Source organism: Sinimarinibacterium thermocellulolyticum (assembly GCF_040327995.1).
Taxonomy (GTDB): Bacteria; Pseudomonadota; Gammaproteobacteria; order Nevskiales; family Nevskiaceae; genus Solimonas; species Solimonas thermocellulolyticum.
The window spans coordinates 1-111,232 of sequence record NZ_JBEPIJ010000001.1 but is presented as its reverse complement, the minus strand read 5'-3'; the positions used below and the strand labels follow the sequence as shown (position 1 = coordinate 111,232).

Annotated in this window: 106 protein-coding genes, 4 tRNA genes and 1 riboswitch (1 of these 111 cut by a window edge); of the genes, 69 read left to right on the top strand and 41 right to left on the bottom strand. The window is 67.2% G+C overall.

What is annotated here, in order from left to right:
• The 21 genes from ABSH63_RS00550 to ABSH63_RS00450 form a co-directional block, all read left to right on the top strand.
• Positions 1–886: the 3' portion of a polysaccharide biosynthesis C-terminal domain-containing protein gene (locus tag ABSH63_RS00550; RefSeq protein WP_352886427.1), read on the top strand. The gene continues 224 nt to the left of window position 1, outside the view; 886 of the gene's 1,110 nt are visible here — the last part of the coding sequence; its start codon lies beyond the left edge, outside the window; the stop codon is at positions 884–886.
• Entirely contained in the window at positions 883–2,025 is a 1,143-nt protein-coding gene (wecB, locus tag ABSH63_RS00545) for a non-hydrolyzing UDP-N-acetylglucosamine 2-epimerase (RefSeq protein WP_352886425.1), read from the top strand. Before ABSH63_RS00550 ends, wecB begins: the two co-directional genes overlap by 4 nt.
• A 4-nt stretch (positions 2,026–2,029) precedes the next feature.
• Positions 2,030–3,235 carry a glycosyltransferase family 4 protein gene (locus ABSH63_RS00540; protein WP_352886422.1) on the top strand — a complete coding sequence of 402 codons (1,206 nt, stop codon included), beginning with the start codon at positions 2,030–2,032 and terminating at the stop codon, positions 3,233–3,235.
• Complete coding sequence (locus tag ABSH63_RS00535) at positions 3,225–4,097, top strand: sulfotransferase family protein (RefSeq protein ID WP_352886420.1); 873 nt, start codon at positions 3,225–3,227, stop codon at positions 4,095–4,097. Before ABSH63_RS00540 ends, ABSH63_RS00535 begins: the two co-directional genes overlap by 11 nt.
• 22 nt (positions 4,098–4,119) lie before the next feature.
• A complete protein-coding gene (locus tag ABSH63_RS00530) occupies positions 4,120–4,839 on the top strand; it encodes an FkbM family methyltransferase (RefSeq protein ID WP_352886418.1) in 720 nt (239 codons plus the stop codon).
• A 3-nt stretch (positions 4,840–4,842) separates the two neighbouring features.
• Complete coding sequence (locus ABSH63_RS00525; protein WP_352886416.1) at positions 4,843–6,018, top strand: DegT/DnrJ/EryC1/StrS family aminotransferase; 1,176 nt, start codon at positions 4,843–4,845, stop codon at positions 6,016–6,018.
• A gap of 33 nt (positions 6,019–6,051) precedes the next feature.
• A complete protein-coding gene (locus tag ABSH63_RS00520; protein ID WP_352886898.1) occupies positions 6,052–6,651 on the top strand; it encodes a sugar transferase in 600 nt (199 codons plus the stop codon).
• A gap of 136 nt (positions 6,652–6,787) precedes the next feature.
• Positions 6,788–7,918 (top strand): polysaccharide biosynthesis/export family protein, encoded by a 1,131-nt coding sequence (locus ABSH63_RS00515; RefSeq protein WP_352886414.1) that lies wholly within the window; start codon positions 6,788–6,790, stop codon positions 7,916–7,918.
• A gap of 72 nt (positions 7,919–7,990) precedes the next feature.
• A complete protein-coding gene (locus ABSH63_RS00510) occupies positions 7,991–10,228 on the top strand; it encodes a polysaccharide biosynthesis tyrosine autokinase (RefSeq protein ID WP_352886412.1) in 2,238 nt (745 codons plus the stop codon).
• Entirely contained in the window at positions 10,209–10,550 is a 342-nt protein-coding gene (locus tag ABSH63_RS00505) for a hypothetical protein (RefSeq protein ID WP_352886411.1), read from the top strand. Before ABSH63_RS00510 ends, ABSH63_RS00505 begins: the two co-directional genes overlap by 20 nt.
• Positions 10,551–10,665: 115 nt before the next feature.
• The gene (locus tag ABSH63_RS00500; RefSeq protein ID WP_352886410.1) at positions 10,666–11,379 is read left to right on the top strand and encodes a hypothetical protein; all 714 of its coding nucleotides are present in this window, start codon (positions 10,666–10,668) and stop codon (positions 11,377–11,379) included.
• 101 nt (positions 11,380–11,480) lie between these two features.
• Positions 11,481–12,326, top strand: coding sequence for an SLBB domain-containing protein (locus tag ABSH63_RS00495; protein WP_352886408.1), 846 nt, complete (start codon positions 11,481–11,483; stop codon positions 12,324–12,326).
• 10 nt (positions 12,327–12,336) lie between these two features.
• Positions 12,337–14,466, top strand: coding sequence for a YjbH domain-containing protein (locus ABSH63_RS00490; protein WP_352886407.1), 2,130 nt, complete (start codon positions 12,337–12,339; stop codon positions 14,464–14,466).
• A complete protein-coding gene (locus tag ABSH63_RS00485; protein ID WP_352886405.1) occupies positions 14,456–15,172 on the top strand; it encodes a hypothetical protein in 717 nt (238 codons plus the stop codon). The genes ABSH63_RS00490 and ABSH63_RS00485 overlap by 11 nt, the downstream gene beginning before the upstream one ends.
• 145 nt (positions 15,173–15,317) lie before the next feature.
• Positions 15,318–16,676 carry a polynucleotide adenylyltransferase PcnB gene (pcnB, locus tag ABSH63_RS00480; RefSeq protein WP_352886404.1) on the top strand — a complete coding sequence of 453 codons (1,359 nt, stop codon included), beginning with the start codon at positions 15,318–15,320 and terminating at the stop codon, positions 16,674–16,676.
• Positions 16,673–17,149, top strand: a complete 477-nt coding sequence (gene folK, locus ABSH63_RS00475; RefSeq protein WP_352886402.1) for a 2-amino-4-hydroxy-6-hydroxymethyldihydropteridine diphosphokinase — start codon at positions 16,673–16,675, stop codon at positions 17,147–17,149. Before pcnB ends, folK begins: the two co-directional genes overlap by 4 nt.
• 58 nt (positions 17,150–17,207) lie before the next feature.
• Positions 17,208–18,107 (top strand): 3-methyl-2-oxobutanoate hydroxymethyltransferase, encoded by a 900-nt coding sequence (panB, locus tag ABSH63_RS00470; protein ID WP_352886400.1) that lies wholly within the window; start codon positions 17,208–17,210, stop codon positions 18,105–18,107.
• Positions 18,104–18,958: a pantoate--beta-alanine ligase gene (gene panC / locus ABSH63_RS00465; protein ID WP_352886398.1), complete on the top strand. Its 855-nt coding sequence runs from the start codon at positions 18,104–18,106 to the stop codon at positions 18,956–18,958. The genes panB and panC overlap by 4 nt, the downstream gene beginning before the upstream one ends.
• Before the next feature lie 174 nt (positions 18,959–19,132).
• The gene (gene panD, locus ABSH63_RS00460) at positions 19,133–19,516 is read left to right on the top strand and encodes an aspartate 1-decarboxylase (protein WP_352886396.1); all 384 of its coding nucleotides are present in this window, start codon (positions 19,133–19,135) and stop codon (positions 19,514–19,516) included.
• The gene (locus ABSH63_RS00455; protein ID WP_352886394.1) at positions 19,513–20,133 is read left to right on the top strand and encodes a TIGR02466 family protein; all 621 of its coding nucleotides are present in this window, start codon (positions 19,513–19,515) and stop codon (positions 20,131–20,133) included. The genes panD and ABSH63_RS00455 overlap by 4 nt, the downstream gene beginning before the upstream one ends.
• Before the next feature lie 102 nt (positions 20,134–20,235).
• Complete coding sequence (locus tag ABSH63_RS00450; RefSeq protein ID WP_352886392.1) at positions 20,236–20,781, top strand: Hsp20/alpha crystallin family protein; 546 nt, start codon at positions 20,236–20,238, stop codon at positions 20,779–20,781.
• 213 nt (positions 20,782–20,994) lie between these two features.
• Here ABSH63_RS00450 and ABSH63_RS00445 read toward each other — a convergent pair whose 3' ends face one another.
• Positions 20,995–22,326 carry a dihydroorotase gene (locus ABSH63_RS00445; protein ID WP_352886390.1) on the bottom strand — a complete coding sequence of 444 codons (1,332 nt, stop codon included), beginning with the start codon at positions 22,324–22,326 and terminating at the stop codon, positions 20,995–20,997.
• A 90-nt stretch (positions 22,327–22,416) separates the two neighbouring features.
• On the opposite strand from ABSH63_RS00445, the gene ABSH63_RS00440 reads away from it, so the two are divergent.
• Complete coding sequence (locus ABSH63_RS00440; RefSeq protein WP_352886389.1) at positions 22,417–24,609, top strand: molybdopterin-dependent oxidoreductase; 2,193 nt, start codon at positions 22,417–22,419, stop codon at positions 24,607–24,609.
• Between the two features lie 95 nt (positions 24,610–24,704).
• A complete protein-coding gene (locus ABSH63_RS00435; protein WP_352886388.1) occupies positions 24,705–25,982 on the top strand; it encodes an adenylate/guanylate cyclase domain-containing protein in 1,278 nt (425 codons plus the stop codon).
• Here the strand turns inward: ABSH63_RS00435 and ABSH63_RS00430 are convergent.
• The 4 genes from ABSH63_RS00430 to ABSH63_RS00415 form a co-directional block, all read right to left on the bottom strand.
• The gene (locus ABSH63_RS00430; RefSeq protein ID WP_352886387.1) at positions 25,961–27,514 is read right to left on the bottom strand and encodes a hypothetical protein; all 1,554 of its coding nucleotides are present in this window, start codon (positions 27,512–27,514) and stop codon (positions 25,961–25,963) included. The two genes, ABSH63_RS00435 and ABSH63_RS00430, sit on opposite strands and share 22 nt — an antisense overlap.
• 75 nt (positions 27,515–27,589) lie before the next feature.
• Positions 27,590–30,379: a valine--tRNA ligase gene (locus tag ABSH63_RS00425; RefSeq protein ID WP_352886386.1), complete on the bottom strand. Its 2,790-nt coding sequence runs from the start codon at positions 30,377–30,379 to the stop codon at positions 27,590–27,592.
• Positions 30,380–30,473: 94 nt separating this feature from the next.
• Entirely contained in the window at positions 30,474–30,947 is a 474-nt protein-coding gene (locus ABSH63_RS00420; protein ID WP_352886385.1) for a DNA polymerase III subunit chi, read from the bottom strand.
• Positions 30,948–31,050: 103 nt separating this feature from the next.
• Positions 31,051–32,562, bottom strand: coding sequence for a leucyl aminopeptidase (locus ABSH63_RS00415; RefSeq protein WP_352886383.1), 1,512 nt, complete (start codon positions 32,560–32,562; stop codon positions 31,051–31,053).
• A gap of 227 nt (positions 32,563–32,789) precedes the next feature.
• Here ABSH63_RS00415 and lptF point away from each other — a divergent pair, with 227 nt between their 5' ends.
• The 3 genes from lptF (at position 32,790) to ABSH63_RS00400 (ending at position 35,513) form a co-directional block, all read left to right on the top strand.
• A complete protein-coding gene (lptF, locus tag ABSH63_RS00410; protein WP_352886382.1) occupies positions 32,790–33,875 on the top strand; it encodes an LPS export ABC transporter permease LptF in 1,086 nt (361 codons plus the stop codon).
• The gene (gene lptG, locus ABSH63_RS00405) at positions 33,872–34,939 is read left to right on the top strand and encodes an LPS export ABC transporter permease LptG (RefSeq protein ID WP_352886380.1); all 1,068 of its coding nucleotides are present in this window, start codon (positions 33,872–33,874) and stop codon (positions 34,937–34,939) included. The genes lptF and lptG overlap by 4 nt, the downstream gene beginning before the upstream one ends.
• 73 nt (positions 34,940–35,012) lie before the next feature.
• Complete coding sequence (locus ABSH63_RS00400; protein ID WP_352886379.1) at positions 35,013–35,513, top strand: CC0125/CC1285 family lipoprotein; 501 nt, start codon at positions 35,013–35,015, stop codon at positions 35,511–35,513.
• Between the two features lie 4 nt (positions 35,514–35,517).
• On the opposite strand, the gene ABSH63_RS00395 is transcribed toward ABSH63_RS00400, so the two are convergent.
• From ABSH63_RS00395 to argA, 5 genes are all read right to left on the bottom strand, one after another.
• Entirely contained in the window at positions 35,518–36,027 is a 510-nt protein-coding gene (locus ABSH63_RS00395; RefSeq protein ID WP_352886377.1) for an RDD family protein, read from the bottom strand.
• 66 nt (positions 36,028–36,093) lie between these two features.
• On the bottom strand, positions 36,094–37,881 hold the full coding sequence (locus tag ABSH63_RS00390) for an acyl-CoA dehydrogenase C-terminal domain-containing protein (RefSeq protein WP_352886374.1): 1,788 nt from the start codon (positions 37,879–37,881) through the stop codon (positions 36,094–36,096).
• Between the two features lie 152 nt (positions 37,882–38,033).
• A complete protein-coding gene (locus tag ABSH63_RS00385) occupies positions 38,034–38,759 on the bottom strand; it encodes a 16S rRNA (uracil(1498)-N(3))-methyltransferase (protein ID WP_352886373.1) in 726 nt (241 codons plus the stop codon).
• A 4-nt stretch (positions 38,760–38,763) separates the two neighbouring features.
• A complete protein-coding gene (locus tag ABSH63_RS00380) occupies positions 38,764–40,173 on the bottom strand; it encodes an adenosylmethionine--8-amino-7-oxononanoate transaminase (protein ID WP_352886372.1) in 1,410 nt (469 codons plus the stop codon).
• Positions 40,170–41,489: an amino-acid N-acetyltransferase gene (gene argA, locus ABSH63_RS00375; protein ID WP_352886371.1), complete on the bottom strand. Its 1,320-nt coding sequence runs from the start codon at positions 41,487–41,489 to the stop codon at positions 40,170–40,172. The genes ABSH63_RS00380 and argA overlap by 4 nt, the downstream gene beginning before the upstream one ends.
• Positions 41,490–41,597: 108 nt before the next feature.
• Between argA and ABSH63_RS00370 the strand changes: the two genes are divergently transcribed.
• The 10 genes from ABSH63_RS00370 to gcvPB all read left to right on the top strand — a co-directional run bounded on the left by ABSH63_RS00370 (position 41,598) and on the right by gcvPB (position 51,752).
• Positions 41,598–42,152 carry a UPF0149 family protein gene (locus tag ABSH63_RS00370; RefSeq protein WP_352886368.1) on the top strand — a complete coding sequence of 185 codons (555 nt, stop codon included), beginning with the start codon at positions 41,598–41,600 and terminating at the stop codon, positions 42,150–42,152.
• Positions 42,152–43,486, top strand: coding sequence for an aminopeptidase P N-terminal domain-containing protein (locus ABSH63_RS00365; RefSeq protein WP_352886366.1), 1,335 nt, complete (start codon positions 42,152–42,154; stop codon positions 43,484–43,486). Before ABSH63_RS00370 ends, ABSH63_RS00365 begins: the two co-directional genes overlap by 1 nt.
• On the top strand, positions 43,483–44,697 hold the full coding sequence (ubiH, locus tag ABSH63_RS00360) for a 2-octaprenyl-6-methoxyphenyl hydroxylase (RefSeq protein WP_352886365.1): 1,215 nt from the start codon (positions 43,483–43,485) through the stop codon (positions 44,695–44,697). The genes ABSH63_RS00365 and ubiH overlap by 4 nt, the downstream gene beginning before the upstream one ends.
• On the top strand, positions 44,697–45,872 hold the full coding sequence (locus ABSH63_RS00355) for a UbiH/UbiF/VisC/COQ6 family ubiquinone biosynthesis hydroxylase (protein WP_352886363.1): 1,176 nt from the start codon (positions 44,697–44,699) through the stop codon (positions 45,870–45,872). The genes ubiH and ABSH63_RS00355 overlap by 1 nt, the downstream gene beginning before the upstream one ends.
• A 435-nt stretch (positions 45,873–46,307) precedes the next feature.
• Positions 46,308–46,664: a hypothetical protein gene (locus ABSH63_RS00350; RefSeq protein ID WP_352886362.1), complete on the top strand. Its 357-nt coding sequence runs from the start codon at positions 46,308–46,310 to the stop codon at positions 46,662–46,664.
• Positions 46,661–46,900: a hypothetical protein gene (locus ABSH63_RS00345; protein ID WP_352886361.1), complete on the top strand. Its 240-nt coding sequence runs from the start codon at positions 46,661–46,663 to the stop codon at positions 46,898–46,900. Before ABSH63_RS00350 ends, ABSH63_RS00345 begins: the two co-directional genes overlap by 4 nt.
• Positions 46,901–47,089: 189 nt before the next feature.
• Positions 47,090–47,178, top strand: a riboswitch (glycine riboswitch).
• A gap of 203 nt (positions 47,179–47,381) precedes the next feature.
• Positions 47,382–48,464: a glycine cleavage system aminomethyltransferase GcvT gene (gcvT, locus tag ABSH63_RS00340; RefSeq protein ID WP_352886358.1), complete on the top strand. Its 1,083-nt coding sequence runs from the start codon at positions 47,382–47,384 to the stop codon at positions 48,462–48,464.
• A 17-nt stretch (positions 48,465–48,481) separates the two neighbouring features.
• Positions 48,482–48,871 carry a glycine cleavage system protein GcvH gene (gcvH, locus tag ABSH63_RS00335; RefSeq protein WP_352886357.1) on the top strand — a complete coding sequence of 130 codons (390 nt, stop codon included), beginning with the start codon at positions 48,482–48,484 and terminating at the stop codon, positions 48,869–48,871.
• 44 nt (positions 48,872–48,915) lie between these two features.
• On the top strand, positions 48,916–50,286 hold the full coding sequence (gcvPA, locus tag ABSH63_RS00330) for an aminomethyl-transferring glycine dehydrogenase subunit GcvPA (RefSeq protein WP_352886355.1): 1,371 nt from the start codon (positions 48,916–48,918) through the stop codon (positions 50,284–50,286).
• Entirely contained in the window at positions 50,283–51,752 is a 1,470-nt protein-coding gene (gene gcvPB / locus ABSH63_RS00325) for an aminomethyl-transferring glycine dehydrogenase subunit GcvPB (protein ID WP_352886354.1), read from the top strand. Before gcvPA ends, gcvPB begins: the two co-directional genes overlap by 4 nt.
• Before the next feature lie 93 nt (positions 51,753–51,845).
• Here the strand turns inward: gcvPB and ABSH63_RS00320 are convergent, their stop codons facing one another.
• Positions 51,846–52,046 carry a hypothetical protein gene (locus tag ABSH63_RS00320; RefSeq protein WP_352886353.1) on the bottom strand — a complete coding sequence of 67 codons (201 nt, stop codon included), beginning with the start codon at positions 52,044–52,046 and terminating at the stop codon, positions 51,846–51,848.
• A gap of 379 nt (positions 52,047–52,425) precedes the next feature.
• Here ABSH63_RS00320 and ABSH63_RS00315 point away from each other — a divergent pair, with 379 nt between their 5' ends.
• Genes ABSH63_RS00315 through ABSH63_RS00280 form a run of 8 tightly spaced genes read left to right on the top strand, consistent with a single transcriptional unit; the run spans position 52,426 to position 59,657 of the window.
• Positions 52,426–53,358 carry a carbohydrate kinase family protein gene (locus tag ABSH63_RS00315; RefSeq protein WP_352886352.1) on the top strand — a complete coding sequence of 311 codons (933 nt, stop codon included), beginning with the start codon at positions 52,426–52,428 and terminating at the stop codon, positions 53,356–53,358.
• A 7-nt stretch (positions 53,359–53,365) separates the two neighbouring features.
• On the top strand, positions 53,366–54,541 hold the full coding sequence (locus ABSH63_RS00310; protein WP_352886351.1) for a class I SAM-dependent rRNA methyltransferase: 1,176 nt from the start codon (positions 53,366–53,368) through the stop codon (positions 54,539–54,541).
• Between the two features lie 29 nt (positions 54,542–54,570).
• The gene (gene lgt, locus ABSH63_RS00305) at positions 54,571–55,368 is read left to right on the top strand and encodes a prolipoprotein diacylglyceryl transferase (protein WP_352886349.1); all 798 of its coding nucleotides are present in this window, start codon (positions 54,571–54,573) and stop codon (positions 55,366–55,368) included.
• A gap of 32 nt (positions 55,369–55,400) precedes the next feature.
• Complete coding sequence (locus ABSH63_RS00300) at positions 55,401–56,195, top strand: thymidylate synthase (RefSeq protein WP_352886348.1); 795 nt, start codon at positions 55,401–55,403, stop codon at positions 56,193–56,195.
• On the top strand, positions 56,195–57,556 hold the full coding sequence (locus ABSH63_RS00295; protein ID WP_352886346.1) for a flavin monoamine oxidase family protein: 1,362 nt from the start codon (positions 56,195–56,197) through the stop codon (positions 57,554–57,556). Before ABSH63_RS00300 ends, ABSH63_RS00295 begins: the two co-directional genes overlap by 1 nt.
• 48 nt (positions 57,557–57,604) lie before the next feature.
• Positions 57,605–58,102 (top strand): dihydrofolate reductase, encoded by a 498-nt coding sequence (locus tag ABSH63_RS00290; RefSeq protein ID WP_434223232.1) that lies wholly within the window; start codon positions 57,605–57,607, stop codon positions 58,100–58,102.
• Positions 58,099–59,340, top strand: coding sequence for a BamA/TamA family outer membrane protein (locus ABSH63_RS00285; protein ID WP_352886344.1), 1,242 nt, complete (start codon positions 58,099–58,101; stop codon positions 59,338–59,340). Before ABSH63_RS00290 ends, ABSH63_RS00285 begins: the two co-directional genes overlap by 4 nt.
• Before the next feature lie 50 nt (positions 59,341–59,390).
• Positions 59,391–59,657, top strand: a complete 267-nt coding sequence (locus ABSH63_RS00280) for an acyl-CoA-binding protein (RefSeq protein ID WP_352886342.1) — start codon at positions 59,391–59,393, stop codon at positions 59,655–59,657.
• 26 nt (positions 59,658–59,683) lie between these two features.
• Here ABSH63_RS00280 and ABSH63_RS00275 read toward each other — a convergent pair whose 3' ends face one another.
• Both ABSH63_RS00275 and ettA read right to left on the bottom strand, forming a co-directional pair.
• A complete protein-coding gene (locus ABSH63_RS00275) occupies positions 59,684–60,514 on the bottom strand; it encodes an ATP-binding protein (protein ID WP_352886340.1) in 831 nt (276 codons plus the stop codon).
• Positions 60,515–60,520: 6 nt separating this feature from the next.
• On the bottom strand, positions 60,521–62,185 hold the full coding sequence (ettA, locus tag ABSH63_RS00270; RefSeq protein ID WP_352886338.1) for an energy-dependent translational throttle protein EttA: 1,665 nt from the start codon (positions 62,183–62,185) through the stop codon (positions 60,521–60,523).
• A 90-nt stretch (positions 62,186–62,275) separates the two neighbouring features.
• Here ettA and ABSH63_RS00265 point away from each other — a divergent pair, with 90 nt between their 5' ends.
• The 3 genes from ABSH63_RS00265 to ABSH63_RS00255 are packed head-to-tail and all read left to right on the top strand — an operon-like array spanning position 62,276 to position 64,453.
• Entirely contained in the window at positions 62,276–62,800 is a 525-nt protein-coding gene (locus ABSH63_RS00265; RefSeq protein WP_352886337.1) for a DUF4124 domain-containing protein, read from the top strand.
• A gap of 13 nt (positions 62,801–62,813) precedes the next feature.
• A complete protein-coding gene (locus tag ABSH63_RS00260) occupies positions 62,814–64,040 on the top strand; it encodes a threonine ammonia-lyase (RefSeq protein ID WP_352886335.1) in 1,227 nt (408 codons plus the stop codon).
• Positions 64,040–64,453 carry a hypothetical protein gene (locus tag ABSH63_RS00255; protein WP_352886334.1) on the top strand — a complete coding sequence of 138 codons (414 nt, stop codon included), beginning with the start codon at positions 64,040–64,042 and terminating at the stop codon, positions 64,451–64,453. Before ABSH63_RS00260 ends, ABSH63_RS00255 begins: the two co-directional genes overlap by 1 nt.
• A gap of 32 nt (positions 64,454–64,485) precedes the next feature.
• On the opposite strand, the gene ABSH63_RS00250 is transcribed toward ABSH63_RS00255, so the two are convergent.
• From ABSH63_RS00250 to ABSH63_RS00235, 4 genes are all read right to left on the bottom strand, one after another.
• On the bottom strand, positions 64,486–64,911 hold the full coding sequence (locus tag ABSH63_RS00250) for a DUF3617 domain-containing protein (protein ID WP_352886333.1): 426 nt from the start codon (positions 64,909–64,911) through the stop codon (positions 64,486–64,488).
• A gap of 95 nt (positions 64,912–65,006) precedes the next feature.
• The gene (locus ABSH63_RS00245; protein WP_352886332.1) at positions 65,007–66,155 is read right to left on the bottom strand and encodes an acyl-CoA dehydrogenase family protein; all 1,149 of its coding nucleotides are present in this window, start codon (positions 66,153–66,155) and stop codon (positions 65,007–65,009) included.
• A gap of 74 nt (positions 66,156–66,229) precedes the next feature.
• Entirely contained in the window at positions 66,230–67,117 is an 888-nt protein-coding gene (locus ABSH63_RS00240; protein ID WP_352886331.1) for a carbon-nitrogen hydrolase, read from the bottom strand.
• The gene (locus ABSH63_RS00235; RefSeq protein ID WP_352886329.1) at positions 67,114–68,157 is read right to left on the bottom strand and encodes an agmatine deiminase family protein; all 1,044 of its coding nucleotides are present in this window, start codon (positions 68,155–68,157) and stop codon (positions 67,114–67,116) included. The genes ABSH63_RS00240 and ABSH63_RS00235 overlap by 4 nt, the downstream gene beginning before the upstream one ends.
• Before the next feature lie 293 nt (positions 68,158–68,450).
• Here ABSH63_RS00235 and ABSH63_RS00230 point away from each other — a divergent pair, with 293 nt between their 5' ends.
• Together ABSH63_RS00230 and ABSH63_RS00225 are read left to right on the top strand one after the other, a co-directional pair.
• Positions 68,451–69,467 (top strand): helix-turn-helix transcriptional regulator, encoded by a 1,017-nt coding sequence (locus tag ABSH63_RS00230; protein ID WP_352886327.1) that lies wholly within the window; start codon positions 68,451–68,453, stop codon positions 69,465–69,467.
• A 5-nt stretch (positions 69,468–69,472) separates the two neighbouring features.
• Entirely contained in the window at positions 69,473–70,276 is an 804-nt protein-coding gene (locus ABSH63_RS00225; RefSeq protein ID WP_352886324.1) for an enoyl-CoA hydratase/isomerase family protein, read from the top strand.
• Positions 70,277–70,312: 36 nt separating this feature from the next.
• Here ABSH63_RS00225 and ABSH63_RS00220 read toward each other — a convergent pair whose 3' ends face one another.
• Positions 70,313–72,544 carry a PKD domain-containing protein gene (locus ABSH63_RS00220; RefSeq protein WP_352886323.1) on the bottom strand — a complete coding sequence of 744 codons (2,232 nt, stop codon included), beginning with the start codon at positions 72,542–72,544 and terminating at the stop codon, positions 70,313–70,315.
• Between the two features lie 87 nt (positions 72,545–72,631).
• Positions 72,632–73,609: an NAD(P)H-dependent flavin oxidoreductase gene (locus ABSH63_RS00215; protein ID WP_352886321.1), complete on the bottom strand. Its 978-nt coding sequence runs from the start codon at positions 73,607–73,609 to the stop codon at positions 72,632–72,634.
• 205 nt (positions 73,610–73,814) lie between these two features.
• On the opposite strand from ABSH63_RS00215, the gene ABSH63_RS00210 reads away from it, so the two are divergent.
• From ABSH63_RS00210 to gyrA, 11 genes are all read left to right on the top strand, one after another.
• Positions 73,815–75,014 carry an acyl-CoA dehydrogenase family protein gene (locus ABSH63_RS00210; protein WP_352886319.1) on the top strand — a complete coding sequence of 400 codons (1,200 nt, stop codon included), beginning with the start codon at positions 73,815–73,817 and terminating at the stop codon, positions 75,012–75,014.
• Positions 75,011–76,045 carry an acyl-CoA dehydrogenase family protein gene (locus tag ABSH63_RS00205; protein WP_352886317.1) on the top strand — a complete coding sequence of 345 codons (1,035 nt, stop codon included), beginning with the start codon at positions 75,011–75,013 and terminating at the stop codon, positions 76,043–76,045. Before ABSH63_RS00210 ends, ABSH63_RS00205 begins: the two co-directional genes overlap by 4 nt.
• Before the next feature lie 97 nt (positions 76,046–76,142).
• Complete coding sequence (gene acuI, locus ABSH63_RS00200) at positions 76,143–77,126, top strand: acrylyl-CoA reductase (NADPH) (protein ID WP_352886316.1); 984 nt, start codon at positions 76,143–76,145, stop codon at positions 77,124–77,126.
• A gap of 67 nt (positions 77,127–77,193) precedes the next feature.
• On the top strand, positions 77,194–77,433 hold the full coding sequence (locus tag ABSH63_RS00195; protein ID WP_352886314.1) for a hypothetical protein: 240 nt from the start codon (positions 77,194–77,196) through the stop codon (positions 77,431–77,433).
• 174 nt (positions 77,434–77,607) lie between these two features.
• Complete coding sequence (locus ABSH63_RS00190; RefSeq protein WP_352886313.1) at positions 77,608–78,552, top strand: thiamine pyrophosphate-dependent dehydrogenase E1 component subunit alpha; 945 nt, start codon at positions 77,608–77,610, stop codon at positions 78,550–78,552.
• Positions 78,549–79,562 (top strand): alpha-ketoacid dehydrogenase subunit beta, encoded by a 1,014-nt coding sequence (locus tag ABSH63_RS00185; protein ID WP_352886311.1) that lies wholly within the window; start codon positions 78,549–78,551, stop codon positions 79,560–79,562. Before ABSH63_RS00190 ends, ABSH63_RS00185 begins: the two co-directional genes overlap by 4 nt.
• Before the next feature lies 1 nt (position 79,563).
• Positions 79,564–79,794 (top strand): biotin/lipoyl-containing protein, encoded by a 231-nt coding sequence (locus tag ABSH63_RS00180; RefSeq protein WP_352886309.1) that lies wholly within the window; start codon positions 79,564–79,566, stop codon positions 79,792–79,794.
• 43 nt (positions 79,795–79,837) lie between these two features.
• On the top strand, positions 79,838–81,259 hold the full coding sequence (locus ABSH63_RS00175; protein ID WP_352886307.1) for an aromatic ring-hydroxylating oxygenase subunit alpha: 1,422 nt from the start codon (positions 79,838–79,840) through the stop codon (positions 81,257–81,259).
• Positions 81,256–83,460 (top strand): acyl-CoA dehydrogenase family protein, encoded by a 2,205-nt coding sequence (locus ABSH63_RS00170; protein WP_352886306.1) that lies wholly within the window; start codon positions 81,256–81,258, stop codon positions 83,458–83,460. Before ABSH63_RS00175 ends, ABSH63_RS00170 begins: the two co-directional genes overlap by 4 nt.
• A 55-nt stretch (positions 83,461–83,515) precedes the next feature.
• Complete coding sequence (locus ABSH63_RS00165) at positions 83,516–84,322, top strand: enoyl-CoA hydratase/isomerase family protein (protein WP_352886304.1); 807 nt, start codon at positions 83,516–83,518, stop codon at positions 84,320–84,322.
• A gap of 200 nt (positions 84,323–84,522) precedes the next feature.
• Positions 84,523–87,243 (top strand): DNA gyrase subunit A, encoded by a 2,721-nt coding sequence (gene gyrA, locus ABSH63_RS00160; protein WP_352886302.1) that lies wholly within the window; start codon positions 84,523–84,525, stop codon positions 87,241–87,243.
• Here gyrA and ABSH63_RS00155 read toward each other — a convergent pair.
• Positions 87,213–87,464: a hypothetical protein gene (locus ABSH63_RS00155; RefSeq protein WP_352886301.1), complete on the bottom strand. Its 252-nt coding sequence runs from the start codon at positions 87,462–87,464 to the stop codon at positions 87,213–87,215. The two genes, gyrA and ABSH63_RS00155, sit on opposite strands and share 31 nt — an antisense overlap.
• A 27-nt stretch (positions 87,465–87,491) precedes the next feature.
• The gene (locus tag ABSH63_RS00150) at positions 87,492–88,433 is read right to left on the bottom strand and encodes an oxidoreductase (RefSeq protein ID WP_352886300.1); all 942 of its coding nucleotides are present in this window, start codon (positions 88,431–88,433) and stop codon (positions 87,492–87,494) included.
• Between the two features lie 63 nt (positions 88,434–88,496).
• Here ABSH63_RS00150 and dinB point away from each other — a divergent pair, with 63 nt between their 5' ends.
• Positions 88,497–89,570, top strand: coding sequence for a DNA polymerase IV (dinB, locus tag ABSH63_RS00145; protein ID WP_352886299.1), 1,074 nt, complete (start codon positions 88,497–88,499; stop codon positions 89,568–89,570).
• Here the strand turns inward: dinB and ABSH63_RS00140 are convergent.
• The 8 genes from ABSH63_RS00140 to ABSH63_RS00105 all read right to left on the bottom strand — a co-directional run bounded on the left by ABSH63_RS00140 (position 89,565) and on the right by ABSH63_RS00105 (position 94,630).
• On the bottom strand, positions 89,565–89,963 hold the full coding sequence (locus ABSH63_RS00140; RefSeq protein WP_352886297.1) for an NINE protein: 399 nt from the start codon (positions 89,961–89,963) through the stop codon (positions 89,565–89,567). The genes dinB and ABSH63_RS00140 overlap by 6 nt on opposite strands.
• Positions 89,964–89,975: 12 nt before the next feature.
• On the bottom strand, positions 89,976–90,881 hold the full coding sequence (locus ABSH63_RS00135) for an oxidoreductase (protein WP_352886295.1): 906 nt from the start codon (positions 90,879–90,881) through the stop codon (positions 89,976–89,978).
• A complete protein-coding gene (locus ABSH63_RS00130) occupies positions 90,878–91,504 on the bottom strand; it encodes a class I SAM-dependent methyltransferase (protein WP_352886293.1) in 627 nt (208 codons plus the stop codon). Before ABSH63_RS00130 ends, ABSH63_RS00135 begins: the two co-directional genes overlap by 4 nt.
• A 28-nt stretch (positions 91,505–91,532) precedes the next feature.
• Positions 91,533–92,612 (bottom strand): M14 family zinc carboxypeptidase, encoded by a 1,080-nt coding sequence (locus tag ABSH63_RS00125; RefSeq protein WP_352886291.1) that lies wholly within the window; start codon positions 92,610–92,612, stop codon positions 91,533–91,535.
• A 34-nt stretch (positions 92,613–92,646) separates the two neighbouring features.
• A complete protein-coding gene (locus tag ABSH63_RS00120) occupies positions 92,647–93,318 on the bottom strand; it encodes a glutathione S-transferase family protein (RefSeq protein WP_352886289.1) in 672 nt (223 codons plus the stop codon).
• A gap of 9 nt (positions 93,319–93,327) precedes the next feature.
• Entirely contained in the window at positions 93,328–93,777 is a 450-nt protein-coding gene (locus ABSH63_RS00115) for a hypothetical protein (protein WP_352886286.1), read from the bottom strand.
• Positions 93,764–94,132 (bottom strand): hypothetical protein, encoded by a 369-nt coding sequence (locus ABSH63_RS00110; RefSeq protein ID WP_352886284.1) that lies wholly within the window; start codon positions 94,130–94,132, stop codon positions 93,764–93,766. Before ABSH63_RS00110 ends, ABSH63_RS00115 begins: the two co-directional genes overlap by 14 nt.
• 81 nt (positions 94,133–94,213) lie before the next feature.
• Positions 94,214–94,630: a hypothetical protein gene (locus tag ABSH63_RS00105; protein WP_352886282.1), complete on the bottom strand. Its 417-nt coding sequence runs from the start codon at positions 94,628–94,630 to the stop codon at positions 94,214–94,216.
• A gap of 102 nt (positions 94,631–94,732) precedes the next feature.
• On the opposite strand from ABSH63_RS00105, the gene ABSH63_RS00100 reads away from it, so the two are divergent.
• A complete protein-coding gene (locus tag ABSH63_RS00100) occupies positions 94,733–95,554 on the top strand; it encodes an HAD family hydrolase (protein WP_352886281.1) in 822 nt (273 codons plus the stop codon).
• 13 nt (positions 95,555–95,567) lie between these two features.
• Here ABSH63_RS00100 and ABSH63_RS00095 read toward each other — a convergent pair whose 3' ends face one another.
• Entirely contained in the window at positions 95,568–96,443 is an 876-nt protein-coding gene (locus ABSH63_RS00095; protein WP_352886279.1) for a DUF1295 domain-containing protein, read from the bottom strand.
• Between the two features lie 191 nt (positions 96,444–96,634).
• Between ABSH63_RS00095 and ABSH63_RS00090 the strand changes: the two genes are divergently transcribed.
• From ABSH63_RS00090 to ABSH63_RS00075, 4 genes are all read left to right on the top strand, one after another.
• Positions 96,635–96,710 (top strand) — tRNA-His (locus tag ABSH63_RS00090).
• A 26-nt stretch (positions 96,711–96,736) separates the two neighbouring features.
• Positions 96,737–96,811, top strand: a tRNA-Lys gene (locus tag ABSH63_RS00085).
• Between the two features lie 76 nt (positions 96,812–96,887).
• Complete coding sequence (locus ABSH63_RS00080) at positions 96,888–98,804, top strand: SurA N-terminal domain-containing protein (protein ID WP_352886278.1); 1,917 nt, start codon at positions 96,888–96,890, stop codon at positions 98,802–98,804.
• An 86-nt stretch (positions 98,805–98,890) separates the two neighbouring features.
• Positions 98,891–100,147 carry a dicarboxylate/amino acid:cation symporter gene (locus tag ABSH63_RS00075; protein ID WP_352886275.1) on the top strand — a complete coding sequence of 419 codons (1,257 nt, stop codon included), beginning with the start codon at positions 98,891–98,893 and terminating at the stop codon, positions 100,145–100,147.
• Here the strand turns inward: ABSH63_RS00075 and ABSH63_RS00070 are convergent, their stop codons facing one another.
• The 10 genes from ABSH63_RS00070 to ABSH63_RS00025 all read right to left on the bottom strand — a co-directional run bounded on the left by ABSH63_RS00070 (position 100,148) and on the right by ABSH63_RS00025 (position 109,952).
• Positions 100,148–100,945: an enoyl-ACP reductase FabI gene (locus ABSH63_RS00070; RefSeq protein ID WP_352886274.1), complete on the bottom strand. Its 798-nt coding sequence runs from the start codon at positions 100,943–100,945 to the stop codon at positions 100,148–100,150.
• A 112-nt stretch (positions 100,946–101,057) separates the two neighbouring features.
• A complete protein-coding gene (locus ABSH63_RS00065) occupies positions 101,058–102,038 on the bottom strand; it encodes an AgmX/PglI C-terminal domain-containing protein (protein ID WP_352886273.1) in 981 nt (326 codons plus the stop codon).
• Positions 102,035–102,553, bottom strand: coding sequence for an ExbD/TolR family protein (locus ABSH63_RS00060; RefSeq protein ID WP_352886272.1), 519 nt, complete (start codon positions 102,551–102,553; stop codon positions 102,035–102,037). The genes ABSH63_RS00065 and ABSH63_RS00060 overlap by 4 nt, the downstream gene beginning before the upstream one ends.
• Positions 102,550–103,053 (bottom strand): ExbD/TolR family protein, encoded by a 504-nt coding sequence (locus ABSH63_RS00055; RefSeq protein WP_352886271.1) that lies wholly within the window; start codon positions 103,051–103,053, stop codon positions 102,550–102,552. Before ABSH63_RS00055 ends, ABSH63_RS00060 begins: the two co-directional genes overlap by 4 nt.
• A 9-nt stretch (positions 103,054–103,062) precedes the next feature.
• A complete protein-coding gene (locus tag ABSH63_RS00050; protein WP_352886269.1) occupies positions 103,063–103,695 on the bottom strand; it encodes a MotA/TolQ/ExbB proton channel family protein in 633 nt (210 codons plus the stop codon).
• 65 nt (positions 103,696–103,760) lie between these two features.
• Positions 103,761–104,099, bottom strand: a complete 339-nt coding sequence (locus tag ABSH63_RS00045) for a hypothetical protein (RefSeq protein WP_352886267.1) — start codon at positions 104,097–104,099, stop codon at positions 103,761–103,763.
• Positions 104,096–104,743 carry a tetratricopeptide repeat protein gene (locus ABSH63_RS00040; protein ID WP_352886264.1) on the bottom strand — a complete coding sequence of 216 codons (648 nt, stop codon included), beginning with the start codon at positions 104,741–104,743 and terminating at the stop codon, positions 104,096–104,098. Before ABSH63_RS00040 ends, ABSH63_RS00045 begins: the two co-directional genes overlap by 4 nt.
• A complete protein-coding gene (locus ABSH63_RS00035; protein ID WP_352886262.1) occupies positions 104,727–107,582 on the bottom strand; it encodes a tetratricopeptide repeat protein in 2,856 nt (951 codons plus the stop codon). Before ABSH63_RS00035 ends, ABSH63_RS00040 begins: the two co-directional genes overlap by 17 nt.
• The gene (locus ABSH63_RS00030; protein WP_352886260.1) at positions 107,572–109,383 is read right to left on the bottom strand and encodes a tetratricopeptide repeat protein; all 1,812 of its coding nucleotides are present in this window, start codon (positions 109,381–109,383) and stop codon (positions 107,572–107,574) included. The genes ABSH63_RS00035 and ABSH63_RS00030 overlap by 11 nt, the downstream gene beginning before the upstream one ends.
• Positions 109,380–109,952: a hypothetical protein gene (locus ABSH63_RS00025; RefSeq protein ID WP_352886259.1), complete on the bottom strand. Its 573-nt coding sequence runs from the start codon at positions 109,950–109,952 to the stop codon at positions 109,380–109,382. The genes ABSH63_RS00030 and ABSH63_RS00025 overlap by 4 nt, the downstream gene beginning before the upstream one ends.
• A 531-nt stretch (positions 109,953–110,483) precedes the next feature.
• On the opposite strand from ABSH63_RS00025, the gene ABSH63_RS00020 reads away from it, so the two are divergent.
• From ABSH63_RS00020 to ABSH63_RS00010, 3 genes are all read left to right on the top strand, one after another.
• Positions 110,484–110,756: an HU family DNA-binding protein gene (locus ABSH63_RS00020; protein ID WP_352886258.1), complete on the top strand. Its 273-nt coding sequence runs from the start codon at positions 110,484–110,486 to the stop codon at positions 110,754–110,756.
• Between the two features lie 58 nt (positions 110,757–110,814).
• Positions 110,815–110,890, top strand: a tRNA-Val gene (locus ABSH63_RS00015).
• Positions 110,891–110,901: 11 nt separating this feature from the next.
• Positions 110,902–110,978, top strand: a tRNA-Asp gene (locus ABSH63_RS00010).
• Positions 110,979–111,027: 49 nt separating this feature from the next.
• Here the strand turns inward: ABSH63_RS00010 and ABSH63_RS00005 are convergent.
• A partial coding sequence (locus ABSH63_RS00005; protein WP_352886256.1) for a transposase occupies positions 111,028–111,232 on the bottom strand: 205 nt, incomplete at its 5' end.

The following is a 111,232-nucleotide window of genomic DNA, read 5'->3' as shown; positions in this document are numbered from 1 at the left end:
CCAGCTCGTGCAGGCGCTCGAGGCGGTGGGCTTCAAAGGGCGTTGCATCTACACCTCGTCCACGCAGGCCGGTGCGGACCATCCTTACGGCAAGGGCAAGCAGGCCGCCGGCGAGATTCTGGCCGAGAGTGCGGCAAGACAGGGTTGGTCCCAGCTCAACTTGATCGTGCCGCATGTCTACGGCGAATACTGCCGCCCTCACTACAACTCCGGTGTGGCGACGTTTGCGCACGGCATCGCCCGGGATCAGCCGTTTGACGTGAATGCAGCGGGGCGGCTCGAACTTTTGCACGTCGGTGATCTGGCGGAGCATATCCTCGCGGCGTGCGAGGGTGGTGCGGTTGGCAGCGAGCGATTGCACGGGGAGTCGATCAGCGTCGGCGAGGTGGTCGAACGCTTGCGATCGCTGTGGAGCCAGTACCGGGCAGATGAGATCCCCGCGCTCGGCTCACGTCTGGAGCTTAACCTGTTCAACATGCTGCGCGGCTATGCATTCCCCGAGTTTTATCCGCGCGCCTACACCCTGCGCAAGGATCCGCGTGGCGGCCTCGCGGAAGTGGTGCGCGCGCATCGCGGTGGACAGATGTTCTTCTCCTCGACCAACCCCGGCTTCACCCGCGGCAATCACTACCACTTCCACAAGGTGGAGCGGTTCGCGGTTATTGCCGGTCAGGCGCGGATCGAGATTCGCCGCTTGTTCACGGATGAAGTACACAGCTTGGACGTGAGCGGCGATGCCCCTGTGTTCATCGACATGCCGACGCTGCATACGCACGCCATCACCAATACCGGCTCTGGTTCCCTGCTCACGCTGTTCTGGAGCCACGAGTTTTTCGATCCCGCTGCGCCGGACACCTATCCTGAGCCCGTTCGAGTGCCGCAATGAGCATTTCCAAGCTGAAGGTCATGACGATACTCGGGACGCGACCCGAGATCATTCGCCTGTCGCGTACGATGGCTCTGCTCGACCAGGTGTGCCGGCATGTTTGCGTACATACCGGGCAGAACTACGATTACGAACTCAACGAGATTTTTTACCGCGATCTGGAGCTGCGCAAACCGGACCACTACCTGGGCGTCGATGCCTCCACACTGGGGCGGGCCCTCGGCAACATCCTGATCGAGACTGAACGTGTCCTCGCCCAAGAACGGCCCGATGCGGTTCTGATTCTCGGCGATACCAACAGCGCGATCGCCGGAATCATGGCCAAGCGAATGAAGATCCCGCTGTACCACATGGAGGCGGGGAATCGCTGTTTCGACCAGAACGTCCCGGAAGAGACCAACCGCCGCATCGTCGATCGGATCGCGGATTTCAATCTGGTGTACACCGAGCATGCGCGCCGACATCTGCTGTCGGAGGGTTTTCCGCATCGGCGCATCTACCTGACCGGATCCCCGCTGCGTGAAGTACTGGAGTACTACCTACCCAAGATCCGCGCGAGCGACGTTCTACGGCGTCTCGAACTGGAGCCGGGCAGATTCTTGTTAGTCAGTCTGCACCGCGAAGAGAACGTGGATCATCGCGACAAACTCTCCGGGTTGGTTGCCACGCTGGATCGCCTCGCCGGTGCTTTTGGGGTGCCCGTCATCGTCTCGACGCACCCGCGGACGCGCAAGCGTCTGGAGGCTCTGGGCGTCGGCTCCTCGGCCTCGCTGCGCTTCATGCCGCCCTTCGGGTTCCTCGACTACAACCAACTCCAACTGAATGCACGCTGCGTGCTGTCGGACAGCGGCTCGATCACCGAGGAAGCGTCCATCCTCGGTTTTCCGGCTGTGACGCTGCGCACGGCGATGGAGCGGCCGGAGGGACTGGACACCGGCGCCATCATCCTCACCGGTCTGGATCCGGATATCATCGAGGCCTCGATCCGCCTGGTCGTTGCCGAGCATGAAGCCGGCAGACGGCCACCGATTCCGGCGGATTATCAAATCACCAACTGCGCGCAGCGCGTGGTGCGCCTGATCCTCGGTACGAGTCGGCTCAGCAACGGCTGGGACGGCATCCTGCGGCCAGGGGACTGAGCGCATGAGGATCACATTCGTGCATCGGCACTTCTGGCCGGAGCCTTTAACCTATGCGCTCATGCTGCGCCATATCTGTCTTGCGCTGGCGGCACAGGGGCACGAAGTCTCAGTGGTGTCCGTACGCACGGCGAAGACGCAACGCCCTGATGACTCGACGGAGCTCGCGGGCGTGCGTGTCCTGCGCATCACGCTTTTACCTGAGCAAAAGCACCAATGGCTCCGGCGTCTGCTCAACACGGCGTGGTACTTGCTGGCGGCGAGTGCCATCGTTGCCCTCGGTCGCCGTGCCGATGTTGTTGTCGCAGCGACCACGCCGCCGGTTTTACCGGCGTGGCTGATGTCGACGATTTGTCGGGTCAGACGCATGCACTTCGTTTACCACTATCAAGACCTGCATCCGGAGTCTTTGTCGCTCATTGGTGCGATCCGGCCGTCCTGGCTTTTGAGCGCGCTCTCGGTGTTGGACCGTGTATCGACTCGCCGCGCGGTCCGGCGTGTCGTGTTATCGAACGATATGGGGCGGGCGCTGCAGTCGCGCCCGCGATGTGGTGAGCTCGACTACACCGTTCTCAACAACTTTGACCCCGGTGAGGTCGAAGCGCCCACCGATGCCGATACGCCGGTCCAGTTGCCGGGGGCGGGCATTCGCGTCTTGTTTGCCGGGAATCTGGGGCTGTTCCAGGGGCTCGAGGAGGTCATCGACGCGTTCACGGCCTTGGGTGAGCAGCGCGAGGTGTGCCTGATTCTGCTCGGGGACGGAGCGCTCCGATCGCGCCTGATTCAGCGTGCGGGTGCCTGTCTCGGCAAGACTGTATTCTTCCTCGATCGATGCACGCCGGAGCAAGCCAAGCGCGTCATGCGCGCGGCGGATCTCGGGCTCGTCAGCCTGAGCCCGGGCGTGATCCGCTACGCATATCCCAGCAAGGTGATGACCTATCTCGATGCCGGCTTGCCGCTGCTCGCGGTGGTTGAGCCGCAGAGCGAGCTGGGGAGAATGATCGTCGATGTCGGTATCGGCCACGTCTGTGCGCCGGGATCGGCGGAGCACTTGGTGCAGACGCTGAAGGTAATCGCGGAGAAGCGGGTGCCGTGCGAGGATATGCGTGGACGCTGCCGCGCCATCGCCACTGAGCGTTTCCACCGGGAGCAGGCCTTGCGACGCTGGGTCGACCTGTTTGCAGACGTAGAGACTGGCCGTGCGCGCTGACGACACCGCGGTCGTGTTGCTGGGTGCCGCCCGCTCCGGTACCAAGTTCCTGCGCAGCGTGATCGCGGCGCCGGACGGCTTTTGCGCGACGCCGTTCGACTGCAATCACATCTGGCGTCTGGGCAATGCGCGCGCAGTGCACGATGAGCTCGATCCACAATCGATCTCGGAACGCGATGCACGGGATATTCGCGCTGCGCTCTGGAAGCTTGCGTGTCCCTCGCCGTCGGAACGGGTCGGCAAAGTGCTCGTCGAAAAGACGGTCTCGAACGCCCTGCGCCCGGTGTTCGTGGAGCGGGTCTTGCCGGGAGCCCGCTATGTGGTCTTGCTGCGAGATGGTCGCGACGTCGTCGAATCGACATTCCGCATGTGGATGTCGCCGCCGGATGGTCCCGGGCTGCGCCGCAAGCTGGCCGCGCTACCTGCGCGCGCGCTACCTTACGCGCTCTGGTATGGGGCGAACATGGTGGCCGGCAGGCTGCGCGGTCGCAGCGTGGGTATCTGGGGTGTGCGCTACCGCGGCATCCAGCGCGATCTGCAGAACCTCACGCTGCCCGAGGTGTGCGCATACCAGTGGCGACACTGCGTACAGCGATCGCTCGAATTCGCGTCCGGCTTGCCGCCGGACCGGTGCGTGATCGTGCGCTACGAGTCCTTGATCGCCGACCCGAATGCGCTGACGCCGGTCTGCCGCATGCTGAACCTGGACGCTTCGGCGAGCGCACGGGTGCACCATGCGCTCAGCTCCGGAATCCAGCGCCAACCATCGCGATGGGATACCACCTTCGACGCCAGTACGCGCGAGCGGATTCTCGACATCATCGGCCGTTTGCAGGCGCAGTTGGGCTATCCGGTCGCATAAACAACCCTCACTACTTGACACGATGCTCTACACACTTAGCCGTTTCTCTCCGTTGCACCGGATGCTGCGCAAGCTCGCGTACACGGTGCTGTGGCGTTTGCCCGGCCCATTCAAGGAGTGGGCGCTCCATGCCATCCTGGGCCGCAGGTTGCCGTACCGCGTCGTCGAAGCCGGAGATACGGTCATTCAGATCGGCGCACCCTGGGACATCCTCAAGTCGGGACGCTCGCGTTTCATCCACTTTCTGCGGCGCGTGGGACCGACTGGCAGGGTCGTGGTCATCGAACCGGATCCGACGAATGTCCATCATCTGCGGGAGTACGTTGCGCAGCGCGGCATACGCAATTTGACGATCGTGCCCAAGGGAGCATGGAGCCATCCCACGCGCCTGCGCTTTCTAGTCGATCCGAGCAACCCTGCCGCGAATCTCGTGGAGGATGTGTTGGACAGCACGCGCACCGATCTGGGCCGGTTCCAGAGCTCGGAAATCGAGGTGGATACGGTCGACCGCATCGCCAGCGATCTTGGACTGCACCCGGTGCGCATGGTGAGCATCACGTCCAACGGCTCCGAGAATCGCATTCTGGAGGGCATGCGCGAGGTGCAGCGAAGCGCGGAGTTCATCGCCACCATCGGTGAATATCGGCGCTTCCCGCTGCTCGCGGAGTATGGCTATGTGCCGTTCGGTGGCGACGACCGCGGCTACACCTTTCGCAAGCAGTCATTCGCCGGGGGAGGGTGAGCCGTGCTCGACAGGACTGATTTCATCCCGTTTGCCGCACCCAGCATCGGCGAGGAGGAAGTGGCTGCTGCGACTGCCGTCATGCGCTCCGGTTGGTTGACCACCGGCCCCAAGGCGCGCGAGTTCGAGGCAGCGTTTGCCGCCTATCTCGGTGGCGGCGAGGCGATCGCCGTGAACTCGGCGACGGCCGGGCTCCATCTCGGCTTGGAGTCCTTGGGCGTGGGGCCCGGAGATGCGGTCGTCACCACCGTCTATACCTTTACCGCGACGGCGGAGGTGATCCGCTACCTCGGTGCCGACCCGGTGTTCGTCGACATCGACCCCGATACCTTGAACATCAGCGTGCAAGGATTGCGCGATGCACTATCGCGCAGGCGAGTCAAGGCCATCATCCCGGTGCATTTCGGCGGGCAAGCCTGCGAGATGGACGAGATCGTCGAGCTGGCTCGCTCGCATGGCGCGGCCATCATGTCGGATGCTGCGCACGCCTTGCCGACAACCTACCGCGGCCGCCTCGTGGGCGCACTCGACGACGACATCAGTGTCTTTAGCTTCTACGCCAACAAGACTCTTTGCACCGGCGAGGGCGGCATGGTGGTGACGCGCAACAAGGCGCTCGCCGAGCGGATGCGGATCATGCGCCTGCACGGCATCAGTCGCGACGTATTCGACCGCTTCCGCTCGACCAAACCGGCGTGGTACTACGAAGTCGTGGCTCCAGGCTTCAAGTACAACATGGGCGACATCGCCGCGGCGATCGGCATCGAGCAGTTGCGCAAGCTGGAGGACATGAGGCGTGCGCGACAGTCCATTGCCGAGCGGTATCTGGCAGCGTTGCGAGCGCTTCCGCTGAAGCTGCCCATAGTGGCCCGCACGGATGATCTACATGCCTGGCACTTGTTCGTGATCCAACTGGACTTGGATCGCCTTCGGATCGATCGCGATCGATTCATCGAGAGCATGAGTGCCGCTGGCATCGGAACGAGCGTCCATTACATTCCGCTGCATCTGCATCCGTACTGGCGCGATACCTACGCGTTGCGTGCAGAGCAGTTCCCGGTCGCATCAGCGGTTTATCCGCGTGTGGTCAGCCTGCCGATCTATCCGGGGATGAGTGATGTCGCAGTCGGACGGGTGATCGATGCCGTGCGCCAGATCCTCTTGGATGCGTCGCGCTGACCAGCGTCCGATGCGGGTTTTGGACGAGTGAAAATGCTCAAGCGCGCTTTCGATTGCAGTTGTGCCGCACTCGGCTTGGTGGCGTTGGCGCCTGTGTTCGCGGTGATCGCGATCCTGATCCGAGCCGACTCCCCGGGGCCGGTGTTCTATCGTCAGGTCAGGGTGGGCCGTCATGGCGAGTTGTTCCGGATCTGGAAGTTCCGCACGATGACGCACGTTCAGCCGGACGGCGCTCCACAGATCACGGCGGCCAATGATGCGCGCATCACGCGGATCGGACGGGTGTTGCGCCGCTTTAAACTGGATGAGCTGCCGCAGCTCATCAATGTGCTCGTGGGCGAGATGAGTTTGGTCGGGCCGCGCCCCGAAGTGCCGAGGTACGTTGCGCTTTACCCGACGCACCTGAAGGAAATTGTATTGTCGGTTCGGCCTGGGATCACGGATCTGGCCTCGCTCAGCTTTCGCCATGAGAGCGAGATCCTGGCCCGGTCCAAGGATCCCGAGCGGGAGTACGTGGAAGTCGTGCTGCCGCAGAAGCTGGCGCTAAGTGCGCAGTACATCGCGACACATAGTCTGAGATCCGACCTTGTGCTCATCATCCGAACGCTGGCCCGGGTTTTCCGGCGAGCGTAAGCGTGCGTCATGGACTGATCTTTGATCGCACGGTTGCGATCGTTTACCCTGCCGTGTCCACGCAGCACGGTCGGCGCCCGACCTGTCGAGATAATAGGGAATCAAGGTGAAACTGGCTCGGAATCTCGCGGCGTGCATGCTCGCCGCCGCAACATCGGCTTGCTCGATCCTCCCCGGTATGCATGTGACCGGGGTGGGGAGTATCGACGGCAAAGACAAGGCCGTGGTGAAGAACGGCAGCGTCACCGAGTATCGGGCGCAGCTCGACAACGGCGAGTGGATCGGCTATCGCGTCGTCGAGGTGTCGGCTCAGTCGCTCGCGCAGATTCGCCAGGAGACGGACGCGATCTGGCCGCCGTTGCCGCCGGAGTTCGAGCAGATTACGCCCGATCAGGTCCCTCCGGAATACCGGATCGGGCCGGGCGACGTGGTTCTGATCGTCGTCTGGGATCACCCCGAGCTGTCGGCGCCCTTGGGCGATCGTTCGGACATTGTCAACGCCGGCCGCTTGGTTTCGGCGGATGGGACGATGTTTTATCCCTACATCGGTGAGTTCAAGGTCGCGGGGATGACCGTGGGCGAATTGCGGGCTTTCATCGCGCAGCGAATCTCGCGGGTGATCACCAGCCCACAGGTCGACGCGCGCGTGGTCGCGTTCCGCTCGCAGCGTGTGCAGGTGACCGGCGACGTCCAGTCGCCCGGGACGGTGACGCTCGATGACACGCCCAAGGGGGTGCTGGAGGCGATCAACGAGCGCGGCGGACTCGGGCCGGCGGCGAGCCGCAGACGCGTGCTATTGACCCGCGGCGGCGTGAGTTATCCACTCGATCTGGCTGGCATGCTCTCGGGTGATCGTCCGGTGTCGAATCCTCGGCTGATCGCCGGCGACATCGTGCACGTGCCAGACAACTCGAACGATCTGGTCTTCGTGCTCGGCGAAACCACCGAGCAGAAGCAGATCGTGTTGCAGCAGGGCAAGACCACGCTCACCGAGGCGCTGGCGCAGGCCGGCGGTCTGGACAAGCTCCGCGCCGATGATGCCGGGGTCCTGGTGTTTCGTCGACCTTTCGCGCAGGGGTTATTACCAACGATCTACACGCTGGACCTTGATCATCCGCTCGGCCTGATGCTGGCCGGGGAGCTGGTGCTGCATCCGCGCGATGTCGTGTACGTCAAAGCGACGGACTTTGCCAAGTACAATTCGGTCATTGGACAGTTGCTGCCGACGATTTCAGCAGTGTTCCAGATCGATCGCTTGACGCAATGAGCGCGTGCGTGCGGCGCTGCATCGTAGAGCGCGGCTGAGGTCACAAATGGTTTTGGTATCGAAGAGTCTGCTATGAACGCGATTGCGCCCGGCGCGCAGCCTGCTGTGCCGGCGATGTCTGTCGCCGATGACGAGATTGATCTGCGTGATCTGCTTGCGGCCATTTCCGGCGGGCGGTGGATCCTCGCCGCGGTCACACTGGCGATCGTGCTGCTCGGTGCGTTCTACGCCTGGGCGGCGACGCGCATCTACGAAGCCGATGCCTTGGTGCAGGTCGAGAAAAAGGAGACTGGCTTCACGGCCGCGCTTGGTGAGATGGCGGAGATGATGGGGACGCCGTCAGCCGTCACCGCGGAAGTGGAGCTGCTCAAGAGCCGCATGCTCGTCGGTGCGGTGGCAGACAGTCTGCGGCTGACCATCGTTGCGCAGCCGAATTATTTTCCGATCATCGGGCGCGCGATGTCGCGCGGCTTCCAGGCCGAGTCCGGCGCAAAGGTGGCCCCCGCCTTCCTCGGTCTGCGGCGGTACGCCTGGGGCGGGGAGTTCATACGCGTTTCGGCCTTCGATGTGCCCAGTTCTTTGATCGGCCAACGGTTCGAGCTCGAAGCGACGGCGGATGGCTACGTGCTGCGTTACGACGACGAGGAGATCCTGCGGGGGCGCGTCGGTGAGCGGGCGGAAGGGTCGCTCGAAGGACGAACGGTCACGATCTTCGTGCAGGACCTGATCGCGGCGCCGGGCACGACCTTCACGCTGATGCGCGAGGATCGGACCCGCGCGATCACCGGTATCCAGGAGGCGCTGCGCGTTTCGGAGAAGGGCAAAGATAGCGGCATTCTGAGGGTGGAGTACTCGTCCGTCGATCCGGTTCTGGCGCGCGAGGTCGTCAACCGCTTGGTCATCGCCTACCAGCGCCAGAACATCGAGCGCAAGTCGGCGGAGGCCGCGCAGACACTGGCGTTTCTCGAAGCACAGTTGCCGGAGATTCGCCAAAAACTGGAAGGGGCGGAGGCGTTGTTCAATAGCTATCGCCTGCGCGAGGGTTCGGCGGATCTGACCAAGGAAACCGAGCTGATCCTGCAGCAGAGCGTCGAGCTTGAAACCGTGCGGCTGGGCCTGGAGCAGAAGCGCACCGAGGCGCTGCAACGCTTCACCCCGAATCATCCGACCATCGTCGCCATCGATCGCCAGCTGCAAGCGGTGCGCGACGAGCAGCAGATGATCGCCGATCGGGTCAAGGGCTTGCCCCAGACGCAACAGGAATTGTTGCGACTGGCCCGCGACGTCGAGGTCAACACCACGCTCTACACCAATCTGCTGAACAATTATCAGGAGTTGCAGGTGGTGCAGGCGGGCACGATCGGCAATGTGCGCATCGTCGATTACGCGGTGCACCCGACCGAGCCCGCCAGGCCCAACATTCCGCTGATTCTGGCACTGTCATTGGTCTTGGGGCTGTTCGCGGGCATGGCCGTGATTTTCGTCCGTCGCGCACTCAAGCCCGCGGTCGGTGACCCGTCGGAGGTCGAGCGCACCCTCGGCATCCCCACCTACGCCACCGTGCCGTTCTCACCAGAGCAGCGTCGTCTGATCAGGCGCAGGGGGCGGCAGGAGGGGCAGTTGCTGGCCCATATCGATCCGCAGGACATTGCCGTGGAAGCCTTGCGCAGCCTGCGCACCTCGCTGCATTTCGCGATGATGGACTCGGCCAACAACGTGCTGATGCTGACCGGTCCGGCGCCGGGACTGGGCAAGTCGTTCGTCTCGATCAATCTCGGCGCGGTGCTGGCGGCGTCCGGCAAGCGCGCCGTGGTCGTCGACGCCGATATGCGACGCGGGCATCTGAACGAGTTCGTGAACTGCCAGCGCGCGCCCGGCCTTTCGGATTACTGCGCCGGACAGGCCGCGCTCAAGGACGTGCTGCGCCGAACCATCGTCGAGGGATTATCGTTCGTGCCGACCGGGCTGATTCCGCCCAATCCCGCGGAGCTGCTGCTCACTGACCGCTTCAGCGAGCTGATCAAGACTTTGTCGCAGAACTTCGACTATGTGATCATCGACACTCCCCCGATCCTCGCGGTGACGGACGCGGCCATCGTCGGCAAGTTGGCGGGTAGCACACTCCTGGTGTTGAAAGCGGGCGAGCACCCGCTGCCGGTGATCCAGGAGACGGCGACTCGCTTGCAGAATGCCGGAGTGAAGGTCAGCGGCACGATCTTCAACCAAGTCGGGCGCCCGGGGAGCGGGTATGCAGCCTATCGCTATGCTTATACCGCCAAGTACAAGAGTTATGCCTCCGTTTCCCATTAGGCGGCTGGCCGTCGCGCTGGCGGTGGCGGCCGGCTGGGGGGGCGCATGGGCGCAGCCTTTGCCCACGCTGGCCGCATCGCCGGCCGTCGGCCCGCTCGCCGGCCACTCCGCCCATCACTACGGTATGGCGGACCCTGCGCAGCAGGAGGCCAGCATCCGAACCGTGCTGATCAACGTCGGGGTGGATCAGGCCTTCGTCGCGCGCCGCCTTGGCGCCGAAACCGCCCGGTTTCTGGTCGGGCTGGTGCTGGGTGGTGTCGGGGCACCGACGGATCTTGCGACATCGGATGCGGACATGCCCAGGGCGGCGGGGCGTGACTGAGGTCACGGCATGGTCGGACGCATGGGTTACGCTCCGCGCCGATTCGTGCCACAATCCAGAAGCGTGATCGCGGGCGTCGAGGTCCGCACGCCACAACTTTTAATCAAGGCTTTCAGTGGGGAAGAACATGAATCGGAAGTTGATCATCGCGGCGGCGGCGAGTGTGTTGGTTGGCGGCCCGCTCGCAGCATCGTTGTATTCCGCGGATGTCGTCGCACAAGGCGTCGTCCGCGCCGAGCGAGAGTTGACGCCGCCCGAGGCGACGCAGGTCGCGCAGCGCATGAACCTGACGGTGGATGAGGCCGTGCGGCAGGGGCTCATGGAGCGGCTCGCCAACGGTAACTACCTGGTGACGGAATCCGGCGCCGCGCTGCTCGCCGCCAATGGCGTGCCCATCGGGGCCTTCGCTGGCGCGACGCCGCTGCAGATCACCGGCATGGTGGCCCTGGCGCTGGGCCTGACTTTCATCGGCGAGAGCATCGTCGATGATGATGCGCCGGCGCCCGCACCGACGGCGACGCCGACCCCGACAGCTACGCCAACGGCTACCCCGACGGCGACGCCGACCCCGACAGCCACGCCAACGGCTACCCCGACGGCGACGCCGACCCCGACAGCCACGCCAACGGCTACCCCGACGGCGACGCCGACCCCGACAGCCACGCCAACGGCTACCCCGACGGCGACGCCGACCCCGACGGCGACGCCGCCGCCCACTCCGCCGCCGACCCCGACGCCGACGCCGACGCCGACGGCGACGCCAACCCCGACGGCGACGCCCACCATGCCTCCCACCGGAACGGGAACCGGAACGGGCACCGGCACCTGAGCGCCAGCGCCTACAGACGGCGCCATCACTGAGGATCGGGCTGGCGGCTGCCAGCCCGATCCGTTAGAGCAGTCGGTCCGGCGCCACTTCAAGGCCAGTCATTGCCCCGCACGGTGCACGCCGCGGGTGTGACGGCGCTTCGTAATGTGCAAATCCGGTTGGCTCCTCGGTCGGACACGGAAACGTCGATCATGGTTTGGAAACGCGGCATCTTCGCGCTGGTGACCTTGATTGGCGGGCTCGGCGCCGCGGGGTCTGCGGCCAACGTCTACGTGCCGCAGCCGCCCAGCGGTGGCATCGTGGAGATCCACGGCGCCGTGAACACCCCGGGCAGCGTCCTGCTCCGGACCACAGAGCTGGACCTTGCCGAGGCGCTGCGCGCAGCGGGCGGCTTGGCTCCGGATGCCTACTTGCTGGGCGCGGTGTTGTTGCGCGAAGCGCGCAGTGCGATCGGCGCTGCGGCGCCGCGGGATCGAGCCTGTGTGGGCGCTGCGGAACAGCAGGCCTTGCAGATCCTGCACACCGCCGTCTCATCCGTAAAGTCGAGGGAACTCGCGCAGGCCGTCTACGACGGTGGTCGGGTTCGCGTGCCCATCCGCCTGTCGGCGCCGGATCTGCAGACGGGCACACTCGGTGGTGTGCGGCTCGTGGCGGGCGATGTCCTGATCATTCCGCCGCGACCCGCCTACATCCATGTGGGGGGGCGGGTGGCGCGGCAAGGGCCGGTGCTGTACGAGCCCGGAGCGCTCGCCGAGAATTACTACCAAGCCGCGGGCGGGTCGCGGCGCGGATGGTTCGCCGAGGATCTGCTCGTGCTGCCCAACGGTGAGGTGCAGGTGCTCAAGCTGCGCTTCTGGAACTATCAGCCGACGGCGATTCCGCCCGGCTCGCTGTTGCTGTTCGGTGTCGCGGACCCGGCGTGCCCGCCGGTGGCCATGCGGCGATAAGCATCCGCCGATGCTCCGTCACCTCGCGCGCGTGGTCGCGGCCGCCGCAGCGGCCTGCACGCTGCAGCTTGGTGCAACCACGCCCAACGGCGACTGGATGAGCCAGATCGGCTATCCCGGCGCGCTGCAGACGCCAACCGCGTTCATGGCGCCCGAAGGCTCTCTCGGATTCGGGCTGTCGCGAACGCTGCCGTACAACACCCTGTTTTTGAGCGGCCAGCCGTTCGAGTGGCTCAACTTCAACGCGCGTTACACCGAGATCACGGATCGGCCCTACCGTTCGTCGCGAACCGGGCAGACCTACAAGGACAAGGCCTTCGACCTTGCGCTGCGGTTCTATCCGGGAGGCGGTTTCATGCCCGCCCTCAGCGTGGGCATCGTCGACCTGGGCGGCACGGGTTTGTTCGCCAGTGAGTATGTCGTCGCGTCCCAGCGCTTCTTCGATGTCTACGCTTCGCTCGGGCTGGGCTGGGGACGCTTGGGATCGGCCGGGGATCTACGTAATCCCCTGCGGGCGGTCAGCGATCGGTTCTTGGAGCGACCGCGCGGGTTCGTGGGCGGTGTCGATCGCGGTGGCACGATCGGCTACGAGACCTGGTTCCGCGGCGAAGACGTAGCCTTGTTCGGCAGCCTGATCTGGCGACCTTCGTTTCTGCCCGACTGGACCTTCATGGCCGAGTTGGAGGGCAACGACTACAGCGATGAGCCGGCGATCAGGCCCGTGTCGTCTCCATCGCGCGTTAATGTCGGCATCGGCTACGCGCTGGCCGACTACGCCTCGCTCGGTGCGTCCTATCTGCGCGGCGACACGTTTTCGTTCGAGCTTGCCTTGCATCCGCGCAGCCGCGTCAACGAGCGGCCGCCGGGCAAGCCCTACCTACCGGTGCTCGACGAGGCGGTGCATCCCGCCTACCAACGCCGCCTGCCGGCCGATGACGAGCAGCGCCTGGAGCAGCTCTACGACGTGCTGCGCTACGCCGGCTACCCGGTCCACGCGATGGATCTGGCACCGGACGGCGAGAACTTCACCGTCTGGGTGTCGGGCTGGGGTAGCGACAGCCCGGTGCACCAGTTGCAGGCGGTGGGCCGCCACGCCGCCAACTATCTGCCGCAGCGCGTGCGATCGATCACGATCGTGACGATGGCGGGCGGTGCCGAGGCATCGAGGATCAGCGCGCCGCGCTGGCTGATCGAGGCCGAAGGGCGAGGGCAGGCGACGGTCGAAGAGCTGGTGGTTCAGAGCGCCTTCGCCCCGGGGGAGGCGCGCCAGATCGACCGGGCCCGCTATCCCGATCTGTTGCGCTACCCCACCTATGCCTGGGGTGTGCAGCCGACAGTCCGTACCAATATTGGTGGCCCGACGGCGTTCTTTCTCGGCCAGTTGTTGCTGGCGCCCTACTTCACGTTCCAGGCGACGCGAAGTCTTAGCCTGACCACGGTGCTGGGCGTGAGCGTCGTCAACGATCTGGACCGCCTGAACGAGCCGATTCGCAGCGGCACGCTGCCGCCGGTGCGCGGCGATCTGGAGCTGTATCAGTCCGGCAGCGGTGACGTCTATCTCGCCGAGCTGGAAGCCAACTGGTTGTTCCCGATCGCGTCGCAGTGGTACGGGCGGGTGTCGGCCGGCATCTTCGAGGACATGTACGGCGGGGTTGGGTCCGAGGTGCTGTACCGGCCTTACGCGAGCCGCTGGGCGGTGTCGGTGAATGCCAATTACGTGCGCAAGCGCGGCTATGAGCAGCGCTTCGATTTTCTCGACTACACGGTGGCGACCGGTCATCTCAATCTGTACTACCGGACACCGCTTGCGGGTATCGTCGTCCACGCCAGTGCCGGACGCTATCTCGCCAAGGACGTGGGCGCCACGCTGGATCTTTCGCGCGAGTTTCGCAACGGCGCACGTTTTGGCGTGTTCGCGACCAAGACCAACGTGTCCTCGGCGGAGTTCGGCGAAGGCTCGTTCGACAAGGGCTTCTACGTCTTTTTGCCGTTGTCGATCGCCAGCAAGGGGCAGAAGAGTCCTGGCTTGGCCATCAACTGGCGCTTCCTCACGCGCGATGGCGGTGCCAAGGTGGATGACGGGCGTCCGCTGTACTCGGTGTACGGCAGCCATCACGCCGGAGCGGTGTATGAACGCTAGGCGATTGCCGGGCGCGCGTTTCGTCGTGGCCCTTGGTGTGTTACTGGTCGCGGCGCCACTCACCGGCTGCAACACGCTCGGGATCGGCGGCATCGTCGAGGCGGCGCGGGACACCTTGGCCGACGACATGTCGCCTGAGATTCGCACCTATCTCCGACGGCTGCATGACATGCCCTACGCGCAGCTCTACGTCCGCTATGCGGGCACCGAGGAGGCGGTGTTTCTGCTCGCCGAGCAGAAGCTCGCGGGCGGGCAGGATCTGTGGATCGGCGGCGGCGGCGTCAAGCTGGCGTTGCAGGGACCGCACATCCGCTACAGCGACGGCATGATCATCGACATCGAGGCATCGGAGCCGGTGCGCGATGGTGCGGTCTGGTCGTATCTGCAGGGCGAGACCGACGAGATCCAGCCCCATGATCCCTCGGTGATCTGGCTCAAGACCTCGGAGAGCGAGCACTGGATCGAGCAGCGCGCGCTGGCCGAGCAGGTGCAGGAAGTGGCGTATCAGGGTTACGCCTACGCCGGCCCGGCGCTCGAGGTCAGCGAACGCGTGCAGGTCACCGGGCAGCGCGGCCAGTTCCGCCGGCTGTATTGGATCGAGCCGCGCTCACGCACTCTGCTGCGCGTGCGCACGCAGATCGGCACCGACTCGCGCCCGATCGTCATCGAGTGGCTGCGCGTGCCGGATCGCCGCGACACACGGTGACGATCAACCCCGAGCGCGATAGCGCGTGACGGTCAGGCGCACCGATGTTCGGATCGCCGCGTGAGATTCGACGCGACGACGACCATGACACGAGCCGCCAGGCTCAGTTGATTAGGACGAGGCGCCCGGTCAATATGCGCCCCTCATGAATTGGCTCAAGACGCTGTTACCCCGCAAAATCAGGCCCAAACGCATCGAAGCCCGCCGCGTCCCCCGATCCGAGCATCCGATTTCCCGCAGTCAGTTCACGCAGGGCACCTTGCGGACGCTGTACGGACTCAAGGATGCCGGGTATCAGGCCTATGTCGTCGGCGGCGGCGTGCGCGACCTGCTCGCCGGCCAGACGCCCAAGGACTTCGACGTTGCCACCGATGCCCACCCCGAGGACGTCAAGCGCATTTTCCGATCGTGTCAACTGATCGGGCGGCGCTTCGTGATCTGTCACGTGCGCTGGGGCGCGGAAGTGGTCGAGGTGACGACCTTCCGCGGCGCCCTCACCGACGAGCACGAGCGTGATGAAACCGGGCGCATCCTGGCCGACAACGAGTACGGCACGCTCGAATCCGATGCCTTCCGCCGCGACTTCACCGTAAACGCGCTGTACTACGACATCCGTGACTACGCCATCGTCGATTTCGTCGGCGGGCTCGAAGACATGCAGGCGCGCCTGGTCCGCCTGATCGGCGATCCGGAGCTGCGCTATCGCGAAGATCCGGTGCGCATGCTGCGTGCGGTACGCATCGCCAACAAGCTCGGCTTCACGATCGAGAAGAACACCGCGGCGCCGATCCCCAAGCTGGCCGGTCTGTTGCGTGAGATTCCGCCGGCGCGCCTGTTCGACGAAGTGATCAAGGTGCTGCAGTCGCGCGAGGCGCTGGCCAATCTCGAAGGTCTGCACCGCTTCGGCCTGCTCAAGCCGATCCTGCCGTTCACCGAGGCGGCCATGGACGATCCGTGCCTGGGCGTGTTCCTGCGTCGAGCCATGGCCAACACGGCGGAGCGCATCGTCAACGAGCAGACCGTGAGTCCGGCATTTTTGTATGCCGCGTTGCTGTGGCCGGGCGTCGTCGCCGAGTACCAGCGCCTGATTCGGGACGAGGGAGAGCATCCGAACGTCGCCATCGCGCAGGCGTCCGAGGCCGTTCTTGCGCGCACGCTGTCGACGATCATGATCCCCAAGCGCTTCAGCCTGCCGATGCGCGAGATCTGGGCGTTGCAGCCCCGGCTCGAACAGACCCGCGGCGGTCGCGCGAAGCGCCTGCTGGCGCACCCGCGTTTTCGCGCCGCCTACGATTTTCTGCTGTTGCGCGCGGCTTGCGGCGAGCTGCCGCAGGCGCTCGCGGATTGGTGGACGAAGGCTCAAACCGGCGAGCTGCCGCCGGCGCCGGTCGATCCCGAGGATCACGCCGAGACGTCCGTGCCGGTGCCGGCGCGGCGTAGGCGTCGACGTCGCGGCGGTCGTCGCCGGAAACGCGGGGCGCCGGCACCGACACCGACGCAATGACACGGGCCTATATCGGTCTGGGCGCGAATCTCGGCGATCCGCCGGCGCAGTTGCGCACGGCCTTGCAGGGGATCGGTGCGCTGGGGCGGATGCTGGCGGTCTCCACGTTCTACCGCAGTGCGCCGATGGGGCCAGCCGAGCAGCCCGACTATTGCAACGCCGTCTGCGCCATCGACACCGCTTTGGAGGCCGAGGCGCTGATGGATGCGCTGCTGGCCATCGAGCGCGGTATGGGCCGTGTGCGCAGCGTGCGCTGGGGGCCGCGGTTGATCGACCTCGATCTTCTGCACGTCGAGGGCCTACACTGCGCCACGGCGACGCTGACGCTGCCGCACCCGGGCATCGCCCGGCGCAACTTCGTGCTCGTGCCGCTCGCCGAGATCGCGCCCGGTCTGCACATCCCCGGCGTCGGTCCGCTGGACGCGGCGATCGCGCGGGTCGGGGTCCAGGGCCTCGTGCCCTGGCGCGCCTGAGCCGAGGGGTTCTGGGCGTTTGCTATAGTCGCGCGCCCTCGACTGCCGGAGGCTCGAGATGGACGCCACCAAGCCCATGAGTATCGCCGAACTGCGCGAAATGCGCACACGCGGTGAGAAGATCGCCTGTCTGACCTGCTACGACGCGAGCTTTGCGCTGATCGAGGATCGCGCCGGCGTCGATCTGGTGCTGATCGGCGATTCGCTGGGGATGGTGCTGCACGGCGGGCGCACCACGACGCCGGTCACGCTCGATCACATCGTCTATCACAGCCGCTGTGTCGCGCCGCACCTGGCGCGCGCGTTTCTGGTCGCCGATCTGCCGTTTCTGTCGTACGCGACGCTGGAGCGCGCGCTCGATGCCTCGCAGCGCGTGATGCAGGAAGGGGGCGCCAAGATGGTCAAGCTCGAAGGCGGGCGCGAGCAGGCCAGCATCGTCGAATACCTGTCGGTGCGCGGCGTACCCGTGTGCGCGCATCTGGGTCTGCGGCCGCAGTTCGTGCACAAGATGGGGGCTTTCCGCGTGCAGGGCCGCGACGAAGCCGCGGCCGAGGCGATGCTGCACGATGCGCGCGTGCTCGTCGAGGCCGGCGCCGATCTGTTGCTGCTGGAATGCATCCCGACCGAACTGGGCGCGCGCATCGCCGCCGAGTCGGCGGTGCCGGTGATCGGCATCGGCGCCGGACATCGCGTCGACGGACAGATCCTGGTGCTGCACGACATCCTCAACATCTCGCCGATGGTGACGCTGGGGCGCACCCCGCGCTTCGTCAAGAACTACATGCGCGGTGCATCCGACATCGAGTCCGCGATCCGCGCCTACGTCGCCGAGGTGAAGTCCGGTGCCTATCCGGCGCCCGAACATCGTTTCGACCTGCCGCTGTCGGTAACGGAAAAGCCTGCCGCTCGTCGCCGCGCGGCGGCCGGCGCGGCGAGGCAGCGGAAGCCTCGCGGGTGATCACGCTACAGACGGTCGCCGAGCTGCGCGCGCAGCTCGCCGCCTGGCGCCGCGCCGGCGAACGCATCGCGCTGGTCCCGACGATGGGCAACCTGCACCGCGGACACCTGCGGCTGATGGAGCAGGCGCGTTTCCGCGCAAGCCGCGTCGTCGCCAGCGTCTTCGTCAACCCGCTGCAGTTCGGTCCCAACGAGGACTACGAGCGTTATCCGCGCACGCTCGCGGCCGACCAGGCGGCGCTGGCGGCGGCCGGTGTCGACCTGCTGTTCGCGCCCTCGGTGGCGGAGATGTATCCGCGCGGACGCGAGGGTCTGACCCGCGTCCACGTGCCCGGCATCTCCGAGGATCTCGACGGCGCGCATCGCCCCGGGCATTTCGATGGCGTCGCCACCGTGGTCAGCATCCTGTTCAACCTGGTGCAGCCGGACGTGGCGCTGTTCGGCGAGAAGGATTACCAGCAGCTCGCGGTGATCCGGCAGATGGTCGCCGATCTGCATCTGCCGATCGAGATCATCGGCGTGCCGACCGAGCGCGATGCCGACGGCCTGGCCTTGTCCTCGCGCAATCAGTACCTGAGTGCCGAGGAGCGCGCTCGTGCGCCGGCCTTGTACGCCGCGCTGCAGGCCGTCGCCAGCGCCTTGATGAATGGCCGCCGCGACTTCGACGCGATCTCGGAAGAACAGTGCAAGATGCTGACGTCAAAAGGATTCGACGTGCAGTATCTCGCCATCCGCAGGGCCGATCTGGGGGCCGCGGACGCGGCCACGACGCACTACGTCGTGCTGGTCGCGGCCAAGCTCGGCACGACCCGTCTGATCGACAATCTGCAGGTGCATGTGACAGGCATTTGAAGCACTGCGGGATTGCCGCTAGACTCCAGCCTCCGCGTGATGCAGTTCACTGATCAGGATCGCGCGTAACGGGCGTATGTCTTAGTGGGCCGCCCGCCTTAGCCAGACCCCGGACCGTCGTGTGTATGTCTTAGTGGGCCACCGACGATCCCAAGCTTCCAAAGAGGCATCGCCATGCAACTGCATATGCTCAAGTGCAAGCTGCACCGCGCCTGCGTGACCCACGCCGAACTTGACTACGATGGCTCCTGCGCCATCGACGCCAAACTGCTGGAACTGGCCGGGATTCTCGAGTTCGAGCAAATCGACATCTACAACGTCACCAATGGTGAACGCTTCACCACCTACGCGATCAAGGCCGAGCCCGGCTCCGGGATCATCTCGGTGAACGGCGCGGCCGCGCACAAGGCGCGCGTCGGCGATCGCGTGATCATCTGCGCGTACGCGACCATGGATCAGGCCTCGGCGCGCACGTTCAAGCCGCGACTGGTCTACCTCGACGCGCACAATCGCGTCGAGCGCACCGCCAACACGATTCCGGTGCAGCTCGCGGTGTGACCGCCGTCCGCGGCTGGTTTCCGACGCTCATCTACAACGAACGCCTGCAGGCTCGCGGCCTGCGGGCGTTTAATGCCGAGCTGCTCGACGAGTGTCGGCGCATCCGCGATTTCGACGCGGCCGGTCGTGCGTGGTCGGCGCGCAGCTACCCGCTGGGCTATACCAGCTATGGCTCGCTCGACCGACTGCAGCGCTTCTCCTCCACCTTCGATGCGCTGCGTCAACGCATCGACCCGCACGTCGCCGCCTACGCGCGTGAACTGAACTGGGATCTGCGCGGCGGACGCCTGACGATGACCGACTGCTGGCTCAACATCATGCCGCGCGGCTGCAGTCACGGTTTCCACGTGCATCCGCATGCGGTCATCAGCGGCACCTACTACGTGCACGTGCCGCGCGGCGGTCCCGGGCTGAAGTTCGAGGACCCGCGGCTGACCAAGATGATGGCCGCGCCGGCGCGGCGCGCCCGCGGCCGCGTCGATCTGCGCGCGCACATCGAGTACCGCGCGCGCGCCGGCGAGTTGATCCTGTTCGAGAGCTGGCTGCGCCACGAGGTGCCGGCCAATCCGGTGGACGAGGAACGCGTCAGCATCAGCTTCAACTACCACTGGAGCTGAGCCGGGAGCGCCGGTGCGCCACGCATCGACCGCGCTTGAAAACACGGTTTGTCGGCCGCATTGATGCGGCATCGTCAACCGCTTGTTTTCAGGAGGTGTTCGATGAGCACGAGCTTGAGTAAATGGGCGCCCTGGAACTGGCTGCGTAAAGAGCAGGACGGCCGAGCGCTGCCGGTCCGACGCGGGAGCAAGGACGTCTCGCCGCTGTGGCGCGTGCACGATGAGATCGACCGCGTCTTCGACGATTTCTTCCGTGGGTTCGGTCTGCCCAGTCTGTTCACGGACGATTGGCCGCGTGCCGGGGATGGCGCGATGCTGCAGCCGCGTCTGGACATCACCGAGACGAAGAATGCGTATGAGATCAGCGTCGAGGTGCCGGGCGTCGAGCAGGACGATCTGGAGTTGTCGGTCCAGGACGGCGTGTTGATCATCCGCGGTGAAAAGCGCCAGGAGAAGCGCGAGGACGGTGAGCGCTATCACCGTATCGAGCGCAGCTACGGCGCGTTCCAGCGCGAGCTGAACCTGCCGGCCGACGCCGATGCCGATCGCATCGAGGCCAACGTGCGCGGCGGTGTGGTCCGCATCAAGGTGCCGCGGCGCGCCGATGTCGCGTCGGGCGCGCGGCGTATCGCCATCAGCAACGCCTGATACCACCGCATCGCGTCCCCCGCCGCCGCGGGGGATTTTTTTGCGGATCGCCGTCGACACTGCGCCGCAGCGCGACGCCATGGCGGCGCGCTTTTGCTGCCGTCACGGGTCCGGTCCGTGCCCCGCGTTGGTGGAGGCGATGCGAGCTTTCGCAGGCCCGCCTTGCGCGCACCCTGTGACGCCGGTCCAGGCGCGCGCAAAGCGCGGAGTCTCTCAGACGAAGCGGATGCGCCGACCCTTGGGGCCACCGACGACGCGGCCGTTCTCGGCGGCGAGCTCGCCGTTGACGAAGGTCGCGCGGATCGCGGCGGGGAAGGTGCAGCCCTCGACCGGCGACCAGCCGCAGCGGTAGAGCACGTCGGACTTGCGCACCGTGGTAGAAGCATTCGGATCGACGATGACCAGGTCGGCCCAGTAGCCCTCGCGGATGTAGCCGCGGTCGGGAATGCCGAAGCGGTCGGCAACCGCGTGGCTGGTCTTGCGCACGACGGTGCGCAGGTTCATCTCGCCGAGTTTGACCAGGTGGATCAGCATCAGCAGCGAGTGCTGCACCAGCGGCAGGCCCGACGGCGCCTTGAAATAGCGGTTGGCCTTTTCCTCGGCCGTGTGTGGGGCGTGATCGGTGGCGATGATGTCGATGCGGTCCTGCATCACCGCACGCACCAGCGCCTGACGGTCCTGCGGCGTCTTGATCGCCGGGTTGCACTTGATGAGATGACCGAGCCGTTCGTAGTCGCGCTCGTCCATGTACAGGTGATGCACGCAAGCCTCGACGGTGATCTTCTTGTTCTTCATCGGCCCTGCGGTGAACAAGGCCAGTTCTTTGGCCGTGGTCAGGTGCAGCACGTGCAGGTCGGCGTTGTATTTCTTCGCCAGGCTCGTCGCCAGTTCCGTGGACTTGTAGCAGGCTGCCTCGGAGCGGATGCGCGGATGCTCGGCGGCCGGCACGTCCTCGCCGTACTTTTCGCGCGCCTTGGCCTCGTTGGCAAGTATCGTCGGCGTGTCCTCGCAGTGCGTCACCACCAGCAGCGGTGCGCGCGCAAAGATGCCTTCGAGCGTCTTGGGGTCGTCCACCAGCATGTTGCCGGTGCTCGCGCCCATGAACACCTTGATCGCGCAGGCCTCGTCGCGCTCCAAGGCGGCGACTTCTTCGAGGTTGTCGTTGGCGGCGCCGAAGTAGAACGCGTAGTTACCGAAGCAGCGGCCCTGGGCCATGGCGTACTTCTCGGCGAGCAGCGCGCGTGTGGTGATCGCCGGCTTGTTGTTGGGCATGTCGAAGAAACTGGTGGTGCCGCCGACGACCGCCGCGCGCGACTCGGTGTACAGATCGCCCTTGTGCGTGAGCCCCGGTTCGCGGAAATGCACCTGGTCGTCGATCACGCCCGGCAGCAGCCACTGGCCCTTGGCATCGAACACCGGGACGCCCGCAGGGGCACTGATCTGCGGCGCGATGCGGGCGATGCGCCCGTCGCGTACGAGCACGTCGGCGGCGGTCTCGTGCTCCTCGTTGATGATGTGGGCGTTGACGATCAGGACATGGGACATGGCGGCTTTCCATGGGCGGCGATGACTTCAATGGTAATCGGATTGCATGCCGCGACGGGGGTATGATCGGGCGAGCATCGGAGCCAGCGAATGAGCGAGCAGATTCACTACCGCGCCTGCAATCTGTGCGAGGCCATCTGCGGTCTCGAAATCAAGGTCCGCGATGGCCGCATCGTCTCGATCAAGGGCGATACGGCCGATCCCTTGTCACGCGGCCACATCTGCCCCAAGGCGGTCGCGCTGCAGGACCTGCACGAGGATCCCGACCGGCTGCGCAAGCCGCAGAAGCGGGTCGGCGAGCAGTGGGTCGAGATCGGCTGGGATGAGGCGCTCGACGAAGTCGCCGACCGGCTGGCCGCGATCCACAAGACGCATGGTGCCAACAGCATCGCCGCGTATCTGGGCAATCCGAGCGTGCACAACTGGGGCAATCTGACGCACAGCAGCGCCTTCCTCGGCGTGCTCAAGACGCGCAGCCGCTTTTCAGCGACCTCGGTCGACCAACTGCCGCACCAGCTCGTCGCCTACTGGCTGTACGGACATCAGTTGCTGGTCTCGGTGCCGGACATCGACCGCAGCCGGTTCATCCTCATGCTCGGCGCCAATCCGATGGCGTCCAACGGCAGCCTGTGGACGGTGCCGGATTTTCGCGAGCGACTGAAAGCCATGCAGGCGCGGGGCGGCAAGCTGGTGCTGATCGACCCGCGCCGCACCGAAACCGCGGCGGTCGCCGACGAGCATCACTTCATCCGCCCCGGCACCGATGCCGCACTGCTGCTGGCGCTGCTGCACACGATCTTCGGCGAGAACCTCGCGCAGCCGGGCCGGCTCGCCGACTTCACCGACGGGCTCGACGCCGTTGCCGAGGCGGTGCGGCCGTTCACGCCCGAGCGCGCGGCCCAGGTCTGCGGCATCGACGCCGAGACGATCCGCCGTATCGCCCGCGAGTTCGCCGCCAGCGGGGCGGCGGCGGCCTACGGTCGCATGGGTGTGTCGACGCAGGCGCACGGCACGCTGTGCCAGTGGGCGCTGGCGGTGCTGAACATCGTCACCGGCAATCTCGATCGCGAGGGCGGCATGATGTTCCCGCTGCCGGCGATGGACCTGATCCGCGGCGCCGGTTCCAAGCCCGGGCATTTCGGCGCGTGGAGGTCGCGCGTGCGCGGTCTGCCCGAGTTCGGCGGCGAGCTGCCGGTCGCGGCGCTCGCCGAGGAAATCCTGACGCCGGGCGAAGGCCAGGTGCGGGCGCTGGTGACGATCGCCGGCAATCCGGTGCTGTCCACGCCCAATGGCCGCCAGCTCGAACGGGCGCTCTCATCGCTCGACTTCATGGTCAGCATCGACTACTACCGCAACGAGACCACGCGCTTTGCCGATTACATCCTGCCGCCGACCGGTGCGCTGGAGCACGATCACTACGACATCATCTTCCACCACTTCGCGGTGCGGAACACCGCGCGCTACAACGCCGCGGTATTCCCGAAGCCGGCGGGCTCGCTGCACGACTGGGAAATCTTCGTGCGTCTAGGCCGGCGGCTGCGGGCGCGCCTGCGGCCGGACGCGCGCAAGCCGCTGCTGCAGCGGCTCGGCGCGCGGCTCAAGGACGAGGTGATGCTGCGGATGCCGCCGCATCGGCTGCTCGATATCGCCCTGCGCCGCGGGCCGTACGGCAAGAACGGCGCGCACGGGCTGAGCTTGAACACGCTCAAGACGGCGCCGCACGGCGTCGATCTGGGACCGCTGCGGCCGAGTCTGCCGGAACGCCTGTTCACCAAGGACCGGCGCATCGCCGCCATCAACGAGGCGATCGTGCAGGAGCTGGCCCGCTACGACCGGCTGCTTGCCGAACAGCAGGCGGCGCGGCCGCGCGAGGGCGAGCTGTGGCTGATCGGCCGCCGCCACGTGCGCAGCAACAATTCGTGGATGCACAACGCGCAGCGGCTGGTCAAGGGCAAGCCGCGCCACCAGTTGTTCATGCATCCGCAGGATCTCACCGCGCGCGGCATCGAGGACGGTGACCGGGTGCGGGTCGTCTCACGCGTCGGTAGCGTGGAGGTCGAGGTGCAGGCGACCGAGGACATCATGCGCGGGGTCGTCTCGCTGCCGCACGGCTGGGGGCATGCGCGGGCCGGGGTGCAGCAGCGCATCGCACGGCAGCAGCCGGGCCAGAGCGTCAACGACCTCACCGACGAGCATTACCTCGACGCACTGTCCGGCAATGCGGCGCTCAACGGCGTCGCGGTAACGGTCGTGCCGCTCGGTGCTGCAGCGCGCGCCGCATAGACCGCGCGCGCTCGGCCTTGATCGCGTCGCGCTCCGGGGCGGCGTGACCACACGGCCGAACCCCGGCGCGCGGGGGCGCGGGTTATGATCCGGCGATGTCGTCCACGCTCCAGCAGTTCGTGCTCCTTGGCGTGATCACGCTGGTGGCGGGGCTGCTGTTCTTCTGGAGCGACCGGCGCAGTCCCACCAGCCGCGCGCTGGCGCTGTGTCTGACCGTGATCGGGATGACGCTGCTGCTGGTGCCGTTCGAGCGGCACGGGCGCGCCTGGCTCGCCGGCGCGAGCGGCGTCGGCGAAACCGTCGCCATCGTCGCCGGCATCGAATGGGCGCGTCGCGTCGGCCTGACCGCGGCTGCGCGCCCCGGGCGCATCGCCAGCGTACTGTTTCGCGTCGCCCAGGGCCTCGCGGTGCTGTTCGGCGCGATGCGGCTCGGTTACCTGCTGATCGCGCCGGAGGCGGCAACCACCGACCGCGACGGCTTGATCGCGCTGCGCGGCTACGAGTGGGCGATCTTCGCGCCGGTGCTGGGCGGCGCGGCGCTGCTGGCGGGCATCGCCTTGATCGTGCTGCTCGTCGCCCGCACCGATCCCGCAGAGTCGATCCGGCTACGCGCCTTCGTGTTCGCGGCGCCGTTTCTGCTGGCCGGTCTGGTCGTCGGCAGGGCCTGGGTTCCGCTGGTGCTGGTCATCGGTTTGATGATCTTTCTCGCCGGCACGGTGCGCTATCTGATCGTGCAGGCGCAGCGTGCGCAGGACTTGGACCGCTTCCTGTCGCCCGCGGTCGCCCGCTTGGTCAAGCTGCGCGGAATCGACGAAGTGCTGCGGCGGGAACGGCGCGAGATTAGCGTGGTCGTCTGCGATCTGCGCGGCTTTTCGGCGTACGCGCGCGACCACGACTCCGCGGCCGTGGTCGGTTTGTTGGAGCGCTATTACAGGGCCGTCGGGGACGTCGCGCATCGCCACGGCGCCACGATCAAGGATCACGCCGGCGACGGCGTGGTGATCCTCGTCGGTGCGCCGATGGCGCACGCCGACCATGCCGAGCGTGCCGCGCGTTGCGCCCTGGAACTGGTGGCGCGGGTGCGTGCGCTGCTCGCCGAGCAGGGCGCGGGCTTGGGGATCGGCGCCGGCGTCGCCAGCGGCGAGGTCACCGTCGGCGCGATCCGCGGCAGCGGACGTTTGGAATATGTGGCGGTCGGCGCGGCGGTGAATCTCGCGGCGCGCCTGTGTGAACAGGCCGCGGATGGCGAGGTGCTGGTGGATGCTGCGATCCGCGCGGCCATCGGCGCGCGCTACGGATCCACGCCGCGCCGCCTGCCGCAGCTCAAGGGCTTTGGCGACAGGGTCGATGCCTATGCGCTGCAGGTCGCTTGAGCGTCCACGGCGCGCGCGTCTTGCCCGCGAGCAGAGCGCCGGAGCCGCGCGACCGCGAGCAGAAAGAGCAGCAGCGCCGGCGCGATCGCCGCGCCGCCGTCGACGCCGGTCGCGCCAGCATCGTCGCAGCCGGCGCGGATGTCCTCGCAGTGTCGCGCGCGGCCGCTGCGATCGGCGAAGGCGCGGGCCGAACGCCAGTAGAAGCTGTAGCGCTCGACCCAGTCGGCATCGGCGAGCAGGCGCGCATCGGCATCCGCGTAACCGGGCTCGCCCGGTCGTTTGAGCCAGCGGTCGAACCAGGCGACGGTGTAGTGCTCGGCGAGCGGCTGGCCCCAGCCGCCTTCGCAGGCGTCGTTGCTGGTGTCGGCACACCACGAGGTGGACGGGAAGGTCGGGATCAGCGACCACTCGAAATGCGTGCTGCCCTGGATCGTGAGCTGGAACACCGGCACACCGGCGTCGCGCCACGCCGCGTAGGCGCGCTTGTGCGATTCGGGGTCCGGAGGAGCCGACAGGGCGACCCCACCGATGCCGTACTCGCTGGTCTGTCCCATCGCCGGGACGCGCGGCACGATCGCGGGCACGCTGCCGCTGGCCGCGCGCGGCGTCGCCAGGCTGTCCCAGGCGACGATGACGTCGACCGGGTTGTCGCGATCGAGGAGGCCCGGCCACGGCTCGGCGCCGTCTGCGCCATAGCTCTGTACGACGCTGACGCCGGTCGCGCCCAGCGAATGCCCGGCCAGCCCGAGGCGATCCGGATCGATGCGATGGCCATGCGGATTGAACGCGGTGACCTCGGTCGGATAGGTGCCGGCGCAGGCGAGGTTGTGCGGGTAGGGTCGTACGCTGCTCGATCGGAAAAAGTCGATCACATCGACCAGGCCTTCCCAGAACACCGCCGAGTTGGCATTGCTGCCTTGCTCGCCGGCGGGCGTCTGTTGGTCCGAGCGGCCCTGGCCGCGCGGGTCGAAGGTCATCACCCCATAGCCGGCGCGCACCAGCGCCTGCGCCGCCCACCAGTACAGCGTCTCCGGCGCCTGGATCGAACCGTTTTCGATGATCACCGCGGGCAGGTTGCTGCGCGCATCGCGTGGTGCCCAGACGCGGCCGGACAGGCGCGCGCAGCCGCGGTCGTAGATCACCACCGGGACGACCTCGGCCTCGATTTCGTAGAACGGCGTGCCATTGGGGCCGTCGACACCCGGATAGCGGAAGGGGTCGCCGGCGCATTGCTCGGCCCAGGTGGAGCACAGCGGCGTCACCAGCGTATTGCCGGAGGGCAAGAGCAGCCAGCTCGGATCATCGAGGGCGCGCTGGCTCCACTCGGTGAAGTTGGCGAGGCTTTGCAGTTCGAGCCGCAGCAAAAACGCGGGATTCAGCGCCTGCTCGGCCGGCCCCTCGGTGGTGCGGGCGTAGTTCCGCGCCTCGCGCTGCAGCCACTCGGCGGACGGATATTCCGGGCCTTCGGGAATCGCCCAGGCGCTGCCGAAGGCCAGCAGCGCGGCTGCACCGATCGCATGCCGACTCTTCATTGGTTCTCCCCCCGTAACGAGCCGCCTGAGACGAGTGTCGCGCATCCGCGGTGCGCGCCGCCAGCCTGCGCCGCGCTAAAGCGACTCGATGCGCGCGCGCTGCGCGCGCAGTGCAGCCAGATCCTGCTGCTGCTTGGTGGCGAGATCGCGGGCCTGCTGCTGCACGTGCTCGGGTGCCTTGCCGAAGTTCGGATTGGCGATGCGTGTCTCGGTCTTGGCGAGATCGGCTTCGAGTTTGGCGATCTGCTTGGCCAGACGTGCGAGCTCGGCGTCCTTGTCGATGAGGCCGGCCATCGGCACCAGCAGCGTCATCGCGCCGAGCAGAGCGCTCGCAGACTGCGGCGCGGCCTCGCCGTCGGCGAGCACGCGCGGCGTCTCGACGCGGGCCAGGAACTCGATGCTCGGTCCCAGCCGCGCGAGGCGCTCGCGGTCCTGTGCGCCGGCGTTCTGCAGCAGCAGCGGCAGCGTCCTGCCAGGGGCGATGTCCATCTCGCCACGGATCTGGCGTACACCGAGGATGAAGCGCTTGAGCCAGTCGATGTCGGCTTCGGCGGCTTCGTCGATGCGGTCCGACTCGGGCTGCGGGTACGGCTGCAGCATGATGCTGGGCCCGGCCGTGCCGGCGAGCGGCGCGACCCGCTGCCAGATTTCCTCGGTGATGAACGGCATCAGCGGATGCAGCAGGCGCAGGGTCGCTTCGAGCACGCGCACCAGCGTGCGTCGCGTGCCGCGCTGCGCCGCCGCGCTGCCGTGTTGCAGCGCCGGCTTGCTCAATTCCAGATACCAATCGCAGAACTCGTTCCAGACGAACTGGTACAGGGTTTGCGCGAGCAGATCGAAGCGGTAGGTCTTGAAGTGTTCGGCGGCTTCGGCCGCGACTTTCTGCAGACGCGAGACGATCCAGCGATCGGCCGCCGACGGCTCGCAGGGCAAGGCGGCGTCCAGACCGCAATCCTGGCCCTCGGTATTCATCAGCACGAAGCGCGCGGCGTTCCAGATCTTGTTGCAGAAATTGCGGTAACCGGCGGCACGCGCGGCATCGAAGCGGATGTCGCGGCCGGTGGACGCGAGTGCGAGGAAGGTGAAACGCAGGGCATCCACGCCCACCGGCTCGATGCCGTTCGGGAACTGGCGGCGCGTCGCTTGCTCGATTCTCGCCGCCATCTGCGGCTGCATCAGGCCGGTGGTGCGTTTGGCGACGAGGTCTTCGAGGCCGATGCCGTCGACCAGGTCCAGCGGGTCGAGGATGTTGCCCTTGGACTTGGACATCTTGTTGCCTTCGGCGTCGCGCACCAGGCCGGTGATGTAGACCTCGCGAAACGGCACCTCGCCCATGAAGTGCAGTCCCATCATCGCCATGCGCGCGACCCAGAAGAAGATGATGTCGAAGCCGGTGACGAGGACGTTGGTCGGATACCAGCGCTTCAGATCCTCGCTCGGTTCGGGCCAGCCCAGCGTCGAGAATGGCCACAGGGCCGAGGAGAACCAGGTGTCGAAGGTGTCTTCGTCCTGACGCAGGGCGAGGTCGGTGCCGAGCGCGTGCTTCTCGCGCACTTCGGCCTCGCTGCGGCCGACGTAGACCTTGCCGGCATCGTCGTACCAGGCGGGGATGCGATGTCCCCACCAGAGGTTGCGCGAGATGCACCAGTCCTGGATGTTGTCCAGCCACTGGCGGTAAGTGTTGACCCAGTTCTCGGGTACGAAGCGCATACGGCCGTCGCGCACCGCGGCCAGCGCGCGCTCGGCGAGGCCCTTCATGTTGACGAACCACTGATCGGTGAGATACGGCTCGATGACGACGCCGGTGCGATCGCCGCGCGGTACCATCAGCTTGTGGTCCTGTACCTTCTCGACGAGTCCGAGCTTGCCCAGGTCTTCGACGATGCGCTTGCGCGCGTCGAAGCGGTCGAGGCCGCGATACGCCGGCGGCGCTTCGTCATTGATGTGCGCGGTGGGCGTGAACACGTTGATCAGCGGCAACTGGTGGCGGCTTGCGACCGCATAGTCGTTGAAGTCGTGCGCCGGTGTGATCTTGACCACGCCGGTGCCGAACTCGCGGTCCACGTAGTCGTCGCCGATCACCGGGATCGGGCGATCGCATAGCGGGAGGGTCACGGTCTTGCCGATCAGGTGCCGGTAGCGCTCGTCCTTGGGATGCACGGCGACCGCAGTGTCGCCGAGCATGGTTTCCGGGCGCGTGGTTGCGACGACCAGATGACCCGAGCCGTCGGTCAGCGGATAGCGCAGGTGCCAGAGCTTGCCGCTTTCCTCCTTGCTCTCCACTTCGAGATCGGAGATCGCGGTGAGCAGCACCGGGTCCCAGTTGACGAGGCGTTTGCCGCGGTACACCAACCCCTCTTCGTACAGCCGCACGAACTCCTCGGTCACCGCGCGCGACAGGCCCTCGTCCATGGTGAAGCGCTCGCGCGTCCAGTCCACCGAATTGCCCATGCGGCGCATCTGATTGGTGATCGTGCTGCCCGAGTACTCTTTCCACTCCCAGACTTTCTCCAGGAACTTCTCGCGGCCGAGGTCGATGCGTTTGATGCCCTGCGCGGCGAGCTGGCGCTCGACCACCATCTGCGTGGCGATGCCGGCGTGATCGGTACCGGGTAGCCACAGGGTGTCGTAGCCGCGCATGCGGTGATAGCGCGTCAGCGCGTCCATCACCGCGTGCTGGAAGGCATGGCCCATGTGCAGCGTGCCGGTGACGTTGGGCGGCGGAATGGCGATGCAGTATGGCGGCATCTGGCTGCGATCCGCGCCGCGTACGGCAGCCACCGTTTCCGGCGTGTACCAGCCGTTCTGCTCCCAGATGGCGCACCAGCGGGCCTCGATGCTCTTCGGGTCGAAAGTCTTGTCCATGCGCGGTCGAGATGTCGGGCGCGCCGCACGATGCGGCGCGCACCGGTGAAAAAGAGCCGAATTGTAGCGGCTGGGCGGCCGGCGCCGGCGCGGCCTATTTGGTCGTGCGACGGTGCCAGGTGCCGTCGGCGCTCTGTTCGTAGGTGCAAAGCTCGTAACCGCGATCGCGGTAGAACTTGTAACGCGCCCGCGAGGCGGCGCGCTGCGCGCCGTCGCCGGCGACGATTTCCAGCACGCGCTCAAAGCGGCTGAAGAAATCAGGTACCTCGGCGGCGAGGTTGACGAGCACATCGTGGTGCGAGTCCGGCGGCTCGACGCGGCCGATCAGCACGCTCGGCAGCGGTGCTTGCAGCGGTGTCCCTTCGTAGCGCTCGTGGGCGGTGAAGCCGCCCTGACGGAACGTCCACAGCGCGCCGTCGAAGTCTTCGGCGAGCGCGCCGCTGTCGGCGTAGACGTAGATGCGCAGGCCGGCACCGGCGGCCTTTTCGCACAGCCGGCACGCGGTGATCACGGGGCTGTCGGCGGCACCGCCGGTCTCGGGCAGGATGTAGAAATCGACGCGGGTCATCGGCGCGCGGTCGGTGGCGGGGCGCAAAGTGTAGCGGTGCCGAGCTGCCGCCGCGCCCTCGGCACGGCGGCGTCGGCCGCATCGCGACCGTGCCGGGCGCACCTCACTCGTTGCGGCGTGTGGCCAGGTCGAGCAGGTATTGCACCAGCAGTGGCACCGGGCGGCCAGTGGCCTTCTTGCCGGTCCAGGCCGTGCCGGCGATGTCCAGATGTGCCCACTTCATCTGCTTGGCGAAGCGCTGCAGGAATACGGCGCCGATGATCGCGCCCGCTTCGCGCGCACCCTTGGTCGCGATGTTGGCGACGTCGGCGAACTCGCTGCGGATCTGCTCGTCGTATTCCGGCCATAGCGGCAGCTCCCAGGCGCGGTCGCCGATGTGTTCGCCAGCGGCGAGCAGCGCGCGCGCCAGCGACGGCGTGTTGCTGAACAGGCCGCTGGCGTGCGCGCCGAGCGCGACCACGCAGGCCCCGGTCAGCGTCGCCATGTCGATGCAGATCGCCGGGTCGTAGGTGCGCTCGGCGTAGGTGAGCGCGTCGCACAAGATCAGCCGCCCCTCGGCGTCGGTGTTGAGCACCTCGATGGTGATGCCGGCCATGCTGGTGACGATGTCGCCGGGTTTGTTGGCGGCGCCGTCGGGCAGATTCTCCGCGGCCGGGATGATGCCGACGACGTTGAGCGGCAGCTTGAGTTCGGCCAGCGCCGCCATCGTGCCGAGCACGCCGGCGCCGCCGCACATGTCGAACTTCATCTCGTCCATCGCCGCGGCCGGCTTGATCGAGATGCCGCCGGCGTCGAAGGTCAGGCCCTTGCCGACCAGCACGACGGGTTTGTCGCCCTTGGGCCCGTGGAGGTACTCCGTCACGATCAGCTTCGGCGGTTGTCGCGAACCCTTGGCGACGGACAGCAGCGCGCCCATGCCGAGCCGTTCCATGTCCGACTGTTCGAGTACCTTGGTCTGGATGCTGCCGCCGCCGGCGAGCTTGCGCGCCTGCTCGGCGAGATAGCTCGGCGTGCAGATGTTGCCGGGCAGGTTGCCCAGATCCTTGGCCAGCTTGACGCCCTTGGCGATCGCAATCCCCTCGGCGAGGCCGCGCTCGCCGCGCGGCAGATCCGCGCGGCGCGGCACGTCGAAGGTGTAGCGCTCGGTCTTCGGACGGGAGATCTCGGCGCGCGCTTTCTCGCCGCGGCACTCGTCGAAACGGTAGAACACGTCCTCCGTCGTCAGCACCGCCTGGGTCACGGCCCAGTGGCAATCGCGGCCCTTGACCGGGACGTGGGTCAGGTATGAGGCGGCGTCGATCGCGCCGGTGGTGCGCAGCGCGCGCGCGGATGCGGCAATGGCCTTGCGAAACGCCGCTTCATCGAAGCTGCGCTCGCGGCCGAGGCCGACCAGCATCACGCGGTCGGCGAAGATGCCGGGCACGTCGTGCAGGATCAGGGTAGTGCCGAGCTTGCCATCCATGTCGCCGCGGCGCATGACCGCCGAGATCGCCCCTTGGCCGGCTTCGTCGACGGCTGCGGCCGGTGCGGTCGGGCTGCGCCGTTCGAACACCCCGACGATGAGGCAGGCGACGCGTTGTTTTTCTGGGGTGCCGCTCTTGACGAAGTAGTCCATGCTGTCCTCGGTACAGGCATCGTGGTGCGCGATAAGCCGGCCGCGGGCGAAGGGCGCGCCCGTAGCAGCCCATGCGCTGGCCCGATGCGGGCGTCGCGGCCGGCTGCCCGGCACAAGCCGCGGAATGTTACCGTCCATCGCCACGAGCCCCAAGGTCCGTGGAACCGGGCGCCGACCGCGTGGGCGCACGGCAGGCATAATCCGCGCATGTCTTTCGTCGCGACGCCGTGAACACCACGATCCTCGACCGCTATCTGCTGCGCGAGGCCGGACTGTCGTGGTTCGCCGTGACCTTCGTGCTGCTGGCGATCATGCTGTCGACGCGCTTCGCGCGGTTTCTCGCCGAGGCTGCGGCCGGCGAGCTGCCGCGCGAGCTGCTGTTCAAGGTGGCGGCGCTGTCGAGCCTGCAGTACCTGGTGATCCTGATTCCGGTGTCGCTGCTGCTGGCGATCATGCTCTCGCTCGGGCGTCTGTACCGGGATAGCGAGATCGCGGCGATGATGGGCTGTGGCGTGGGCCTGGGCGCGCTGTACCGGCCGTTCGTGCTGCTCGGCGCGTTGCTCGCGCTGCTGACCGCGGCGTTGGCGTTCCAGATCGGCCCGTGGGCCGGTCGCAGCGCCGACTACCTGGTCAAGAACGCGGCGCGGCTGATCCAGTTCAATCCGTTCGAGGAGGGTCGCTTCAAGTCAGTGATGAGCGGCCGCGCGGTGTTCTATGCCGAGCGGATGAGTGCCGACGGCGCAGCGCTGCAGACGATCATCGCGCACGTCGAGGAGGACGACGGCGGTGTGAGCTTCGTCACCGCGCGCAGCGGCACGCAGCGCACCGATCCGTTCAGCGGCGAACGCACGGTGAGCCTGCAGAACGGGTTTCGCTACCGCGGCGAACCGGGCCGCGCGGATTACGACGTGATGCGTTTCGGCGAGTTCACGACGCGCGTGTCGCCGCCGGAGTTCATCTACATCAGCGCCAAGCGCAAGCTCATGCCGACGGGGCAGTTGCTCGGATCGGACGACCCCAATGACCGTGCCGAGCTCGCCTGGCGCGTCGCCGCGCCGATTTCCGTCCTCGTCCTGACCCTGCTCGCCGTGCCGCTCGCGCACATCGCGCCGCGCCAGGGCCGCTACGGCAAGATCGTCGTCGGGATCGGTGCGTACCTACTGTATTCCCAGTTGATCGGCGTGGGTCAGGCGTGGATCGCCAAGGACGAAATCCCTAATGCGTTGGGGTTATGGTGGGTGCACGCGCTGATGCTCGCCTGGGCGCTGCTTTTGATCGCCAGGCGCCAAAACCGCCTGCGGTGGTGGCGATGACCACGCGCCTCGGCCGCTATCTGATCCGCACGATCCTCGGCTTCACGGGCGTCGTCGGCCTCGCGCTGGTGGCGATCTACACCTTCATCAGCTTCGTCGCCGAGATCGACGAGGTCGGCGAGGGCGGCTTCGGCATGCTGCAGCTCCTGTGGTACACGCTGATGATGCTGCCGTCCGGCCTGTACGTGCTGATGCCGATCATCGCCCTACTCGGCACGCTGATGGGCCTGGGGGCGCTCGCCGCGCAGAACGAACTCACCGCGATGCGCGCCGCGGGCGTCACGCTCGCGCGCATCGGTGCAGCGACACTCGGTGCCGGCGTGCTGCTCGGCGTTCTGTCGCTGCTCATCGGCGACTACCTGGCGCCGGCGGGCACGATGGCGGCGCGGGCCTACAAGTCCGCGGCCCAGTACGGCGCACAGGGCAGCGTCACCGAGCATCCGGTGTGGTTGCGCGATGGCCGTCACGTCGTGCACGTGCGCGCGCTGCGCAACGAGAACCGGCTCGCCAACGTCGACATCTACACGCTCGGCGAGGCGCTCGACGTCGAGCGCATCATCCACGCCCGGACCGCCGAGTACCGCGATGGCGGTTGGCTGCTGCGCGGCGTCGAGCTGACGCGCTTCGACAACCAGCGCGTGATCGCCGAGCGGCATGCCGAGCTGGACTGGGACGGTCGGCTGTCGCCCGAGGTGCTGCGCCTGTTCGTGCTCGAAGCCGGCAGCCTGACGACGCCCGGCCTGGTGCGCCTGATCGAGTACATGCGCGACAACGGCCTCGACGCGCGTCAGCACGAGCTGTCGCTGTGGCGCAAGCTGGTGGCGCCGTTCACGGTGATGGCAATGATGCTGTTCGCGGTGCCCTTCGTGCTCGGCCTGCAGCGCAGCGGCGGCGCCGGGCAGCGTCTGCTGATCGGCATCCTCGTCGGCCTCGGCTTTTATGTCGTCAACGAGGTCTCGGCCAGTCTCGGCCAGCTCTACGGCTGGCAGCCGGCACTCGCCGCCGGCGCGCCGACATTGCTGCTGGCGGCGTTGGCGGTGCTCCGGCTGCAACGGGCGCGTTGAACCCGATCGCTCCGCCGCGGTCTCGTATGCAGGCCTCCGACTCTGCCCTGACCTGCCGATTCGAGGTTGTGCCATGACCCGAATGCTGATTCGTTTCGCCCTCGCTCTGTCCCTCGGCGCCGCACTCGGCGCCTGCGTTTCGGCGACGCCCTACCAGCCGCGCGACCGCGGCTACGGCTATGCCGAGCAGAAGCTCGAATCGAACCGCTTCCGCGTCAGTTTCGCCGGCAACGGCGCGACGCCGCGCGAGACGGTCGAGAACTATCTGCTGTACCGCGCCGCCGAGCTGACGCTGGCGCAGGGCTATGACTACTTCGTGATCGCCGCGCGCGACACCGAGACCGACGTGCGCTACCAGCAGACCTTCAGCGGCTTTCCGGGCTTCGGCTACTACTACTTCTATCCGTATTTCGGCGCCAGCGTATCGACCACGCAAAGCGAGACCCGCTATGCCGCGCAGGCCGACGTGGTGATGTTCAAGGGCGAGAAGAACAGCGCCGACACGCGCGCCTTCAACGCCGCCGAGCTCAAGGCGAACCTCGAACCGCTGATCGTCCGCCCGCAGGCGTCCTGAGCGCTCAGCCGGTGCGCGCCGGCGGCAGCCAGACCAGCTCGGTGCCGCTCAGGCGGTCCTGCGGCGCGCGCCGGCGCGCATCGAGCAGCGTCCACAATAGGCCCATCGCCAGCGCGATCAGCGCCGCGGCGCGGATCGTCGCCGCGTGTGGGCGGCTCGCGAGCTGCGGTACCTGCAGTAGCGCGGGCGTCAGCGCAACGCCCCAGCACAGCAACATCACCGCATAACGTAGGGCCGCATCGAGCCAACGCAAGGGCGCGCCGTCGCTGCGCTGCACGCGCAGTCGCCACGAACGCATGCCCAGGGTCTGGCCACCATGTGTCCACGACCAGCCGAAAAAACCCAGGCCGACGAGGAACAAGTAAGCGCGCAGCGCCGCCCAGTTACGGTCCAGTCCGACGAGGTCGCGCACGATGGTGTCGACGACCAGCGCGACCATCCAAAGACCAAGGAGCAGCAGCCCGTCGTAGAAGGCGGCGGCGCAGCGGCGCCAGATCGGGGCGGGGGAGGTCATGGCGGGCGCAGTATAAGAGCCCGGCGACGCTTGGCGTCGCCGGGCGGGTCGGCGCTGGCCGGGGCGTCAGAAGTCCGCCGCGTCCAGTTCCATCAGCGGCTGGCTGCCGGCGCGCGCCTGCGCGAGCAGCGCCGCCGTCTCCGGGTACAGCTTGGCGAAGTAGAAGCGCGCGGTGACCAGCTTGGCCTTGTAGAACGCATCGCCCGAGTCCTGCTTGCGCAGCGCGACGCCGGCGGCGTAGCACCAGGCGAAGGAGAACACCAGATGGCCGATCAGGCGCAGGTAGGGCACGGCGGCGGCGCCCACCTCGTCGGGGTTCTTCATCGCGCGCTGGCCGATCTCCATCGTCAGCTTCTGCACCTCGCTCTGCAGGGCGTTGAACGGCGCGAGGAACTCCTGCATCTGCGACATTTCGTTGAAGGGCGCCAATGCGGTCTGCATCGCCTTGCCCAGCTTCATCAGCTTGGCGCCCATGTCGCCGAGCACCTTGCGGCCGAGCAGATCGAGGGCCTGGATGGTGTTGGTGCCCTCGTAGATCATGTTGATGCGCGCATCGCGCACGTGCTGTTCCAGGCCCCACTCGGAAATGTAGCCGTGGCCGCCCAGCACCTGCATCGCCAGCGTGGTGCACTCGTAGCCGTTGTCGGTGATGAAACCCTTGACCACCGGCGTCAGCAGGGCGACCAGGTCGGCGTTGTCCTTGCGGACTTTTTCATCCGGGTGCTTGTGCTCGAGGTCGATCGCAAGGCCCGCCCAGTAGGTGAAGGCGCGCGCGGCCTCGACGTAGGCCTTCTGCGTCAGCAGCATGCGGCGCACGTCCGGGTGGACGATGATCGGGTCCGCCGGCTTGTCCTTGAGCTTGGGGCCGGTCAGCGAGCGTGACTGCAGGCGTTCCTTGGCGTAGGCCAGCGCGTTCTGGTAGGCGACTTCGGCCAGGCCCAGCGACTGCATGCCCACGCCCAGACGCGCGCTGTTCATCATCACGAACATCGCCTTGAGACCCTCGTTGGGCTTGCCGACCATCCAGCCGGTGGCGCCGTCGAAGTTCATCACGCAGGTGGCGTTGCCGTGGATGCCCATCTTGTGCTCGATCGCACTGCACTTGAACGCGTTGCGCTCACCGAGCGTGCCGTCGGCCTTGGGGATGAACTTGGGCACGATGAACAGCGAGATGCCCTTGGTGCCGGCAGGGGCGTCCGGCAGGCGCGCGAGCACCAGGTGCACGATGTTCTGTGACATGTCGTGCTCACCGGCGGAGATGAAGATCTTGGTGCCGGTGATGCGGTAGCTGCCATCGCCGTTGGGCTCGGCCTTGGTCTTGAGGATGCCCAGGTCGGTGCCGGCATGCGGCTCGGTCAGGCACATCGTGCCGGTCCATTCGCCCGACACCAGCTTGGGCAGATACAGGTTCTTCTGCTCGTCGGTGCCGAAAGCGTGCAGCGCGTTGTAGGCGCCGTGCGACAGCCCCGGATACATCGTCCACGCCTGGTTCGCGGAATTCATCATCTCCATGAACGCGCTGTGCACGACGTGCGGCAGGCCTTGGCCGCCGTAAGCCGGATCCATGCCCAGGCCGCCCCAGCCGGCCGCGACGAACTGCTGATAGGCTTCTTTGAAGCCGGTCGGCGTGGTGACGACGCCGTCGCCGTGATAGGTGCAGCCTTCGCGGTCGCCCACCCGGTTGAGGGGGTAGAGCACGTCGGCGCAGAACTTGCCACCTTCTTCGAGCACCGAGTCGATGGTCGCGGCGTCGATGTCGGCGTGCTGCGGCAGCTTCTTGAGGACGCCCTCGACATTGAGCATCTCGTGCAGGACGAACTGCATGTCGCGCAGCGGCGGCGTGTACTGAGGCATCGGAAGTCTCCGGCAAGGTGGAAAGGATCGGACGCCGCGGACCGGCGTCACTCAAATCTCCCCCATACTCTAGCGTATGTTGCGGTGCAAACCCACTGGCCCGGCTGCCAGTTTGCGCTGGCGCTGCGCAGAACGGGGTGCGCGCGTGGGCGTCAGACCCAGTCGCCGTAGCGCGCCTGCAGCGCGGCGAGCAGGGCCACGGCCGCGGTCTCGGTGCGCAGCACCCTTGGCCCCAGGCGAAGGCCGATGAAGCCGGCGCGAGTCGCTGCCGCCAACTCGCCGGCACTCAGTCCGCCTTCGGCACCGGCCAACAGGGTCAGCGCGCCAGCGGGCGCGGGCAGGGCGGACAGCCCGTTGGCGGCGGCGGGGTCGAGGACGACGCCGCTGCCGTGGACGCCGGCGGCCAGCCAGGCGTTGAGCGGCTGCGGGGGGTCGAGTTCGGGAATCCGCGTGCGGCCGCTCTGCTCGCAGGCAGAGACGATCACGCCACGCCAGTGGTCGAGCTTCTTCGTCCAGCGCAGCTCGTCGAGGCGCACGACGCTGCGTTCGGCGAGCAGCGGCGTGATGCGGGTGACGCCCAGCTCCACGGCCTTCTGCAGGGTATAGTCCATGCGCTCGCCTTTGGACACGCACTGGGCCAGGCGCAGGTCCAGCGGCGATTCGCGCGACACCGGATCATGCGCACCGATGCGTGCACGCGCCGCGCGCTTGCCGACGCCCACGAGTTCGGCCGCGTACTCGCCGCCGCGGCCGTCGAAGGCGATGAAGCGATCACCCTCGCGCAGGCGCAGCACCGGCACCAGGTGACGAAAGGCGGCGTCGGGCAGGTCCAGCACCAGGCCTTCGGCGAGCGGGCCGGGCAGATGGATGCGCGTCATGCGGCTAGTCCGCCGTGGCTGCGCGCACCGCGTCCAGCGTGACCTGCGCCAGCCACTCGATCTCGCGCGGGGTGATCACGTAAGGCGGCATGAAGTACAGCACGTTGCCGAGCGGGCGCAGGAGCACGCCGCGCTCGGGACTGGCACGCAGCGCGTGGCGGTAGGCGCGCAGGCCGCGGCGTTCGGCGGCGGGATACGGTGTCTTGCGCTGGGCGTTTTGCGCCAGCTCGATCGCCAGGATCATGCCCTGCTGGCGCACCTCGGCGACGTGCGGATGCGCGCGCAGCTCGGCGGTCTGGGTCCACATCAGATTGGCCAGCAAGCGGTTCGACGCCAGCGGCTGCTCGCGTTCGAACAGGTCCAGCGCCGCCAGCGCGGCGCGACAGCCGATCGGGTTGCCGGTGTAGGAGTGCGAGTGCAAAAAGGCCTTGCCGGCAGCGTAGTCGTCGTAGAAGGCCTCGAAGATGGACTCGCGCGTGAGCGTCACCGCCAGCGGCAAGGTGCCGGCGGTCAGGCCCTTGGACAGGCACAAAAAGTCCGGGGTGATGCCGTGCTTGGCGCCCGTTCCGTAGCGCAGTGGCGGCGCAAGCTCGCAGGCGAACATCGCCCCGGTACGGCCGAACCCCACCGCGATCTCGTCGGCGATCAGGTGCACGCCGAAGCGGTCACAGGCTTCGCGCAGCAGGCTGAGGTAGATCGGGTGATACATGCGCATGCCGCCGGCGCATTGGACCAGCGGCTCGACGATCACCGCGCAGACTTCGTGCGCATGACGTTCGAGCGCCAGTTCCATGTGCTGGAACTGGCGCCGCGTGTAGTCCTCCCAGCTCTCGCCGGGGCCGCGTCCGTAGCAGTCGGGCGACGGCACATGGATCGGCGAGAGCAGCAGCGGCGCATAGGTGTCGCGGTAGATGGACGGTCCGCCGACCGCGAGTGCGCCGAGCGTCTCGCCGTGATAGCCGTTCTCGAGTGCGATGAAGCGCGTCTTGCCGGGCTTGCCGATGTTGCGCCAGTAGTGGAACGACATCTTCAGCGCGATCTCGACCGCCGAAGAGCCGTTGTCGGCGTAGGTGCAGCGGCTCAGGCCCGGCGGTGCCAGCCTGATCAGGCGCTCGGACAGCTCGACGACCGGGGCATGGGTGAAGCCGGCGAGCATCACGTGATCGAGCGTGTCGAGCTGCTGTTTGAGCTGCGCGACGATGTATGGGTGGCGGTGGCCGAAGATGTTGGTCCACCACGAACCGACCGCGTCGAGATAGCGGCGGCCCTCGAAATCCTCGAGCCAGACACCCTCGGCCGAACGGATCGGCACCAGCGGCAGCGGCGCGGCATCGCCGCCTTCGTGATCCTTCATCTGCGTGCACGGGTGCCAGACGTGCGCACGCGAGCGCGCTACCCAAGCCGAATTGCTCACAGATCCTTCACCAGGACCAGCGAGTTGCGCTGGTAGTTGTACAGGCGCTGCTTCTGCATCGGCAGCGCGTCGATGCTGGCCTTGCGAAAGCCGTGTTCGATGAACCAGTGCGGCGTGTGCGTCGTCAGGCTGAAGAGCTGCTTGAGGCCCAGCGCGCGCGCCTTGGTCTCGGCACGCTTGAGCAGGGCGCCGGCGCGGCCGGCGCGGCGGTAGTCGGGATGCACGGCGACACAGGCCAGCTCGCCCATCTGATTCTGCGGGAACGGGAACAGCGCGCAGCACGCGATCACCATGCCGTCGCGGACGATGACGTTGAAGTGCTGGATGTCGAGTTCGAGCTGTTCGCGCGAGCGCGGCACGAGGACGCCCTGCTGTTCGAGCGGCTGGATCAGAGCGAGCACGCCGCCGACGTCCTCGATGGTCGCGTCGCGCGTCGCCTCGTAGTCCGCATCCGCGTAGAGCATCACGCCGACGCCGTCGCGTGTGTACAGCTCACGCAGTAGCGCGCCGTCGGCGTCCTGGCCGACCAGGTGCACGCGCTTGACGCCGCCACGCATGGCCGCGAGCGCGGCGCCGAGGTAGGTACGGTCGATGGCATCGAGCGCCGGATCGGCGAGCAGGCGTTCGGCTTCGACTGCCGACATCTGGCCGGCGTCGCCGGTGCTGTCGGCGCTGCGCCAGCGGTCGGGGCTGCTCGGAGTCACGAACACCAGCTTGTCGGCCGAAAGGGCGGTGGCGGTCGCGGTGGCGACGTCCTCGGCGCGCACGTTGAAGATCTCGCCGGTAGGCGAATACCCGATCGGGGACAGCAGCGCGATGCGGTCCTGATCGAGCACCTGGCGGATGCTGTCGACGTCGACACGCCGCACCTCGCCGGTGAACAGATGGTCGACGCCGTCGCGCACCCCGACCGGGCGCGCGATGATCCAGTTGCCGGACGCGACACGGATGCGTGCGCCACCCATCGGCGTCGAGGCCAACGAAGTCGACAGCCGCGCCTCGATGTCCATGCGCAGGCTGCCGGCGGCGGCCTTGACGCAATCGAGCGCGGCGCGGTCGGTGACGCGCAGGCCGTCATGGAAGCGGGGTTCGAGCCCCGCGGCGCGCAGCCGCTGATCGATCTGCGGACGCACGCCGTGGACCAGCACCAGTTTGACACCCAGGCTCTGCAGCAGGGCGATGTCGTAGATCAGCGGGTCGAAGTCGGTGCGCTCGGCCGCCTCGCCACCGAAGGCGATGACGAACACGCGTCCGTTGTGCGCATGCATGTAAGGCGCGCAACTGCGCAATACGGCGACGAAATCGGCGTTGCTCATCGGCAAATTATAGGGGTGTGAGCGCGACGCAAGAGGGTGCGACGGGCCGCCGTGGGCGCCGGTCCGGCGCGCGCAAAGGCGGGCGGTCTTGCGACATATAATCGGACGATGAGCACCTGCGTGAATTACGAAGCACTCGCCGATGCGCTCGCCACACTGGGCGACGCCGATGCCGCGGCGGAGTACCACGGCGCGCTGTGCGGCGCGCTGTGCGTCAGCGAGCCCGAGCAGATCGACCTGCTGCACCTGATCGAGTCCGACCGCGCGCTGCCGGCGAGCGCGCGTCCCTTGCTCGAGCAACTGCGCGCCGAAACCTTCGCCGCGCTGATCGACGAGGGCATGAGCTTCCAGCCGCTGCTGCCCGACGATTCCGTCGCGCTGGTGCCGCGCACCGCCGCGCTGGCGTCGTGGTGTAGCGGTTTTCTGTTCGGGCTGGCGAGCCGGCGGCTGGATTTGTCACGCTGTTCGCAAGAGACGCGCGAGATCGTCGGCGACCTGACCGAACTCACGCGCGCGGCGGTCGGCGACGAGGTCGATGTCAACATCGAAGAAGGCGCCTACGCCGAGCTGGTCGAGTACGTCCGCGTCGGCGCCCAGCTCGTGTTCATGGAGATGCATCCGCGGCCGACGCTGGATCCCACCGAGTCTTCCCAACTGCACTGATGACGACCTCGGCCTTCACGCGCAAGGAGTACGCCGCACGGCGCGCGCGGCTGATGCGCCTGATCGGCAGCGATGGCATCGCCATCGTGCCGGCGGCGCGAGAGGTCGTGCGTTCGCGCGATACGCACTACCGCTTTCGCCAGGACAGCGATTTTGCCTATCTCACCGGATTTCCCGAGCCGGACGCGATCGCGGTGCTGGCGCCCGGGCGCAAGGTCGGCGCACGCAAGGCCGAATATCTGCTCTTCGTACGCCGGCGCGATGCCGAACGCGAGATCTGGGACGGCCGCCGCGCCGGGCCAGTAGGTGCGGTGCGCGATTACGGCGCCGACGAGGCCTACCCGATCGAGGACTTCGAGGCGCACCTGCCGGCCCTGCTCGGCGGACGTAAGACCTTGCACTACACGCTCGGCGAGCACGCCGCCTACGACGCGCGGATCGCCGCCTGCGTGCGCGAGATTCGCGAGGTCTCGCGGCGCGGTGCGGCGGCGCCGACCGACATCGTCGCGCTCGAAACGACACTGCACGAGATGCGCCTGCACAAGTCGGCGGCCGAGCTAGAGGTCATGGCCAGCGCCTGTGCGATCAGCGCCGAGGCGCATTGCATCGCCATGCGCACGGCGCGCCCGGGCCTCTATGAGTGGCAGGTCGGCGCCGAGCTGCATCATCACTTCGCCCGGCACGACATGGAGCCCGGCTACGGCAGCATCATCGGTGGTGGTGAGAATGCCTGCATCCTGCACTACACCGAGAACAATGCCTTGCTGCGCGATGGCGATCTGCTGCTGATCGACGCTGGCGGCGAGCTGCGCGGCTACACCGCCGACATCACGCGCACGTTTCCGGTCAACGGCCGCTTCAGCGCGGCGCAGCAGGCGGTCTACGAGGTCGTGCTCGAAGCCAACCGGCAGGCGATCCGCACGCTCCGGGTCGGTACGCCGTCATCGCGTCCGCACGAGGTCGCGACGCGCGTGCTCACCGAGGGCATGGTGGAACTCGGTCTGCTCAAGGGCAAGCCGGCGGAGCTGATCCGCGAAGGGCGGCATCGCCAGTTCTTCATGCACGGCACCGGGCACTGGCTGGGCATGGATGTGCACGACGTCGGTCGTTACAAGATCGATGGCAAGCCGCGGCCGTTCGCGCCGGGCATGGTGATGACGGTCGAACCCGGCTTGTACATCGCGCCGGGCACCAAGGGCGTTCCGGAAAAGTTCTGGGGCATCGGTGTGCGCATCGAGGACGATGTCGTGGTCACGGCGGACGGGCCGCGCGTGCTCACCGATGCTGCGCCCAAGACGGTGCGCGACATCGAGCGCATGATGAAGCGCGCATGACCGACGCCGCTGCGGTCGATGTCGCCATCGTCGGCGGTGGCCTGGTCGGTGCCAGCGTCGCGCTCGGCCTCGCCGACTCGGCGCTGCGCGTGGCGCTGATCGAGCCGGCCCCGCCCAGGGCGGGCCCGGCGCAGTGGGACGAGCGCTGCATCGCGGTCAATCACGCCAGTGTCCGCATCCTCGAGGCGCTCGGTGCCTGGCCGCAGTTGGCGCCGCAGGCGGCGCCGATCCGCTCGACCCATATCTCCGAGCGCGGCCGCTTCGGCGTCGCGCGCTTCACCGCCGAGGAGTGCGGGCTCGATGCGCTCGGCTACAACCTGCCGCTCGGTGCGCTCGGAGAAGCCTTGTGGCGGCGCGTGTCCGCGAGCAAGGTCCAGATACGCGCGCCGGCGCGCCTGGCCGCGGCGCGGGTGGAACGCGACCGTGTCGAGCTCCGGCTCGACGACGGTCAGGTACTCGCCGCGCGTCTGGTGGTCGCCGCGGACGGCGCGCAGTCGCCCTTGCGCGGCTGGTTCGGCGTCGGCGCGCAGACCCATGACTACCGACAATCCGCGATCGTCACCGCAGTACGCTGTAGCCGGCCGCACGCCGGCTGTGCGTACGAGCGCTTCACGCCGGATGGGCCGATCGCGCTGCTGCCCAAGCCCTGGGGCGACGAGGACCGGCTGTGCTCGCTGATCTGGACGACGCCGGCGACCGAGCTGGCCGCGCGCATGAACAGCGACGACGGCGCGTTCCTGCAGGCTGCGCAGCAGGCCTTCGGCGAGCGGCTCGGCCGTTTCGTCGAGATCGGGCGGCGCCAGGCTTATCCTCTGCAGCGCGTCGTCAGCAGCAGCGTGATCGCCGCGCGCACGGTGTTCGTCGGCAATGCCGCGCAGTCGCTGCATCCGGTCGCCGCACAAGGCTTCAATCTCGGTCTGCGTGACGCCGCCACGCTCGCCGAACTGCTGCTGGCGATCGGCGCTGGCGATCCCGGCGAACCGGCACTGCTGCAGCGCTACGCGCAGTTGCGCGAGACCGATCGCAGCCGCATGGCCGGCTTCACCGACGGCATCGTCCGGCTGTTCTCGAACCGCATCCCCGGCCTGCGCGGTCTGCGCCATCTGGGCCTGCTCGCGGTGGACCTGGTGCCCGGCGTGCGCGAGACCGTACTGTGGCAGAACCTCGGTTATGCGGGTCATAGCCCGCGGGCCGCGCGCAGCCAGCTTTGATGCGCGCGTCGTACTGCGAGGTGGCGATCGTCGGTGCCGGCCCGGTCGGCTGCGCGATCGCCGTCGGTCTGCATCGCGCCGGCGTGCAGGTGCAGTTGCTCGATCGGCGGCGTTTCACGCCGGACGATGCGGACTACGACACGCGCGTCTATGCCGTGTCGCCGGCCAGCGCGCGTCTGCTCGACGCGCTCGGTGTCTGGCCGTCGATCGTCGCGGCGCGTGCAAGCCCGTACACGCACATGCAGGTGTGGGAGCACGATCCCACGCAAGCTCTGCACTTCGACGCGGCCGACGTGCGCCTGCCGGTGCTCGGGCATATCGTCGAGCATCGTGTGCTGCAGCAGGCGCTGCTGGCCCGCGTGCCCGCCGAGGTGCTGCGTGTGCCGGCGGCGATCCGAGCCTGTCGCATCGACGAGGACGCGGCCGTGCTGACGCTCGACGACGGCAGTCGGCTGCAGGCGCGCCTGGTCGTCGCCGCCGACGGGCCGCAGTCGCCACTGCGAGCGATGCTGGGTGTCGACGTCGTGGGCGCCGACTACGCGCAAACCGCGCTGGTCTGCCATGTGCGCACGCAGCAGCCTCACCGCGAGACGGCGTACCAGCGCTTTCTCGACACCGGACCGCTGGCGCTGCTGCCGCTGGCCGACGGAGGCAGCTCGCTGGTGTGGTCGACGACCGAAGCCGACGCCTTGTTGGCGATGGACGACCGCGCCTTTTGCCAGCAACTCGCGGTCGCGACCCAGCACGCGCTCGGTGAGGTGCTCGAATGCACGCCGCGCCGGCCGTTCGCCTTGCGGTTCCAGCACGCGGAACGCTATGCGGGGCCGCGTTTTGCGCTGGCCGGCGACGCGGCGCACGTGGTGCATCCGCTGGCCGGGCAGGGGCTGAACCTTGGCTTTGGCGATGCCGCGAGCCTGATCGAAACGCTCAGCCGGGCACATCGGGCCCGCCGCGATCCAGGCAGTCCCCGCGTACTCGGACCCTATCGCCGCGCGCGCGCCGCCGCGGCGCGCGAGATGTTGCTGGTCACCGACGGCTTGTACCGCGCCTATCGGTTTCAACGACCCGGCTGGCGCTGGCTGCGCCAGCGTGGTCTGACCCTCGTCAACGAGCTGACGCCACTGCGGCGGGCGCTGGTGCAGCGTGCCTGTGGACTATCGTCCAGCGACGCCTGATGCCGCCCCGTTCAGGACCGCATGCAAGGGCGCGAGCACCCTGCATGCGGGGTTCGCGCACGCCGCCCGCGCGTTGCCTTCGGGCACATCTGAACGAGTCACGCGACGGCACGCGGGGGGTGTAGACGCTGCGCGCGCCGCCAGGATCCGGCGACGACATGCGGCGCCGACGCGCTCAGCTGATCCATCTCGGCGAGAAAACTTTCTTTGCGCGTATGCTTGCACTTGCTCGCGCACTTGCGCGTGACCGAAGCCGATCTACTGGATCTCGATCACCTTGTCTCGGCGTCGCCGATCAGACCATCATCCATCGGACTTGTGCAGACTTTCCTCAACAGATCGATGGTGCCTGCGGCGAGGAGCGCCCGATCCTTTTCTCCTGAGCCCGCAACGCTCACGCCCTCCGATCCAGTTCCCCGATGAGGCAGGCGCCCGATGAAGGACAGCAATGATTTTTTCCCCTATGCGGCCTCGACGCTCTGCGGGCTGGTCGTCTTCTTCGCGATTACCTGGGCGACCGGCGACAACGAGGCCTGGGACGACGACATCTACTATCTGGTCGGCATCCCGTTCATGTGCGTTGTGGTGTTCGTGATTGCCTATCTGTTTCCGCTCAAGCCCTGGCGGTGGGTGATGAGCATGGCCGGCGGACAGGTGCTTGCCGCGTTGATGCACGGCAGCTCGCTGAACCTGCTGCCGCTTGCCATGATTTTCATGGCGGTGATTTCGATCCCTCAATTCCTTGCGGCCTTCGTCGGCTCGAAACTCTCGCGCAAAAAGGCATGCGAATGACGACCATCTTCATGCTCGTCGTCGGGATCGGGCTGCTCGTCGCAGCCTACCGCGGCTACGTCAAGGGCGAGATCCGTGCGGGCAGGAGCGGATTCAAGCTTTACACGCCGACGCGCGAGGACAATCCGCTCGCCTTTCATTTTTTTCTCGCGCTTTATCTACTGGGTGGCTTCGCCCTGTTGATTTGGGGTGTGCTCGTGCTCGCCGGCGTCGCCGATCCGCTGCCGTTGAGGTGAGCTACATCAGCGTTTCGGGTGTGACCGCGGGGGCTGCGCGACCTCCTAGCCCGGATCCGTCACCAGCGAGCCGATAGACGCGGCCCCCTCGGCGCTGATCCGAGCGGCGCCCGGACATGGAAGTCCGGGCCGGGGTTCGCTAAAGTGTGCGGTGCTGCGCCAAGGATTGGCCAGCAGTAGGAAAAAAGTCGTTCTGTCACGCGAGAGACTGCCCACGCGGCAGCACCGAAGGCGCAAACCGCCCGGAATCGCTCAGGTAAAAGGAGCGTGACAGAAAAAACTCTGGAGAGAACCGGATCACCCCGGTCACCGAAGGCGCTCAACGCTCAGGTAAAAGGACAGAGGGCGGGTGAGATTTCGCGGTTCACGGAGCGTGGCTTCGTGCGAAATCGAACGCCCGGCCAGGGATGGCCGGGCCGGAGGTCGAGAGACTCACGCCGCCCTGGCATGGATGCCATGCCAAACTGTCCAGAGAACCTGAATGCTCAAGCACACCGCGCTGTACCCCGAACACGTCCGCCTCGGCGCTCGGCTGGTCGACTTCGCTGGCTGGGAGATGCCGATCCAGTACGCCTCCCAACTCGACGAGCACCACGCGGTGCGCAACGACGCCGGCATGTTCGACGTGGCGCACATGTCGGCCGTCGATCTGCATGGTCCGCGGGTCCGCGACTTCCTGCGCCGCTTGCTCGCCAACGACATCGCCAAACTCGGCGCGCCCGGCAAGGCCTTGTACAGCTGCATGCTGCGCGCGGACGGCGGCATCCTCGACGACCTGATCGTGTATTTCCTCGGCGAGACGTGGTTCCGCCTCGTCGTCAATGCCGCTACCACGGACAAGGATCTGGCGTGGATTCGCCGGCATGCGGCGGATTTCGGTGTCGAGGTCCGTCACCGTAGCGATCTGGGCATTCTCGCGGTGCAGGGGCCGAACGCGCGTGCCAGGACCCTGCCGCTACTGCCGGATGCCCTGCGCGAGGCCGCGGGGGGGCTCGGCAACTTCCAGGCGACCGTCGACGGCGAACGGTTCGTCGCGCGCACCGGTTACACCGGCGAGGACGGCTTCGAGCTGATACTGCCGCACGCTGCGCTGGTCGCATTGTGGACGCAGTTGCTCGATGCCGGCGTGAAGCCCTGCGGGCTCGGCGCGCGCGACACACTGCGCCTCGAAGCCGGCATGAATCTCTACGGCCAGGACATGGACGAATCCACGCACCCGCTGGAATCTGGCCTCGCCTGGACCGTGGCCTTCGAGCCGCACGACCGCGATTTTATCGGCCGCAAGGCCATCGAGCCGCTGCGCGGTGCATCCAAACGCAAGCTCGTCGGGCTGGTGCTCGAAGGCCGCGGCATCGCCCGCGCGCACATGAAGCTTCGCTTCGCCAACGGCGCGAGTGGGGAGACCACTTCCGGCGGTTTTGCGCCGACGATGCGCCAATCCATCGCCTTGGCCCGTGTCGATGCGTCGGCGGAGGGCGGCTGTGAGATCGAGATCCGTGGTCAGTGGGTGGCGGCGCGGGTGGTCAAGCCGCCGTTCGTGCGCCATGGCAAGGTTCTGGTTTGAGTTCCGAGGGAGAAACGATGAGCAAGGTTCCGGCAGATCTGAAGTACGTGAAGTCACACGAATGGGTGCGCGTCGAATCCGACGGCACGCTCACCATCGGCATCACCGATCACGCGCAGGCGGCCCTCGGCGATCTGGTGTTCGTCGAGGTGCCTGCGGTGGGCCGCAAAGTCGGCGCCAACGAGGCCTGCGCGGTGGTGGAGTCGGTCAAGGCGGCGTCGGACGTCTATGCGCCGGTGGCCGGCGAGGTCGTCGCCGCCAACGAAGCGCTGGGCACCAGCCCGGAGATCCTCAACGGCGATCCGTATGGCGCAGGCTGGATGTGGAAGCTCAAGCCGACGAATGCCGCGGACGTCGACGCCCTGCTCGACGCCGCCGGCTACGAGGGCTACCTCAAGACGCTATAAGCCCCGACGTCTCACGCCCAACGTCTCACGTCTCACGATCCATCATGCCCTTCATTCCGCATACCGAGGCCGACGTAAAGGACATGCTCGGTGCCATCGGCGCACCGAGCATCGACGCGCTGTTCGATGAGATTCCGGCGGCGCTGCGCTGCGGGCCGCTGAAAAACGTTCCCGAAGGCCTGTCGGAGATGCAGGTCTCGCGGCTGATGTCGGAGCGCGCGGCGCTCGACGGCGGTGCCCTGAATTTCATCGGCGCCGGCGCCTACGAGCACCACATCCCGGCCGCGGTCTGGGAGATCACCACGCGCGGCGAGTTTTACTCGGCCTATACGCCCTACCAAGCCGAGGCCAGCCAGGGCACGCTGCAGGTGCTCTACGAGTACCAGACGATGATGACGGCGCTCACCGGCATGGAGGTGTCCAACGCCTCGATGTACGACGGTGCATCGAGCCTCGGCGAGGCCTTGCTGATGGCGCTGCGTGCGAACCGCAACAACGGCTCGGGGCGCGTGCTGATGCCGCGCACGGTCCATCCGTACTACCGGGATGTCGTTGGTGCGACGACGCCGGCACAGGGCATCACCATCGCGCATCTCGACTATTGCCCGCGGCGCGGGGTCACGCTGGCTGCTGCCCTCGCGGCCCACGAGGGCAGCGCGCCGACCGCGGTCGTCATCCAGCAGCCGAACTTCTTCGGCCAGCTCGAGGACGTGGATGCGATCACCGACTGGGCGCACGCCCAGGGCGCGCTCGTCGTCGCCGTCGTCAACCCGGTGTCGCTGGCCTTGCTCAAGCCGCCAGGGGAATGGGGCGCGCAGGGCGCCGACATCGTCTGCGGCGACGGTCAGCCGCTGGGCGCGCCGCTGTCCTCGGGCGGCCCGTACTTCGGCTTCATGACCACCAAGATGGCCTATGTGCGCGAGCTGCCGGGGCGCATCGTCGGACGCACGGTCGATCTCGACGGCAGGCCGGGCTTCACGCTGACATTGCAGGCGCGCGAGCAGCACATCCGCCGCGCCAAGGCCAAGTCGAACATCTGCACCAACCAGGGCCTGTTGGTGACGGCGGCGACGATCCACATGTCGCTGCTGGGGCCGGAAGGTCTGGAGCAGGTGGCCGCGGCGAGCATGGCCAACACGCGCAAGCTGGTCGAGGCCTTGACCTCGATTCCCGGCGTCCGCCGCGTGTTCGAAGGGCCGGGTTTCCATGAGGCGGCGATCCGCCTACCGCAGCCGGTCGCGCCGCTGCTGGAGCGGTTGTCGCAGCGCGACATTTTCGGCGGTTTCGACCTGTCGCGGCACTATCCGGAGCTTGGCGACGCGCTGCTGGTCTGTGCCACCGAAACCAAGACCGAGGCCGACATCGACACTTATCGGCGCACACTCGCCGAGCTGCTGGCCAAAGATTCACCATGAAAGCCGAAATGACCGAAAAGCTGATCTTCGAAATCTCGCGTCCGGGCCGCGCCGCCCACGCGCAGGCCCCCGGTGCCGCGGATGCGCCCGCCATTCCCGATGCGCTGCGGCGCAAGACGCGCCCGGGCCTGCCGGAGGTCTCCGAGCTGCAGGCCGTGCGTCACTTCACGCGTTTGTCGCAGAAAAACTTCTCCATCGACACGCACTTCTATCCGCTGGGTTCGTGCACGATGAAGTACAACCCGCGCGCCTGTAACCGCCTGGCCATGCTGCCGGGCTTTGTCGGTCGCCATCCGCTAGCGCCGGAGTCGCACTCGCAGGGCTTTCTCGCCTGCCTGTACGAGCTGCAGGAAATCCTCAAGGACGTGACCGGCATGGCCGGCGTGTCGCTGACGCCGATGGCCGGCGCGCAGGGCGAGTTCGCCGGCGTGGCGATGATCCAGGCCTATCACCGCGCGCGCGACGATCATGCGCGCAAGCAGATCCTGGTGCCGGATGCCGCGCATGGCACCAACCCGGCGACGGCGGCGATGCTCGGTTGCACGGTGCGCGAGATCCCGACCAATGCCGACGGCGACGTCGATGTCGACGCGCTCAAGGCGGCGGTGGGGCCGCAGACCGCCGGCATCATGCTGACCAATCCGTCGACCTTCGGCGTGTTCGAACGGCGCATCAAGGAGATCGCCGGCATCGTCCACGAGGCGGGCGGCCTTCTGTATTACGACGGCGCCAATCTCAACGCCATCCTCGGCAAGGTGCGGCCGGGCGACATGGGCTTCGACGTCATCCACATGAACCTGCACAAGACCTTCTCGACGCCGCACGGCGGCGGCGGTCCGGGTGCCGGTGCGGTGGGGGTCTCGGAGCGACTCAAGCCGTTCATGCCGATTCCGGTGGTCGGTCGGCGTGGCGCGGACTATCGCTGGCTCGATGAACGCGATCTCCCACAGACCATCGGCCGGCTGTCGGCATGGATGGGCAATGCGGGGGTACTGTTGCGCGCCTATGTGTACGCCCGCATGCTCGGGCGCGAGGGCATGCACCGCGTTGGTGAGTTCGCGACGCTCAACGCGAACTATCTCGCCGCGCGCCTCGCGGCGAACGGCTTCGAGCTTGCCTTCCCGCGCCGGCGCGCCAGCCACGAGTTCATCATTACGCTCAAACGGGAGAAGCAGCAGCTCGGGCTGACCGCCACCGACGTTGCCAAGCGCCTGCTCGACTACGGTTTTCACGCGCCGACGATTTACTTTCCATTAACTGTTCCGGAATGCCTCTTGATCGAGCCCACCGAGACCGAGGACCGCGAAACCCTGGACGCCTTCGTCGACGCCCTGGTCGCGATCCGCGAGGAGGCAAAGCAGGACATCGCCAAGCTCAAAGGGGCGCCGTACACGATGCCGGTGCGCCGGCTCGACGACGTGCGCGCTGCCCGCCAGCTCGACCTGCGCTATCAGCCGGGCGCGTGAGTCGCCGAAACGAAAAGAGGCCCGCCGGGCTGTGCGGGCCTCTTGCGTGCGGTGCGCTGCGGGTTGGGCCGCTGCGCGCTGTGGTGCGCCCTTTTAGGCCGCCTTGGGCAGAGGCGCGGGCATGGCTGGCGTCCGCGTGTCCTGCGCGGCGCGGGTCGGCGGGATGCGCGCATCGTTGGCGGCGCGCATCCGGCGCTGGAACTTGAGCTCGTCATGCACCATCAGGCCCAGCAGTGCAAAGGCGAGCACCGCAGTGGTCACGGCGATGAAGCTTACGAACGGCAGTACGGACATGGTCAGACTCCTGTTGGACGGCGGGCCGCGGTCCTGCGGCCTGCCGATCTGACCTCAATGTAAGGGCAATGTTGCGCCGCAACAAATGAGTATTTTTGATTGTTCTCATAGAAAATCTAAACCTTAACGCCCGCTGTCCGGCAGTCTGCGCTTGGGCGTGGACATCCACTATGCTCTCGCCGGGCCTGCGTCGCCCGCCGAGCGCCGTACGCGGCCGCGGCGTGCGCCCGCGGCGGGGTGCGGCGAAGCCGGTGCGGCAAAGCAGATGAAATCCCGAGGACGTCGATCCCGCCGAACGCGGCCGAACCGCGGGGCGAGGCCAGGATCGCGACCCCACGGCTGCGCCAAGCCCCCATTCCCATCCACACCGGAACTTCCAATGACTGCTCTGATCTGCGGCTCGCTGGCCTTCGACACCATCATGGTCTTCCCCGGCCGTTTCAAGGACGAAATCCTGCCGGACAAGGTGCACATTCTGAATGTGGCCTTTCTGGTGCCGCAGTTGCGTCGCGAGTTCGGTGGCACGGCAGGCAACATCGCCTACAACCTCAAGCTGCTGGGCGGCGAGCCGCTGCCGATGGGCACGGTGGGCAAGGATTTTGGCGCCTATGCCGACTGGCTGGACCGCCATGCCATCCGGCGCGACTTCGTCAAAGTGATCGACGCGGCGTATACCGCACAGGCCTACATCACCACCGACCTCGACGACAACCAGATCACCGCCTTTCATCCGGGGGCGATGAATCACGCGCACGAGCAAGACGTGCCAGCCAAGGGGGTGACCATCGGCACGGTGTCGCCCGACGGCCGCGAGGGCATGATCAAGCACGCGCGCCAGTTCGCGGAGGGCCGCATCCCCTTCATCTTCGACCCGGGCCAGGGCCTGCCGATGTTCAGCGGCGAGGAGCTCAAGACCTTCGTCGAGCTGGCCGACTACGTCGCGGTCAACGACTACGAAGCAGAGCTGCTGATGGACCGCACCGGCTGGACGCTCAAGGACGTTGCCGCGCGCGTCGACGCGCTGATCGTCACCCACGGCGGCAAGGGTTCGCACATCCACGCCAAGGGCAAGGTCTACGAGATTCCGTGCGCCAAGGCCGACTCCCTGACCGATCCCACCGGCTGCGGCGACGCCTTCCGCGCCGGACTGCTTTATGGTCTGCTCAAGGGCATGGACTGGGAGACGACCGGCCGCATCGCATCGCTGATGGGGGCTTACAACATCGAGCGGCCGGGCACGCAGAACCACCGCTTCACGATCGAGCAGTTCCGTGCGCGCTTCCGCAAAGAATTCCGTTACGACTTCGCCTGAGCGAGCGGTGCCGACGCTCAAGCTGCGTCCGCGCGAGGAGCGTCGCGCGCGCGCCGGGCACCTGTGGATCTATTCCAACGAGATCGACGCCGGCGCCGAGTTCCGCAGCATCGAACCCGGTACGCTGTGCCGTGTGGTCGACGATCGCGGCAAGCCGATCGGCACCGGCTATGTCAATCCGCACACGCTGCTCGCGGTCCGCCTGCTGTCGAGCGACGTGCACGCCGCGATCGACGCGTGCTGGTTCGAACGGCGCTTGCAGGCGGCGCTGGCGCTGCGCGATCGCATCTATGCCGCGCCTTACTATCGGCTCGTGCACGGCGAGGGCGACGGCTTGCCCGGTCTGGTCGTCGACCGATACGGGGCCGTACTGGTCGTACAGATCACCACGGCGGGCATGGAGCGGCTCAAGCCGCTCGTGATCGATGCGTTGCGCAAACTGCTCGAACCCCGCGGCATCGTGCTGCGCAACGACAGCAATGCGCGCGAACTGGAGGGCCTGCCGTCCGCGGTCGAGGTCATCGGCGAGGTGCCGGACCGTGTCGAGGTGGACGAGGACGGCGTGTGGCTGTACGCCGATCCGAAGGGCGGGCAGAAGACAGGCTTGTTCTTCGATCAGCGCGACAACCGCGCAAGGTTCGCACGCTATGTGCGCGGCCGCCGCGTGCTCGACGTGTTCAGTTACGTCGGCGCCTGGGCGCTGCGCGCAGCGCACGACGGCGCGAGCGCGGTCAGCTGCCTCGACCGCTCGCAGACGGCGCTGGATCACGCGCTCGCCGCGGCGCAGCGGGCCGGCGTTGCGCTCGAAGCGATCCGCGACGATGCGCTCGCCGGCATGAAAGCCCTGCGCGCCGCCGGGCGCAGCTTCGATGTCGTCGTCATCGACCCGCCGGCGCTCATCAAGCGGCGCAAGGACCACGCGGCCGGGCTCGAGCACTACGCCGCGCTCAACCGCGCCGCCCTGCACCTGCTCGCAGCGGACGGCATTCTGGTGTCGTGCTCGTGCTCGCATCACCTCGCGGCCGACGAGCTGCAGCGCATCCTGCTGCGTGAGGCGCGCCAGGCCGGGCGGCGCCTGCAAATCCTCGAGACGGGCGGGCAGGGGCCGGATCACCCGGTGCATCCGGCGATACCGGAAACTCGCTATCTCAAAGCCTTTTTCTGCCGCGCTCTGGCCGGATAAGCGCAACCGACTCCCAGTACACTCACGCCATGCTCGTTCATCCCGGATTCGATCCCGTCGCCTTGAGGCTGGGGCCGCTCGCCGTGCACTGGTACGGTTTGATGTATCTGCTCGGCTTTCTCGGCTTCTGGTGGTTCGGCCTGCGCCGCGCCGCGCAGCCGCACATCCGCTGGCCGCGCGAGCGCGTGTCCGATCTTTTGTTCTATGGCGTCGTCGGCGTGATCCTCGGCGGCCGCATCGGCTATACGCTGTTCTACAACCTGCCGGGCTTTCTCGCCGACCCCTGGTCGATCCTGCGTATCTGGGAGGGCGGCATGTCCTTCCACGGCGGCCTGATCGGCGTGCTGGTGGCGATGGCATGGTTCGCGCGCGTGCACAAGCTGAACTTCTTCGACGTGGGCGACTTCGCCGTGCCGATGATCCCGCTCGGCTTGTTCACCGGCCGCATCGGCAACTTCATCAACGGCGAGCTGTGGGGGGCGCCGACGACGCTGCCCTGGGGCATGGTGTTCCCGGCCGCAGGGCCCGAGCCGCGGCATCCGTCCATGCTCTACGAGGCCTTGCTCGAAGGCGCGGCCCTGTTCGCGATCCTGTGGTGGTTTGCGCGCAAGCCGCGGCCGCGCATGGCCGTCGGCGGACTGTTCCTGCTCGGCTATGGCGTGTTTCGCACGGCAGTGGAGTTCGTGCGCATGCCCGATGCGCACATCGGCTATCTCGCCGGCACCGGCTGGCTGACCATGGGCATGGTCTTGTCGGCGCCGATGTGGATCGCCGGATTGGCGCTGCTGGTCGCCGCCTACCGCGGCGCGGCGCCGCACCCGGCCTGAAGACCGCGGCCAGCCCCGACGAGGATCCCGCCATGCGCCAGTATCTCGACCTGATGCGCCACGTGCTCGAACACGGCGTGGAGAAAAGCGATCGCACCGGCACCGGCACGCTTTCGGTGTTCGGTCACCAGATGCGGTTTCGTCTCAGCGACGGCTTTCCGCTGGTGACGACGAAGAAGCTGCACCTGCGTTCGATCATCTACGAACTGCTGTGGTTTCTGCGCGGCGAGACCAATGTCCGCTTCTTGCGCGACCACGGCGTGACGATCTGGGACGAGTGGGCCGACGAGAACGGCGAGCTGGGGCCGGTGTACGGCAGACAGTGGCGGTCTTGGCCGACGGCCGACGGGCGCCACATCGACCAGATCCAGCTCCTGCTCGATCAGATCCGCGGCAATCCGGATTCGCGGCGCTTGATCGTCTCGGCCTGGAACGTCGGCGAGCTCGACCAGATGGCCTTGATGCCTTGCCACGCCCTGTTCCAGTTTTACGTCGCGCAAGGGCATCTTTCCTGCCAGCTCTACCAGCGCAGCGCCGACATCTTCCTCGGTTTGCCGTTCAACATCGCCAGCTATGCCCTGCTGACGATGATGATCGCCCAGGTCAGCGGCCTCAAACCCGGCGATTTCGTTTGGACCGGCGGCGATTGCCACCTCTATCTCAATCATCTGGACCAAGCGCGCGAGCAGTTGTCGCGGGAACCCAGACCACTGCCGACGATGACGCTCAATCCAGACGTGACTGACCTGTTCGCGTTCCGCTACGAGGACTTCACGCTGTCCGGTTACGATCCGCATCCGCACATCAAGGCGCCGGTGGCGGTGTGATGGGGACGGCAGAGCGCGTCGACGTCTGCATCATCGGCGCCGGGCTGTCCGGCCTGCGTGCGGCGCAGCGGCTGTGCGCGGCCGGCCGCAGCGTGCGCGTGCTCGAGGCACGCGATCGCGTCGGCGGGCGCACCGAGGGCGGCATGCTCTGCGGTGAGGCGGTCGATGTCGGCGGTCAGTGGCTCGGCCCGACGCAGACCCGCGCGCTGGCGCTGTGCCGGGAGCTCGGACTGGACACCTATCCGCAGTATGCCGAGGGCCGGCGCCTGATGGAGCTGGGCGGCAGGCTGCGCAGCTATCGCGGCACGATCCCGCGGATGTCGCTGTTCGGGCTCATCGATGCCGATCGGGCGATGAAGCGCATCGACCGCGCCGCGCAGGCCATCGACCCGAAGTCGCCGTGGGCGGCGACTGAGGCCACGCGCTGGGATCGCATGACGGTGGACCAGTGGCTGCGGCAGACGATGCGCACGCAGGGCGGGCGCAGCTTGATGGACATTCTGGTGCGCGCGATCCTGACCTGCGAGGCGCACGAGGTGTCGATGCTGCAGCTCCTGGCCTACGTCGCTGCCGCGGGCAAGGTGGAGACGCTGGCCGAGGTCCACGGCGACGGCGCCCAGCAGCTCAAGGTGCGCGGTGGCGCCTTCCGGCTCGCCGAGCGGCTCGCGCAACGTCTGCCGCCGGACACGGTGCGGTTCGGCGCGGCGGTGCATGCGGTGGAGCAGTCGGAATCCGGTGTGACGGTCCGCCATGCCGGCGGTGAGATTCGCGCATCGCGCCTGATCATCGCCGTCGCTCCGGCGCTGGTCGCGCGTATCCATTTCGAAGCGCCGCTGCCGGCGGCGCGCATGCAGCTCCATGCGCGGCTGCCGATGGGCTCGGTGATCAAGGCGCTGATCGCCTATGAGCAGCCGTTCTGGAAGTCCCGTGGACTCTCCGGCGAGGTGATCAGCGACGTCGGGCCGTTCGGGCCGGTGTTCGACGCCTCCCCACCCGGCGCCACGCATGGTGTGCTGGTCGGCTTCTTCGCCGCCGACGCCGGGCGCGCACTCGCGCTCGCCGACCCGGCGCTGCGCCGCGACGCCGCCGTGCGCGCGCTTTGCCGCTACTTCGGCGAGGCGGCGGCCAAGCCGATCGGTTACCTCGACAAAGACTGGATCTCCGATCCGTGGAGCCAGGGTTGTTACGTCGGTGTCGCGGCACCGGGCACGCTCACGCACTGCGGGGCCTCGCTGCGCGCGGTCTGCGGTCGTATCCACTGGGCCGGCACCGAGACCGCGACGCGCTGGACCGGCTACATGGACGGTGCGCTCGAGGCCGGCGAGCGGGCGGCCGATGAGGTTCTCGCTGCCGGCGTCTGAACGCGCATCGCTGGCACAATGGCCGCCTCTTCGCTGGCCGGAGTGCACGTGACGTCACAGCGCCTGTTGTCCCTGATCGTCGCGATGGACCGCGGTCGCCTGATCGGTCGCGACGGCGACCTGCCGTGGCGGCTGCCGAACGATCTCAAGCACTTCAAGCAATGCACGCTCGGCAAGACCGTGCTGATGGGGCGCCGCACGTTCGCCTCTCTGGGCCGGCCGCTGCCGCAGCGCGACAACTGGGTGCTGACCCGCGACCGCGACTTTCGCGCCGACGGCGTGCGCGTGTTCCACGCGCTCGCCGATGCGCTGGCGGCGCACCATGCCGGCGAGCTGATGGTCATCGGCGGCGCCGAGCTGTACCGGCAGGCCTTGCCGCTGGCCGATCGCATCTACCTCACCGAGGTCGATGCAGCGCTCGAAGGTGACACCCGCTTCCCGGCGTTGGCGGCGCACGAGTGGCGCGAGGTGGCGACCGAGCCGCATCCGGCCGATGCGCGCCATGCCTACGCCTATTGCTTCAAGCTACTGGAGCGCCGCGGATGAGGCGGTGGTGCGCGGCGCTGCTGTTCGCCGCATGGCCGCTGACGGCTGCGGCCGAGACCCATCCGCCGATCGTCGACATCGCCTTCGAGGGCAATGACACGACGCAGCCGAAGGTGATGCTGCGCGAGCTGGTGGTGCGCATCGGCGATCCGGCCGATCCGGATGCGCTGGAGCGCAGCCGCCAGGGGCTGCTGGATCTCGGCTTGTTCCGTGAGGTGGAGGTGCGCACCGAAGCCATCGATGGCGGCGTGCGCGTCGTGTTCCGCGTCGACGAGCGCTACTTCCTCTTGCCGACGCCGCGCTTCGATGCCAAGAGCGACGGTCGCTATGCCTACGGCGCGCAGCTGCATTGGACCAACGTCGCCGGGCGCAACCACAGCTTGCGCGTCTTTGCCGAACAGGAAGACCGCCGGCGCCAGGGCATCGGCAGAGAGACCAACTACGCGGCGAGCTACAACGCGCCGTTTGCGTTCGACTCGCCGTACAGCCTGGGAGTGAGCATCGCCTACTCGTCGCGACCGGTCGAGACCGAGGCCGGCGAGTACGAGGAAACCTTCCGCGGCATCGGTATCGGCGTGTCGCGCAGCTTTTCTGACGGCCCGGCGAGCCAGGGCCTGAGCGTCGGTGGCGGGCTGGGCTACCAGCAGCAGCGCACCAGCGGTGCGCTCGCGCCGCCGGCCTACGGCGCGGCGCTGTCGCCCTCGGTCTTCGTCAGCCATCGCGATTTCCACAACCGCATCTACAGCGACATCGGCCGCCACTGGCGACTGGGTGCGCGTTTTGCCGATGAAAGTCTGGGCAGCGACTACGGCTATGTCGACATCGACACCGCCTACGTGCAGCAATGGCCGGTCGGGCGTACCGAGCACCAGACGCTGCACCTGCGCGCCTACACCGGCGCCTATTTCAGCGGGCCCGACGAGGTCAAGGCGTACAGCCTTGGCGGCGCGACCTTCCTGCGCGGCTACGACAGCAGCTTCATCGAAGGCAATGCCTACTACTACCTCACCGCCGAGTTCGCGCGCCCAGTGTGGCAACCCTGGCTGCGCGGGGTTCTCATCGCCGAGCTGGGCAATGTCTTTGCGCGGCCGGAGGACGTCGAGTTCGGCAAGACCTACGGCAGTCTCGGCGTCGGCTTGCGCGTGCGCTTCGTGCGCTTCGTCAACTTCGAAGTCGAGCTGGGCTATGCGATCCCGCTCGACGGCGGCAGCGGCCGCATCTTCGCCAGCCGCGTCTGAGCGCTCTGTTATGCTCGCGGCAAACCGACAACCACGACGGGAGACTTGCGATGGCGGATATCAAGGCGGCATTCGATCAGGCACAGAAGGACGTCAAGACCCTGACCAAGCGTCCGAGCAACGACGACATGCTGTTCCTGTACGCGCACTTCAAGCAGGCGACCGAGGGCGACGTCAAAGGCGCGCGCCCGGGCATGCTCGACATGGTGGGCCGTGCCAAGTACGACGCCTGGGCCAAGCTCAAGGGCACCAAGGCGGAAGAGGCGATGAAGAAGTACGTCGACAAGGTCGCCGCACTACTGAAGACCCACAAATGACGATGTCCACCGGCGTCTGACGGGGGTCAACGCCCGGCCCAGTGCCGGGCGAACTGCTGGGCGACGCGGCCGCTGCGCGAGGCGCGTTCCAGCGCCCAGCGCAGCGCCAGCTTTTCCGTGGTCTCGTCCCAGCGCCTGTCGCCGAGCGCGGCGAGGTGCAGCCGCACCAGTTCGAGATAGCGCTCCTGGTCGAACGGCTGGAACGACAGCCACAGGCCGAAGCGCTCGGACAGCGAGATCTTTTCCTCGGTCGACTCGCCCGGATGCAGCTCGTCGTCGACCCAGTGGTATTCCGCGTTGTCGCGGCGCGACTCGGGCATCAGGTGACGGCGGTTGCTGGTCGCGTAGATCAGCACGTTGTCGGGCGGCGCCTCGACACCACCGTCGAGCGCGGTCTTGAGCGCCATCAGCGCCGGATCGTTGGCCGCGACAGAGAAGTCGTCGACGTAGAGCACGAAGCGCTCGCTGCGCTCGCGCAGCGGCGCGACGATGTCGGGCAGGTCGATCAAGTCGTGCGGGGGGACTTCGACCAAGCGCAGGCCTTGATCGCCGAAGCGCTGCAGCATCGCCTTGACCAGTGACGACTTGCCGGTGCCGCGGGCGCCGGTCAGCAGCGCGTGGTTCGCCGGCAGGCCGGCGACGAAACGCTGCGTGTTGTCGAGCAGCGCCTGCTTCTGCCGTTCGATGCCGAGCAGTGCGTCGAGCGCGACGGCCTGCACGTGGGTGATCGGTTGCAGGCGGCGCTCGCGCCAGCGGAACGCCCATGCCGCCGATAGCGGGTCGGCGGCGGGCGGTTGCGCGCCGAGGACCTGGCCATCGGTCCCCCGGGCCTGCTCGCGCGGCGGCGTGATCCCCATCGATCTTCAGGCGAGCTTCTTGTGCCGCGCGCGCCGGTTCACGCCGGGTTCGCAGCCCGTGCGTCTGCGGAAATCCGCTTCGTAGTCCTGATAGTTGCCCTCGTGCCAGACCACTTCGCCGGAATCCTCGAACGCGAGGATGTGGGTGGCGATGCGATCGAGGAACCAGCGATCGTGGGAGATCACCAGTGCGCAACCGGGAAAGTCCAGCAGGGCCTCTTCGAGCGCACGCAGGGTTTCGACGTCGAGGTCGTTGGTCGGCTCGTCGAGCAGCAGCACGTTGCCGCCGCTCATCAACAGCTTGGCCAGATGCACGCGGTTGCGTTCGCCGCCGGACAGATCCTGGATGCGCTTGTTCTGCGCTTCGCCCTTGAAGTTGAAACGGCCGATGTAAGCGCGCGCCGGCATCTCGTAGGAGCCGGCGCGGATGATGTCGTTGCCGCCGGAGATTTCCTGGAACACGGTCTTGCTGCCGTCGAGCGCGTCGCGCGACTGGTCGACGTAGGCGAACTTGACGGTCTCGCCGATCTTGATCGTGCCGCCGTCGGGCTTTTCCTGGCCGATCAGCATGCGGAACAGCGTGGTCTTGCCGCGGCCGTTGGCGCCGATGATGCCGACGATCGCGCCGCGCGGAACCTGGAAGTTCACGCCTTGGTAGAGCACGCGATCGCCGTACTGCTTCTTCAGGTCCTTGACCTCGATGACCATGTCGCCGAGGCGCGGGCCCGGCGGGATGTACAGCTCCTTGGTCTCGGCGCGCTTTTGGAACTCCGTCGAGGCCAGTTCCTCGAAGGCCTTCACGCGCGCCTTGGACTTGGCCTGGCGGCCCTTGGGGTTCTTGCGCACCCACTCCAGCTCTTCCTTCATCGCCTTGGTGTGCGCGTCCTCGGCTTTTTGCTCCTGCGCCAGCCGCCGCTGTTTCTGCTCCAGCCAGGAGGAGTAGTTGCCCTGCCAGGGAATGCCGTGGCCGCGATCGAGTTCCAGGATCCAGCCGGCGACGTTGTCGAGGAAGTAACGGTCGTGCGTGACCGCGATGATCGTGCCCGGGAAGTCCTTGAGGAACTTCTCCAGCCAGGCGACGGATTCGGCGTCGAGGTGGTTGGTCGGCTCGTCGAGCAGGATCATGTCCGGCTTGGACAGCAGCAGCCGGCACAGCGCGACGCGGCGGCGTTCGCCGCCGGAAAGCTTGGTGACGTCGGCGTCCCAGGGCGGCAGATTCAGCGCCTCGGCAGCCTTGTCGAGGATCACATCCAGGTTCTCGGCGTCGGCGGCGGCGATCTTGGCCTCGAGTTCGGCCTGCTTGGCGGCGAGCTTGTCGAAGTCCGCGTTCTCCTCGGCGTAGGCGGCATAGACCGCGTCGAGCTCGGCCTTGAGTGCGATGATCTCCGACAGCGCTTCCTCGACGTTCTCGCGCACGGTCTTGTTCGGGTCGAGCTGCGGCTCCTGCGGCAGATAGCCGATCTTGAGCCCCGGCATCGGCCGCGCCTCGCCGTGGAAGTCCTTGTCGATGCCGGCCATGATGCGCAGCAGCGTCGACTTGCCGGCGCCGTTGTAGCCGAGCACGCCGATCTTGGCACCGGGGAAGAAGGACAGCGAGATGTCGCGCAGGATCTCCTTCTTGGGCGGCACGGTCTTGCCGACCCGGTTCATGGTGTAGACGTACTGGGACATGGGGGCTTGGACGGGGATGCGGCCGCGCATTTTACCGAATGGCGTCCTTTTGCTCATGCGCACCAGGGGCCGAGGCGCCATAATCTGCCCATGTGGAACCGGGTCGGCCCGAGCTTGCGTACCGCCGCCATCGTCGGCGCGCTGCTGTTCTGCGCGCAGGCCGCGGCGCAGGTCTACCGCTGCGAACAGGATGGCGTCGTGCGCTACACCGACAAGCCCTGTGGCCCGAAGGCGCAGCCGCTCGATCTGCCGGATCCGATCATTGTGCCCGCCGGGACCAAGGCCGATCTGCTCGGTGAAGCAGAGCGCCGGCGCAAGGCGCAGCGGGCGGCGCGCGACGAGGCCGACGCCGCATGGGTCAAGGCGCACGAGGCGCGCAAGGCAGAAGAGGAACGCGTGCGCAGTGGGCGCATCACGCGCACGGTGGTCGAAGGCATGAGCGCGGGCGATGTGCGTCGCATCCACGGCGAGCCGGCGGTGGTGTCGAGGCGCGAGTCCGCATCGGGCACGCATGAGACCTGGAGTTACGCGCTCGAGGGCGGGCGCCGTCTGCACGTGACCTTCGACGACGACGGGCGCGTCAGCAGTGTGCGCACGCGCGAGCCGAAGCGATGACGCCACCCACTGCATGACGGTCACGATCGACGACATCCGCCGCGCCGCGGCGAACATCGAAGGGCAGGTCGTGCGCACGGCCTGCACCCGCTCGCGGGTGCTGTCGAAGCTCACCGGCGCCGAGGTCTGGCTGAAGTTCGAGAACTTTCAGTTCACCGCCTCGTTCAAGGAGCGCGGTGCCCTCAACAAGCTGCTGAGCCTCTCCGCAGCCGAGCGCGCCGCCGGGGTCTGCGCGATGTCGGCGGGCAATCACGCGCAGGGCGTGGCCTACCACGCGACGCGCCTGGGCATCCGCAGCGTGATCGTGATGCCACGCAACACGCCGTTCACCAAGGTGCGCAACACGCGCGAACTCGGCGGCGAGGTGATCCTGCACGGCGAGACCTTGGCCGACGCGCAGGCGTATCTGGAGGCGGAGTTGGTCGGCCGGCGCGGCATGACCTTGGTCCATCCCTACGACGATCCGGATGTCATCGCCGGGCAGGGCACCATCGGCCTGGAGATGCTCGAACAGGCGCCCGGGCTCGACACGCTGGCGATTCCGATCGGCGGCGGCGGACTGATCTCCGGCATCGCCATCGCCGCGCATGCGATCAAGCCGGAACTGCGCGTGATCGGCGTCGAGTCGGTCGGCTACGCCTCGGCTTACGCGGCACTGCGTGACGGCGACGTGCCGATCAAGGGCGGACAGACGATCGCCGAAGGCATCGCCGTCAAGAACATCGGTCGGCTTACGCTGCAGATCATTCGCGAGCACGTCGCCGAGCTGATGCGGGTCGAGGAGGCCGCCATCGAGCGCGCGATCGGGCTGATCGCCGGCGTCGAGAAAGTCATCGTCGAAGGCGCCGGCGCGGTTGGCCTGGCGGCACTTCTCGCCGATCCGGCGCGCTTTGCCGGGCGCACGGTCGGCCTGGTGCTCTGCGGCGGCAACATCGACACGCGTCTGCTCGCCTCGGTGCTGCTGCGCCAGCTCGTGCACGAGCAGCGCCTGATCTCGCTGTCGATCGACATCGAGGACCAGCCCGGTTTTCTCGCGCGCGTCGCCGGTCGCATCGGCGAATCCGGCGGCAACATCGTGCAGGTGCACCACGAGCGCCTGCACCGCGGCCATGCCAAGAGCGCAACATTGGAAGTGCTCGTCGAGGCCCAGGACGAGGCGCACGCGCGGCAGATCTTCGACGATCTGCAGAACGGCGGCTTTACGGTGCGCAAGGGTGCGGGCGGCATGGAGTTCGAGTGATGGTAAAACGGACCGAGACCTTGCTGGAATCCGCGCTCAAGCGCATCCGCGTGATCCGCCAGGGTGACATCGTGCAGTTGGTCATCGACGGCGGCGGCGCGCTGGTGACGACGACCCAGGACTTTCTGCAGGCACAGAAATGGGCCTCGACCAAGCCGGCGACCGGCAATCTGGTCACGGACCGCGGACGCCTGCTGGAACAGATCGGCGCTCTGGTCTCGCGCCCCGGCAGCATGGTCAGTACCCGCGGCAATGCCAAACAGGTCGAGGCGCTGGCCAAGCTGATGAAGCAGGGTGGCTACGACCTCAGCGAATGGATGCTGCCGCCGGAATTGAAGAATCCGCAGATCCCGCAGCCGGAGCAGAAGCCCCCTTCGGCGCCGCCGCCTACCGACGCCCACGCCGATCGCTGAGCATCGGCGCGCCGCGTGACGACACCGCCCGGCTAGTCCTCGGGGCAGTCGCCGAGGCGGCGGCCCTTGATCGTGGTGACGTTGACGCTCTTCTGACCGCCCGATACGGTGGTGATCGTGCTCACCGTCTGGAAGCTGCGGCTGTCGGCGGTGGTCTCGCTGACGGTCTCGGTCAGCGCGCCGTCGGGCCCCTCGCAGCGCAGGCTCGAGCGTGAACGGCCCTTGCTGCCGCGGTTCTCGGCGCGGCAGTCGTTCAGAGTCCACTCCGAACTGCTTTCGTCGATCGACTCGGTGGAGCGGCATTCGATCGTCTTGCTGCTGAAACTGTTCTCGCCGTCCGGGCCGCTCATCTTCATCTCGGTGACGATCTCCCAGCGTCCGTAGCCGTCGTCGGCTTCTTCGGCGGTGGCCAGGGCAGGGAGCAGGCACAGTAGGGCAAGGCTCAGCGTGCGGGTCATGGCGCGGTCTCCGGCAGAAGCGGCGATCGTACGGCCGGCGGCCCGGCCAGCGTCAAGCGCTAGCCGGCGCCTTGCGTGACGTAGCGCACGCACCTTCAGCGCCCGACCAGCGAGCGGGCGATGACCTCCTTCATGATTTCCGAGGTGCCGCCGTAGATACGCTGTATGCGCGCATCGGCCCAGTAACGCGAGATCGGGTATTCGGCCATGTAGCCGTAACCGCCGAAGAGCTGCAGGCAGGCGTCGGTGACGCGACCTTCCATCTCGGTGGTCGCCAGCTTGACCATGGCCGCAGTCGGTACGTCGAGTTGGCCCTGCGCGTACTTCGCGGCGCATTTTTCGACGAAGGCACGGTGGACCTCGATGTCGGTCTTGCAGGTCGCGAGCACGAAGCGCGTGTTCTGGAAGCTCGCGATTGGCTGGCCGAAGGCCTTGCGCTGGGTCACGTATTCGATGGTCTTTTCGAGCGCGCCCTGGGCATGGCCGACCGCGGACACGGCGAGCACCAGACGCTCGCGCGGCAGCTCGTCGATCAGATGTCCGAAACCGCCGCCGATGCGGCCGAGGACCTCGCTCTTGGGCACGCGCACGTTGTCGAAGAACAGCTCCGAGGTGTCGGCGGATTGCAGGCCGGCCTTCTCTAGATTACGGCCGCGACGAAAGCCGGGCAGGTGGGTTTCGACGGTGAACAGCGTCGTGCCCTTGGCGCCGGCCTTGGGGTCGGTCTTGGTCGCCAGCACGACCACACCGGCGTTCTGGCCATTGGTGATGAAGGTCTTGGAGCCACTGATGAGATAGTCGTCGCCGTCCGCCGTCGCCGTGGTCTTGATGCCCTGCAGGTCGGAGCCGGCGCCCGGCTCGGTCATGCCGATCGCACCGATGCACTCGCCGCTGGCCATCTTGGGCAGGTACTTCTGCTTCTGCTCCTCGGTGCCCAGGTGCAGGATGTACGGCGCGACGATGTCCGAATGCACGGTGAGGTTCGACGCCAGCGCGAGAAAGCCCAGGCGCGCAGCCTCCTCGACGACCACGCAGGAGTACTGGAACGGTGCGCCGATGCCGCCGTATTCCTCGGGCTGGTCGACGCACAATAGGCCAGCGGCGCCCATCTCCAGATAGAGCTCGCGCGGCAGGATGCCGTCGCGCTCCCAACGCTCGTAGTGTGGCTCCACCTTGTCCTTGAGAAAGCGGACGACGGTGGCGCGCCAGTCGGCGAGTGCGGAGTCGGTAGTTTCGTTGCTCATCGGCGGAAGGATCGAGTGGGGGAGGACATGGGTGGACACGGGCGCGCTGCGCGCGGCGGCGTGGTCGAGGATGCTCAGTCTCGGTAGCGCTTGGTGAGATCGGCATACGCGTCGATGCGGCGATCCCGGAGAAACGGCCACCAACGCCGCACGTTCTCGCTGCGCCGGCAGTCGATGTCGGCCACCAGCACGGTGGGTTCCTCGCCGGCGGCGTCGATGATCTCGCCCTGCGGGCCGGCGACGAAGCTGTGTCCCCAGAACCGCGCGCCCGGCCACTGACCCGTCGGGTCGGGCTCGAAGCCGACGCGGTTGGCGACCAGCAGCGGCAGACCGTTGGCGATCGCGTGCGCGCGCTGGATCGTAACCCAGGCGTCGCGCTGGCGTTGCCGCTCCTCGGCCGCATCCTGCGGATTCCAGCCGATCGCCGTCGGGTAGAGCAGCAGCTCGGCACCGGCCAGTGCCATCAGGCGCGCCGCCTCGGGATACCACTGGTCCCAGCACACCAGCACGCCGAGCTTGCCGACGCTGGTCTGGATCGGTGTGAAGCCCAGATCGCCCGGGGTGAAATAGAACTTCTCGTAGTAGCCGGGATCGTCCGGGATGTGCATCTTGCGGTAGATGCCGGCGAGCGTGCCGTCGCGTTCGAGCACGACCGCGGTGTTGTGGTAGAGCCCGGCGGCGCGCTTCTCGAACAGCGAGCCGACGATGACGAGGTTCAATTCCTTGGCAAGTGCGCCGAGCCACTCGGTGGACGGGCCGGGAATGGGCTCGGCGAGATCGAACAGCTCGGTCGATTCGTGCTGGCAGAAGTAGACGCTGCGATGCAGTTCTTGCAGCAGCACCAGTTGCGCGCCGCGTGCGGCGGCGTCGCGGATGCCGGCTTCGGAGGCACGCTGATTGGCGTCGAGGTCGGTGCCGCAGGCCTGCTGCACCAGCCCGACGCGAAGGACGGCAGATTTCATCGGATTGCGCTCGAGATCTGCATGGTCACGCAGTGCAGGCTGCCATACTGGGCGATGAGGGGGCGGCAATCAATGCCGACGACCTCCCGTCCGGGAAAGCACGGCCGCAGGCGCGCCAGCGCGCGCGCGTCGCTGTCGGCATCGCCGTAGGTCGGCACCAGCACCGCGCCGTTGAGGATCAGAAAGTTGGCATAACCCGCTGGCAGGCGCCGGCCCTCGTCGTCGTGGATCGCGCGCGGCAGCGGCAAGGGTACGAGCCTGTACGGCGCGCCGTCGAGCGTGCGCAGCGCTTGCAATTCCGCTTCCATCGCCTTGAGCTCGTCGTAGTGCGCGTCGTCGCGGTCCTCGCAGGCTTGGTAGGCGATGGTGCGTTCGTTGCAAAAACGCGCGAGGGTGTCGATGTGGCCGTCGGTGTCGTCGCCGATCAAATCGCCGTGGCGCAGCCACAGCACGCGCTGCAGGCCGAACCACGACTTCAGCTTCGTCTCGATCTGCGCCTTGTCGAACTGCGGATTGCGCGTGGGCGCGAGCAGGCAGCGCTCGGTGGTCAGTAGCGTGCCGAGACCGTCGGATTCGATGCCGCCGCCTTCGAGCACGAAGTCCAGCGACTCCACCGGCGCCGGCCATGCGCCCAGCTCGGCGAGCCGCTGCGTGATGCGGTTATCGAGGCTTGCCTCGAACTTGCCGCCCCAGCCGTTGAAGACGAAATCCAGGTGCAGCGGGCGAGCATCGCGAAACACCGTGATCGGCCCGTGGTCGCGCGCCCAGACATCGTTCGCCGGTACCTCGTAAAGACGCAGGTTCATCGCCGGCGCGCCGGCTCCGATCAGGCGCCGGCGCAAATCCTCGGCGCCCGGGCCGCAGGCAATGATCAGCGGCTCTCGTTGCGCGATGGCGACGGCGATGGCGATGAAGGTGCGCTCGACGGCGTCGAAAGCGCGCGCGAAATCACCGTCTGGCCGCGGCCAGGTGAGCTGTACGGCGGACTGTGGTGCCCATTCGGCCGGGAGCACGGTTGAGACGCCCGTGGACGCAATCATGCTTGTACTCATCGAAGGGACGCGATCTGTGCTCGCAGATCAAAAGGGCCGCGCATGGCGGCCCTGTGATAGACGATGCCGGATTTTAGCCGGAATCGGCAGGGGTCAGCGGTCGCCGCTCGTCGCGCTGTGCGGCTCGTGCCGCTTGTCTGTGCGCGAAATGTCGATACCGCCGCGCCAACTGCGGGGACGCACAGAGCCGGCCTCTCTAGCATCACGGCTCATACGAAGAACCCTTCGCACGGGGATTCGGTTATAGGCGATGGCCCGACGGCCGATGGCAGGAGACGGCGATGGAAACCCTGTTTGCATTCGACAAGCGCAACTACAAGGACTGCCAGCAAGCATTTCGCGGACCGCGCAACCGCGAGTACTACGTCGGCGATTATTCGATCGATCCCGGCGCGGTCATCGACGTGCGCGCCGAGCGCAAGGTGGTCGGCGCCTGCTCGATCATTCGCCTGCGTTCGCGCACGCGCCAGTTCTTCCGCCGCACCTGGACGCATATCCGCGAGGACGGCACCGATGTCGCCGTGGTGTGCTTCGTCAAGCGCGGCTGGCTGTGCGTCTCGCATCCCGGCGGCGAGAGCGTGGCCAAGGCCGGAGACTTCGTCGTCACGCGCTCGATGACGCCGTTCACGGTCGAGAGCCGCGTGGGCGAGGACGGCAATTACGAGTTGCTGCACCTGACGGTACCGATGCACATGCTGCGCCGTGCGCTCAACGACGACATCAAGACCGGCTTTTGCGTGCCGGCCGCAAATCGAAGGTTCGCGCTCGCCGAGCGCATCTTGAGCGATCTGTTCGAGGACCAGGGCGAGATTGCCGAGCCGCTTGCACAGCAGCTGGTCGATGCGGCGCTGTGCGTGCTCGCCGACGCGATCAAGGGGCACGATGCGCGCCTGCCCGGTCGCCAGAGCCTCGCCGAGCGGCGTCTGCACGATGTGCTGCGCTACATCGAGACGCATCTGTCCGATCCCAAGCTCAGCGTCGTGGCCGTGGCCAAGGGCTGCGGCATATCGCCGCGCTATCTGTCGTTGCTGCTGCGTCAGCACGGCACGCCGTTTTCGGAGCTGGTCTGGAGCAAGCGCCTGGCGGCCGCCCGCCAGTGGCTGTCGACCGCACGAGCGGGCGAAGCGTCGATCAGCGAGATCGCCTACCGCGTCGGATTCAAGAGCCCCGCGCATTTCAGCCGCATGTTCAAGCGCGCGTTCAACATCAGTCCGCGCCAGTACCGCACGAACGGGGCAGCGACTGTGCGCGCCGAGCCGCAGGCCGTCGTCGTCGACGGCGGCGAGTCGCGGCATTGACGCACGTGACCCGGACGCAGGTGCCGGCCTACGAGACGCTGGCGTTGGCGCGCGCCGGCCGGCGGCTGACGATCACGCTGAACCGGCCCGATGTGCTCAACGCGGTCGACCTGCGCATGCACGAGGAGCTGGCCGAGGTCTTTGCCTTCGCCGCGCGCGACGCGCATTCCGATGTGATCGTGCTGACCGGTGCCGGTCGCGCCTTCTCGGCCGGCGGCGATCTCGAACACGTCAGGCACAACGCCGAGAACCCGCATCTGTTCGACGAGGAGGTGCGCTTGGCCAAGCGCATCGTCTTTGCGATGCTCGACCTCGACAAGCCGCTGGTGTGCCGGCTCAACGGGCATGCCGTCGGCCTGGGCGCGACGCTGGCGCTGTTCTGCGATGTGATCTTCGCCGCCGAGCACGCCAAGATCGGGGATCCGCACGTCGCGATCGGCCTCGTTGCCGGTGACGGCGGCGCGGTGATCTGGCCGCAGCGCGTCGGTCTGTGTCTGGCCAAGGAGTTCCTGCTGACCGGCGAACTGGTGCCGGCCAAGCGCGCCGCGGACATCGGTCTGGTCAACCACTGTCTGCCGGCCGCCGAACTCGACGCGGCCGTCGATGCGTTCTGCGAAAAACTGCTGAACGGCTCGCGCAATGCCATCCGCTGGACCAAGGTGCTGCTCAACCAGGAGCTGAGGCGCATCGCCACCGCGCTGATGGATGCCGGCATCGCCTACGAGGCGGTGTCGCAGCGTCAGGCCGATCATCGCGAGGGCGTGCAGGCGCTGATCGAAAAGCGCAAGCCGGTGTTCGGGCGGAAGTAGCGCAGCACCGTTCGGTGCGCGCCGTGGCTGCCGACCTCAGTGGACGACCACGCGCACGCGGCCCAGATTCTGGATGCGCCCGTAAGGCGTCTGCGCATCGCCTTCGCGCTGCGACGTCGCGCGCAGCACGGCGAAGTAGGTACCGGGCCGCGCATAGCGATGGCTTGCTTTGAGGTCGAGCCGCGACTGTCCGGGCGCGATCTTGGCAGTGACCGGAAAAGTGCCGGTGCCCTCGAAGTCCCATTCCGCCGCAACCAGACTGCCGGCGCCCGGCGGCAGTGCGACGATCGCCTCGAAACTCACTGACGTTCCGGCGGTGGTCTGCGCGCGCACACCGCCGTTCACGCGCAGCTCGACCACCGGCTGGATGCCGCCGCGATCCTGTGCGCGTGCAGGCACCTGCACCTGCGCATCCTCGACCTGATAGCGCGTGTCGTGCGGTCGCCGCCCCTGTTCCACCCAGGCGGCGAGATCGCGCAATCCCTGCTGCAGCACGCCGGAGAAGTTCACCGTGCGCGCCTGCGCGGCCGGCGTCTGCGGATTGTCGTGCTGGGCATGCTCGACGAACCACAGCGCGAACTGGTTTTCGTAGTCCGCGCCGAGCGCGGTGCGGACCTTGCCGCGATACCAGTCGGCCTGCCAGGCCAGTGCGTCGATGTCCATCAGGCACTGGATGACGAGCATCTTGCCGTTGATGTGTCCTTGTGGGATGCAACCCGCGGTGCCGCGGGTCGCCAGCGGTCCGATCAAAAGCTCGCGCTGCGGATACCGCGGCTTGCCGTCTGCCGTGCGGAACTGGTCCCAGCCGCAGTAGTCCGGGCTCGGCAGTTGGTGACGATGGTAGGTCTGGAGCGCCAGCGCCCAGCGGTTGTCGATGCGCACGCGATCGCCGGCGGCGAGCGCGGCGACGGCGGTCTGGTCGGACGCCAGCGCGAAGCTGACGATGCGGCCGTCGATCCACGCGATGGGGATGCTCTTGCCCGCCGCCGCGCCGCTGAGCACGATCAGGTGGGCGTCGGCGAAGTCGCGCTCCGGCACGGCCGCGAGTTCGGCCTTCTTGTGGAAGGCATCGATGGTGCGGACGATGCTCGTGTCAAAGGTGAAGCGCAGGCGGTCGAGCCCTTCATCCGCGTCGCTGCCCAGATAGCCGGGCTGGGTCCAGAAATCGTCGACATAGCTCGGGTCGAGCATCGGCACGAGCGGCGCGACCTCGGCGAAGTAGCCGCTGCCGAGCGTCTCGTAGGCCCACCAGCCGCGCGGCGGGAAGCCCATGCGCGTGGCTTCGGTCAGCGCGGCGCTCTCGCGGGCGTTGAGCGTGGCGTGCGGATCGCCGCTGCCGCCGGGATCGATCGCGTCCATGATCGCCGGCAGCACGTTGCGCTCGCGCAGCACGCGCAATGCATGCATGCGGATCGTGAACATGCTCGGAATCGCGTTGGGTGTGGCCATGACGAAGGGCATGAAGCCATCCCAGATGCCGCGCGTGTTCTCGGCGCTGCCGATGACCTGGTACGAACCGCCGCTGCCGCCGAACAGATAGCCCCAGGGACGATGCTCGCCGTACATCTTGCGCGCCACCTGGCGCGAGAACTTCGCCGCGGCGGCGTTCACGCGATAGGCCGCGATGGCCGGATCGGCCATGCCGGCGCGGTCCTTGCCGCCGAGGTTGGTCTGGACGTAGTAGGCGCCGCTGTCGAAGGTGAAGCCGAGGTCGCCGGTGGCCACGTCGAAGGCGATCGGGAACGGGCCCACGTCCTCGTGTATCGCCAGCGGGTAGGTGTTGTGGAAGAAGCGCCCGCGGTACTGCGCCGGCGGCGGGAAGTAGAACGAGAAGCGCGCATCCGTGCCGACGAAGCCGCCATGCACGTAGCGGTGCGGTGCCGGTGCGTCGCGCCATTCGTCGACGTCGATATAGGCCTCGCGGTAGGTCGGATCGACCGTGTCCTCGGTGAGCGGGCCGTCGAGTTCGGCAGCGACGGGCGAGGGCGTCACGGTGCCGCCTGCGACGCGTTCGCCGCTGAGCGTGGACGAGCCGAAGATGCCGAGCTTCGCCGAGCCGCTAAAGCGGTCGCCGTCGATCCGCGCCTTGAAGCGCACGGTGATCGGCACGGGCTTGGTTGCCTTCATCTCCCAGCTCAGCGTGCCGTCGGCACCGATGCTGCCGGCAATCTCGTGATTGCCCATCGGGCTTTCGATACGCCCGGTGAAACCGGCGCCTGCCGTCAGAATGTGCAGCTTCATGCGCTGCGGCCCGCTTGGCGTGGTCATGGTGACGTCCCAGGTGCCCAGGACATTCGTTGCGGCGGCGCACATCCGACGGATCTCCTCCGGTCGTTGATGCAGCGGTGCCGGTCCTCAGGCCACCAAGCCCTGCAGGCGCTGGCAAATGATGCGCGTGGCGTCGTCGACGATGCGCTGCATCAGCTCGGCCACGGTGGGGATGTCGTGGATCAGGCCCTGCACCTGGCCGGCCCAGATCAGGCCGGCGTCGATGTCGCCGGTTTCCAGTGCGACGCGGCCCTGCGCGCCCTTGACCAGATGCGCGACGTCATCGAACTTCGCGTCCGGGCGCCTGAGGATTTCCACGACCTGATCGGACACGCTGTTCTTGCAGACGCGCGCGGTGTTCTTCAGCGACTTGAAGATCACGTTGGTGCCGCGTTCGTCGTTGGCGACCAGCAACTGCTTGACCTTGTCGTGAATCGGCGCCTCGACCGTCGCGCAAAAGCGCGTGCCCATGTTGATGCCGTCGGCGCCGAGCGCCAGCGCGGCGACCAGGCCGCGACCGTCGCCGAAGCCGCCGGAGGCGATCATCGGGATCTTCACCTTGTCGGCGGCCGCCGGAATCAGCACCAGGCCGGGAATGTCGTCCTCGCCCGGATGGCCGGCGCACTCGAAGCCGTCGATCGAGATCGCGTCCACGCCCATGCGCTCGGCCGACAGCGCGTGGCGCACCGCGGTGCATTTGTGGATGACCTTGATGCCGTGCGCCTTGAAGTCCTCGACGTGCTCGCGCGGATTGTGGCCGGCGGTCTCGACGATGGTCACGCCGCTGTCGATGATCGCCTTGCGGTACTCCGCGTACGGCGGCGGGTTCACCGACGGCAGGATCGTCAGGTTCACGCCGAAGGGCTTGTCGGTCATCTTGCGGCAGCGCGCGATTTCTTCGCGCAGCGCATCCGGGCTCGGCTGCGTCAGCGCGGTGAGGATGCCCAGGCCGCCGGCGTTCGAGACCGCCGCGGCGAGTTCGGCGCGGCCGACCCACATCATGCCGCCCTGGACGATGGGGTATTCGATGCCGACGAGTTCGGTGAAGCGGGTTTTCAGGGCCATGATCTGGTGTTGGTTGCGCACGCCGAGTCGACGATGGTGGGTGGGGTGACGATCGGCGGCATGGGGTGATCGTCGCGCCGGTGCGTGCCGGCCGCGCGAGTCTAGCGATACGCTCACGAGCGCTGCCGTCGGCGGCGACATCAGGCAAATCAGGCTGCGCGCCCGGTCATGCGGTGCCGCAGGAGCGGACGGGATAATGCCGAGGATGAGCGGCGATCCCGAGACCCTGCGCGCCGACGTGCGCGCCTGGCTGCAACGCAACGTGCCCGCCGATTGGCGCGCGGCGATGACCGGCTGCGACCAGGATGCCTTCGTGCGTGCGCAGCGTGCCTGGTTCGACAAGCTGGTCCAGGCCGGCTACGCGACGCCGCACTGGCCCGCGGGCTGGCCGGGCGGTGGGCGCTCGCTGGCCGAGCAGAAGGTGATCTACGAGGAAATCGCGCGCGCCGACGCACCGCGGCTGATCCTGTTCTTCGTCGCGCTTTATCACGCAGCCTGCACGCTGATCGAATGGGGCAGCGAGGCGCAGAAGCGTGAGCACCTGCCAGGGATTCTCCAAGGCCGCGTCTGGTGCCAGGGCTTTTCCGAACCGAACGCCGGTTCCGATCTCGCCGCCGTGCGCACGCGCGCCGAGTTGCGCGGCGAACACTACGTCGTCAACGGCCAGAAGATCTGGTCGACGCTGGCGCAGCACGCCGATCATTGCCTGCTGCTGGTGCGCACCGACACCGCCGGGCCGCCGCAGGCGGGGCTCACCTACCTGCTGCTCGACATGCGCGCCAAGGGCGTTTCGGTACGGCCGATCGCGCAAATTACCGGCGACGACGAGTTTTCGGAAATCTTCCTCGACGAGGTTAAGGTGCCGGTCGCGAACCGCGTGGGCGCACAGGGGCAGGGCTGGGCCGTCGCGCAGTCGACGCTGGCGTCCGAGCGCGGCCTGACGCTGGTCGAACTGTCGCATCGTATGCGCTACGCGCTGAGTCGCATCACCGGCCTGATGCGCGAACGTGGGGTCGAGGCCGACGCCGCCCTGCGCCGCGATTTGGGCCGTCTCGCGCCGAAGGTGGACGCGACCTGCGCGCTGGCCGACCAGTATCTGCTCAAGCGCATCGAGGGGACCGAGGCGCCGGGTGACGCATCCATCGTCAAGCTGCACTACGCGCGTACGCTGCGCGACTTCACCGCGCTCGGCCTGCGCATCGCCGGTCTAAAGGGCCAGTATCGCGAGCCCTTCATCCGCGGCGGTGGCATGGAAACCGGCAACTGGCCGTTCGACTTCATGAACTCCTACAACTGGACCATCGCCGGCGGCAGCGACGAGATCCAGCGCAACATCATCGCCGAGCGCATGCTGGGCATGCCGCGCGAACCCAAGGATTGGCGGCTGTCGGGTGAGCGCACGTGACGCCGGAACTCGCCGAACTGCGCGACAGCGCCCGCCAAGTGCTCGCCGCCGAAGGCCTGGCGGCGCCCGAGGACAAGACTTGGCCGCTGGCGCGCGACCTGGGCTGGCTGCTGGTCGCCGTGCCGGAGGCGCAGGGCGGACTCGGGCAGGGGCTCGCCGGCGCCTGCGCCTTCCACGTGGAAATGGGCCGCAGCCTGTGCGCGGCACCCTATCTGCCGGCGATGCTGGCGATGGAGGCGGTGATCCACGCCGGTCGCGAGGACTGGATCGAGCGGCTCGGCTCGACGGCATTGGCGACCGCATCGCTGGCCGACGCCACCGACACTCCGCTGACGATCTCCGACGACAAGGTGGTGTCCGGCGCCGTGACTGCGGTGCCCTCGGCGGACCGCGCCGGCCATGTGCTCGTCTGCAGCGCCGCCGGCGACGCTGTGGCGCTGGTTCCCCTTGCGCAGCCGGGGGTCACGCTGCGCTTCCGCGAATCCTGGGACACGACACGGCGCCTGTTTGATCTGCGCTTCGATGGCGTCGCCTTGGATCCGTCGTGGGTTCTGGCGCGCGGCGACGAGGCGCGCGTGCTGGGGCGACGACTTGCGACGCATCGCGACTTTGCGCTCGCGGCCGACGCCGTGGGCGGTGCAGCCGCGGCACTGGAGATGACCATCGAGTACCTCAAGACGCGCCGCCAGTTCGGCCGTCCGCTGGCGCTGTTCCAGGCGCTCAAGCACCGCTGCGCCGATCTCAAGGCGCGCATTGCCGCGGCCGAGGCCTTGCTCGCCGACAGTATCGTGCGCGTCGGCACCCGGGTGCACGGCGCCGAAGCCGAGCGCCTGGGCAAGGCGGTGAAGCACTTCGCCACCGCGGCCTATGCCGCGGTGGCCGAAGACATGCTGCAGTTGCATGGCGGCATCGGCATGACCGCCGAGCACGCTTGTCACCTGTTCCTCAAGCGCGCCTTGTTGAATGAGCAGCTCGGCCGCCGTTCCAGCTACGAACTCGACATTGCCGACGCCCTGTTGCAAGCCAGTTGATGCGTGAAATGTCGAATGGCTCGCAGAAGATGCCGGGATCGCCGCCGCGCCCACGCCTAGAATCCAGTCATCCCCCCACGAAGCGACCGACCTGCGCATGTTTTCCGCAATCCTGATCAACAAGACCGACACCGGCCAGACCGTCGAACTGACCCGCCTCGACGAGGCGCAACTGCCCGAGGGCGACGTCACCGTCGACATCGAGTATTCCACGCTCAATTACAAGGACGGCCTGGCCATCACCGGCAAGTCGCCGGTCGTGCGCAAGTTCCCCATGGTGCCGGGCATCGACATCGCCGGCACGGTCAGCCAGAGCCGCCACGCCGACTGGAAGAAGGGCGACAAGGTCGTGCTCAACGGCTGGGGCGTCGGCGAGACGCACTGGGGTGGCCTCGCACAGAAGGCGCGCCTCAAGGGTGACTGGCTGGTGCCGCTGCCGAGCGCATTCAGCAGCAAGCAGGCCATGGCCATCGGCACCGCCGGCTACACCGCGAGCCTCTGCGTCGAGGCGCTGGTCAACGCCGGCGTGAAGCCCGAGCAGGGCGAGATCCTCGTCACCGGCGCGACCGGCGGCGTCGGCAGCGTCGCCGTCGCTTTGCTCGCCAAGGCCGGCTACAAGGTCGTTGCGGCGACCGGCAAGGCGGCCGAGGTCGACTATCTCAAGCAGCTCGGCGCCAGCGGCGTGATCGATCGCGCCGAACTCGCTGTGGCCGGCAAGCCGCTGCAGAAGGAGCGCTGGGCCGGCGTCGTCGACTCGGTCGGCAGCCACACGTTGGCCAATGCCTGCGCACAGACGCGCTACGGCGGTTTCGTCGCCGCCTGTGGTCTCGCCCAAGGCATGGAGTTTCCGGCCTCGGTCGCGCCGTTCATCCTGCGCGGCGTGTCGCTGATCGGCATCGACAGCGTGATGGCGCCCAAGGCGCGGCGCCTGACTGCGTGGGCGCGGCTGGGCCGTGACCTCGACCCTGCCGCACTCGATCTGATCGCCAAGGAGATCACGCTCGCCGACGCGATCCAGGCCGGCGCCGATCTGATCGCGGGCAAGGTGCGCGGCCGTCTCGTCGTCGACGTGAATCGATGAGCCGCGTAGGTGGCGCGGCGGCTGAGGGGCGCGCGATCCACTGGTTCTAAGAGCGGGAGGTCAATCGATGATCGGCATGGACGGCGACAAGTGCCCTTTTACCTTCAACTTCGATCCGGCGACTTTCAAGGTCGGTGACATGGTCAGCTATCGCGTGCCGCAGCTCGGCGACTTTCCGTTCGCGGCACAGATCGTCGCCGTGTTCGATGACCACATCGACATCGTCAATCCGGCCGAGCCGGAGAAGATCCTGCACGCGACGCGCGAGTCGCGGCCGGTGGTCAGCAACGAACAGGCATTGAGCTGAACCGTCGCGATGCAGATAATCAACAGCACTGTTGTATAGTTGCGTAATGCGAAACCAGGAGACGGTATGACGAATTCGTCAGGGGCAAGTCGCGACGGCCGACCGGCTGGCGCCGGGGGAGCGAGCGCCACAGCCGGGAGTCGCAGCTCCGCCGCCTTCACGCCGCAGGCCCTGTTGGAGGTCTGGCGCAAGGCGCGCCTGATCAACCTCGTCGACGAGAAGTTCCGCACGTTGCTGCGTTCGGGTCGCCTCGCCGCGGTGTACTACTCGCCGCGCGGTCAGGAGATCGTCGCCGCGGCGATGGGCGTGCATCTGCAGCCGACCGACTATCTGGTGACCACCTATCGCGGCATTCACGATCAGCTCGCCAAGGGCATTCCGCTCAAGCCGCTGTTCGCGGAGTACTACGCCAAGGCCACCGGCGCCTGCAAGGGCAAAGGCGGGCCGATGCACATCACCCACCCGCAAACGGGCGTGATGGTGACCACCGGCATCGTCGGCAGCGGTCTGCCGATCGCCAACGGCCTGGCCTGGGCCTCGCAGCTGAAGAAGGACGGTCGCGTCACGCTGGTCACCTTCGGCGACGGCGCGTCCAACATCGGTGCTTTCCATGAGGCGCTGAACCTGGCCTCGCTGTGGAAACTGCCGGTGGTCTTCCTGTGCCAAAACAATCTCTACGGCGAGTCCAGCAAGTACGAGAAGTGCACCGCGGTGGACCACATCGGCGAGCGCGCGGCGAGCTACAGGATGCCAGGCGTGACCGTCGACGGTAACGATGCCGAGGCGATGTGGCGGGCCTCGGCCGAAGCGGTCGAGCGCGCCCGCGCCGGCGAAGGCCCGACGCTGATCGAGGCCAAGACCTTCCGTTTCATGGGCCATTACTTCGGCGATCCGGGCGCCTACATCCCCAAAGAGGAGTACGACGCCCATCTGGCCAAAGACCCGATGCCGAGGACGCGCGCCGCCGTGCTCGCCAGCGGTATCGCGACCGAAGCCGAGCTTGCGCAGTACGACGCCGAGGTCAACGCGCAGATCGAAGAGGCGCTGCAGTTCGCGGCCGACAGTCCGTTTCCGGACGTCGGCGAGATCGACATCGACGTCTACGGAGCCACGGCATGACAACGGCTGCAGCATCGGCCGACAAGGCCGGAGTCATCACCTTCACCGAAGCCTTCTCGCGCGCACTGCACGACGCGATGGAGATGGACCCTACCGTCATCATGCTCGGCGAGGACATCGCCGACGAGGAAGGCGGCGGCATCTTCAAGGTCACCAAGGGCCTGTCGACCAAGTTCGGCGGCCACCGGGTCAGGACCACGCCGATCTCCGAGCAGGCGATCATCGGCGCCGCCATCGGTGCCTCCTTGGCCGGCATGCGCCCGGTCGCCGAGATCATGTTGATGAACTTCATCACCGTGCCGATGGACCAGATCGTCAACCATGCGGCGAAGCTGCGCTTCATGTCCGGCGGCCAGACGCACGTGCCGATCACGATCCGCACGCGTACCGGTGCCGGCGCGGGCACCGGCGGCCAGCACTCCGACATGCTCGAGGCCTGGTTCGCGCATGTGGCCGGCATGAAGGTCGTCGTGCCGTCGACGCCGGCCGATGCCTATGGGCTGCTGCTCGGGTGCATCTTCGATGACGACCCCTGCCTGTTCATCGAGGATCAGCTCACGCGCGCGCAGACCGGCCCGGCGCCGGTCAAGGGCGAGATCATCAAGCTCGGCAAGGCACACGTCGCGCGCGTGGGCACGGACGTGTCGATCGTCGGCTACGGCCGTCCGATCCGTGACGCCCATGTCATCGCCGAGAAGCTGGCCGCCGAGGGCATCTCGGTGGAAATCGTCGACCTGCGCACGGTCTCGCCGATGGACACCGAAACCGTGCTCGAGTCGGTGGCCAAGACCGGCCGCGCGGTGGTCGTGCACGAGGCGCCGAAGAGCTTCGGCTGCGGCGCCGAGATCGTCGCGCGCATCCAGGAGGCACTCTACGGCCAGCTCAAGGCGCCGGTGCTGCGCGTCGCCTCGCGCGACGTGACCGTGCCGTTCTCGCGCGTGCTGGAAGCCGAGTATCTGTACAAGGCCGCCGACATCGAGGCCGCCGTCCGCAAGACCTTGGGGAGATAGCATGAGCGTCGAAGTCCGCATTCCGCAGATCGGGTTCTCGACCCAGGAAGGCACGCTGACCGAATGGCTGGTCGCCGACGGTGCCCAGGTCGAGGCCGGCAAACCGCTGTACACCCTGGAACTCGACAAGTCGGTGCAAGAGGTCGAGGCGCCGGCGTCCGGTACCTTGAGGATTCTCGCTGCGACCGGCGAGGTTTATCCGGTCGGCCATCTCGTCGCCGAGATCGTCTGAAGACCGACTCTTTAGCGGGCCGGCCACGACAGGAGGAGCGCCCATGAACGCAGCGCCGCACGAGCTCGGGCACTGGCCCGACAGTTGGAAGGTCCTCGAACACGGCATTCGCAGCGGCCGCTACACCGACCCGGCCTTCCTCAAGCTGGAGTTCGAGCGGCTGTGGAGCCGCGTCTGGCAGGCGGCCTGCCGCCTCGACGAGATTCCGCAGCCGGGGGATTACACCACCTACGATATCGGCGATGAGTCGGTCATCGTCGTACGTGTCGACGCCGCGACGGTCAAGGCCTACCACAACGTCTGTCCACACCGCGGCACCGCGCTGTCGGCGGGGGGCTGCGGCCACTTTCCCGACGGCAGGATCATCTGTCCGTTCCACGGCTGGCGCTGGAACCTCTGTGGCGAGAACCAGTATGTGCTCGAACGCAACCAGTTCCGCGGCGGTCAGTTGCGCGATGGCGACGTCGCCCTGCGCGAAGTGCATCACCGCGTCTACGCCGGTTTCGTCTTCATCAACTTCGATCGCAACCCGGAACCCTTCGACGACTTCATCGCGCCGGTGAGGGAGCTGATCGACGGTCTGGCCATCGAGCACATGCACCACTACTGGTGGAAGTCGATCCCGATCGAGGCCAACTGGAAGGTCGCGCAGGAGGCCTTCTTCGAGGGTTACCACGTGCCGGCGACGCATCCGCAGCTCGAACCCGATGCCGCGCAGATCATCTTCGACGGCACCCCGGATGCAAAGGCCGAGGCGACGTTCGCGCACAAGAACGTCATCTACGAGAGTTTCGCCCATGGCCACGGGCGCTTCTACGCCGGCAAGAAGACGCCGATGGCCGGGCACGTCAAGCGCAAGGACGGCGATCCGGTCGATCTGATGGCGGACCGTCTCAACCTGCTGGTCACCGGCATGGACGCGATGGTGCTCAAGGAAGACGTCGAGCTGGTGCGCTCGCTCAAGGGCAAGCCGATCCCAGAGGGGTCCAGTCTCGGCGCCGAGTACGTCAAGGCGCTGTACACCAAGGCGGCGGCGCAGCAGCGGCCGATGCCCAAGCCGATTCCGGAGATCCTCGGCATGTGGGGCGGTGAGATCTTCATCTTCCCCAACCTGATGATCCTGCCGCAGGCCGGCAACGCGATGATGTATCGGGTGCGGCCCGACGCCAAAGACCCCAACCGCTGCAGCTTCGAGATCTTCTCGACCAAGACCTATCCGGCGGCACAGACGCCGCCGCGCGCGATCGTGCAGCAGGTCACCGACCCGCAGGACCCGCAGCAGGTGCTGCAGATTCCGCGTCAAGACCTGGGCAACATCCGGCGCATGCAGCGCGGTCTGCATTCACGCGGCTGCAAGCAGATCTGGCTCGCCGTCGAGGAGGAAAAGCTGATTCTGAATATGCATCGCGAACTGGACCGTTATCTGCGCGGCGCCGAAGCCGTCGAGGGAGCACGCGCGGCATGAACTTCGAGCTGTCCGAAGAGCAGGCGCTGATGCGCGAGAGCTTCGCGCGCTTTCTCGACGAGGAGAGCAGCACCGCGCGCGTGCGCGCGGCGATGCCGCTCGGCTTCGACGCGAAGATGTGGCGCCAGTTCGCGGAACTGGGCGCGCTGTCGCTGCGGGTGCCGGAAGCCGCCGGCGGTCTTGGCCTTAGCTTGCTTGATGCCGCGTTGCTGATGGAGGAGGCCGGACGCACGCTGATCTGCGGTCCGCTCGCGGAAACCCTGGTGGCCGCCCGCCTGCTGGCGCTGCTCGGCGCGCAGGACAAGCTGCTGTCGCGTGTGCTCGCCGGAGAGGCGGTCGTCGGCATCGCGCTGCACGACATCGAGCAGCAGCCGCTGCAGTGGATCGCCGGCGGCGCAGTGGCCGAGGCCGTCATCGCGCGCCGGGCCGACGAGGTGGTGCTCGTCGCGGTCGGGCCTGAGGATCGCCGCGCCGAGGAGAATCTTGCGTCGACGCCGCTCGCCGAAATCGCGCTGAGCCGTTTGTCGGCGACGTCGCTGGGGCGTGGTGCCGAGGCCGTCGCGCGGTTCACGCAGGCCGTCGAGGAATGGAAGCTGTTGATCGGCGCCGGCCTCGCCGGCATCGGCCGCGAAGCCTTGAGGCTCGCTGCGGCCTACGCGAGCCAGCGCAAGCAGTTCGGCCAGTTCATCGGCCAGTTCCAGGCGATTTCGCATCCGCTCGCCGACCTGTTGTGCGAGATCGACGGCGGCAAGTTCCTGGTCTGGCGCGCGATCCGCAACATCGCCGACGGCGCGCCGGAAGCTGGCGCCGCGGTGTCGATCGCTGCGTGGTGGAACGCCGAGGCGGCGGCCCGCGCGGTCGCGCAGGCCCTGCACACCTTCGGTGGCTACGGCCTGACCACCGAGTACGACATCTTCCTCTACAACCTGCGCGCCAAGGCCTGGCCGCTGGTGTGGGGCGATCCGCAGCGGCTGCTCGAAGAGGCCGGCCGCCGCCTGTACGGCGGTGAGACGACGACGCTACCAGAAGCGGGTGCCTGTCCGATCGAGTTCGACCTGGGCGATGACGCACGCGCGATCACGGCGGAGATCAACGCGTTCTTCGAGCAGAACGTCACGCCCGAGATGCGCGAGAAGTTCCACTACAGTTGGGAAGGCTACAACCCCGAGCTGCATCGCAAACTGGCCGAGGCCAAGCTGCTGTTCCCGGGCCTGCCCAAGGAAATGGGGGGACGTGGCCTCGCACCCTACGCCAAGATCGCCGCGATGGACGCCTTCGAGCACCAGGGCTACAACACACCGGCGGCGAACGTCGCGCAGATGGTGGCGCTGATCATCCACCGCTTCGGTTCCGAGGAACTCAAGCGCGAAGTGCTGACCAAGCTGATGTCCGGCGAGGCGATCGCCAGCCTCGGCTACTCCGAGCCGGGTTCCGGCTCCGACGTCTTCGCCGCGCAGTGCAAGGCCACGCGCGAAGCGGACGGGAGCTGGCGCATCGACGGCACCAAGATGTTCACCAGCGGCGCGAATCTCGCGTCCTACGTCTTGATGCTGTGCCGCACCAACCCCGATGTGCCCAAGCACCAGGGGCTGACCATGTTCATCGTGCCGCTCAAGGCGCCCGGTGTGACGATACAGCCGGTCTACACCTTCCAGGACGAGCGCACCAACATCACCTTCTATGACGGTGTGCGTGTTCCGGATAGCTGGCGCCTCGGCGAGATCGACGGTGGCGTACGTACGATGAGCGCGAGCCTCGAACTCGAACATGGCGGCGGTTTCTCCAAGGTCATGCGCGCGATGCTCAGGGCCGCCGAACAGCTCTGTGGCGAACTGCGGCGCGACGGCAGACCGTTGATCGAGCACGTCTCGGCGCAGTGCCGTCTGGCACGGGCCACGGCGCACCTTTGGGTGGCGGACGTGCTCGCGTTCCGCGCGCAGTGGGTCATCGCCGAGAAAAAGCCCAACCACGCCTACGGGCCCATGGCCAAGCTGTTCTCGTCGGAGAAGTTCTTGAGCGACGCGCGCGACCTGCTCGATCTGACTGCGCCGCATTCGCTGTCCAAGCGCAAGGGGCCGGCCGGTTTTCTCAATCAGTGTTACCGTCACGCCCAGGCCACGACGATCTACGGCGGCACCAGCGAGGTCCACCGCAGCATGATCGCGGAACGTGCGCTGGGGTTGCCGCGGACGCGGGCTTGACGCGGGCTGCCGGTCGCCGCACTCGGATTCGCTGCCGATCGACGAGGAAACGACGATGTCCGAAGCCCCGCATCTGCTGGTCGATCAGGATGGCGCGATCCTCATCACCACGCTCAATCGTCCGGACAAGCTCAACGCGCTCAGCGCCGAGACGATGCATCTGTTCGAACAGGCATTGCACCGCTTCCGCGATTCGCCGGAGCTCAAGGTCCTCTTGATCCGCGCCACCGGGCGTTACTTCTGCGCCGGCGCCGATCTGCGCAGCGGCGATCCACGTTCGGCGGCGGCCAAGCTGTCCGGCTCGGCGATCCGCGAGCGTCATCGCCTCGGCCTGCACGGGATGCACCGCATCTACGACGAAATGGAGGCCATCGAAAAACCCATCGTCGTCGCGCATCATGCGATGTGCATGGGGGGCGGACTGGAGCTCTCGCTGTCTTGCGACTTCCGCCTCGCCGCAAAGAGCGCCAAGTACGCCTTTCCCGAAGGCAAGATGGGCGTGATTCCGGCGTCCAACGGTGTCAGCCGTCTGACCCGGCTGGTCGGCACCCACTGGGCGCGCTACCTGATCATGGCCAACCTGCCGATCGATGCCGAGCGTGCGCTGATGATCGGCCTGGTCCACGAGGTCTTTCCGGATGAGAGCTTCGAGCAGGACGTGATGGCCTTTTGCCGTCATCTGGCAGATCAGAACCTCGAACAGATGGGCACCGCCAAGCTCGCGATCGAGCTGGCACACGACGTGGAGAAGGCGCAGGCGCGCAATGTCGAGCGGCTGGCCAACAGCGCGCTGATGCTCAACCCGGATTACCTGGACGGCATGAAGCGCTATCTCGAAGGCGTGGGCAACAAGAACAAGTAGCGCGGTACGACGGTGCGCGGCCGCGCACCGTGGCACGGGATGCGGGGGTTGCGCCGCAGGCGGCGCGGCATCGGCGGCAGCGCCGATGTGTTACAGTTCAGCGGCCCGGACGCCGGCCGAGCCTGTCCGGCAAATCCATGATAGTGCGATGATTTTCTGCGCGCGTCGGCTGGCGTGCGCGGTCTTTCCGTAAGCCGCAGATGACAGACTTCGCCAAGGAAGTGCTCAGCGTCAATCTCGAGGATGAGATGCGGCGCAGCTATCTCGATTACGCGATGAGCGTGATCGTCGGCCGCGCCCTACCGGACGCTCGCGATGGCCTCAAGCCGGTGCACCGGCGCGTGCTGTACGCGATGAAGGAGCTCGGCAACGACTACAACAAGCCGTACAAGAAGTCGGCGCGCATCGTCGGTGACGTCATCGGTAAGTACCATCCGCACGGCGACAGCGCTGTGTACGACACTATGGTGCGCATGGCCCAGGACTTTTCGATGCGCTACATGCTCATCGACGGCCAGGGCAATTTCGGTTCGGTGGATGGCGACGCACCGGCAGCCATGCGCTACACCGAGGTGCGCATGTCGCGCCTCGCGCACGAGCTGCTCGCCGACATCGACAAGGAAACCGTCGACTTCCAGCCGAACTATGACGGGTCCGAGACCGAGCCGAGCGTGTTGCCGACCAAGGTGCCGCAGCTGCTCATCAACGGCAGCTCGGGTATCGCCGTGGGCATGGCGACCAACATTCCGCCGCACAATCTGTCCGAGGTCATCGACGGCTGCATCGCGCTGATCGACAACCCCGAGATCGAGTTGCACGAGCTGATGCGCCACATCCCGGCGCCGGATTTTCCGACCGGGGGGCTGCTGCTCGATGCGCACGGCCTGGTCGACGCCTACGCGACCGGGCGCGGCCGCGTGATCGTCCGCGCGCGCACGCACTTCGAGGACATCGGCGCCCAAGCTAGCGGAGACAAGCAGGCGATCGTCGTCACCGAGCTGCCCTACCAAGTGAACAAGGCGCGCCTGCTCGAAAAGATCGCCGAGCTGGTCAAGGAAAAGAAGATCGAGGGCATCAGCGAGCTGCGTGACGAGTCCGACAAGGACGGGATGCGTGTGGTGATCGAGCTGCGCCGTGGCGAGAACGCCGAGGTGGTGCTCAACAACCTGTTCCAGCAGACGCAGTTGCAGGACAGCTTCAACCTCAACATGGTGGCGCTCGACGGCGGCCAGCCCAAGCTGCTGTCGCTCAAGCAGTTGCTCGAAGTCTTCCTGCGTCACCGCCGCGAGGTGGTGACGCGGCGCACGCGCCACCTGCTGCGCAAGGCGCGCGAACGCGCCCACGTGCTGGAGGGTCTTGCGGTCGCCCTGGCCAACCTCGACGAGATCATCCAGTTGATCCGCACCAGCCCGAGCCCGGCCGAGGCCAAGCTCGCCCTGATGTCGCGCACCTGGTCGCCGGGGCCGGTGACGGCAATGCTCGAACGCGCCGGCAGCGACGCGTCGCGGCCGCAGGATTTGAGCGGCGACTTCGGCATCGTCGACGGCGGCTACAGACTCTCGGAGGCCCAGGCCCAGGCGATTCTCGATCTGCGCCTGCACCGCCTGACCGGACTCGAGCAGGACAAGATCCACGACGAATTCAAGCAATTGCTCGACGCCATCCGCGACTACCTCGACATCCTCGGCTCGGATGTGCGCCTGCTCGAGGTGATCCGCACCGAGCTGCGCGAAATCAAGGAACAGTACGGCGATGCGCGCCGTACCGAGATCACCCGTGCTGCACTCAATATTGCACGTGAGGATCTGATCCCGCCGCAGGACATGGTGGTGACGCTCTCGCACGAGGGCTATGTCAAGGCGGTGCCGCTCGACGAATATCAGGCCCAGCGCCGCGGCGGTCGCGGCAAGGTCGCGGCGACGACCAAGGACGAGGACTTCGTCGACCGGCTCTGGGTCGCGCATTCGCACGACACCCTGCTGTGCTTCTCCAGTCTCGGCAAGTGCTACAAGCTGCGTGTGTTCGAGCTGCCCAGCGGTTCGCGAGGTTCGCGCGGCCGGCCGTTCAACAATCTGCTGCCGCTGGAGGACCGGGAAAAGATCAACGCCGTGCTGCCGATCAAGTCCTTCGACGACGTGCAGGCGGATGCAGGCTCGAAAGACCATCGTGCCTTCGTCTTCATGGCTACGCGCCGCGGCACGGTGAAGAAGACCGAGCTCGCTGCGTTCAAGAACGTGCGCGCCAACGGCATCATCGCCGTCGACCTGCGTGTCGACGACGAGCTGGTGGGCGTTGCGCTGACCAGCGGCGAGGACGACATCATCCTGATTTCCGACGGCGGTCGCGCGATCCGCTTCAACGAGGCCGATGTGCGCAGCATGGGGCGTGGGGCAACGGGTGTGCGCGGCATGCGCCTGCTCAAGACCTTCGCCGGTGGCGAGGACGAGACCGAGGACGCGTCCAGCGACGACGGCGAGGACGGGGTCGATGCTCATCCCGACCAGGCGCGGGTCATCGCGCTATTGACCGCAAGCGGCGCCGACGGTGGCGCGAATGGCGACATCCTCACGGTGTCGGAGTTCGGTTACGGCAAGCGCACGCCGATCGAGCAGTTCCCGCGTCGGGGTCGTGGCGGGCAGGGTGTGATCGCGCAGGCGCTGTCGGAGAAGACCGGGCGGCTGATCGGGGCGGTTGCGGTCGGCGACGACGACGAGGTCATGCTGATCTCGGAAGCCGGCATCCTGATCCGCTTCAAGACCAGCGACGTGCGCAGCATGGGACGCAACACCCAGGGCGTGCGCCTGATGCGGCCGGCCGAGGGCGATCGGCTGGTCGGCGTCGATCGCATCGACGGCGAGGATGCCGAAGGCGCCGGGGCGGTGCCCGAAGATCAGAGTCCTTCCGACGACGGTCGTAACTGACGCAGGTCCTCGATACCGTTGCGGCAGCCGCGCGCGAAGCTTTCCGTGTAGCCTTCGCAGTAGCGAGGATCGGTCAAGCGGCCGCGCTGCGCCCATTCGTAGCCGTCGGTGTGTGTGCTGCAGTGCGTGCGGCACGGTGCCGGGGGCGGCAGCGTGTCGCCGCTGGCGCAGGCGCTGAGCAGCAGGGCGGCGAATGCGGCGGGGAGGCACAGGCGGATCATCGTTGGTTGCGGTGATCGAAAAGGGCTTCAGGCGGAAAGATAGCGCACGCCGGTGAGGCGTTCCGATGCCGCCCACAGCCGGCGGCCGCGTTCGGGATCGCGGGCAAGGCGCAGACAGCCGACGCGGCGCGGATGGCCCTTGAGCTGCTGCCAGCCGTCCGGGCCGAAGTAATCGCCGCCTTCGACATCGGGCATCGTGATCGCGTAGAGCTGTGGCAGCGCGCCCATGGCTTGGTCCTGACTCAGCAACGCGTTGCCGATCCGCATCATCAGCGTGCCGATGCGTGAGTTCTCCTGCGCCGGGCCGACGAACATCAGATTGGTGGCGGCGTAACCGGGATGCGCGCAGACCGAGCGCAGGTCGATCTGCGCCGCGCGCAGGCGCCGGTCGAGCTCGAAGTGGAACATCAGATTGGCCAGCTTGCTGCGGCCGTAGGCGTCCCATTTGTTGTAGCGCCGGCGCTCGAAGTTGAGGTCGTCGGGGTCCAGGCGCAGGCCCCAGCGGTGGGCATTGCTGGCGACGCTGACGATGCGCGCGCCGGCGGGCGCAGCCTTGAGCAGGTCGAGCAAAAGGCCGGTCAGCGCGAAGTGGCCCAGATGATTGGTGCCCATCTGCATCTCGAAGCCGTCCTTGGTGCGTTGCAGCGGCAGGGCCATCACGCCGGCGTTGTTGCACAGCACGTCGATGTGATCGAAGCGCCTCGCGCAGTCGGCGGCGAAGCGGCGCACCGAGGCGAGGTCGGCGAGGTCCAGCGTCATCAGCTCGGCCTTGGCGCCGGGTGCGCGTGCCTGCACCTTTGCGAGTGCGGCGCTGGCACGCGCGGGATCGCGGCAGGCCATGATCACCTCGGCCCCCTTGGCCGCCAGCGCAACGCTGGTTTCGAGGCCGAGGCCGCTGCTCGCTCCGGTGACGACGATGCGCCGCCCGTGCTGCGGCGGAATGTCCGCCACGTTCCATTTCGCGCTCATGGGAGCCTCCGGTTGCGCGGCGCAGCCTAGCCGGTTTCGTGGCGCGGCCGCTAGGATCGTGCGATGCGCAAGATCATCCATGTCGACATGGACGCGTTCTACGCCTCGATCGAGCAGCGCGACGATCCGGCGCTGCGCGGACGGCCGGTGGTCGTCGCCTGGCGTGGGGCGCGTTCGGTGGTCTGCGCGGCGTCCTACGAGGCGCGCCGCTACGGCGTGCGCTCGGCGATGCCCGCAATGCGAGCCGAGCGGCTGTGCCCGCAGGCGGTGTTCGTGCCACCGGATTTTCCGCGCTATCGCGCGGTGTCGCGCGCGGTGCGCGAGATCTTCCGTCGCCACACCGAGCGGGTCGAGCCGCTGTCGCTCGACGAGGCCTATCTGGACGTGACCGCGCCGCTGAGCAACCTACCGAGCGCGACCGCCATTGCCCAGGCCATCCGCGCCAGCATCCGCGAGGAACTGCGGCTCACCGCGTCGGCGGGCGTCGCGCCGAACAAGTTTCTCGCTAAGATCGCCTCGGACTGGCGCAAGCCGGACGGTCTGTTCGTCATCCGCCCCAGGGACGTCGAGGCCTTTTTGGAAGGCTTGCCGGTCGGCCGCCTGCCCGGCGTCGGCAAAGTGATGCAAGGCCGGCTCGCGCAGCTGGGCATCGCCACGGTCGGGCAATTGCGTCTGCGCGATCCGCGCGAACTGGAGCGCCGCTTCGGCCGCTACGGGCAGCGTCTGCACGAACTGGCGTGGGGGATCGACGAGCGCGCCGTCGAGCCGGACCGGCCGGTGCAATCGGTTTCTGCCGAAGATACCTTCGAGCGCGACCTGCCACTGGACGAACTGGCGCCGCACGTCGAACGCATGGCGCGCAAGACCTGGGCCGCGGCTCGCCAGCATGAGCGCGTCGGTCGCACCGTCGTGCTCAAGCTCAAGACCGCGGATTTTCGCATTCTCACGCGCCGTTACACGCCGCCGCTGCCGCCGGCGTCCGAGGCTGAGTTCTTGCGCATCGCCGTCGGTTTGCTCGACCGTGCCTCGACACCGGATGGCACGCTTTACCGCCTAGTCGGCGTCGGCCTGAGTCAGTTCGTTGAGGCCCATGATCCGCGCGCGCAGCCGGATCTGTTCGCGGTCAGCGTGTCATGAGCGCGCTGCGTTGCACGCGTCGATTTGCTCGTTGAGCGTCCAGTAGTCGTAGAGCACGCCGAGCAAGAACACGCCGCCGGTGACTAAGTAGAGGATGCCGGTGATCCACTTGCCCTGGTAGAAGCGGTGGATGCCGAAGATGCCGAGAAAGGTCAGCAGGATCCACGCCACCGAGTAGTTGATCGGGCCGGCACGGTAGCGGCGATCGGCGGCGCGGTCCATGCCCGGAATCAGGAACAGGTCGATGATCCAGCCGATCAACAACAGGCCGAGCGTGAAGAACCAGATCGTGCCGGTGATCTGACGGCCGTAGTAGAAGCGGTGCGCGCCCATGAAGCCGAAGATCCACAGCGCGTAGCCGACGGGCATCAGGTGGGTGTTGTTGTCGCGCATGCTCGATGCTCCTTAGGACAGGTAGCGCACGCCGGTGAGTTGCTCGGACAGCGCCCACAGACGCGCGGCGAATGCTGGATCTCGTGCCTCGGGCCGTGCCTTGACCTTGCGCGGATGACCGCGGAGCTCCGCAAAGCCGTCCGGTCCGTAGTAGTCGCCGCCGTCGGCCTGACCGGCGGTCGCGGCGTACAGGGCGGGTAGGGCGCCGAGCGCCGGCGACTGCCCGATCAGCTTCGTCGTCAGCCGCAGCCAGAAGCCGCCGAGATCGTCGTTGGTCGCGGTGTAGCCGGGATGCGCGGCGAGCGAGCGCACCGGCAAGCCGGCGGCGCGCAGGCGTCGGTCGAGCTCGAAGGCATGGCTCAATGCGGCGAGCTTGCTGCGGCCGTAGGCATCCATCGGATCGTAGGCGCGCCGATCGCCGTGGGGGTCGGTGAGGTCGAGACCGCGGGTCATGCGGTGGGCAAGGCTACCGGCGATGATCACGCGTGCGCCGGGGGCTGCAGCCAGCCGGTCGAGCAAAAGACCGGTCAGCGCGAAGGGGCCCAGATGATTGGTGCCCAGATGCGTCTCGAAACCGTCGGCGGTCCGGCCGCGCGGCGCGAGTATCGCGGCGGCGTTGTGCAGCAAGAGATCGAGCCGCGGATGGGCTTTGGTGAACGCGGCGGCGAAACGGCGGACCGACGCCAGGCTCGCCAGATCCAGCGGCATCGTCGCCACTTTGGCCTGCGCGTGGCGTGCGCGGATGCGCGCAACGGCCGCCGCAGCTTTGTCCGCGTCGCGACAGCCGAGCACGACCTCGGCGCCAGCCGCGGCGAGCGCCGCGGCGATCTCGAACCCGAGCCCGCGGTTCGCACCGGTGACCAGGGCGATGCGGCCGTGTTGCGGCGGAATGTCCGCCGCGGTCCAGCGCGGCTTCATGTGGGCGCCGCGGCGCGGGCGACGCCGGAGTAGACGTAGGTCATCGGCCTGGGGCCCTTGAGGTAGCGTTGGGCCAGCTCGTCGATGCGAAAGCCGCCGGCCACGATCAGCGCCGGGATGTCGCGGTTCAGATGGCAGCCGCCGGCCAGCGGCTTCCACAGCGGCGTCAGGCGATGCTGCCAGGCGCGCACGCCGGCCTCGGGCGCCAGACCGTGCTCGCAGAACAGCAGCTCGCCGCCGAGCCTCAGCACCCGGCGCATTTCGCGCAGCGCCGGCACAGGATCGGCAATGGTGCACAGCGTGAAGGTACAGACCACGGTGTCGTAGCTCGCATCCTCGGCGCCGATCTGCTCGATCACCAACGGTACGGTGTCGACCGGGATGCCGATCTTGCGCGCGCGCTTTTGCGCCTTGGCCTGGATTTCAGCGGAAGGATCGACGCCGAAGATGCGCTCGACCTGCCGCGGATCGTAGAACCCGAGGTTCAGGCCGCTGCCGATGCCGATCTCCAGCACCTTGCCGCGCGCGCGTGGCACGATTTGCGCGCGTGCCTTCATCACTTCGCCGAGTCCGCAGGCACGGTCGATCACGTGCGGCAGGATGTAGCGGTCGTACAAGCCCATGACGGTGTCTCCCGTTGTGGCGGCGGCCTCAGGTTCTCGCCGGCTGCAGGTCGCGGTTCAGCGGCTGCGGGCCGTACCAGTAGGCCATTGCCGCCTCGTGCAGCGCCGAGCGCACTTCGGGACTCGGACGCCAGCGCTCGTGCGAGATCGCCGCGCGGATCATGAAGTCGAACAAGGTCAGGTGCGTGCGCAGGATACGCTGGTGCCGGTGCGGGGCGATCGGGTTGAAGATGCCGAGCACCGAGAACAGCTGTGCCGGGCGCTTCTTGACCCATAGCCAGGAACCCATTTCCAGGGTGAACGGGATGAACGGCCGCGCGCTCGCGGCCTTGGCGCGATCGTAGAGGTAGTCCCACAGATCCCCGTGCGTCGTGTACTGCCGCGCCTGCGGCTCGATCACATAGATGCTGTGATACGGATGCGTCGTGCGGAACATGGTGCGCAACGCGTAGATCTCGGGCAGACAGTCGATCGGCTGACGCGTACGCGCGTACGGAAACCAGATGCGGTCCTTGGTCCCGAAGCCGGAATGACAGTCGATGGACAGGCTGAAGGCGTGCGGCAACAGCCGCTCCTCGACGACGCGGCACAGCGCCTGCGCCTCCGGCTCCATCGGCGCATCCGCGCGGCCGCGATACCAGGGTAGCGCCGGCGTCAGGCGCTGGCCGCCGAGGAGCCAGGAGACGTCATGGTCGGCGTCGACCGGCGCGTTGCGCATCAGGTCCACGCCGGCCGGATTGCTGCGTGTGCGCCGGCGCATGCCGCCGGGATTGACCAGCGGCATGAACACCAGGCGCACACGTTCGAGCGCCTGCGACAGCGATTCGTCCCAATAGAGGCGCTCGATCAGCGTCTGCAGAAACGCGATCAGCACCTGTGCGCCGATGCGCTCGACGCCGTGAATGCCGCCGAAGAAGCCGACCGCCGGCACGCGTGGATCGGCGTTGCCCAGCTCAAGACAATACACAGGCAGTCGCTCGTCGCCGAGCACCACTTCGTGCAGCACCTCGCTGCGCAACGAGCCGTCTGCACGCCGGATCAGCGCGTGGATCGCATCGAGTTCCGGAAAGTCGCCGGTGCTGAACGGGCGGGCAAGCAACTGCGCCATGGCGCGATCCTAGACCAGGCGCATGACAGGTGCGTCAACTCAGCAGGTCGTAGGGGCCGCCCTTTTCGAGCGCACGCTGGTACGCCGGTCGCGCATGGATGCGCTCGAGAAAGCCGCGGATGTTCGGATAGCCGTCGACGCCGCCGCCGACACGCGAGGCCGCGGCTTCGAGCGGAAAGCTCATCTGCACGTCGGCGGCGCTGAACTCGGCGCCGGCGAACCAGGGGCTGCGCCCCAGCTCGGCCTCGACGTAATCGAGATGCAGCTTGGTGTTCGGACCGAGGAACTGCCCGTGCACGGCCTTGACGATGCCGGCGGCGATCGGACGGATCAGCAGCGGACTGCCCGGCACGATGCGGCTGAAGATCAGCGTCATCACCATCAACGGCATCAGCGAACCCTCGGCGTAGTGCAGCCAGTAGGTGTAGCGCAGGCGCTCGTCGCTACCGGGCGGCGGCGCCAGCCGGCCGTTGCCGTGGCGCTCGACCAGGTATTCGATGATGGCGCCCGTCTCGGCGATCACGCGCTCACCGTCGCTGATGACCGGCGACTTGCCGAGCGGATGCACCTTCTTCAACGACGGCGGCGCCAGCATGGTCTTGGCGTCGCGCTCGTAACGCTGGACGCGGTAGTCGACGCCGAGCTCCTCCAGCAGCCACAGCACGCGCTGGGAGCGGGAGTTGTTGAGGTGGTGGACGGTGATCATGAGGACTCCTTACTCGTCGTCGGCCGCACGCAGGGGTGTGCGGTCCGGGTCGTGGATGCCGAGCGCGCCGCGTGCGGCCTGTCCGGTGAGCTTGTTGATGCCGCGGATCGTGCCGTAGACCGCATCGGCGATGACGTCATGGCTCTGGCGCACGACGCGGGCGGCGTCGCGCGTCACGGCCAGCGCTCCGAGAATACCGAAGGGGATCGCGGCGATGCCGAAGTGGATTCGGCGCACCGCCTCGGTGCCGGCCTCGACCGCGGTCTCGGCGAGCTGCTGCGTTTCGGCGATGCGCTGCTGCTGCTCGATGCGCCGGCGCAGTTCGATCAGCAGCACACCGCTGCGGCGCAGGCGGTCGGCGTGCGTGGCGATCGCGCCGGCGAGGGCGAGATTGCGCTGCCAGGCGACGGCGCTCAGCGCCGTGGCCGCGAGCAGCAGCGCCAGCTCAATCCAGACCATGGATCCGCACCTTGGCCTGCACGCCGTGTTCGCCGAGTTGCTTGCGCAGCATTTCGCTTGCGCGCTGGTAGACCAGTCTCTGGATCAATCCGGGCGCGATACGCCCGAGCGGTCCGGCGAGCGCCGACTCGCGGCTGGCCAGCTCCATCGGGTTGAGGATTTCGATGCTGATCAGCATGCCGCGGCGGTTCATCAGTGTGGCGGCCTCGGCCGGCAGCGTGTTCCACGCGTTTTCCAGCGCAGCCTGATCCCGCGTGAGCGTCGCCAAAAGGCGCCGCTGCTCGCGCATATGCCGCAGCAACAGCAGCAGGCTCGCGATCAATGCGACGAGCACGGCCACAAGGAGAATGTGCATGGACGGCGGGATCCGGCGGGTGAGGTGTGGCCACGCTAGCGGCTGGCGAGGACCGCCGCAAGCCGGTCTGCGATCGTTCGCTCAGCGTCCGCCCATTACCTCGGTTGCGCGCTCCACGTCCTTGGGCCGGACCCAGAACACCGCGCCGTAACGCTCGGCGCCGGCGGCAATGGCGTCGATCTGGGTGACGTGGATGCCGGCCTTGCCCAGTCGCTCGGCCAGTTTGATCAGCGCCCCGGCACGGTCCTTGCCTTGGGCGAGAAAACCGGTGCGCTTCTTCGACAGGCGCCAGCCGAACTGCTTGGCCAGGGCTTCGAGTTGCGCGGCGTTCTCGGGAATCAGTTCGACCTGCGAGGTGCCGGAGGCCGCCGGAAACGCGGTGAGGGCGAGCAGGTTGATGCCATGCTTCTTGAGGGTTTTCAGCAGATGGGCGCCATCGCCCGGTTCGTCGCGGTGGTGCAGCACGTACTTGTTCACCCGGCGGATGCCCTTGGCCATACGCATGCTCCTTGACGGTTTCGCCATATCAGGGAACCACAATTGCGGCGTGCGCGCCAGCGGCGGACGTCGGCCGCGCACGGGCGATGCTAGGCTCCGGACATGAGCATCCTGCAGCTGCCCCACGCGGCGCCGCGCGTCGTGCTGTTCGACTGGCACGCGACGCTGGTCGACACCATGGACGCGATGTACTACGCCCTCGACGAGGTGTTGCCGCGCCTGGTCGAGCTGGGCCTGGTCGAGCGTCTCGTGCCACCCGCTCGGTCAAAGACGCTCGAGGACGCACGTCTGGTCAAGTACGTGCGCGAGCACGCACGTCTGCATCCGAAGATCAAAGCCGAGCGCCGGATCTCGCGCACCGACATCTTCGAGGTGCTGTTCGGCGATGACGAAGAGGCCAAGGCCATCGCCCATGCCGAGTTCGATCGCAGCTATGCCCGCCATTTCGGGCTGGTCAAACCGATGGAGGCAGACGCGCGAAGGCAGCTAGAGGCCTTGCGCGCGCTCGGCATCCGGCTGGGCGTACTGTCCAACCGCAGCCGCCGCTACATGGCGCACGAGATCTACACCGTCGACGGCAGCGGCTGGCAGGATCTGTTCGACACCATGGTCTGCGGCGACGACGTGCAGCGCCGCAAGCCGCATCCGGACCTGATCCTGCGCGCGCTGCAGAATCTCGGTGCCGCCGCGGACGAAGGCACTTGGTACGTTGGCGACAGCACCACCGACGTGATCGCCGCCAAGCACGCCGGCGTGACCGCGGTGTTCTACAACGGCGCCGGCTGGGAAGCACGCTGGCTCGACAAGATCTTTCCGGGCACCGAGCGCCACCCGCATCGGCCGGATGCGGTCGTCCCCAACCTCGGCGCACTGGTCGCGTTGGCGCGGCGCTACGTCGAGGCCGTGGCGGAGCGGGCGGGTTGAAGCGGTGCTCGGCTCAATCCGCGCGCGGGCGCGGCCATGGCAGCAGCGCCGGCACGCGGCGCATGTGCTCGGCGTAGCCGGGCCGGCGCTCGAGGCTGCGCTGGTCCATGAACGGAATGCTCGCGAAGACGAACATCGCCGTCATCGTCAGCGCGCCGGGCACGATCCACCACCACTGCGCCGGTGCGGCCGCCAGGCCGAACAGCATCAGGCCCCACCAGAAGCCGATCTCGCCCAGATAGTTCGGATGCCGTGACCAGCTCCACAGACCGCTGGTGATGAATTCGCCGGGCTTCTTGCGCGCGATGAAGGCATGCAACTGCAGGTCGGCGACGGTCTCGATGATGATCGCACCGAGCGTGACGACGAGAGCAACGGCGTCGAGCCAGCCGAACCCGGCCTGACCGCGCGTCATCACCGCGTAGATCGGCAGACAGCCGAGGAACACCTGAACCGTCGGAAACAGATGAATGCCGAAGAAATCGGCCCAGACCGCGGCACGGCCGGCGCGTGCGCGCACCAGGGCATAGCGCCAGTCCTCGTGGTGCAGCCCGCCCCAGTGCATGCTCCAGTTCGCGGTGAGGCGGATACCCCAGAGCCACACCAGGCCGATCACCAGCCAGGCGCGCAGCGTATCGACGCCGGCGTCGGCATTGGCGAAGTACCAGTACAGCGCGAACAGCGGCGGCAGCACGCTCCAGTAGGCGTCGTAGAAGCTGGAGTTCCGGTAGGCGCGCGAGAAGCCGAAGATCACGATCGTGGCAACGACATCGGCGACGAACACATCCCAGGGTTGCGGCAGGCCGGCGAAGCCCAGCACGGCCGCAGCGGCGGCCAGGCACAGCAGATAGGCGATCACGATCGCCAAGTAGTCGCGCGGCGTTGCCATGGGGACGATCTCCGACATCGAGTCGAACCCCAAGCCTAGTTCGCGCGCATGGTGCCGTCCTGCTCCCGTCGGACGAGTCCGGAGCGCCGATCGCACGAGGCTTTTCGATCGCCGCCGGGCCTGTTGACGCCGTAACAGTTTTGCTATGATGCGCCGCCCTGAGCGAAACCCGGTCGGGGATGCTCGCGATGGTGACCGTAGCTCAGTCGGTAGAGTCCCAGATTGTGATTCTGGTTGTCGCGGGTTCGAGCCCCGTCGGTCACCCCACTTTCGAGGCACTGCGTACGAAGTTCGGGCTGCTAGCTCAATGGTAGAGCAGCTGACTCTTAATCAGTAGGTTCGGGGTTCGAGTCCCTGGCAGCCCACCACGACGCAGATCCATGCAAGCCCGGCGGACCCGGGCTTCGTCGTTTATGAGCGTTGTACGCTAGGACGAAGTTAGACATGCTGCAGCAGATTCGTGACCGCACTTCGGGGCTGATCGCCGGGTTCATCGTAGCGCTGATTGCGATCCCGTTCGCGTTCTTCGGTATCGAGTCGCTGGCGCCGGGTGGCGGCGATCCGGTGGTTGCCGAGGTGGGCGATCAGAAGATTCACGAATCGCAGCTCCAGCGGCAGTACGAGCAGCGCTATCAGCAACTCGTGCAGTTGTTGGGCGAGAACTTCCGCGCCGACATGTTCGATCAGCGGCGTCTGCGCGCCGCGGTGTTGCGCGACATGACGCAGGAGACCATGCTGCGCCAGTACACCGAGGATCAGGGCTTTTTCGCCGACGACGCGACCCTGTTCAACGTCATCTCCGCCGAAGCCGCGTTTCAGCGCGATGGTCAGTTCGATGCCCAGGCCTATCGCGACGCTCTGCAGCGCGCGGGCTTCACCGTCGATCGCTACGAGAACCAGCTGCGCGACAACATCGAGATGAACCAGATGCGCGAGGCGATCGTCGACACCGCCTTCACGGCGCCGGTCGAGCTCGCTCAGGCGGCGCGCCTGCAGGCGCAGGAACGCACGCTGCAATACGCTGTTTTCGAACCGGCGCGCTACCGCGATCGGGTCAGCGTGACCGACGACCAGGTGCAGGCGCATTACCAGCAGAACAAAGCGCAGTACATGGCGCCGGAGCGGCTCAAGCTCGCCTATGTCGAGCTGGTGTACGACAAACTGCCACCGCCAGACCCGCCATCCGCGGACGTGCTCAAGGTCTTGTACGAGGCGGAGAAGGCCGGTCGCTTCACCACGCCGGAGGAGCGCAAGGCGCGTCACATCCTGATTGGCTTCGGCGCCGACAAGGATGCCGCGCGTCAGAAGGCCGAAGACCTCGCCAAAAAGATCGAGTCTGGCGCCGACTTCGCGGCGCTGGCGCGCGAGCATTCCGAGGACCCGGGCTCGAAGGCATCGGGCGGCGATCTGGGCTGGGTGCGGCGCGGGCAGATGGTCTCCGGTTTCGAGGATGCGCTGTTCGGGCTCGCGCCGGGCAAGACCAGCGCCCCGGTCGAAACCGAGTTCGGCTGGCACATCATCCGCCTCGACGAGATCAAACCCGCCGCGGTGCGTCCCTTCGAGGACGCCGAGGTGCAGCAGGAGCTGACCGAGCTGTTCACCAACCGCGAGCGGCAGCAGCGCTTCCAGGAGATGTCGGAACAGCTCGAACAACTCGCCTTCGAGCATCCCGGCGCACTCGAACCGGTCGCGCAGGCGCTGGAGCTGAAGGTGCAGACCACCGATTGGTTCGAGCGCGGCAAGGGCAGCGGCATCGCCGCCGATCCGCGCGTCGTCGAGGCCGCCTTTTCCGAGGAAGTCCTCGCGCTCGGCGAGAACAGCAAGCCGCTGAATCTCGGCGGCAACCGCATCGTCGTCATTCGCAAGGCCGAGCACGAGCCGCCGCGGCAAAAGTCGCTGGAGGAGGTCGCCGAACAGATCCGTGCCGAGCTGGTGGATCGCGCCGCACGCGAGCTGATCGAGCAGGAGTCGCAGGAAGTGCTCAACGCCGTGCGCGGCGGTACCGATTTCCAGGAGATCATTCGCGCCAAGAACGGCGAGCTGCGCAACCCCGGCAAGATCCGCCGCGACAACACCAGGGTCGAGGCGGCGGTCGTCGACGCCGCGTTCCGTCTGCCGCATCCGCAGGATGGCAAGCCCAGCGTCGGTGAGGCACAGCTCGGCAACGGCGGGCGCGCGGTGTTGCTGCTCAGCGCCGTGGAAACGCCGGATGACGCGACGCTCGACGAGGTGCAGCAGCGTCGCCTGCGCGACCTGATCGCCGGTGCGCAGTTCGGTGCCTATATGAAGCACATCGAACAGAAGGTCGGCGTCGAGATTCGTGCGCGGCCCGACGAGCCGACCGAGACGCTGGAGCCCTGATGGCCTGATCCGCGCCTGCTGCGCCTGGTGGGGCCAAGGCCGTTCGTGGTTCAATCGAACCCGGACGGCCTTTTCGCTTCGGGGACATGAAACTTCACTGGCAGATCGCGATCGCGCTGCTGGCCGCGATCATCGTCGGCGCGGCCGTCGGTGATGCGCCGTGGTTCATCGAGGCGACCAGCTTCATCGGCACGCTGTTCCTCAACGGCCTGAAGATGCTCATCGTGCCGCTGATCGTCGGCGCGATGATCAACGCCATCCTCGGCCTGAGCGCCGACAGCGGCAGCATCTCGCGCATCGGCGGCAAGGCGGCCGTGTTCTTCGCCGGCACGACGCTGGTCTCGGTACTCACCGGCCTGGTGCTGCTGAATCTCATCGAGCCGGGCGTGATCGACGGCGAGCCCGCCGGCGATCGACTGGGCCTGTCTGCAGACACCGATCGCGTGCTCGCCAGCGTCGAGAACCGCGGCAGCGGCGATCTGTTCGCGGTCCTGCTGCGCATGGTGCCGCCGAACCTGATCGAAGCTGCGGTGAAGACCGAGATGCTGGCGCTGATCTTCTTCAGCTTGCTCTACGGTTACTTCGCGTCGCGGCTGCCGGAGCCGATGGCGGCGACGCAGCGCAGCTTCTGGGGTGGGCTGTACGAGGTGATGATCCGCATCACCGGCTGGGTCATGCGCTTCGCGCCGATCGGCGTGTTCGCCCTGGTCGGACGCACCGTCGCGCAGACCGGTTGGGGCGCGCTCGAACCGCTGCTGCTGTTCTTCGCCTGCGTGCTCGCCGGTCTGCTGATCCAGACCTTCGTCTGGCTGCCGCTGTTGCTGCGCGCGTTCTCGATCGCGCCGCGACGCTACCTGCAGGCGATGGCGCCGGTGCTGCTGACGGCGTTCTCGACCAGCTCGTCGGCGGCGACGCTGCCGGTGAGCATCGACAACGTCAAGCGCGCCGGCGTGCCGGACGGCATTGCCGGTTTCGTCCTGCCGCTGGGGGCAACGGTGAACATGAACGGCACCGCGCTCTACGAATGCGCCGCCGCGATCTTCATCGCCCAGGCCTACGGCCTGGAGCTGAGCCTGGTCGCGCAGTTCACCATCGTGCTGCTGGCGCTGCTGACCTCGATCGGCGTTGCCGGCATTCCGTCGGCGAGCCTGGTCGCGATCGCGGTGATCCTGTCGGCAGTCGGCCTGCCGCTCGAGGGCGTCGGCCTGATTCTGGCCGTCGACCGCATCCTCGACATGTGCCGCACGGCGGTGAACGTGTTCGGCGACACGGTGTGCGCAGCCATTATCGCGCGGCTCGAAGGCGAGCCGGTACTCACGCGCGCCGAGCCGCCGGCAGGCTGATCAGCGCTTGTCCGCGCCCGGCAGTGCCATGCCCATGATGTTGTAGCCGGCGTCCACGTAAAGGATCTCGCCGGTGATGCCTGAGGCGAGGTCCGAGCACAAGAAGGCGGCGGCGTTGCCCACTTCCTCGATGGTGACGTTGCGCTTGAGCGGCGAGGCCTCCTCGGCGGCCGCCAGCATGCCGCGAAAACCAGAGATGCCGGCTGCGGCGAGCGTCTTGATCGGTCCGGCGGAGATGCCGTTGACGCGGATTCCGTGTTCACCGAGATCGGCGGCCATGAAGCGCACGTTGGCTTCGAGCGAGGCCTTGGCCGGGCCCATGACGTTGTACATCGGCACGGCGCGTACGGCGCCCAGATAGGTCAGCGTCAGCAGCGAGGCCTTGCGCCCCTGCATCAACGGGCGCGCCGCCTTGCCGAGCGCCGCGAACGAATAGCTGGAGATGTCGTGGGCGATGCGGAAGCCCTCGCGCGTGACCGCATCGAGATAGCGGCCGGCGAGCTGCTCACGCGGGGCGAAGCCGATCGAGTGCACCAGGATGTCGAGCGCGCCCCATTGACGCTGTAGCTCGGCCATCAGCTCATCGATCTGCGCATCTTCGGCGACGTCGAGCGGCAGCACGATCTTCGAGCCGCATTCGGCAGCAAAGGCCTCGACGCGGCTCTTGAGGCGGTCGTTCTGGTAGGTGAAGGCGAGCTCGGCGCCTTCGCGACGGAACGCCTCGGCGATACCGGTGGCAATCGAACGATCGCTGGCGACGCCGGTGATCAGGGCGCGCTTGCCCGAAAGAAACCCCATGTGTCGTGCTCCGCGTCTTTAGCTGGTGGGCGTAAGTTTCCAGTTTCCAGTCTCCAGTTTCCAGTGACGGAGCTTTTTCTGGAAACTGGAGACTACCGACGGGAAACTGCGGTTACGAAGGCAGGAAGGTGATGGGGTAGTTCGGATAGGTGTACGCCGGCACGTCCTTGGCGCCGAAGTTCATCAACATCACGCGCTGGATGATCTTGCGTTCGAGATCCGGGTCGTTGAAGGTGCTCGATACCAGCTTGCAGTCAGTGACCGCGCCGTTCGGCGCGATCGTCAGGCTGATGACGATCTTGCCCGCGCCGAGGTTGGGGTTGTCACGCGCAGCGCGGTTGTAGATCGCGGTGATCGCCCCCTTGTTGCGGTCGAACACGAGCTGGATTTCTTCGAGGGTGCGGCCGGCGACGAGCTTGTCGCCACCTTGGCCCGGGCGCGAGCGGTCTTGCCCGAAGCCCACCGGGCTTTCCACCTGCGTCGTGCGGCGCTGACCAAGGCCGGTGCCGGACTGCGCGCGGCGGGTCGCGCCGGTGCCGGTCGGCGAGCCGATGCCGCTCGATGCGGCCGCTGCCGACTGCTCGAAGATGCGAGCGCCATCGCCGTCGTCGGCGCGAGCGGAGCGGTCGATCGCGGCCAGCGCCTGGTCGGGCCGCTGCACCGACGGCACGCTGCTGTGCAGTGCCTGCAACTGGTCGGCGAAGGCCATGACGCCGGAGCGCGACGCCACTTCACGGGCGCGCTCCACGGCCCGCTGCTGCTGCACCTCCGGCGGCGGTACGGGCGCCGCGGTCGGTCGCGGCTGGGGTTCCGCCGGCGCTTGTGGCTCGACCGGATCGGGTTCGTCCTGCTCCGCCGGGGCCGGCTCTTCGACCTTGTCGGCGATCGGCGCCGGCTCCTCGGCCAGGAGCTCGACGTAGCGCGAACCGGTGAGCGTGCCGCCACCGCGGGTCAGGCCCACCAGTTCGAGAAAGGGCACGATGGCTCCGATGATCAGCAGCGGAACGCCGACGATGACGATCAGGCGGTTGAAGCGCCGGTCGGACTCCGCCGCCAGATCCCAGCTCTGCCACTGGATGCTCCGCGTGCTCATGCGCCGCCGTCCCCGCCGGCACGATGCGCGACGGCGAGCGAAATCTTCGCAAAACGCGCGTCGGTGCAGGTGGCCATGATTTTCTTGATCAGCTGATACGGAATGCGCTTGTCCGCCATGATGTTGATCTCGCCGCGCGACACCGCGCCGTTGGCCTCGCCACCGACCACCGGCAGCAGGCCTTCCTGCAGCAGCCGCGTCTTGAGCGGACCGAGCACGTTGGCGGTGCTGTTCTGGGCGTCGGCCACGCTCATGACGACCTCGCCGTTCACGAGGATGTCGTCGTTGGTGACCATCAACAAAACGGTCTGGCGCGGACCGTCGACGGCGACCGATTCCGGCAGCACCAATGTGCCCGGACTCGGCAGCACCTCGACCTGCGAGGAGTTCACCAGCAGGAAGAACACCAGGATGGTGAAGATGTCCATCAGCGAGGTCAGCGACAGCGCGCCGGGGCGGTTGCGCTTGCGCCGGCGTTCCATGCGCTGCGTGCGCAGGGTGTGGGCGCGGATCATGGTACGGCCTCCGATGCCAGCACCGGGGCGTCGCCCACCGAGATCCTCGGGAACATGTCGACCAGCACGCCCTCGCTCGCCGCGGGCAGGTAGTGCACGGTGTCCATCACCTGAATCATCACGTCGTAGGGGATGCCGGGTTCGAGCAGCAAGGTGATGCGATCCTCGGCCGGATTGCGGTTCTTGATCTCGGCGAGGGTCTGGCCCAGCGCCGCGTAGTTGTAGCCGTCTTCGGCCTTGGGCCAGGATTGCACGATGGCGCCGTCGTTGGTCAGCGTCAGCCCGGTCTCGCGGATGAGCACGGACAGGCCGCGCTTGAGCTCCTCGGAGGGCGGCTGGCTGCGCGAGGTATCGGGCAGGTCCAGTTCCTTGATGGTGAGCTGGGTGAACACGGCCGTGATCAGCAGGAACGGCACCAACACCACCATCAGGTTGAGAAAGGCCGTGATGTTGAGCTCCGCCACGTCCTGGCGGCGCGCACGGCGCATGCGGGCGAGCATCAGACTCTCTTAGTTCTTCAGGCCGAGGCTATTGAGGAACTTGATCGCCGCCATCTCGACGCTGTCGATCAGGTCATTGGCCTTGGACTGCAGCCAGGCGTGCGCCAGCAAAAGCGGGATCGCGACCATCAGGCCGAAGGCGGTGGTGTTCATCGCCACCGAGATCGACGCCGACAGCAGGTTCGCCTTCTCGGCCGGGTTGACGTTGGCCACCGCGTTGAAGCCCTGGATCAGGCCGATGATGGTGCCGAGCAGGCCCAGCAGCGTGGCGATGTTGGCGAAGGTGGCGAGGTAGTGTGTGCGCCGTTCGAGCAGCGGCGTGACCTCCATGATGCTCTCTTCCATCGCCATCTCGATCTCACCACGCGTCGCGTTGCCGCGCGCGCGGGCCAGGCCGAAGCCGAGCACGCGGCCGATGGCGGTCTGCGACTCGCTGGCGAGCTGTTCGGCAGCCTCGTGCTTGCCCTGGTTGAGCAACGGCAGCAGGTTCGACCAGAGCTCGCGGTTCTCGATGTTCGCGCGCCGCAGGTACAGCGCACGTTCGAGGGCGATCGCAAGACCGATCACCAGTACCACGAGAATCGGGTACATGAACGCGCCGCCACTCTGGAAAAAGCGCAGGACGGTGGCAAAAAACTCCATGGTTCAGCCTCTTGGAAAATCCGATGCAGGGGTTGGGACGACGGAATGCGGAAGCGAGGATCGCATCAGCGGCCGCCGGGGGTGACGAAACCTTTTTGTTTCAAGGCGCCAATGAGCGCATTGTGATACTCGATCTGGCGGACGAACACCTGCTCATCCACGGGCAACAGCTCCTCTTGCAAGAGGCGCGCCGGCCGGTCCATGTCGGCCTGCGGGCGTGCTTCGCGCCAGGGCATGATGTACAGGCCGATCGGCGATTCACGCTCGCCGATGATGGTGGTGCCGGCATCCTCGCGTCCGCCGGATTGCGGCAGACCGCCGACGGCCGGCATCTCGTCCTGCGCCGAGGCCATCGAGCACAGCGCCAGCAAAGCCGCTCCTAGCGCGCGAATCGCACCGCTCATGACTGCGGTTCCGCGTCCGCGCCCGCTGCCTTTTCCGGCGTCAGGGTCGCTTCGATCTCGGCAATCCACGCCATCACCTTGAGGTCACCGCTTTCGCTCAGCCGCAGATACTCGCGATAGTGGGGCAGGGCTGCTGCCGGTTGCTTGAGGTGGACATCCAAAAGCAGCGCGAGATTGTAGTGCGCATAAGCGTAGTCCGGGTCGATCGCCAGCGCGCGTTCGTATGCCTGGCGTGCGCGCTCGTGCGCGCCGGCCTCGCGGTGCAGGATGCCGAGCCAGTTGAGCGCCACCTTGTTCTGCGGATTGAGCTGCGCCGCCTTGCCGAAGGCGCCCAAGGCCTGCGCGCGCCGATTGGAGCGGGCGAACAGGATGCCCAGATTGGTCCATGGCCCGGAGTGTTCGGGGAAGTCCTGGACCAGCTGGGTCAGCGCTTGCTCGGCCTCGGCGATCTGATTGTCGCGCAGCAGTTGCATCGCCGCGGCAAAGCGCTGCCGCGGATCCCCCTTGTCGGCCTCGGTCGGTGCCGGGGTCTGCGCGGGTGCGTCCGTCGGCTGTGGACGCTGCGGCACGGTGCTGCAGGCCGTGAGCAGCGCCGCGAGCGCGAGCGCGCCGAGGCGGCGGGCGTGGTCAGTCGAGTGATTCATATCGGTCCTCCGCCTGTTCGCGCTTGCCGTAGCGTGCCGGCGTCAAGTCCGCGAGCGCCCTGGCGCTGCGCGCGATCCAGGTGTCGTACAGCCCGCTGCGCAGGCGCTGCAGGTTAGCTTCGTGGGTTGCGATCGCCTGTTCCTCGAACGGATACGCCTGCTCTTCGAGCAGCAGCTCGTACTGTTCCAGCTCGAGGCCGTCGAGGTCGCGCGGACGTTCCGATTCCATCAGTGCACGACCGAAGGCGCGATAGACCTCGCCGAGCTCGAAGGTCGCCGCCGTCGTCGTCTCGGCGAAACCGTAGCCGGCGGCGCGATCGAGCCAGCGGATGGCGTCTTCCATCGCCTGCTTCTTGCGCGGCAGGCTGCTTTCGATGGGCAGCGTCAAGCGGATCTGCGTGGCCTTGCGTGCCGCCATACGACCGAGCTCGAGGCTCGCCTCGGCGGCCAGCGAACGCGAACGGTTGCTGCGCTGCGCGCCGGCGTTGGTGTCGGCGTCGACCAGCGACTCGAGCCAATAGGCGAGTTGATCGCGGTCGCCGGATGCGCGGGCGTAGTGGACCAGGCGGCTGCGCGCCTCGATGGTGCGTTCGAGCGGCTGTGCGAAGATCTCGACGTAGTACGCATAGGCGGCGGCGGCCTCGCGATCGGCCTTGCCTTCGTCGAGCAAGGTGGCGGCGAGCCAGCCGGCTTCGCGCCGCACCTCGATGGTCTCGCTGTCGCGGCGGGCGATGCGCGCGTAGGTGCGGGCCGCATCCAGCGGCTTGCCGTCGCGCTGATAGGCGACGGCGAGCTTCTTGTCGACGTCGGCCTCCAGGGCATGGCCGGGGAAGCGCTGGCGGAAGCCTTCGAGTACGCGCGCCGCATTGGCCCAGTCTTCGAGGATGATCAGTGCCGCGGCACCATCGTATTCGGCGGTTGCACGGATACTCGATGCCGGTGCGACGTCGCCGACGCGCAGGAAGTGGAAAGCCGCGGTTTTGAGATCGTCGGCCGCGCGCGCGGCTTCGCCCTGACGGTAGACCGCGACGGCGAGCTGCTCGGTGATGTCGGCGCGTTCGGGCGCTTGCGCCGGCGTCAGGCGCAGTTCCTCGCTGAACGCTGCTTCGGCCTCGGCGAAGCGCGCCTGCGCAAAGTGCGCGTCGCCGGTGACGCTCCAGGCGATGCGGCGCAGCGCGGCATCCGCGACCGGTTGCGCCTGGATCACGCGCGCGGCGACGGTCACCGCCTCGTCATACGCTTGCAGCTCGTAGAGATCCTGCGCCGCCTGGGTCAGTACTGCGAGCTTGTGCGGGTGCTCGGGGAAGTTGTCGGCGAGCTTGATGCCGGCTTCCACGGCCGCACGCAGCGCCTCGGGACGGGATCCCGCGTCGACCGTGCGCGCATGTTTGACGTAGGCGAGTACCGAGGCGTGCGCGGCCTCACCGGCACGGGCGTAATTCTCGTAGCCGTAGGCGGTGCGCTCGTAGGCCCGTGCCGCCGCGAGGATCTCGCCGCCGTCGAGCAGCGCGTCGCCGAGCAGGAAGTGGATGTCGGCCAGTTTCGGGTCCTGCGGATACAGGTCGATGATGCGGCGATACCAGCGCGCGGCGACGCGGAAGTCATTCGCGCCGACATTGACGCCCGCGCCCGCGGCGGACGCGCTGCCGACTGCAGCCTGCTGCGCTTTCGCGTGATAGTGGCGCGCCAGATCTTCGAGGTGCGAGCGCAGCTCGTGCATCACCGCCTCGGTCGCTGGCGCCCCGTTCCAGTAGTCCGCCTGCGGATCGTAGGCAGTGGCGTAGCGTTCCTTTTCCCGGACCACCAGATCGCCGAAGCCGCCTCGCGCATAAGCCGCGATGATGCGCGACTGGAATGCCGGCGCCAGTGGCGAGCTGGGATAACGCTGGATGAAGGCGGCATAGGCGCCCGCCGCATCGCTGTAGCGCTCCTTGTCGAGCATCGCCTCGCCGAGCGCGGCGTAGACCAGCGGATAAAAACGCGGATCGCCGTGAGTCTGCAGGTACTCGTTGAGCGCGGAGCCGCCGCCGAGCGAGGCGAGCGCCAGGGTCACGACCCGTAGCGCGTCGCGTGCCATGTCGGCACTGTCGACGTCCACTTGCCGGAGCGCTGGCTCGGGTTCGTAGGGTTCGCCGGTCGGCAGCTCACGATCGAGCAGGTCGAAGAAGGTCCCGATCGCCTCCTCGTACTTGGACTGCTTGTACTGCGACCAGCCGTACTTGTACTGTGCCGGTTCGAAGAACGGCGTCGCGTCCTTGAGATCCATCACGACACGGTAGTCGGCCTCCGCTTCCGCGTAGCGACCGACGGCGAACAGCAGTTCGGCGCGACGGAAACGGGCATCGCCGGCGAGCGCAGACTTGGGGTGGCGGTCGGTCAGGCGCTTGAGCGTGTCGATCGCCGCTTCGGTCTCGCCGATATTCTGCTGCGCGCGCGCGAGCTGGTAGAAGATGCGGTCGTTGTTTTCGCTGTTGGGGTCGGCGTACAACAGTTTGTTGTAGAGGCTGATCGCTTCTTGCAACGCTTTCTCGGACTCCTCGGTCGCACCGCGGCTGTCCTGGATCTGCACTTGCAGGTCGGCCAGACGGCGCTGCGCCTCCTTGCGCGTCTCGACGTCGGGGGTGAGCTCCAGCAGTTTGCGGTAGTTTTCGGCTGCGGCCTCGGCATCGCCGGCGACCGGCTCGGAGCGGATGATCGGCAGCACTTCCTCGGGCGGGCGGTCCATCTTGCCGATGGTCTTGGCGATCGGCGGTGAGCTTTCCTTGACCACGGTCGATCCGCAGCCGGCAAGGACCAGCGTGACGAGCGCAAGCAGGATGCGGCCGGGTTTACTCTTCATCGAGTTCGCCCTTCTGGTGTCGGTCGTAGAGTCGCGCGAGCGCAAAGCGCGCCTCGATCAGGTAGCGCTCGATCTGCTGCTGTTGCCGATCGAGATCCGCCAGCGACATGTCCTGAAGCAACTTGGATTGCGCCTCTGCGGCCGCCGCGAGTTGGCGCTTGAGATCGGCGAGCCGCTGCTGGGCCGCGCGTGCGCGCTCGACCGGCCCGTTGAAGCGCGCCGGCGATGCGGCCAGACGCAGGCGCGGACGCAGCTCGGGCTCTGCGTAGGCGCCGTCGCCATGGGCGACCGGCACGGACAGCGACGATTCCGCGCGCAAAACGATCTCAAGACCCGCCCACGGCGGCGTCCAGCGGCGCTGGGCACGGCGGATCAAGGCCTCGGCGTCGCCCGGCGGACGGTCGGACGCGGCATGGGCTTGCTCGGCCGCACTCAGCCGTTGGCTCCAGGATTCCAGCGAACGCTGCAACATGCGCGTGTCGCGATAGTTCTTCAGCGCCTCCTGGAAGCGGTGCTCGGCGAGCAGGTGCTGCAGAAAATAGGTTTCGGGCGCATCCGGCAGGTCAAGCAGCTTCCAGCGCCAGCCGGCCTCGGATTCGATCTCGCGACGCACGATGGTTTCGACCATGCGGCCCTGTCGGATCGACACCTTGGCTGCCTGCATGCGGCGTCTGGCCTCTTCGAGGACCTCGATCGCCTTTTCGTAGTACTCGAGCGCCTGGGTGTAGGCGCCGAGGCGGTCCAGCGTGAACGGGATCGCAAGCCAGGCTTCCTGCACCGCAGTGTCCATGGGATCGCGCGAGATCAGCTCCACCCAGGGCACCAGCGCCTTGGCCAGGGCTTGCTCCTCCTTCTTGCTGGCCTTGCTCAGGCGAAACGAGGAGAGGCCGGCGCGCCGGAAGATGTCTTCTTCGGTGAAGCCGGGCCGGAGCAGCACGCCCAGCGTCGAGAACGTCGTGAACGGGCTCGCGTCGGTGTCCGGTTCGTCGCCGATCCGGGCCTTTCTGACGCGCTCGCCCTGCGGTGCGAGTTCGGCCCAGCCCAGACCGAGCAGCGCACGGTTCGAGAACGGGCCTTCGAGGCGCACGCGCTCGAACAGCGGCTTGGCGGTACCGCCCTGTTGAGCTTGCAGGAAGTACCAGCCGAGGCTCAGATTGGCGCGGTCGCGCAGGGCGAGCTCTTCGAGGTTGGACGGTACCAGGCGGCCGATGCGGTCGAGCGCGGTCAAGCCCTGCGGCGCACGGCCGTCGTTGATCAGTGCGACGCCGAGGTTGTAGCGCGTGTAGGCGGATTGGCGCTCGGAGTTGTCGAGGTCGGTCAGCACTTCGGCAGCGTCGCCGTAGCGCTTCTCTGCCATCAATACGCGGGCGAGCAGGTCCTGCCAGTCTTCGACCAGCTCCTGCGGCAGGGTTTCGCGCATGCGGTACAGCGTCGCGCGCGCCTCGGCCCAATAGCCCCGGGTGTACTCGAACTCGGCGAGCTGTAGCTGCGCCCGGCCGAGCCTAAGCTTGTCCTGGCTCGTGCGTTCCAGATCGCGGTAGATCGCCTGCGCGCGATCGCGCATGCCAAACGACAGGTAGCTGTCGGCGAGCTGCCAGCGATACGCTTCCGGCATGCGTTGCGGTGCATCGGTCGGGTCGAGCAGGCGCAGCTCGACGATGGCCGACAAATGCCGGCCATCGCGATTGAGATATTCGGCGACGCGCACGTGCGGATCTTCGGCGGCGCCGGCCCGGTACACGTCGGTGGCGTCGGCGGTCAGGGCAGCCCCCAGCATCAGCAGTGCGAGCGCATGTTTCACGGCAATCTCCGCCACTGTTTCATGCTCGTGCGCAGCTCGTCGCCGAAACGGCTCTTGCGTGAGATCGTGAACTCCAGATCGGTATCGTCGGCATGCTTGTCGAAGATCGCCTCGTAGCTGCCAGTGACCGGCGGATCCTCTTCGGTGTCGTCGGCGAAGCGGGCGCGGTATTGCAGACGGATGCGATGCGCGCCTTCGCCGACGGTCGCGCGCAGAATGCGCCGCGCGGCCTGCTCGGACAGCATCGCACGGGCGTCGCGATCGTCGAAGCGGTGGACCTCGGCCGCGCGATCGTCGATGGCGACGCTGACCTCTTCGAGCAAAAGACCGGCGACGTCGACACGCAGATACACCGATACGCGCAGATGCTCGGGCACCAGCACGGTGTTTTCGATCGACTGAGCCTCCACGGTCAGTTCGATGACTTCGTCCTTGAGGGCCTGGACGAGCTGATCCAGACGGGCCGCGCGTTCGGCGATGTCCTCTGCCGGATCGGCCGCTGCGGCGTGCAGGGGAAACAGCACGACCAAGAGCGGTCGCAAGGCCCTGCGGCCACGAATCGAGCGCATGCGTGAGGTTCTGATGGTGGAACGGCGCGAGTGTAGCAAATGCACTGCTCGTCAGATTCTGCAACCGTGCTGATGGTCGCCGTGGCAGGATGAATGGCGGCGTCTGTGGGGCCGTGCCGACGACAAAGGTCTGCATCGGGCACCGACCGCTGTCACGTGCGTCGGGTTCACCAGATTTGATCGTCGCAAGGGCGAGACGGGCCGCAAAGTCAATCGGGGTCTGCACTCATTTTTGCGTCTGTTTTTCCACGCCGAGAGCCACCGCCACGCGTTTTGTTGACGCTCGAAAACCCAGTTGTTATAAAGCGCCGCCACCCACCGCTCGGGTCATGCCTGCGGCCGTGTACATGCGCAGGCGTGTGAGGTTTCAAGGCCGCTACCACAGATCGAGTGGGCGAGGGTCGATGAGGCACCGCACTCTGCACGGGTTCGATGCCACAGCGCCGCTGGTTGTTCCATGCAAACACGACACGCCAAGGGTTCAAGCTTTTCCGGCTCCGTGCCATCCATGTTTCCGAGGGGACGCTCTGAATGAACAAAACCGAGTTGATCAACGCAGTCGCCGACAAGGCGGACATCTCCAAGGCCGATGCCGGTCGTGCCATCGACGCAATGTTCGAGGTGATCGGCAAGGCGCTCAAGAAGAAGGACAAGGTATCGCTCGTGGGATTCGGTACCTTCCTCGTGCGTGAGCGCGCCGCTCGCCAGGGCCGCAACCCCAAGACGGGGGCGACGATCAAGATCAAGGCGAGCAAGACGCCGGCGTTTAAGGCTGGCAAGGCGCTCAAGGACATGCTAAAATAACGGTCTTTGCTGCTGCATAAGGTTGCTGACCTTCGGGTCTGTCGAACACGCTGCAACAGGGTGCTTAGCTCAGTAGGTAGAGCGTCGCCCTTACAAGGCGAATGTCGGCGGTTCGAGCCCGTCAGCACCCACCACGTTTCGATGGGGAGCGGTAGTTCAGTCGGTTAGAATACCGGCCTGTCACGCCGGGGGTCGCGGGTTCGAGTCCCGTCCGCTCCGCCACGTCGAGATCAAAAGGCGCCCGCTGGGGCGCCTTTGCTTTTGGTAATTCCTAACCTTTCCGGACCAGAATTGGACGTAGCTCCTGGATTGAGATCTGCTTGAGAAGCTTGTGCAGCAAGGGTTGCAGGTTCTCGTGCCGGTGATTGAACCGGTAGCAAACTTCGGCCAGGTACAGGTGGAAGTATTGCCGGGGCACGCCACGGTACATGTAGAGCCAGTTCTTGGCATAGCTCCAGAAGCCCTCGATGCCGTTG

What these genes read in the sequence shown, in the direction of transcription:
- gcvPA (WP_352886355.1), top strand. Translation starts at nt 48,916, where the DNA reads ATGCCCTTCATTCCGCATACCGAGGCCGACGTAAAGGACATGCTCGGT.
- ABSH63_RS00370 (WP_352886368.1), top strand. Translation starts at nt 41,598, where the DNA reads ATGAGCACCTGCGTGAATTACGAAGCACTCGCCGATGCGCTCGCCACA.
- ABSH63_RS00135 (WP_352886295.1), bottom strand. Translation starts at nt 90,881, where the DNA reads ATGAAGCCGCGCTGGACCGCGGCGGACATTCCGCCGCAACACGGCCGC.
- ABSH63_RS00510 (WP_352886412.1), top strand. Translation starts at nt 7,991, where the DNA reads ATGAACGCGATTGCGCCCGGCGCGCAGCCTGCTGTGCCGGCGATGTCT.
- ABSH63_RS00155 (WP_352886301.1), bottom strand. Translation starts at nt 87,464, where the DNA reads ATGATCCGCCTGTGCCTCCCCGCCGCATTCGCCGCCCTGCTGCTCAGC.
- panB (WP_352886400.1), top strand. Translation starts at nt 17,208, where the DNA reads ATGGACGCCACCAAGCCCATGAGTATCGCCGAACTGCGCGAAATGCGC.
- argA (WP_352886371.1), bottom strand. Translation starts at nt 41,489, where the DNA reads ATGAGCAACGCCGATTTCGTCGCCGTATTGCGCAGTTGCGCGCCTTAC.
- gcvT (WP_352886358.1), top strand. Translation starts at nt 47,382, where the DNA reads ATGCTCAAGCACACCGCGCTGTACCCCGAACACGTCCGCCTCGGCGCT.
- ABSH63_RS00065 (WP_352886273.1), bottom strand. Translation starts at nt 102,038, where the DNA reads ATGAGCACGCGGAGCATCCAGTGGCAGAGCTGGGATCTGGCGGCGGAG.
- ABSH63_RS00415 (WP_352886383.1), bottom strand. Translation starts at nt 32,562, where the DNA reads ATGGACTACTTCGTCAAGAGCGGCACCCCAGAAAAACAACGCGTCGCC.
- ABSH63_RS00280 (WP_352886342.1), top strand. Translation starts at nt 59,391, where the DNA reads ATGGCGGATATCAAGGCGGCATTCGATCAGGCACAGAAGGACGTCAAG.
- dinB (WP_352886299.1), top strand. Translation starts at nt 88,497, where the DNA reads ATGCGCAAGATCATCCATGTCGACATGGACGCGTTCTACGCCTCGATC.
- ABSH63_RS00320 (WP_352886353.1), bottom strand. Translation starts at nt 52,046, where the DNA reads ATGTCCGTACTGCCGTTCGTAAGCTTCATCGCCGTGACCACTGCGGTG.
- ABSH63_RS00275 (WP_352886340.1), bottom strand. Translation starts at nt 60,514, where the DNA reads ATGGGGATCACGCCGCCGCGCGAGCAGGCCCGGGGGACCGATGGCCAG.
- ABSH63_RS00110 (WP_352886284.1), bottom strand. Translation starts at nt 94,132, where the DNA reads ATGCACATTCTCCTTGTGGCCGTGCTCGTCGCATTGATCGCGAGCCTG.
- ABSH63_RS00430 (WP_352886387.1), bottom strand. Translation starts at nt 27,514, where the DNA reads ATGAAGAGTCGGCATGCGATCGGTGCAGCCGCGCTGCTGGCCTTCGGC.
- ABSH63_RS00420 (WP_352886385.1), bottom strand. Translation starts at nt 30,947, where the DNA reads ATGACCCGCGTCGATTTCTACATCCTGCCCGAGACCGGCGGTGCCGCC.
- ABSH63_RS00100 (WP_352886281.1), top strand. Translation starts at nt 94,733, where the DNA reads ATGAGCATCCTGCAGCTGCCCCACGCGGCGCCGCGCGTCGTGCTGTTC.
- gcvPB (WP_352886354.1), top strand. Translation starts at nt 50,283, where the DNA reads ATGAAAGCCGAAATGACCGAAAAGCTGATCTTCGAAATCTCGCGTCCG.
- ABSH63_RS00285 (WP_352886344.1), top strand. Translation starts at nt 58,099, where the DNA reads ATGAGGCGGTGGTGCGCGGCGCTGCTGTTCGCCGCATGGCCGCTGACG.
- ABSH63_RS00445 (WP_352886390.1), bottom strand. Translation starts at nt 22,326, where the DNA reads ATGTCCCATGTCCTGATCGTCAACGCCCACATCATCAACGAGGAGCAC.
- ABSH63_RS00195 (WP_352886314.1), top strand. Translation starts at nt 77,194, where the DNA reads ATGATCGGCATGGACGGCGACAAGTGCCCTTTTACCTTCAACTTCGAT.
- ABSH63_RS00070 (WP_352886274.1), bottom strand. Translation starts at nt 100,945, where the DNA reads ATGGGGTTTCTTTCGGGCAAGCGCGCCCTGATCACCGGCGTCGCCAGC.
- ABSH63_RS00295 (WP_352886346.1), top strand. Translation starts at nt 56,195, where the DNA reads ATGGGGACGGCAGAGCGCGTCGACGTCTGCATCATCGGCGCCGGGCTG.
- ABSH63_RS00440 (WP_352886389.1), top strand. Translation starts at nt 22,417, where the DNA reads ATGAGCGAGCAGATTCACTACCGCGCCTGCAATCTGTGCGAGGCCATC.
- ABSH63_RS00435 (WP_352886388.1), top strand. Translation starts at nt 24,705, where the DNA reads ATGTCGTCCACGCTCCAGCAGTTCGTGCTCCTTGGCGTGATCACGCTG.
- ubiH (WP_352886365.1), top strand. Translation starts at nt 43,483, where the DNA reads ATGACCGACGCCGCTGCGGTCGATGTCGCCATCGTCGGCGGTGGCCTG.
- ABSH63_RS00180 (WP_352886309.1), top strand. Translation starts at nt 79,564, where the DNA reads ATGAGCGTCGAAGTCCGCATTCCGCAGATCGGGTTCTCGACCCAGGAA.
- panD (WP_352886396.1), top strand. Translation starts at nt 19,133, where the DNA reads ATGCAACTGCATATGCTCAAGTGCAAGCTGCACCGCGCCTGCGTGACC.
- ettA (WP_352886338.1), bottom strand. Translation starts at nt 62,185, where the DNA reads ATGTCCCAGTACGTCTACACCATGAACCGGGTCGGCAAGACCGTGCCG.
- lptG (WP_352886380.1), top strand. Translation starts at nt 33,872, where the DNA reads ATGACCACGCGCCTCGGCCGCTATCTGATCCGCACGATCCTCGGCTTC.
- ABSH63_RS00520 (WP_352886898.1), top strand. Translation starts at nt 6,052, where the DNA reads ATGCTCAAGCGCGCTTTCGATTGCAGTTGTGCCGCACTCGGCTTGGTG.
- ABSH63_RS00075 (WP_352886275.1), top strand. Translation starts at nt 98,891, where the DNA reads ATGAAACTTCACTGGCAGATCGCGATCGCGCTGCTGGCCGCGATCATC.
- ABSH63_RS00215 (WP_352886321.1), bottom strand. Translation starts at nt 73,609, where the DNA reads ATGGCCCTGAAAACCCGCTTCACCGAACTCGTCGGCATCGAATACCCC.
- ABSH63_RS00130 (WP_352886293.1), bottom strand. Translation starts at nt 91,504, where the DNA reads ATGGGCTTGTACGACCGCTACATCCTGCCGCACGTGATCGACCGTGCC.
- ABSH63_RS00040 (WP_352886264.1), bottom strand. Translation starts at nt 104,743, where the DNA reads ATGAATCACTCGACTGACCACGCCCGCCGCCTCGGCGCGCTCGCGCTC.
- ABSH63_RS00105 (WP_352886282.1), bottom strand. Translation starts at nt 94,630, where the DNA reads ATGGCCAAGGGCATCCGCCGGGTGAACAAGTACGTGCTGCACCACCGC.
- ABSH63_RS00400 (WP_352886379.1), top strand. Translation starts at nt 35,013, where the DNA reads ATGACCCGAATGCTGATTCGTTTCGCCCTCGCTCTGTCCCTCGGCGCC.
- ABSH63_RS00390 (WP_352886374.1), bottom strand. Translation starts at nt 37,881, where the DNA reads ATGCCTCAGTACACGCCGCCGCTGCGCGACATGCAGTTCGTCCTGCAC.
- ABSH63_RS00240 (WP_352886331.1), bottom strand. Translation starts at nt 67,117, where the DNA reads ATGAAATCTGCCGTCCTTCGCGTCGGGCTGGTGCAGCAGGCCTGCGGC.
- ABSH63_RS00050 (WP_352886269.1), bottom strand. Translation starts at nt 103,695, where the DNA reads ATGGAGTTTTTTGCCACCGTCCTGCGCTTTTTCCAGAGTGGCGGCGCG.
- wecB (WP_352886425.1), top strand. Translation starts at nt 883, where the DNA reads ATGAGCATTTCCAAGCTGAAGGTCATGACGATACTCGGGACGCGACCC.
- ABSH63_RS00210 (WP_352886319.1), top strand. Translation starts at nt 73,815, where the DNA reads ATGAGCGGCGATCCCGAGACCCTGCGCGCCGACGTGCGCGCCTGGCTG.
- ABSH63_RS00490 (WP_352886407.1), top strand. Translation starts at nt 12,337, where the DNA reads ATGCTCCGTCACCTCGCGCGCGTGGTCGCGGCCGCCGCAGCGGCCTGC.
- ABSH63_RS00060 (WP_352886272.1), bottom strand. Translation starts at nt 102,553, where the DNA reads ATGATCCGCGCCCACACCCTGCGCACGCAGCGCATGGAACGCCGGCGC.
- ABSH63_RS00245 (WP_352886332.1), bottom strand. Translation starts at nt 66,155, where the DNA reads ATGAGCAACGAAACTACCGACTCCGCACTCGCCGACTGGCGCGCCACC.
- ABSH63_RS00425 (WP_352886386.1), bottom strand. Translation starts at nt 30,379, where the DNA reads ATGGACAAGACTTTCGACCCGAAGAGCATCGAGGCCCGCTGGTGCGCC.
- ABSH63_RS00395 (WP_352886377.1), bottom strand. Translation starts at nt 36,027, where the DNA reads ATGACCTCCCCCGCCCCGATCTGGCGCCGCTGCGCCGCCGCCTTCTAC.
- ABSH63_RS00020 (WP_352886258.1), top strand. Translation starts at nt 110,484, where the DNA reads ATGAACAAAACCGAGTTGATCAACGCAGTCGCCGACAAGGCGGACATC.
- ABSH63_RS00170 (WP_352886306.1), top strand. Translation starts at nt 81,256, where the DNA reads ATGAACTTCGAGCTGTCCGAAGAGCAGGCGCTGATGCGCGAGAGCTTC.
- ABSH63_RS00115 (WP_352886286.1), bottom strand. Translation starts at nt 93,777, where the DNA reads ATGGTCTGGATTGAGCTGGCGCTGCTGCTCGCGGCCACGGCGCTGAGC.
- ABSH63_RS00175 (WP_352886307.1), top strand. Translation starts at nt 79,838, where the DNA reads ATGAACGCAGCGCCGCACGAGCTCGGGCACTGGCCCGACAGTTGGAAG.
- lgt (WP_352886349.1), top strand. Translation starts at nt 54,571, where the DNA reads ATGCTCGTTCATCCCGGATTCGATCCCGTCGCCTTGAGGCTGGGGCCG.
- ABSH63_RS00515 (WP_352886414.1), top strand. Translation starts at nt 6,788, where the DNA reads ATGCTCGCCGCCGCAACATCGGCTTGCTCGATCCTCCCCGGTATGCAT.
- ABSH63_RS00255 (WP_352886334.1), top strand. Translation starts at nt 64,040, where the DNA reads ATGGTAAAACGGACCGAGACCTTGCTGGAATCCGCGCTCAAGCGCATC.
- ABSH63_RS00025 (WP_352886259.1), bottom strand. Translation starts at nt 109,952, where the DNA reads ATGCGCTCGATTCGTGGCCGCAGGGCCTTGCGACCGCTCTTGGTCGTG.
- ABSH63_RS00260 (WP_352886335.1), top strand. Translation starts at nt 62,814, where the DNA reads ATGACGGTCACGATCGACGACATCCGCCGCGCCGCGGCGAACATCGAA.
- ABSH63_RS00345 (WP_352886361.1), top strand. Translation starts at nt 46,661, where the DNA reads ATGACGACCATCTTCATGCTCGTCGTCGGGATCGGGCTGCTCGTCGCA.
- gyrA (WP_352886302.1), top strand. Translation starts at nt 84,523, where the DNA reads ATGACAGACTTCGCCAAGGAAGTGCTCAGCGTCAATCTCGAGGATGAG.
- ABSH63_RS00120 (WP_352886289.1), bottom strand. Translation starts at nt 93,318, where the DNA reads ATGATCACCGTCCACCACCTCAACAACTCCCGCTCCCAGCGCGTGCTG.
- pcnB (WP_352886404.1), top strand. Translation starts at nt 15,318, where the DNA reads ATGAATTGGCTCAAGACGCTGTTACCCCGCAAAATCAGGCCCAAACGC.
- ABSH63_RS00530 (WP_352886418.1), top strand. Translation starts at nt 4,120, where the DNA reads ATGCTCTACACACTTAGCCGTTTCTCTCCGTTGCACCGGATGCTGCGC.
- acuI (WP_352886316.1), top strand. Translation starts at nt 76,143, where the DNA reads ATGTTTTCCGCAATCCTGATCAACAAGACCGACACCGGCCAGACCGTC.
- ABSH63_RS00350 (WP_352886362.1), top strand. Translation starts at nt 46,308, where the DNA reads ATGAAGGACAGCAATGATTTTTTCCCCTATGCGGCCTCGACGCTCTGC.
- ABSH63_RS00035 (WP_352886262.1), bottom strand. Translation starts at nt 107,582, where the DNA reads ATGAAGAGTAAACCCGGCCGCATCCTGCTTGCGCTCGTCACGCTGGTC.
- ABSH63_RS00140 (WP_352886297.1), bottom strand. Translation starts at nt 89,963, where the DNA reads ATGCGCGACAACAACACCCACCTGATGCCCGTCGGCTACGCGCTGTGG.
- ABSH63_RS00300 (WP_352886348.1), top strand. Translation starts at nt 55,401, where the DNA reads ATGCGCCAGTATCTCGACCTGATGCGCCACGTGCTCGAACACGGCGTG.
- ABSH63_RS00220 (WP_352886323.1), bottom strand. Translation starts at nt 72,544, where the DNA reads ATGACCACGCCAAGCGGGCCGCAGCGCATGAAGCTGCACATTCTGACG.
- ABSH63_RS00355 (WP_352886363.1), top strand. Translation starts at nt 44,697, where the DNA reads ATGCGCGCGTCGTACTGCGAGGTGGCGATCGTCGGTGCCGGCCCGGTC.
- ABSH63_RS00315 (WP_352886352.1), top strand. Translation starts at nt 52,426, where the DNA reads ATGACTGCTCTGATCTGCGGCTCGCTGGCCTTCGACACCATCATGGTC.
- ABSH63_RS00230 (WP_352886327.1), top strand. Translation starts at nt 68,451, where the DNA reads ATGGAAACCCTGTTTGCATTCGACAAGCGCAACTACAAGGACTGCCAG.
- ABSH63_RS00165 (WP_352886304.1), top strand. Translation starts at nt 83,516, where the DNA reads ATGTCCGAAGCCCCGCATCTGCTGGTCGATCAGGATGGCGCGATCCTC.
- ABSH63_RS00505 (WP_352886411.1), top strand. Translation starts at nt 10,209, where the DNA reads ATGCCTCCGTTTCCCATTAGGCGGCTGGCCGTCGCGCTGGCGGTGGCG.
- ABSH63_RS00385 (WP_352886373.1), bottom strand. Translation starts at nt 38,759, where the DNA reads ATGACGCGCATCCATCTGCCCGGCCCGCTCGCCGAAGGCCTGGTGCTG.
- ABSH63_RS00185 (WP_352886311.1), top strand. Translation starts at nt 78,549, where the DNA reads ATGACAACGGCTGCAGCATCGGCCGACAAGGCCGGAGTCATCACCTTC.
- ABSH63_RS00045 (WP_352886267.1), bottom strand. Translation starts at nt 104,099, where the DNA reads ATGAGCGGTGCGATTCGCGCGCTAGGAGCGGCTTTGCTGGCGCTGTGC.
- ABSH63_RS00150 (WP_352886300.1), bottom strand. Translation starts at nt 88,433, where the DNA reads ATGAGCGCGAAATGGAACGTGGCGGACATTCCGCCGCAGCACGGGCGG.
- folK (WP_352886402.1), top strand. Translation starts at nt 16,673, where the DNA reads ATGACACGGGCCTATATCGGTCTGGGCGCGAATCTCGGCGATCCGCCG.
- ABSH63_RS00250 (WP_352886333.1), bottom strand. Translation starts at nt 64,911, where the DNA reads ATGACCCGCACGCTGAGCCTTGCCCTACTGTGCCTGCTCCCTGCCCTG.
- ABSH63_RS00540 (WP_352886422.1), top strand. Translation starts at nt 2,030, where the DNA reads ATGAGGATCACATTCGTGCATCGGCACTTCTGGCCGGAGCCTTTAACC.
- gcvH (WP_352886357.1), top strand. Translation starts at nt 48,482, where the DNA reads ATGAGCAAGGTTCCGGCAGATCTGAAGTACGTGAAGTCACACGAATGG.
- ABSH63_RS00125 (WP_352886291.1), bottom strand. Translation starts at nt 92,612, where the DNA reads ATGGCGCAGTTGCTTGCCCGCCCGTTCAGCACCGGCGACTTTCCGGAA.
- ABSH63_RS00450 (WP_352886392.1), top strand. Translation starts at nt 20,236, where the DNA reads ATGAGCACGAGCTTGAGTAAATGGGCGCCCTGGAACTGGCTGCGTAAA.
- ABSH63_RS00365 (WP_352886366.1), top strand. Translation starts at nt 42,152, where the DNA reads ATGACGACCTCGGCCTTCACGCGCAAGGAGTACGCCGCACGGCGCGCG.
- ABSH63_RS00055 (WP_352886271.1), bottom strand. Translation starts at nt 103,053, where the DNA reads ATGCTCGCCCGCATGCGCCGTGCGCGCCGCCAGGACGTGGCGGAGCTC.
- ABSH63_RS00235 (WP_352886329.1), bottom strand. Translation starts at nt 68,157, where the DNA reads ATGATTGCGTCCACGGGCGTCTCAACCGTGCTCCCGGCCGAATGGGCA.
- ABSH63_RS00080 (WP_352886278.1), top strand. Translation starts at nt 96,888, where the DNA reads ATGCTGCAGCAGATTCGTGACCGCACTTCGGGGCTGATCGCCGGGTTC.
- ABSH63_RS00265 (WP_352886337.1), top strand. Translation starts at nt 62,276, where the DNA reads ATGTGGAACCGGGTCGGCCCGAGCTTGCGTACCGCCGCCATCGTCGGC.
- ABSH63_RS00095 (WP_352886279.1), bottom strand. Translation starts at nt 96,443, where the DNA reads ATGGCAACGCCGCGCGACTACTTGGCGATCGTGATCGCCTATCTGCTG.
- ABSH63_RS00485 (WP_352886405.1), top strand. Translation starts at nt 14,456, where the DNA reads ATGAACGCTAGGCGATTGCCGGGCGCGCGTTTCGTCGTGGCCCTTGGT.